This window comes from Delftia sp. 11MD (assembly GCF_050907895.1).
Lineage (GTDB): Bacteria > Pseudomonadota > Gammaproteobacteria > Burkholderiales > Burkholderiaceae_C > Comamonas > Comamonas tsuruhatensis.
This window is the reverse complement of sequence record NZ_CP194333.1, coordinates 6,466,660-6,577,171: the sequence shown is the minus strand read 5'-3', so window position 1 is coordinate 6,577,171 and position 110,512 is coordinate 6,466,660. Positions and strand designations below refer to the sequence as shown.

The 110,512-nt window shown below is 68.1% G+C and carries 104 protein-coding genes and 1 pseudogene (2 of these 105 running past the window's edge); 49 read left to right on the top strand and 56 right to left on the bottom strand.

All coding sequences use genetic code 11. From position 1 onward, the window contains the following. The 3 genes in view from ACRSCF_RS30140 to ACRSCF_RS30130 are tightly spaced (at most 40 nt apart) and all read right to left on the bottom strand, a layout consistent with a single transcriptional unit that may run on beyond the window. Positions 1–509, bottom strand: the 5' portion of a protein-coding gene (locus ACRSCF_RS30140) for a Bug family tripartite tricarboxylate transporter substrate binding protein (RefSeq protein WP_034367696.1). The gene continues 454 nt to the left of window position 1, outside the view; 509 of the gene's 963 nt are visible here — the first part of the coding sequence; it begins with the start codon at positions 507–509; the stop codon falls past the left edge of the window. A 40-nt stretch (positions 510–549) separates the two neighbouring features. Continuing rightward, the gene (locus tag ACRSCF_RS30135) at positions 550–1,329 is read right to left on the bottom strand and encodes an SDR family NAD(P)-dependent oxidoreductase (protein ID WP_016450520.1); all 780 of its coding nucleotides are present in this window, start codon (positions 1,327–1,329) and stop codon (positions 550–552) included. 22 nt (positions 1,330–1,351) lie between these two features. Further along, positions 1,352–2,539 (bottom strand): thiolase family protein, encoded by a 1,188-nt coding sequence (locus ACRSCF_RS30130; protein WP_017406998.1) that lies wholly within the window; start codon positions 2,537–2,539, stop codon positions 1,352–1,354. Positions 2,540–2,702: 163 nt separating this feature from the next. Between ACRSCF_RS30130 and ACRSCF_RS30125 the strand changes: the two genes are divergently transcribed. From ACRSCF_RS30125 to ACRSCF_RS30070, 12 genes are all read left to right on the top strand, one after another. Then, the gene (locus tag ACRSCF_RS30125; RefSeq protein ID WP_154836273.1) at positions 2,703–4,268 is read left to right on the top strand and encodes an AMP-binding protein; all 1,566 of its coding nucleotides are present in this window, start codon (positions 2,703–2,705) and stop codon (positions 4,266–4,268) included. Between the two features lie 48 nt (positions 4,269–4,316). Beyond that, on the top strand, positions 4,317–5,459 hold the full coding sequence (locus ACRSCF_RS30120; RefSeq protein WP_016450523.1) for an acyl-CoA dehydrogenase family protein: 1,143 nt from the start codon (positions 4,317–4,319) through the stop codon (positions 5,457–5,459). Between the two features lie 270 nt (positions 5,460–5,729). Further along, positions 5,730–8,084, top strand: a complete 2,355-nt coding sequence (locus ACRSCF_RS30115; RefSeq protein WP_324622878.1) for a type VI secretion system Vgr family protein — start codon at positions 5,730–5,732, stop codon at positions 8,082–8,084. A gap of 45 nt (positions 8,085–8,129) precedes the next feature. Then, complete coding sequence (locus ACRSCF_RS30110; protein ID WP_034367920.1) at positions 8,130–8,441, top strand: PAAR domain-containing protein; 312 nt, start codon at positions 8,130–8,132, stop codon at positions 8,439–8,441. Positions 8,442–8,447: 6 nt separating this feature from the next. After that, positions 8,448–9,056 carry a DUF4123 domain-containing protein gene (locus ACRSCF_RS30105; protein WP_244387669.1) on the top strand — a complete coding sequence of 203 codons (609 nt, stop codon included), beginning with the start codon at positions 8,448–8,450 and terminating at the stop codon, positions 9,054–9,056. Between the two features lie 20 nt (positions 9,057–9,076). Next, positions 9,077–9,457, top strand: coding sequence for a hypothetical protein (locus ACRSCF_RS30100; RefSeq protein ID WP_227469546.1), 381 nt, complete (start codon positions 9,077–9,079; stop codon positions 9,455–9,457). Further along, on the top strand, positions 9,454–10,209 hold the full coding sequence (locus tag ACRSCF_RS30095; RefSeq protein ID WP_034367907.1) for a hypothetical protein: 756 nt from the start codon (positions 9,454–9,456) through the stop codon (positions 10,207–10,209). The genes ACRSCF_RS30100 and ACRSCF_RS30095 overlap by 4 nt, the downstream gene beginning before the upstream one ends. A gap of 37 nt (positions 10,210–10,246) precedes the next feature. After that, positions 10,247–11,335 (top strand): type VI immunity family protein, encoded by a 1,089-nt coding sequence (locus tag ACRSCF_RS30090; protein WP_244387668.1) that lies wholly within the window; start codon positions 10,247–10,249, stop codon positions 11,333–11,335. Between the two features lie 34 nt (positions 11,336–11,369). Continuing rightward, positions 11,370–12,464, top strand: coding sequence for a type VI immunity family protein (locus ACRSCF_RS30085; RefSeq protein WP_052151738.1), 1,095 nt, complete (start codon positions 11,370–11,372; stop codon positions 12,462–12,464). Between the two features lie 12 nt (positions 12,465–12,476). Next, complete coding sequence (locus ACRSCF_RS30080) at positions 12,477–12,998, top strand: hypothetical protein (RefSeq protein ID WP_244387667.1); 522 nt, start codon at positions 12,477–12,479, stop codon at positions 12,996–12,998. A 159-nt stretch (positions 12,999–13,157) separates the two neighbouring features. Next, positions 13,158–13,982 (top strand): UPF0149 family protein, encoded by an 825-nt coding sequence (locus ACRSCF_RS30075; protein ID WP_013804727.1) that lies wholly within the window; start codon positions 13,158–13,160, stop codon positions 13,980–13,982. Between the two features lie 33 nt (positions 13,983–14,015). Continuing rightward, entirely contained in the window at positions 14,016–14,330 is a 315-nt protein-coding gene (locus ACRSCF_RS30070) for a helix-turn-helix domain-containing protein (RefSeq protein ID WP_012202639.1), read from the top strand. Here ACRSCF_RS30070 and ACRSCF_RS30065 read toward each other — a convergent pair. From ACRSCF_RS30065 to ACRSCF_RS30045, 5 genes are all read right to left on the bottom strand, one after another. Then, positions 14,311–14,802, bottom strand: a complete 492-nt coding sequence (locus ACRSCF_RS30065; protein ID WP_047219825.1) for a CinA family protein — start codon at positions 14,800–14,802, stop codon at positions 14,311–14,313. The genes ACRSCF_RS30070 and ACRSCF_RS30065 overlap by 20 nt on opposite strands. 10 nt (positions 14,803–14,812) lie before the next feature. Further along, positions 14,813–15,313, bottom strand: coding sequence for a phosphatidylglycerophosphatase A family protein (locus tag ACRSCF_RS30060; RefSeq protein WP_026062211.1), 501 nt, complete (start codon positions 15,311–15,313; stop codon positions 14,813–14,815). A 130-nt stretch (positions 15,314–15,443) separates the two neighbouring features. Further along, a complete protein-coding gene (locus tag ACRSCF_RS30055) occupies positions 15,444–17,096 on the bottom strand; it encodes a DUF4139 domain-containing protein (protein ID WP_244387666.1) in 1,653 nt (550 codons plus the stop codon). Positions 17,097–17,134: 38 nt separating this feature from the next. Further along, on the bottom strand, positions 17,135–18,100 hold the full coding sequence (thiL, locus tag ACRSCF_RS30050) for a thiamine-phosphate kinase (protein WP_244387665.1): 966 nt from the start codon (positions 18,098–18,100) through the stop codon (positions 17,135–17,137). A gap of 65 nt (positions 18,101–18,165) precedes the next feature. Next, positions 18,166–19,065: a LysR family transcriptional regulator gene (locus ACRSCF_RS30045; protein WP_034367901.1), complete on the bottom strand. Its 900-nt coding sequence runs from the start codon at positions 19,063–19,065 to the stop codon at positions 18,166–18,168. 70 nt (positions 19,066–19,135) lie between these two features. Between ACRSCF_RS30045 and ACRSCF_RS30040 the strand changes: the two genes are divergently transcribed. The 4 genes from ACRSCF_RS30040 (at position 19,136) to ACRSCF_RS30025 (ending at position 24,230) form a co-directional block, all read left to right on the top strand. Continuing rightward, positions 19,136–20,584 carry an acyclic terpene utilization AtuA family protein gene (locus ACRSCF_RS30040; RefSeq protein ID WP_244387664.1) on the top strand — a complete coding sequence of 483 codons (1,449 nt, stop codon included), beginning with the start codon at positions 19,136–19,138 and terminating at the stop codon, positions 20,582–20,584. Further along, entirely contained in the window at positions 20,581–20,952 is a 372-nt protein-coding gene (locus ACRSCF_RS30035) for an AtuA-related protein (RefSeq protein WP_013804720.1), read from the top strand. The genes ACRSCF_RS30040 and ACRSCF_RS30035 overlap by 4 nt, the downstream gene beginning before the upstream one ends. 48 nt (positions 20,953–21,000) lie before the next feature. Further along, positions 21,001–21,987, top strand: a complete 987-nt coding sequence (locus ACRSCF_RS30030) for a Bug family tripartite tricarboxylate transporter substrate binding protein (RefSeq protein WP_034367898.1) — start codon at positions 21,001–21,003, stop codon at positions 21,985–21,987. A 122-nt stretch (positions 21,988–22,109) separates the two neighbouring features. Further along, positions 22,110–24,230: an alpha/beta hydrolase domain-containing protein gene (locus ACRSCF_RS30025; RefSeq protein ID WP_244387663.1), complete on the top strand. Its 2,121-nt coding sequence runs from the start codon at positions 22,110–22,112 to the stop codon at positions 24,228–24,230. Between the two features lie 20 nt (positions 24,231–24,250). On the opposite strand, the gene ACRSCF_RS30020 is transcribed toward ACRSCF_RS30025, so the two are convergent. The 4 genes from ACRSCF_RS30020 to apaG all read right to left on the bottom strand — a co-directional run bounded on the left by ACRSCF_RS30020 (position 24,251) and on the right by apaG (position 29,253). Further along, positions 24,251–25,375 (bottom strand): YbdK family carboxylate-amine ligase, encoded by a 1,125-nt coding sequence (locus tag ACRSCF_RS30020; protein ID WP_013804717.1) that lies wholly within the window; start codon positions 25,373–25,375, stop codon positions 24,251–24,253. Further along, the gene (locus ACRSCF_RS30015) at positions 25,365–26,627 is read right to left on the bottom strand and encodes a cation:proton antiporter (RefSeq protein ID WP_016450606.1); all 1,263 of its coding nucleotides are present in this window, start codon (positions 26,625–26,627) and stop codon (positions 25,365–25,367) included. The genes ACRSCF_RS30020 and ACRSCF_RS30015 overlap by 11 nt, the downstream gene beginning before the upstream one ends. A 198-nt stretch (positions 26,628–26,825) precedes the next feature. Further along, a complete protein-coding gene (locus tag ACRSCF_RS30010; RefSeq protein ID WP_016450605.1) occupies positions 26,826–28,793 on the bottom strand; it encodes a site-specific recombinase in 1,968 nt (655 codons plus the stop codon). A 52-nt stretch (positions 28,794–28,845) separates the two neighbouring features. Continuing rightward, positions 28,846–29,253 (bottom strand): Co2+/Mg2+ efflux protein ApaG, encoded by a 408-nt coding sequence (gene apaG / locus ACRSCF_RS30005; protein WP_034367895.1) that lies wholly within the window; start codon positions 29,251–29,253, stop codon positions 28,846–28,848. A gap of 116 nt (positions 29,254–29,369) precedes the next feature. Here apaG and rpe point away from each other — a divergent pair, with 116 nt between their 5' ends. Next, the gene (rpe, locus tag ACRSCF_RS30000; RefSeq protein WP_016450603.1) at positions 29,370–30,053 is read left to right on the top strand and encodes a ribulose-phosphate 3-epimerase; all 684 of its coding nucleotides are present in this window, start codon (positions 29,370–29,372) and stop codon (positions 30,051–30,053) included. Between the two features lie 117 nt (positions 30,054–30,170). Here rpe and ACRSCF_RS29995 read toward each other — a convergent pair whose 3' ends face one another. Together ACRSCF_RS29995 and ACRSCF_RS29990 are read right to left on the bottom strand one after the other, a co-directional pair. Next, complete coding sequence (locus ACRSCF_RS29995; RefSeq protein WP_244387662.1) at positions 30,171–30,497, bottom strand: CzcE family metal-binding protein; 327 nt, start codon at positions 30,495–30,497, stop codon at positions 30,171–30,173. Positions 30,498–30,648: 151 nt separating this feature from the next. Next, positions 30,649–31,698, bottom strand: coding sequence for a porin (locus tag ACRSCF_RS29990; protein WP_016450601.1), 1,050 nt, complete (start codon positions 31,696–31,698; stop codon positions 30,649–30,651). 143 nt (positions 31,699–31,841) lie between these two features. On the opposite strand from ACRSCF_RS29990, the gene ACRSCF_RS29985 reads away from it, so the two are divergent. From ACRSCF_RS29985 to ACRSCF_RS29975, 3 genes are all read left to right on the top strand, one after another. Next, entirely contained in the window at positions 31,842–32,048 is a 207-nt protein-coding gene (locus tag ACRSCF_RS29985; protein ID WP_158528308.1) for a hypothetical protein, read from the top strand. Between the two features lie 112 nt (positions 32,049–32,160). Beyond that, complete coding sequence (locus ACRSCF_RS29980) at positions 32,161–33,594, top strand: hypothetical protein (protein WP_244387661.1); 1,434 nt, start codon at positions 32,161–32,163, stop codon at positions 33,592–33,594. 28 nt (positions 33,595–33,622) lie between these two features. Further along, positions 33,623–34,303 carry a winged helix-turn-helix domain-containing protein gene (locus tag ACRSCF_RS29975; RefSeq protein WP_016450599.1) on the top strand — a complete coding sequence of 227 codons (681 nt, stop codon included), beginning with the start codon at positions 33,623–33,625 and terminating at the stop codon, positions 34,301–34,303. 12 nt (positions 34,304–34,315) lie between these two features. Here ACRSCF_RS29975 and ACRSCF_RS29970 read toward each other — a convergent pair whose 3' ends face one another. From ACRSCF_RS29970 to ACRSCF_RS29945, 6 genes are all read right to left on the bottom strand, one after another. Further along, positions 34,316–35,323: a transketolase family protein gene (locus tag ACRSCF_RS29970; protein ID WP_244387659.1), complete on the bottom strand. Its 1,008-nt coding sequence runs from the start codon at positions 35,321–35,323 to the stop codon at positions 34,316–34,318. Next, the gene (locus ACRSCF_RS29965) at positions 35,320–36,180 is read right to left on the bottom strand and encodes a transketolase (RefSeq protein WP_016450597.1); all 861 of its coding nucleotides are present in this window, start codon (positions 36,178–36,180) and stop codon (positions 35,320–35,322) included. Before ACRSCF_RS29965 ends, ACRSCF_RS29970 begins: the two co-directional genes overlap by 4 nt. A gap of 33 nt (positions 36,181–36,213) precedes the next feature. Further along, on the bottom strand, positions 36,214–37,473 hold the full coding sequence (locus tag ACRSCF_RS29960; protein ID WP_034367886.1) for a TRAP transporter large permease: 1,260 nt from the start codon (positions 37,471–37,473) through the stop codon (positions 36,214–36,216). Positions 37,474–37,485: 12 nt separating this feature from the next. Further along, a complete protein-coding gene (locus ACRSCF_RS29955) occupies positions 37,486–38,028 on the bottom strand; it encodes a TRAP transporter small permease (protein WP_074924305.1) in 543 nt (180 codons plus the stop codon). A 17-nt stretch (positions 38,029–38,045) separates the two neighbouring features. Next, a complete protein-coding gene (locus ACRSCF_RS29950; RefSeq protein WP_034367910.1) occupies positions 38,046–39,032 on the bottom strand; it encodes a TRAP transporter substrate-binding protein in 987 nt (328 codons plus the stop codon). A 62-nt stretch (positions 39,033–39,094) separates the two neighbouring features. Then, positions 39,095–39,844, bottom strand: coding sequence for an SDR family NAD(P)-dependent oxidoreductase (locus ACRSCF_RS29945; protein ID WP_016450593.1), 750 nt, complete (start codon positions 39,842–39,844; stop codon positions 39,095–39,097). 173 nt (positions 39,845–40,017) lie between these two features. On the opposite strand from ACRSCF_RS29945, the gene ACRSCF_RS29940 reads away from it, so the two are divergent. Both ACRSCF_RS29940 and ACRSCF_RS29935 read left to right on the top strand, forming a co-directional pair. Then, a complete protein-coding gene (locus ACRSCF_RS29940; protein ID WP_034367884.1) occupies positions 40,018–40,932 on the top strand; it encodes a LysR substrate-binding domain-containing protein in 915 nt (304 codons plus the stop codon). Between the two features lie 258 nt (positions 40,933–41,190). Then, entirely contained in the window at positions 41,191–43,782 is a 2,592-nt protein-coding gene (locus ACRSCF_RS29935; RefSeq protein WP_223275343.1) for a putative bifunctional diguanylate cyclase/phosphodiesterase, read from the top strand. A 50-nt stretch (positions 43,783–43,832) separates the two neighbouring features. On the opposite strand, the gene ACRSCF_RS29930 is transcribed toward ACRSCF_RS29935, so the two are convergent. The 6 genes from ACRSCF_RS29930 to ACRSCF_RS29905 all read right to left on the bottom strand — a co-directional run bounded on the left by ACRSCF_RS29930 (position 43,833) and on the right by ACRSCF_RS29905 (position 51,601). Continuing rightward, positions 43,833–46,358 carry a sensor histidine kinase gene (locus ACRSCF_RS29930; RefSeq protein WP_244387658.1) on the bottom strand — a complete coding sequence of 842 codons (2,526 nt, stop codon included), beginning with the start codon at positions 46,356–46,358 and terminating at the stop codon, positions 43,833–43,835. Between the two features lie 24 nt (positions 46,359–46,382). After that, positions 46,383–47,222, bottom strand: coding sequence for a substrate-binding periplasmic protein (locus ACRSCF_RS29925; RefSeq protein WP_244387657.1), 840 nt, complete (start codon positions 47,220–47,222; stop codon positions 46,383–46,385). A 9-nt stretch (positions 47,223–47,231) separates the two neighbouring features. Further along, a complete protein-coding gene (locus tag ACRSCF_RS29920; RefSeq protein ID WP_016450587.1) occupies positions 47,232–47,996 on the bottom strand; it encodes an HD-GYP domain-containing protein in 765 nt (254 codons plus the stop codon). Further along, on the bottom strand, positions 47,996–48,367 hold the full coding sequence (locus tag ACRSCF_RS29915) for a response regulator transcription factor (RefSeq protein ID WP_017404901.1): 372 nt from the start codon (positions 48,365–48,367) through the stop codon (positions 47,996–47,998). Before ACRSCF_RS29915 ends, ACRSCF_RS29920 begins: the two co-directional genes overlap by 1 nt. A gap of 211 nt (positions 48,368–48,578) precedes the next feature. After that, positions 48,579–49,829, bottom strand: a complete 1,251-nt coding sequence (locus ACRSCF_RS29910) for an HD-GYP domain-containing protein (RefSeq protein ID WP_016450585.1) — start codon at positions 49,827–49,829, stop codon at positions 48,579–48,581. A 74-nt stretch (positions 49,830–49,903) separates the two neighbouring features. Continuing rightward, the gene (locus tag ACRSCF_RS29905; RefSeq protein WP_034368784.1) at positions 49,904–51,601 is read right to left on the bottom strand and encodes a methyl-accepting chemotaxis protein; all 1,698 of its coding nucleotides are present in this window, start codon (positions 51,599–51,601) and stop codon (positions 49,904–49,906) included. A gap of 332 nt (positions 51,602–51,933) precedes the next feature. Between ACRSCF_RS29905 and ACRSCF_RS29900 the strand changes: the two genes are divergently transcribed. The 9 genes and pseudogenes from ACRSCF_RS29900 (at position 51,934) to ACRSCF_RS29860 (ending at position 60,156) form a co-directional block, all read left to right on the top strand. Next, on the top strand, positions 51,934–52,410 hold the full coding sequence (locus tag ACRSCF_RS29900; protein WP_034368788.1) for a chemotaxis protein CheW: 477 nt from the start codon (positions 51,934–51,936) through the stop codon (positions 52,408–52,410). 71 nt (positions 52,411–52,481) lie between these two features. Continuing rightward, positions 52,482–54,227, top strand: a complete 1,746-nt coding sequence (locus tag ACRSCF_RS29895) for a methyl-accepting chemotaxis protein (RefSeq protein ID WP_244387656.1) — start codon at positions 52,482–52,484, stop codon at positions 54,225–54,227. A 153-nt stretch (positions 54,228–54,380) separates the two neighbouring features. Continuing rightward, a complete protein-coding gene (locus ACRSCF_RS29890) occupies positions 54,381–55,058 on the top strand; it encodes a phosphoglycolate phosphatase (protein WP_034348084.1) in 678 nt (225 codons plus the stop codon). 146 nt (positions 55,059–55,204) lie between these two features. After that, positions 55,205–55,555: pseudogene (gene speD, locus ACRSCF_RS29885) on the top strand (adenosylmethionine decarboxylase); the annotation flags it as partial. Positions 55,556–55,561: 6 nt separating this feature from the next. Further along, on the top strand, positions 55,562–56,500 hold the full coding sequence (gene speE, locus ACRSCF_RS29880; RefSeq protein WP_374725843.1) for a polyamine aminopropyltransferase: 939 nt from the start codon (positions 55,562–55,564) through the stop codon (positions 56,498–56,500). A gap of 244 nt (positions 56,501–56,744) precedes the next feature. Beyond that, positions 56,745–57,437: a hypothetical protein gene (locus ACRSCF_RS29875; RefSeq protein WP_016450790.1), complete on the top strand. Its 693-nt coding sequence runs from the start codon at positions 56,745–56,747 to the stop codon at positions 57,435–57,437. A 170-nt stretch (positions 57,438–57,607) separates the two neighbouring features. Next, a complete protein-coding gene (locus tag ACRSCF_RS29870) occupies positions 57,608–58,108 on the top strand; it encodes a hypothetical protein (RefSeq protein ID WP_016453971.1) in 501 nt (166 codons plus the stop codon). Then, positions 58,086–58,772 carry a response regulator transcription factor gene (locus ACRSCF_RS29865; protein ID WP_017407765.1) on the top strand — a complete coding sequence of 229 codons (687 nt, stop codon included), beginning with the start codon at positions 58,086–58,088 and terminating at the stop codon, positions 58,770–58,772. Before ACRSCF_RS29870 ends, ACRSCF_RS29865 begins: the two co-directional genes overlap by 23 nt. Beyond that, positions 58,741–60,156: a sensor histidine kinase gene (locus ACRSCF_RS29860; protein ID WP_416820366.1), complete on the top strand. Its 1,416-nt coding sequence runs from the start codon at positions 58,741–58,743 to the stop codon at positions 60,154–60,156. Before ACRSCF_RS29865 ends, ACRSCF_RS29860 begins: the two co-directional genes overlap by 32 nt. On the opposite strand, the gene ACRSCF_RS29855 is transcribed toward ACRSCF_RS29860, so the two are convergent. Beyond that, positions 60,131–60,727 (bottom strand): chalcone isomerase family protein, encoded by a 597-nt coding sequence (locus tag ACRSCF_RS29855; protein WP_012202680.1) that lies wholly within the window; start codon positions 60,725–60,727, stop codon positions 60,131–60,133. The genes ACRSCF_RS29860 and ACRSCF_RS29855 overlap by 26 nt on opposite strands. Before the next feature lie 983 nt (positions 60,728–61,710). Between ACRSCF_RS29855 and ACRSCF_RS29850 the strand changes: the two genes are divergently transcribed. Then, positions 61,711–62,025 (top strand): hypothetical protein, encoded by a 315-nt coding sequence (locus tag ACRSCF_RS29850; protein WP_034366371.1) that lies wholly within the window; start codon positions 61,711–61,713, stop codon positions 62,023–62,025. 48 nt (positions 62,026–62,073) lie between these two features. Here the strand turns inward: ACRSCF_RS29850 and ACRSCF_RS29845 are convergent, their stop codons facing one another. From ACRSCF_RS29845 to ACRSCF_RS29835, 3 genes are read right to left on the bottom strand one after another with little or no spacing between them, the layout of a single operon-like run. Then, on the bottom strand, positions 62,074–63,054 hold the full coding sequence (locus tag ACRSCF_RS29845; RefSeq protein ID WP_244387654.1) for a CBASS cGAMP-activated phospholipase: 981 nt from the start codon (positions 63,052–63,054) through the stop codon (positions 62,074–62,076). After that, positions 63,054–63,503 (bottom strand): hypothetical protein, encoded by a 450-nt coding sequence (locus ACRSCF_RS29840; protein ID WP_034366374.1) that lies wholly within the window; start codon positions 63,501–63,503, stop codon positions 63,054–63,056. The genes ACRSCF_RS29845 and ACRSCF_RS29840 overlap by 1 nt, the downstream gene beginning before the upstream one ends. After that, positions 63,500–63,895, bottom strand: coding sequence for a hypothetical protein (locus ACRSCF_RS29835; protein ID WP_013804688.1), 396 nt, complete (start codon positions 63,893–63,895; stop codon positions 63,500–63,502). Before ACRSCF_RS29835 ends, ACRSCF_RS29840 begins: the two co-directional genes overlap by 4 nt. Before the next feature lie 357 nt (positions 63,896–64,252). Here ACRSCF_RS29835 and trpE point away from each other — a divergent pair, with 357 nt between their 5' ends. Further along, on the top strand, positions 64,253–65,752 hold the full coding sequence (gene trpE / locus ACRSCF_RS29830; protein ID WP_016449525.1) for an anthranilate synthase component I: 1,500 nt from the start codon (positions 64,253–64,255) through the stop codon (positions 65,750–65,752). Continuing rightward, positions 65,749–66,099, top strand: a complete 351-nt coding sequence (locus ACRSCF_RS29825) for a chorismate mutase (RefSeq protein WP_016449526.1) — start codon at positions 65,749–65,751, stop codon at positions 66,097–66,099. The genes trpE and ACRSCF_RS29825 overlap by 4 nt, the downstream gene beginning before the upstream one ends. Here ACRSCF_RS29825 and ACRSCF_RS29820 read toward each other — a convergent pair. From ACRSCF_RS29820 to ACRSCF_RS29775, 10 genes are all read right to left on the bottom strand, one after another. Further along, a complete protein-coding gene (locus tag ACRSCF_RS29820; protein ID WP_244387653.1) occupies positions 66,096–67,328 on the bottom strand; it encodes an acetate/propionate family kinase in 1,233 nt (410 codons plus the stop codon). The two genes, ACRSCF_RS29825 and ACRSCF_RS29820, sit on opposite strands and share 4 nt — an antisense overlap. Further along, positions 67,325–68,797 carry a bifunctional enoyl-CoA hydratase/phosphate acetyltransferase gene (locus ACRSCF_RS29815; protein WP_034366455.1) on the bottom strand — a complete coding sequence of 491 codons (1,473 nt, stop codon included), beginning with the start codon at positions 68,795–68,797 and terminating at the stop codon, positions 67,325–67,327. Before ACRSCF_RS29815 ends, ACRSCF_RS29820 begins: the two co-directional genes overlap by 4 nt. Further along, positions 68,794–71,103, bottom strand: coding sequence for a DUF3141 domain-containing protein (locus ACRSCF_RS29810; protein ID WP_047472286.1), 2,310 nt, complete (start codon positions 71,101–71,103; stop codon positions 68,794–68,796). Before ACRSCF_RS29810 ends, ACRSCF_RS29815 begins: the two co-directional genes overlap by 4 nt. Before the next feature lie 116 nt (positions 71,104–71,219). Then, positions 71,220–71,753 carry a hypothetical protein gene (locus ACRSCF_RS29805; RefSeq protein ID WP_016453976.1) on the bottom strand — a complete coding sequence of 178 codons (534 nt, stop codon included), beginning with the start codon at positions 71,751–71,753 and terminating at the stop codon, positions 71,220–71,222. Positions 71,754–71,806: 53 nt separating this feature from the next. Further along, a complete protein-coding gene (locus ACRSCF_RS29800) occupies positions 71,807–72,937 on the bottom strand; it encodes an ABC transporter permease (RefSeq protein WP_017405871.1) in 1,131 nt (376 codons plus the stop codon). Position 72,938: 1 nt separating this feature from the next. Further along, positions 72,939–75,695 carry a ribosome-associated ATPase/putative transporter RbbA gene (gene rbbA / locus ACRSCF_RS29795; protein WP_034366378.1) on the bottom strand — a complete coding sequence of 919 codons (2,757 nt, stop codon included), beginning with the start codon at positions 75,693–75,695 and terminating at the stop codon, positions 72,939–72,941. After that, on the bottom strand, positions 75,692–76,783 hold the full coding sequence (locus ACRSCF_RS29790; protein WP_012202692.1) for an HlyD family secretion protein: 1,092 nt from the start codon (positions 76,781–76,783) through the stop codon (positions 75,692–75,694). Before ACRSCF_RS29790 ends, rbbA begins: the two co-directional genes overlap by 4 nt. Before the next feature lie 17 nt (positions 76,784–76,800). Then, entirely contained in the window at positions 76,801–78,276 is a 1,476-nt protein-coding gene (locus ACRSCF_RS29785) for an efflux transporter outer membrane subunit (protein ID WP_244387652.1), read from the bottom strand. A gap of 33 nt (positions 78,277–78,309) precedes the next feature. Further along, positions 78,310–79,077 (bottom strand): enoyl-ACP reductase FabI, encoded by a 768-nt coding sequence (gene fabI, locus ACRSCF_RS29780; RefSeq protein ID WP_034366381.1) that lies wholly within the window; start codon positions 79,075–79,077, stop codon positions 78,310–78,312. Between the two features lie 15 nt (positions 79,078–79,092). Further along, entirely contained in the window at positions 79,093–79,257 is a 165-nt protein-coding gene (locus ACRSCF_RS29775) for a hypothetical protein (RefSeq protein WP_155294163.1), read from the bottom strand. 380 nt (positions 79,258–79,637) lie between these two features. Between ACRSCF_RS29775 and ACRSCF_RS29770 the strand changes: the two genes are divergently transcribed. The 8 genes from ACRSCF_RS29770 (at position 79,638) to trpC (ending at position 88,846) form a co-directional block, all read left to right on the top strand. Further along, positions 79,638–81,134 carry a hypothetical protein gene (locus tag ACRSCF_RS29770; RefSeq protein WP_244387651.1) on the top strand — a complete coding sequence of 499 codons (1,497 nt, stop codon included), beginning with the start codon at positions 79,638–79,640 and terminating at the stop codon, positions 81,132–81,134. Positions 81,135–81,297: 163 nt separating this feature from the next. Continuing rightward, positions 81,298–82,410 carry a hypothetical protein gene (locus tag ACRSCF_RS29765; RefSeq protein ID WP_034366384.1) on the top strand — a complete coding sequence of 371 codons (1,113 nt, stop codon included), beginning with the start codon at positions 81,298–81,300 and terminating at the stop codon, positions 82,408–82,410. Positions 82,411–82,432: 22 nt separating this feature from the next. Then, entirely contained in the window at positions 82,433–83,677 is a 1,245-nt protein-coding gene (locus ACRSCF_RS29760) for a toxic anion resistance protein (RefSeq protein ID WP_244387650.1), read from the top strand. A gap of 2 nt (positions 83,678–83,679) precedes the next feature. Next, a complete protein-coding gene (locus ACRSCF_RS29755) occupies positions 83,680–85,290 on the top strand; it encodes a vWA domain-containing protein (RefSeq protein ID WP_244387649.1) in 1,611 nt (536 codons plus the stop codon). Between the two features lie 28 nt (positions 85,291–85,318). Next, entirely contained in the window at positions 85,319–85,942 is a 624-nt protein-coding gene (locus ACRSCF_RS29750) for a hypothetical protein (protein WP_034366387.1), read from the top strand. A 398-nt stretch (positions 85,943–86,340) separates the two neighbouring features. Further along, entirely contained in the window at positions 86,341–86,928 is a 588-nt protein-coding gene (locus tag ACRSCF_RS29745) for an anthranilate synthase component II (RefSeq protein WP_034366390.1), read from the top strand. 29 nt (positions 86,929–86,957) lie between these two features. Continuing rightward, positions 86,958–87,992, top strand: a complete 1,035-nt coding sequence (trpD, locus tag ACRSCF_RS29740) for an anthranilate phosphoribosyltransferase (RefSeq protein ID WP_013804671.1) — start codon at positions 86,958–86,960, stop codon at positions 87,990–87,992. Between the two features lie 50 nt (positions 87,993–88,042). After that, complete coding sequence (gene trpC, locus ACRSCF_RS29735; protein WP_034366392.1) at positions 88,043–88,846, top strand: indole-3-glycerol phosphate synthase TrpC; 804 nt, start codon at positions 88,043–88,045, stop codon at positions 88,844–88,846. Here trpC and ACRSCF_RS29730 read toward each other — a convergent pair. Then, on the bottom strand, positions 88,843–89,166 hold the full coding sequence (locus ACRSCF_RS29730) for a helix-turn-helix domain-containing protein (RefSeq protein ID WP_016449541.1): 324 nt from the start codon (positions 89,164–89,166) through the stop codon (positions 88,843–88,845). The two genes, trpC and ACRSCF_RS29730, sit on opposite strands and share 4 nt — an antisense overlap. Before the next feature lie 5 nt (positions 89,167–89,171). Beyond that, positions 89,172–90,500: a type II toxin-antitoxin system HipA family toxin gene (locus ACRSCF_RS29725; protein WP_034366395.1), complete on the bottom strand. Its 1,329-nt coding sequence runs from the start codon at positions 90,498–90,500 to the stop codon at positions 89,172–89,174. Between the two features lie 233 nt (positions 90,501–90,733). On the opposite strand from ACRSCF_RS29725, the gene ACRSCF_RS29720 reads away from it, so the two are divergent. Further along, on the top strand, positions 90,734–91,465 hold the full coding sequence (locus ACRSCF_RS29720; protein WP_017405881.1) for a uracil-DNA glycosylase: 732 nt from the start codon (positions 90,734–90,736) through the stop codon (positions 91,463–91,465). Here the strand turns inward: ACRSCF_RS29720 and ACRSCF_RS29715 are convergent. Then, positions 91,459–93,492: an alkyl/aryl-sulfatase gene (locus ACRSCF_RS29715; RefSeq protein WP_034366399.1), complete on the bottom strand. Its 2,034-nt coding sequence runs from the start codon at positions 93,490–93,492 to the stop codon at positions 91,459–91,461. The two genes, ACRSCF_RS29720 and ACRSCF_RS29715, sit on opposite strands and share 7 nt — an antisense overlap. Positions 93,493–93,581: 89 nt before the next feature. Between ACRSCF_RS29715 and ACRSCF_RS29710 the strand changes: the two genes are divergently transcribed. Then, the gene (locus ACRSCF_RS29710; protein ID WP_016453989.1) at positions 93,582–94,295 is read left to right on the top strand and encodes a Crp/Fnr family transcriptional regulator; all 714 of its coding nucleotides are present in this window, start codon (positions 93,582–93,584) and stop codon (positions 94,293–94,295) included. A gap of 27 nt (positions 94,296–94,322) precedes the next feature. Here the strand turns inward: ACRSCF_RS29710 and ACRSCF_RS29705 are convergent, their stop codons facing one another. The 4 genes from ACRSCF_RS29705 to ACRSCF_RS29690 form a co-directional block, all read right to left on the bottom strand. Further along, positions 94,323–94,454 carry a hypothetical protein gene (locus ACRSCF_RS29705; protein WP_279613712.1) on the bottom strand — a complete coding sequence of 44 codons (132 nt, stop codon included), beginning with the start codon at positions 94,452–94,454 and terminating at the stop codon, positions 94,323–94,325. Further along, on the bottom strand, positions 94,444–94,992 hold the full coding sequence (locus ACRSCF_RS29700) for a GTP-binding protein (protein ID WP_244387648.1): 549 nt from the start codon (positions 94,990–94,992) through the stop codon (positions 94,444–94,446). Before ACRSCF_RS29700 ends, ACRSCF_RS29705 begins: the two co-directional genes overlap by 11 nt. Continuing rightward, the gene (locus ACRSCF_RS29695; protein WP_034366402.1) at positions 94,985–95,644 is read right to left on the bottom strand and encodes a hypothetical protein; all 660 of its coding nucleotides are present in this window, start codon (positions 95,642–95,644) and stop codon (positions 94,985–94,987) included. Before ACRSCF_RS29695 ends, ACRSCF_RS29700 begins: the two co-directional genes overlap by 8 nt. Positions 95,645–96,121: 477 nt before the next feature. After that, a complete protein-coding gene (locus ACRSCF_RS29690) occupies positions 96,122–97,042 on the bottom strand; it encodes a LysR family transcriptional regulator (RefSeq protein WP_034366405.1) in 921 nt (306 codons plus the stop codon). Positions 97,043–97,195: 153 nt separating this feature from the next. Between ACRSCF_RS29690 and ACRSCF_RS29685 the strand changes: the two genes are divergently transcribed. The 4 genes from ACRSCF_RS29685 to ACRSCF_RS29670 all read left to right on the top strand — a co-directional run bounded on the left by ACRSCF_RS29685 (position 97,196) and on the right by ACRSCF_RS29670 (position 100,957). Next, positions 97,196–98,203 carry a Bug family tripartite tricarboxylate transporter substrate binding protein gene (locus ACRSCF_RS29685; protein WP_244387647.1) on the top strand — a complete coding sequence of 336 codons (1,008 nt, stop codon included), beginning with the start codon at positions 97,196–97,198 and terminating at the stop codon, positions 98,201–98,203. 172 nt (positions 98,204–98,375) lie between these two features. Beyond that, positions 98,376–99,977 carry a gamma-glutamyltransferase family protein gene (locus tag ACRSCF_RS29680; protein ID WP_244387646.1) on the top strand — a complete coding sequence of 534 codons (1,602 nt, stop codon included), beginning with the start codon at positions 98,376–98,378 and terminating at the stop codon, positions 99,975–99,977. Positions 99,978–100,074: 97 nt separating this feature from the next. Continuing rightward, entirely contained in the window at positions 100,075–100,365 is a 291-nt protein-coding gene (locus tag ACRSCF_RS29675) for a hypothetical protein (protein WP_034366457.1), read from the top strand. A 10-nt stretch (positions 100,366–100,375) separates the two neighbouring features. After that, positions 100,376–100,957, top strand: coding sequence for a DUF6036 family nucleotidyltransferase (locus ACRSCF_RS29670; protein ID WP_233174748.1), 582 nt, complete (start codon positions 100,376–100,378; stop codon positions 100,955–100,957). A gap of 36 nt (positions 100,958–100,993) precedes the next feature. Here the strand turns inward: ACRSCF_RS29670 and ACRSCF_RS29665 are convergent, their stop codons facing one another. The 6 genes from ACRSCF_RS29665 to ACRSCF_RS29640 are packed head-to-tail and all read right to left on the bottom strand — an operon-like array spanning position 100,994 to position 107,061. After that, positions 100,994–101,635, bottom strand: a complete 642-nt coding sequence (locus ACRSCF_RS29665) for a nucleoside/nucleotide kinase family protein (RefSeq protein WP_432675177.1) — start codon at positions 101,633–101,635, stop codon at positions 100,994–100,996. Next, on the bottom strand, positions 101,632–102,501 hold the full coding sequence (locus tag ACRSCF_RS29660; protein ID WP_017405890.1) for a sugar phosphate isomerase/epimerase family protein: 870 nt from the start codon (positions 102,499–102,501) through the stop codon (positions 101,632–101,634). Before ACRSCF_RS29660 ends, ACRSCF_RS29665 begins: the two co-directional genes overlap by 4 nt. Further along, entirely contained in the window at positions 102,498–103,535 is a 1,038-nt protein-coding gene (locus ACRSCF_RS29655) for an ABC transporter permease (RefSeq protein ID WP_244387645.1), read from the bottom strand. Before ACRSCF_RS29655 ends, ACRSCF_RS29660 begins: the two co-directional genes overlap by 4 nt. Further along, positions 103,532–104,566 carry an ABC transporter permease gene (locus ACRSCF_RS29650; protein WP_034366411.1) on the bottom strand — a complete coding sequence of 345 codons (1,035 nt, stop codon included), beginning with the start codon at positions 104,564–104,566 and terminating at the stop codon, positions 103,532–103,534. The genes ACRSCF_RS29655 and ACRSCF_RS29650 overlap by 4 nt, the downstream gene beginning before the upstream one ends. After that, a complete protein-coding gene (locus ACRSCF_RS29645; protein ID WP_034366414.1) occupies positions 104,559–106,058 on the bottom strand; it encodes a sugar ABC transporter ATP-binding protein in 1,500 nt (499 codons plus the stop codon). Before ACRSCF_RS29645 ends, ACRSCF_RS29650 begins: the two co-directional genes overlap by 8 nt. A gap of 13 nt (positions 106,059–106,071) precedes the next feature. Continuing rightward, a complete protein-coding gene (locus tag ACRSCF_RS29640) occupies positions 106,072–107,061 on the bottom strand; it encodes a substrate-binding domain-containing protein (protein ID WP_034366417.1) in 990 nt (329 codons plus the stop codon). 177 nt (positions 107,062–107,238) lie between these two features. Here ACRSCF_RS29640 and ACRSCF_RS29635 point away from each other — a divergent pair, with 177 nt between their 5' ends. After that, entirely contained in the window at positions 107,239–108,270 is a 1,032-nt protein-coding gene (locus tag ACRSCF_RS29635; protein WP_244387644.1) for a LacI family DNA-binding transcriptional regulator, read from the top strand. Between the two features lie 19 nt (positions 108,271–108,289). Here ACRSCF_RS29635 and ACRSCF_RS29630 read toward each other — a convergent pair whose 3' ends face one another. From ACRSCF_RS29630 to ACRSCF_RS29620, 3 genes are all read right to left on the bottom strand, one after another. Beyond that, positions 108,290–109,051 carry a DUF1828 domain-containing protein gene (locus ACRSCF_RS29630; RefSeq protein ID WP_034366420.1) on the bottom strand — a complete coding sequence of 254 codons (762 nt, stop codon included), beginning with the start codon at positions 109,049–109,051 and terminating at the stop codon, positions 108,290–108,292. Then, positions 109,048–109,512, bottom strand: coding sequence for a hypothetical protein (locus ACRSCF_RS29625; protein WP_016454004.1), 465 nt, complete (start codon positions 109,510–109,512; stop codon positions 109,048–109,050). Before ACRSCF_RS29625 ends, ACRSCF_RS29630 begins: the two co-directional genes overlap by 4 nt. 178 nt (positions 109,513–109,690) lie before the next feature. Then, positions 109,691–110,512: the 3' portion of a LysR family transcriptional regulator gene (locus ACRSCF_RS29620; RefSeq protein ID WP_047219059.1), read on the bottom strand. Its footprint extends 96 nt past the window's final position; only the last 822 of its 918 coding nucleotides appear in the window; its start codon lies off the right edge, out of view — the gene reads right to left on this strand; it ends in the stop codon at positions 109,691–109,693.

Sequence of the window (110,512 nt, the reverse complement as noted above, 5' to 3'; positions counted from 1 at the left end):
TCGCGCAGCAGCTCGCCCATGAGGTGCGTGGTCTGGCCCACGCCGGCCGAGGAGAACGACAGCTTGCCCGGCGCCTGCCGCGCGGCCTTGAGCAGGTCGTCCAGCGAGCGCACCGGCGATGCCTGGGGCACGACCAGCACGTTGGAGAACGAGATCATGTCCGTCAGCGCCACGAAGTCCTCGGGCCTGTAGGGCAGCTTCTTGTAGGCCGTGTAGTTGATGGCGTTGGAGCCCGTGTTGCCCACCAGCACCGTATAGCCGTCCGGCTGCGCGCGTGCCACCTGGCTGGCACCGATGGAGCCGCCCGCGCCCGGCTTGTTGTCCACGATGACGGGCTGGCCCAGCCGCTCGCCCAGCTTGAGCGCCAGCAGCCGCGCGGGAATGTCGGTGGAACCCCCGGCCGCGCCCGGCACGACCAGGGTGATGGGCCGCGTGGGCCAGGCGTCGGCTGCAATGGCTGCCGTGGCGCACAGCAAGGCAGCCGCCGCCAGCGTGAGACGTTTGAACATGGTGTTTCTTCTCCGCGCGTATGCTGGGCCGGGGCGCTTCTCAGCGAGGACTCATCCGAATGGCACCGTCCAGGCGAATCGTCTCGCCATTGAGCATGGGATTTTCAAGGATGTGCAGCGCGGTCAGCGCGTACTCGGACGGGTGGCCCAGGCGTGCGGGGTTGGGCACGGAGGCGGCCAGCGACTGGCGGATGTTGTCGGGCAGCTTGGCCAGGATGGGCGTGTCGAACAGGCCCGGCGCAATGGTACACACGCGGATCATGCGCGTGGCCAGGTCGCGCGCGGCGACGATGGTCATGCCGATGATGCCGGCCTTGGCCGAGGCATAGGGAATCTGGCCGATCTGCCCCTCGTAGCCCGCCACCGAGGCCGTGAGCACGCAGGCGCCGCGCTCGCCTTGCACGGGCTCGTTGCGCGCCATGCTCGCGGCGGCCAGGCGCAGCGTGTTGAAGGTGCCGATCAGGTTCACGCGCACGATGCCCGTGTACTTGTCCAGCGAGCCCGGGCTGCCGTCCTTTTCCACCAGCCGCAGCGGCCCGCCCACGCCCGCACAGTGCACCAGGGCGCGGAACTCGCCGAAGTCCTCGGCGGCGGCAATGGCGGCGGCCATCTGGTCGGCGTCGGCCACGTCGGCCTTCACGAAGCGCAGGCGACTGCCGTGGCGCTGGCGGGCGGCGTCCACCATGGCCGCGCCGCGGTCCTCGTTCAGGTCCACCACCACCACGTTCAGGCCGCGTTCCAGCAGCGCCAGGGCCGATGCCTCGCCCAGGCCTGATACGCCGCCCGTCACCAGGGCCGTCATGTTCTCTTGCAGTTGCATGGATGTGTCTCCCGTGCCTGGCTCACAGGCGTTCGATGATGGTGGCGTTGGCCATGCCGCCGGCCTCGCACATGGATTGCAGGCCGTAGCGCGCGCCGCTGTCCTCCAGCGCGTGCAGCATGGTGGTCATCAGGCGGATGCCCGAGGCCCCCAGCGGATGGCCCAGGGCGATGGCGCCGCCGCGCGGGTTCAGCCGCTCGGGGTCGGCGCCCAGTTCCCTCAGCTCTTTCAGCCAGGCCAGGGGCACGGAGGCAAAGGCCTCGTTGATCTCGCAGTGGTCCATCTGCTCCAGCCGCATGCCGGCCTTGGCCAGCACGCGCCGCGTGGCGGGAATGGGGGCCGTGAGCATGTACAGCGGATCGTCGCCCACCACGTCCAGCGCCACGAAGCGCGCACGCGGGCGCAGGCCCAGCTGCTGGGCGCGCTTTTCGCTCATCAGCAGCATGGCGCTGGCGCCGTCGGTCATCTGCGAGGCATTGCCCGCCGTGGTGTGCCAGCGGATCTGCGGAAAGCGTGCCGACAGCTCGTCGTTCTGGAACACGGCCTTGAGCGCGCCCAGCTTCTGCGCCGTGGTGCCCGGGCGGATGGTCTCGTCGGCCGTGACGAGGCCGGCAGGCGTGGTGATGCCCACGATCTCGCGCTCGAAGTGCCCGGCCGACTGGGCCGCATGGGCGCGCTGGTGCGATCGCGCGGCATAGGCATCCAGTTCCTCGCGGCCCAGGCCCCAGCGCGCGGCCACGAGGTCGGCCGACACGCCCTGGCCCACCAGCCCCGGCGCAAAGCGCGCATCGAAGCGCGCGCCCGTGGTGTTCTGCCCCATGCGCGAGCTGCCCATGGGCACGCGGCTCATGGACTCCACGCCGCAGGCGATCACCATGTCCTGCGTGCCCGACATGATGGCCTGCACGGCAAAGTGCACGGCCTGCTGGCTGGAGCCGCACTTGCGGTCAATGGTGGTGGACGGCACATGGGCCGGCAGGCCTGCGGCCAGCCAGGCCAGGCGGCCCGGCGTGCCGGCCTGCTCGCCGGCCTGGCTCACGCAGCCGGTGATCACATCGTCCACCGCGCCGGGGTCGATGCGGTTGCGCTGCACGAGCTGCTCCAGCACCTGGCTGAGCAGATCGACGGGGTGGAGCTGGGCCAGGGCGCCATCGGGCTTGGCCCGGGCCATGGGACTGCGGATGGCATCGACGATGACAGGAGTGTTCATGCGGATTTAATGAGACTGGAGGTTCATGAAATGAATGATAAGTCTCGAAATTTGCATTGAACAAAGCGTTTTCCCGGATGAAAAACCGAGCGTAAACAAAAATACTTGCTGAAAACCCGATGAATTCGAGACGGCGGATTCAAAAAAAGCAAAGGAGACAGGCGTGCATGACTTTCACAGCTGGGCCGATGCCCGGCCCGACCGCGTTGCGCTGACCATGGGCGACAGCGGCCAGCAGCACACGGCGGGCGCGCTGGCGCAGCGCTCGCGCGAAGTGGCGCAGTGGATGGCGGGGCAGGGGCTGGCGGCCGGCGATACGGTGGCCGTGCTGATGGAAAACCGCGTGGAGATCCTGGAGCTGGTGCTGGCCGCGCGCCTGGCGGGCCTGTACACGGTGGTCATCAGCACCCACCTGACGGCGCCCGAGGTGGCCTACATCCTGGGCGACAGCGGGGCGCGCCATGTCTTTGCCTCGGCCGCCACGGCGGCGCAGCTGCCGGCCGAACTGGCCGCCTCCGTGCATTCGGTGGACGGAGACTGCGCATCCACGGGCCTGCCGTCGCTGGCCGATGCCCTGGCCGCCTGGCGTGCGCAGGCGCCCGCGCCCATCGACCTGTCGGGCCGTCCGCTGGGGCGCGACCTGCTGTACTCCTCGGGCACCACGGGCCGGCCCAAGGGGATCAAGAAGGCGCTGCCGGCGGCGCTCTACCGCACGCAGGCCGACCCCGAATTCCTGGCCTGGCAGCGCAACATGGGCTTTGACGCCGACACGGTCTACCTCTCGCCCGCACCGCTGTACCACGCAGCGCCGCTGCGCTACTGCCTGCGCACGCTGGACGGCGGCGGCGCGGTGGTGATCACGGCGCGCTTCGACGCACAGCAGGCGCTGGCGATGATCGAGCGCTACCGCATCACCCACAGCCAATGGGTGCCGACCATGCTGGGCCGCCTGCTGCAGCTGCCCGAGGAGGTGCGGCACGGCTATGACCTGTCCAGCCACCGCTGCGCCATCCATGCGGCCGCGCCCTGCCCGGTGGCCGTCAAGCAGGCGCTGCTGGACTGGTGGGGCGACATCCTGCTGGAGTACTACGCAGGCTCCGAAGGCTGCGGCATCACCCTGATCAACTCCGCCGAATGGCGCCGGCGTCCAGGCTCCGTGGGCCGCGCCAGCTACGGTCGGCTGCGCATCGTGGGCGACGACGGGCAGGAGCTGCCTGCGGGCCAGATCGGCCGCGTGTTCTTCTCGGACGTGGCGCCCTTCGCCTACCTCAACGACCCCGCCAAGACCCGCGAGGCCATCGACGAGCGCGGCTGGGCCACCTATGGCGACCTGGGCCATGTGGACGAGGAGGGCTACCTCTTTCTCAGCGACCGGCGGGCCGACCTCATCCTGTCGGGCGGCGTCAACCTCTATCCGCAGGAGATAGAGAACGCGCTGGCCACGCACCCGGCCGTGCAGGAGGTGGCCGTGGTCGGCGTGCCCGAGCCCGACTTCGGCGAGCAGCCCATGGCCGTGGTCGTGCTGCGCCAGGGCCACGCGGCCAGCGCCGAGATGGCACGCGCCATCGTCGCCGAGGCCGGCGCCACGCTGTCGCGCCTCAAGCGCCCGCAGCGCCTGCAGTTCGTGGACGAGCTGCCGCGCCTGCCCACGGGCAAGCTGCTGCGCCGCGTGCTCAAGGACAGGCTGCGCGAGCAGCCGCACGCGGGCTTCAACCTGCGCAGCGCCTGAACGGCCCTTCACCGTCTTTCCTCACCGACAACCACCGGATACCGACCCATGCAAGACCTGACCGAGCGCTCCGTCTACCGCGAAGACCATGAACAGTTCCGCGAGCAGGCCCGCCGCTTCTTCGAGCGCGAGATCGTGCCCCACCATGCCGAATGGGAGCGCCAGGGCATCGTGCCCAAGGAGGTCTGGCGCAAGGCCGGGCGCGAAGGCCTGCTCAACCCCATGCTGCCCGAGCCCTATGGCGGCGGTGGTGACTTCGGCCATGCGGCCGTGCTGCTGGAGGAGATCGCGCGCACGGGCGCCAGCGGGTTGGGCTTTCCGCTGCATTCGGACATCGTCGCGCCCTACATCCATGCCTATGGCAGCAAGGTGCAGAAGGACCGCTGGCTGCCGCGCATGGCCGCAGGCGAGCTGATCGGCGCCATCGCCATGACCGAGCCCGGCGCGGGCAGCGACCTCAAGTCCGTGCGCACCACGGCGCGGCGCGAGGGCGACCACTACGTGCTCAACGGCCAGAAGACCTTCATCACCAACGGCATCAATTCGGAGCTGGTCATCGTCGTCGCCAAGACCGCGCCCGAGATGGGTGCCAAGGGCGTGTCCCTGATCGTGGTCGAGGACGGCATGCCCGGCTTCTCCAAGGGCCGCAAGCTCGAGAAGATCGGCCTCATGGCGCAGGACACCTCGGAGCTGTTCTTCGACAACGTGCGCGTGCCGGCCGACCACCTGCTGGGCGAGGAGAACGCGGGCTTCAGGTATCTGATGCACGAACTGGCCCAGGAGCGCCTGGTGGTGGCCGTGCGCGCGGCCGCCTCCATCGAAGCCTTTTTGCACAAGACCATTGCCTACACGCGCGAGCGCAAGGCCTTCGGCCAGCCGGTGTTCGACTTCCAGAACACGCGCTTCAAGCTGGCCGAGGCCAAGGCACAGGCCACCATGCTGCGCGTCTTCGTGGACGACTGCATCGCCCTGCACCTGCGCCGCGCGCTCGCCCCCGACCGGGCCGCCATGGTCAAGCTCAATGCCACGGCGCTGCAAAACCGCCTGCTCGACGAATTCCTGCAACTGCACGGCGGCTACGGCTACATGACCGAATACCAGATCGGCCGCGCCTGGACCGATGCGCGCATAGGGCGGATCTACGGGGGCAGCGACGAGATCATGAAGGAGATCATCGGAAGGACTCTTTGAACCCCTGAGCGGCTGCGCGGGCGTGCGGCGCCCTGATCCGGGGGCGGCCAGCCGGGGCGATGTGTGGCGGCTGCACATCATGAAGGCCCTTGCTCCGGCCGCTTGTCCTAGGCTTTTCCCAAGCCCGATCCGAGTGGGAGAAGCGGCAATTTTCCTTTTGGCAATCCTATTTTTTTGGCAGAAATTGGAATTTCCATAGAGCGGCTCATTCTTCCATGATCTTTCCGTATCGAAAGATCGGGAGGGCGCCCCAACAGGGCGAGAGCACCAATGACACGCCGAGTCACCATCCATACGCCATTGGGCGATGAACTGCATTTCCGTGAATTGCGCGGCCAGGAAAACATCAGCCAGCTCTTCAGCCTTGATGTGGAAATGCTCAGCGAAAACGAAAGCATCGATCCCAAGGCCCTATTGGGCAAAAACGCCACCATAGAAATAGAAACCCAGGGCGGCGGCAGGCGCTTCATCGACGGCATCGTCACCCGCTTCGGCATGCAGGGCCAGGACCACCGCCACTACGCCTACAAGGCGCGGCTGAGTCCCTGGCTGTGGCTGGCCACGCGCAAGAGCGACTTTCGCATCTTCCAGAACCTCAACGTGCCCGACATCATCGAGCAGGTATTGGGCGTCTATGGCCATCCAATGCAAAGGAAACTCACGCGCGCCTATCGCAGTTGGGATTACTGCGTGCAATACAACGAAAGCGATTGCGACTTCGTCTCGCGATTGATGGAGCACGAAGGCATCTACTATTTCTTCGAGCACGCATCGGGCCGGCACACCCTGGTGCTGTGCGACGACATCATTGCCTCGCACGGCGCATTGCCCGGCGGCGAATCCATTCCCTTCTATCCCCCGGAAAAAGCCGCCGCAGGCGACCAGGAAAACATCCACGCCTGGCAGCTGGAGCAGGAAATCAAGCCGGGCCGCCATTACATCGACGACTACGACTTCAAAAAGCCCCGGGCCGAACTTTCCCACATGCGCCGCGATCCACCGGGCCATGCGCACGACGGCCATGAAACCTACGAATGGCCGGGCGGCTACACGGAGTACGGCGACGGAGATGCCTACATCCGCGTGCGCCTGAAGCAAGGCCTCACGGGCCACAGCCGGGTGCGGGGCCAGTCCTGCCACCGGGCGCTGGCCACGGGCTACACCTTCAGCCTCTACAACTACCCGCGTGGTGACCAGAACCGGCAGTACCTGATCACCGGCCTGAGCTACCACCTCAAGGAGAACCCCCGCGTCAGCGCCGTCGCCCCGGGCGCCAAGGGCAGCGCCGCCGAAGACGGCTCCTTCCAGCGCTACGAGCTGCAGGCCCAGCCCACCAGCCTGGCCTTCACGCCGCCGCGCACCACGCCCAAGCCGCGCACCACGGGCCCGCAGACCGCCGTCGTCGTGGGTCCGGCCGGAGAAGAAATCTGGACCGACGAATACGGCCGCATCAAGGTGCAGTTCCACTGGGACCGGCTGGGCAAGAAGGACCAGAACTCCAGTTGCTGGATCCGCGTGGCCACCAACTGGGCAGGCCCGGGCTTTGGCGCCATCTCGATCCCCCGCATAGGGCATGAGGTGGTGGTGGACTTCCTCAATGGCGACCCCGACTATCCGCTGGTCACGGGCTGCGTCTACAACGCGGCCAACATGCCGCCCTGGGCGCTGCCGGCCAATGCCACGCAATCGGGCATCAAGACCCGATCGAGCAAGGATGGCAACCCGGGGTCAGGCATGAAGAACGGCCAGGGCGACGCCAACGCCATCCGCTTCGAGGACAAGGCGGGCGCCGAACAGCTGTGGCTGCATGCACAGAAGGACCAGCTCACCGAAGTCGAGAACGACGAAGACAAATGGGTGGGCAACGACCGGCGCAAGACCATCGACCGGGACGAGACCAGCGTCATCCACCGCGACCGCACGGAGACCGTGGACCGCAACGAGAAGATCGATGTCCACGGCTGGCGCACGGAGGTGGTGGACCTGGACGAGACCCTCACCGTCCACCAGAACCGCACGCGCACGGTGGACCTGGATGAAAGCATCCGCATCTGCAAGAACCGCACGAAAACCGTGGATGCCAATGGACGCGACAGCATCGGCCGCAACTGGACCCTGGCCACGGGGCGCATGAAATCCGAAACCGTGGGCATCGGCTACACCCAGGGCACGGGCCTGTTCAAGATGGTCACCGTGGGGTGTGCCTACAACCTCAACGTAGGCGCGGTGCTGATGAGCAACGTGGGTGTCCTGCGAAGCGACAGCGTGGGGATGGACTGGAGCCGGACCGTGGGGCGCAACCGCCGCGCGCAGGTTGGAAACGATGAAGGCCTCATCGTGGGCAACAACCGCAGCAGCACCATCCAGAACAACGACAGCACCGAGGTAGGGCAGGACCAGGCGGTCAACGTCGGCAACGACCACGCGCTGCGGGTGGGCGCCAACAGCCTGGTCGATGCGGGCGGACAGCTGGCCCTGGCGGCGGGCACCACGCTGACGGTCGATGGGCAACAGGTCATCGTCACCGGCACCCGAAGCATCCGGCTGCAATCGGGGGCGAGCTCCATCGAGATCTCTCCGGCCATGGTCGAGATCAAGTCGCCGCTGGTGAAGATCAACTGCTGAACCCGGGACACTCGCATGGGACAACCTGCAGCAAGAGTGGGCGACATGCATGCCTGTCCCGCCCACGGGGGCGGGGCCATTCTCTCCGGCCAGGCCGATGTGCTCATCGGCGGCATGCCGGCGGCCAGGGTCACGGACCAGGCGCTGTGCCCCCGTTCGCCGCCCGACGCCATTGCCGAAGGCGAAGCCACGGTACTGATCGGCGGCAGGCCCGCAGTCCGCATGGGGGACAGGACCGTGCACGGCGGCGTGGTCGTCTCGGGCTGCACCACCGTCTGGATCGGTGCGAATGCGGGCCGGTGCCTGGCCGAAGCCGCGCAATCGGGGGCCGCCTTCGTGTCGGCCATGGAGGACTGAATCGCCATGTCCACCTTGATCCCCCCAGGCCCCGGCACGCCGGACGACCTCCAGATGGCACGCCAGGCCGTGCTCGAAAAGGTGGCGGCGACCTATGACGGCCTGCTCTACGCCATCGTGGACGCGGCGGCGGATGAGCACCTGCATGACGCCCTTCTGGCCGAGCCGCCGCAGTCGTGCATCACCTGCCTGTATGACGGCATGCCCGCCGCCCGCTATGCGCGCTACGCGCCGTATCTCATGCGGGTGCATGCAGGCAGTCCGCTGTTCCAGCGCTGGCCGCATGAAGGCTGGCAGGCGCACTGGGGCATTTTCCTGATCAGCCGGCTGCCGGCCCCTGCGCTCAAGCGCCATCTCAAGCGGTTTCTGCAGGCCAGGGGAGACGGCGGCCAGCGGCTGTGGCTGCGCTTTTACGACCCGCGCGTGCTGCCTCGCCTGCTGGCGCAGTTCGACCCGGCGCATCTGGGGGACTGGTTCCGCGGCCACAGCATCCTCGCCTGCCTGGCACCGCATCCCGAGGGGATCTGGGTCGGCATGGCGCAACGCAAGTTTCTGGACCACGTCACAGGCCTGGCGCGCCTGGACAGCAGGCAATGGGAGGTGTCTTCGCCATGATGGAAATTTCAACCCTGGAAATGCAGCGCACGCTGCGCCGCAACCTCGTGCCCAGCGAAGAAGGGATTGCCGCCATCGTGCGGCAGACCTGCCATCTCAGCGAGCAGGATTGGCCGCATGACAGGCTGCTGGCCCATACCCGGCGAGGCCTTGACCGCGCGGTGGGCTGGGGCCTGTCGACGCCGGACGATGTCATCGGCTTCCTGGCCTTGCGCCACCAGTTTGGCGAGCGCTTCGACGAATTTCCCGCCGTGCGCAAGTTTCTCTCGCGCACCGACCTGCCGCCTGACGGACGCATCCAGTTGATGATGCTTGAACTGCCGATGGGCATCTGGGACGTGGTGCGGCGGCGCACACCTGCTGGCGAATCGTCCTCGCCCCTCGGCGGGCCTGGCGCATGAGCTGCGAACAACTGGTCCCCGCCTTCATCGCCCTCAATCGCCTGAAGCGGTCCAGGGACCTGTGCAAGGCCGTCGTGCTTGTGGGCTTCAACAAGGTATGCGGCACCCGGGACTTCGACAACGAACTGGACCGCAGGGCGCTGTGCGAGCTGTTTTGCTGCTGCATGACCGGCGGCCTGGGCCAGCGCTGCGTGGCCGGCGTGGTCATGCAGGCCGACGGGTTTGAAGGCTACCGGGGCTACTACAAGCAGGAAGTGCCGTACCGGGACGGTGCGCCAGTCATGTCCCGCAACGAGCCCGTACGACCCACGCGCAGCCGGCCTGCCGGCTCGCGCATCCCGGATGTGGTCGTGGTGAAGAACCCGCGCCTTCCGCCTGTGCTGGACAACGTGCAGCGGGTGTATGAGATGAAATTCCCGGGGGATAAATTTTCTTCAGAATTTGGGCCAGACGGCAAGATACAGTTTCAGGCATATAGCGACATTTTTAAAGAAAAGTTTTTCAAGGATGCCTTAGACGCAGGAAGTTGTGCTTGCGAAGGCGATGGAGAAACGACGAACGAAGGCGTATTGAACCAAGCAATGCGATGGCAGGCCAACAGAGAAAAGGAAATTTATTTGGCAGAACGGGTAAATGCGGATACGGCAGCAGCAATTGGGGCTGCGGCCGGTGCGTCCGCATTGGGGCGTGTACTCCGAGGTGTAGGTGCGGTGGGAACCGCACTGGCAAGAGTCCTCGGCGTGACATTTTGAAGCAATGGCTTCGGTACGGTCAGATATGGAGATGGATATGGCTAAAGACTTTAATAAACCTTTAAGCACCAAAGAACTGCAAAAAGCTACCGTGGCGACTATGGATATTCTGAAAGCGATGGTATTACAGAATAGATTTGGACGTATTTGCGCAAGAGCTGGGTGGACCATCGAAATGGTGTTCCATGAAGGGGATTCACTGGCCGTACGTGAGCGTGCATGGAAAGTGATTGATCTGTTTTGTGAGGTTGTTGGCGCAGACAAGCTTGCAATATGGTGGGGTCTGGCGCCTATGTCACTGACCAGCAAGCAAGCACAAGCGAGAATTGCCAAACACAAGCCGAGTACGCTTAACAATCCCGAAGGGTTTGCGATGATTTTTGATCTAGCTTCGGGAAATCCAAAGCCACCAGATGACTGGGTTGAAAATGCTCAAGACTTTCGACTTCACTGCCGTATAAACAACGATGAAGGTATTTGGCTACATGACCGCCATATCTCGCCTGGCATAGGTCCTGCCATGTCTTTCATTCGCATGGCGTTTCCCGCATGGTGGATTCTGGGTCAGCCGCCCGAGCGCAATGTGGGCCGGATCACCTCCCAGGTGGTGGAATTAATGCAACCCTTCTGGGCTATTGCCGGGTGGGGTGTCATTCCTGCAGTGGAAGAACGCAATATTGGACCCGATGGCAAGGGCCAGCAGGTGCTGTATCCCTATCTGAAGCGGTTCCCAGGATTGAATGCCATAGGAAGTCTTGCATTGTTCGATCATGACTTCAACAACGCCATGTACAGCATCAACTGGCTGAGTTTTGTCAGCGATGCCTTGCTGGAAAAACTGGGCGGGCGAGAGGCCGTGCGAAAGCAGGTGGAGGCCAGTCAGTATCTTTCGGCCGGGGATGTGGGCAACTGCCTGGGAATCCGTGCGGGAGACTTTCCTGGTCTGGGGGATATGGAGCAGGGACTGACACTGCCAGCCTTTGGCGAGGCGGCGCGCCTGCTCAAGCCTGTTCGCGCCAGATCCCGGCTCAACAACTTCATCGGCCCACCGCCTTCGGGCTCCAATGATGAACATGCGTGGCTGCTGGCATGCGATGCCTATATGAGTCGGTTTGATTTGTTCTGATTTCTGATGTTTCGAAGGAATGGGGAAGATCACAATGGCTGCGGAACATGATTTCGATTGGCCTTGGGGCAATGAGAAGGCGGATGCTTCAACCGTGGCGACGATGGATATTCTCAAGGCGCTGGTACTGTGCAATCAGTTCGGTGATGTCTGTGCAAGAGCCGGCTGGACCATTGAAATGGTGTTTCATGAGGGGGATTCCTTGGCTGTGCGTGAACGTGCATGGAAAGTGGTTGATCTTTTTTGTGAGGCCGTAGGGAGGGAGAAATTGGTTTATTGGTATGACGGAATGCCTGCCATGCTGACCAGCGCAGTGGCACAAAAGAAGTTGACCGCGAAGAAGCAGAAGAGCTTGGATAACCCTAAAGGTTACGCATTGATTTTCCATATGGCATCGGGTAAGCCAAATCCTCCTGAAGCGTGGGAGAACAACGCTCAAGATTTTCGTCTTTATTGCTGTATTGAGAACGATGAGGGTATTTGGCTGCATGATCGCCATATATCACCTGGCATAGGTCCTGCCATGTCATTTATTCGCATGGCATTTCCTGCGTGGTGGATTCTAGACCAGCCACCTGAGCACAATGTGGGCCGGCTTACCACCCAGATGGTGGAGTTGATGCAGCCCTTCTGGGCTATTGCAGGCTGGGGCGTCCTGCCCGCAGTAGAAGAACGCAATATTGGACCCGATGGCAAGGGTCAGCAGGTGCTGTATCCCTATCTGCAGCGGTTCCCCGGATTGAATGCCCTGGGCAGTCTTGCATTGTTCGATCATGACTTCAACAACGCCATGTACAGCATCAACTGGCTCAGTTTTGTCAGCGATGCCTTGCTGGAGAAGCTGGGCGGGCGGGAAGCGGTGCGCAAGCAGATCGAGGCCAGCCAGTATCTTTCGGCCGGTGACGTGGGCAACTGCCTGGGAGTCCGTGCGGGAGACTTTCCTGGGCTGGGGGATATGGAGCAGGGACTGACACTGCCAGCCTTTGGCGAGGCAGCGCGCCTGCTCAAGCCGATTCGTGCCAAATCCCGGCTCAACAACTTCATCGGCCCACCGCCTTCGGGCTCGAATGATGAACATGCGTGGCTACTGGCATGCGATGCCTATATGAGCCGGTTTGACGGGTTTTGAATGGAAAGCACCATGAAGCCACAGCCCATCGCCCCGTTGATGGATGCCGTGTTGCGCACGCTGGGACGGCATAGCCGGCAGGATTACCTGCGCCTGGCTCTGCACCAGGCGGGATTGAGCGATGCGCAGCTGCTGAAGATCGATCACGCCCCGCCTTACCCGGTGACATGGGCGGAGACGGGGCTGGGCCTGGTCCTTCAACGCCTGGCCTGGGGCGACATGCCAGGCGCTCCGACATGGGGCGTGCACAGCGTGACCCTGGATGCGCAGCGCTGGAAGGGGTCCTGGCCCATGGGCCTGGATCCGGAGACCGTGACCGCGCAGGAATTCGTCAGCCTGCTGGCCCAGGACCAGTCCGAGGCGCTGTGCCTGCCCCAGATGGCCTGCTGCACGACCTGCGGTTTCGACGAGCAGACATGGGCACTGGTGGCAGTCTTTGGCGGCGCCAGCGGCGCTTTGCAGAATTTGACGATGAGCCGGGTCGGGGAATGGGTGGGGCTTTCCATGCTCCCGGCCTTGCAGGGAGCCGGGTAGCGGGTGGGCCACGTGGGCCATGTGGGGCGATAGGGCCCCGTGGGCGCCAGTTCCGACCGGGCGCCACGGACATGGCGGCGCGGCTACACTGCGGGCCATTCATTCGAGGGGCTGGCCGTGGCCGGTTCCTTCTCCCTGTTTTCCCTAGAGATTTCCGCCATGTCCAACGACGCCCACGAAGCCACCGCCCTGCCCGACGAGCCTGCCCTGACGCCCGAGGCGCTGGAGGAGCTTGACGATCTGCTCGACGAGCTGCGCACGCGCGGCGAGGAGATTCCGCAGTGGGAGTTCTGCGACGGTTTCCTGACGGCGCTGATCTGCACGCGCCGCGAGGTGCCGGCCGCCGAGTGGCTGCCCATGCTGCTAGGCGACGGCGGCACGCTGGAGGTGGCCGAGGGCCAGCCGCTGCCGCTGATGGAAGTGTTCAAGGACGCGGCGCAGCAGGCGCGCTTTCTGGAGCTGGTGGGCCTGCGCATGGACGAGATCCGCACCCAGCTGGACGCCGACGTGAAGACGCTGGAAGACGACCGCACCTTCCAGCCCGAGGCCATGGACATGCGCGGCGCCATCCTGTCGCTGCCCGAGGAAGAGCGTCCCGATGACGGCGAGATTCCCTCGTTCGGCCAGATCTGGGCGCTGGGCTTCATGTTCGTGGTCGAGAACTGGGCCGAGGAATGGGCCGCGCCGCGCGACAAGGAAGCCGCCGGCTGGCTCAACGAGGCGCTCAACGCCGTCGTGGCCCTGACCGAGGATGACACCGGCAAGCCCGAAGTCTGCATGTACGACGAGGACGGCCCCGCCAGCACCAGCCAGGAGCGCGTGGAGCAGTTCGGCGAGGCCATCTGGGCGCTGTACGACCTGCGCCAGATCTGGAAGAGCATGGGCCCGCGCCAGGAAACCATCGTCAAGGGCGAGCAGCCGGGCCGCAACGACCCCTGCCCCTGCGGCAGCGGCAAGAAGTTCAAGAAGTGCCACGGCGCCTGAGCGCCCGCGCCACAGGCTTTGGATGCACGGGCCATGAGACATATCGGTGAACGCATACGCGCCCGCCGCGCCGAACTGGGCATGACCCAGGGCCGGCTGGCCGAGGCCGCAGGCATCACGGCCTCGGCCGTGTCGCAGATCGAATCGGGGGCCATCCGCACCCTCAAGAACGACACCCTGGCCCGCGTGGCCCTGGCGTTGCAGACCACGGCGCTGGAGCTGACGGCTGGCCTGGAAGACGACAACGCGCCGCTGCCCGTGGACGAGCAGCGCCTGCTGGAAAGCTACCGCGCCCTGCCTGCACCGCTGCAGGAGATCGCGCACCGGCTCATAAAAGCCTTGCGCTGATCAGCGCATTGAGGCGCTGCAGGGCATGGACCACGGTGGCCTGGCGCACGGCGGCGCGGTCGCCGTCAAAGCGCAGGCATTCGCTGTGCGTGGTGCCGTACACGTTCCAGCCGAACCAGACCGTGCCCACGGGCTTGGCGGCGCTGCCGCCGCCCGGCCCGGCCACGCCTGTCACGGCCACGCTGCACTGCGCGCGTGAGTGGGCGATGGCGCCTTCGGCCATGGCGCGCGCCACGGGCTCGCTCACGGCGCCGTGTTCGGCGATCAGCGGCTCGGGCACGCCCAGCAGGTCGTGCTTGGCCGCGTTGGAGTAGCTGACAAGGCCGCGCTCGAACCATTCGCTGGAGCCGGCGCGGTCCGTGCAGGCCGCAGCGATCATGCCGCCCGTGCAGCTCTCGGCCGTGGCCAGCATCCAGCCGCGCTGCAGCAGCAGGCCTGCCAGGGTTTCGACGAGTTCGTTGGATGCGTTCATGCCAGCTCCTTCAGCCGATGAAATGGCGCCACAGGGCGATGACCAGCAGCGTGCAGAAGGCGGCCACCAGGTCATCGAACATGATCCCCCAGCCGCCGCGCCAGCCGAAGCCCTTGAAGCACCGGTCCGCCCATTTGACGGGCTGGGGCTTGGCGGCGTCGAAGAAGCGAAACAGCCCAAAGGCGATGAGCTGGCCCCAGAAGCCCGTGGGCATGACCAGCCACAGCACCAGCCAGAAGGCCACGATCTCGTCCCAGACCAGGTTGCCGGGATCGGCCACACGCATGTGGCGCGCCGTGACCGTGCAGGCCCACCAGCCCAGGGGAATGCTGCCCGCGATCAGCAGGCCGATCTGCTGGGGCGTGAACCAGTGCTGCAGCAGCAGGAAGGACAGCCAGGCCCACAGCGTGCCCACGGTGCCGGGCGCGATGCGCCCCAGCCCCGAGCCCAGCCCCATGGCGATGAAGTGGGCCGGGTGGGACATCATGAATTCCAGCGTGGGGCGTGCCATGCCGCCCTGCGGCGGGCCTTCCGGTGGGCGCGCCGCAGAGGCAAAGGTGGGGGTAGCAGGATCGCCGGAAACCTCCGGCCGCAGCGGCGCGTCACTCATGGGGCCAGATCATAAGCGCGGCCCTGGTGCTTCACTGACGCTCTTCGACCGCCAGATCCTGCGGATGGCGAATCTGGTGGCGGGCCTCGAAGCTGGCGCTGGCGCCAGCGGCCAGCGGCTGCTGCCAGGCGATCATGCCGTTGCGGTCGTTCCAGCGCGTGGTGGACGGCTGCGGGTTGTATTGGGACTGCACGCGGATCTGCTCGTTGCGCGAGACGGGTGCGGCGTCCACCACCTGCAGCTCGATGGCGCGGTCATGGCGGTTGTCCACCTGGAAGCGCCGCGTGACCTGGCGTTCGGTGCTGCTGCTGAGCAGGCCGCCGCTGCCCGTGGCCGAGTCCACGGGCAGGTTGCGCACCACCACCTTGTCATCGCGGCCGAAGGACAGGCCCTGGGCCAGCGCGGCGGCGTTGCCGAAGTCCAGCCGGCCCTGGCCGGCGAAGGCGCCATCGCGGAACAGGGCCACGGGGCCTGCGGGCCAGACGCCGGCCGGCACGGCCAGCTGGGCCACGAGGTAGGCGGCCTCTTCCACGGCGGGCGCCGTGCGCGTGAGCAGGGTGGCCGGCAGGTTCTGCGAGCCCAGGGCCAGGGTCACGCGCTCGCTGCTGGAGGGCACGCTGATGCGGTAGGGCACGGAGAACTGCGTGGCGTAGGCGGTGTTGAGGCTGGCGACATCGAGCACCGGCAGTTCGGCGGCCTCGCCGGCCGCCCCGGGCTTGCGGGCGCGCTCCAGCATCATCGCAGGGGCCGCCGGGGCCGGCGCTGGCGCAGGGGCCATGGCGGCCACGGGGCGGGGCCGTTCCACATCCAGCGTCCAGGGATTGGGCAGGCGCGCCTGCGTGCTGCGCGAAGGCTGGCCGGTGGACAGCAGCAGCTGCACCTGGCTCCAGTCCTCGCCGCTGTTCTGGGCCACCAGGGCCAGGCGTTCGATGGCCACCGTGCCCTTGGCCGGGTCCAGCTGGGCGCGGTAGGTGGGCTGCCAGCTCGGGCCGCGCACCTGGTAGGTCAGCTGCACATTGGCATCGGCCGGGCTGGCCAGTTGCACGGTGACCTTCATCACCTGGGCGTTGCCTGCGCCCGTGCGGTCGCGTTCGAGCTGCAGCGGCCTGAGCTGCTCCTGCAGCGCCTGCTTTTGCCGCAGGATCTGGTGGGCGCGCAGCGTGTTGCCGCGGCTGGTGCTGCGCAGCGCCTCGGTGGCGGCGCCCAGCTGGCTGGCGGCGGGCAGGGCGGGGGCTTTGGCGTCATCGCCGGGCTTGGCCAGGCCCTGCAGGTAGTCGCCCACGAGCTTGGCGGCGGACTCGTCGGCCTCCAGCGCGGCCAGCTGGTCTTCCAACGTGCGGATCTGCTGCTCCAGCGGGCTGGCGCAGGCCTTGGAGGCCAGTTCGCGCGGCTGCGACTGCAGCTTGTAGTCGCCCAGGCGCACGCCGGCATCGGCGCTGACCTGCAGGCTCTGCGGGTCGATGGAGCCCGGCAGGCACTCGAACACCAGCTGGCGCGTGGCGGCCGTGATGCGCGCCGTGCGCTCCACCGAGGCCACGCCCGCATACAGGGTGACGCGCGCGATGGGGGCGCGGGCGATGGTGGCTTCCTGGGCTTGTGCCTGGGCCTGGACCGGGGTGCCTGCCAGCAGGAAGCAGGCGGCTGCCAGGGCAGAGAGGGCGGGCAGGGCGGAGCGTTGAACCATGGGCAGTCCTTCTCGGATGAAAGTGGTTTGGCGCGGCGTCAGGCCGCAGCGAAGTGGTCGAATGAGGTCCACCGGGGCGCCATGGCCGCTCCGTCCGGGCCGATCAGCCGCAGGCCGGGCTGCTCCTCGATGCAGCCGATGCGCGTGACGCGCGTGGCGCTGTCGCGGCCTGCGGCCTGCACGGCATCGCGCCGGTCGGCCGGGGCCGTGAAGCACAGCTCGTAATCGTCGCCGCCGGACAGGGTGCACTGGTGCAGCAGGTCGATGGCCAGGGGCGTGTGCCGGCCGGCATCGAGCAGCGGCGTGATCAGGCGCGTGTCCAGGCTGGCACCCACGCGGGATTGCTCGAGGATGTGGCCCAGGTCGCCCAGCAGGCCGTCGCTCACATCCAGCGCGCTGCTGGCAATGCCGCGCAGCGCCTGGCCCAGGACCACGCGCGGCGTGGGCGCTTCCAGGCGCTGGCGCGCGGCGGCCAGCGTGCCGGGTGGCAGGGTGGTGTGATCCAGCAGGGCTTCCAGCGCCAGGCGGGCATCGCCCAGGCTGCCGCTGACCCAGATGTCGTCGCCTGCGCGCGCGCCGCTGCGCAGCAGGGCCTGGCCGGGCGGCACTTCGCCGAAGACGGTGATGCAGATGTTCAAGGGCCCCTGGGTGGTGTCGCCGCCGACCAGCTCGCAGCCGTGGGCGTCGGCCAGGGCCAGCAGGCCGCCTGCGAAGGCCTCGGTCCAGGCCGCATCGGCGCGCGGCAGGGACAGGGCCAGGGTGAAGGCCAGCGGACGCGCGCCGCAGGCCGCCAGGTCGGACAGGTTCACGGCCAGGGATTTGTGGCCCAGCAGGCGCGGGTCCACGTCGGCGAAGAAATGCCGGCCCTCGACCAGCATGTCGCTGGAGACGGCCAGCTGCATGCCCGGCGCCGGGGCGAGCAGGGCGCAGTCATCGCCCACGCCCAGGGCGGCGCGGCGCACGGGGCGCTGGAAGAAGCGGCGGATCAGGTCGAATTCACCCACGGTGGCGGCTTTCGGAGGCGGTTGGCGATCGGGCTATTGTGCTGCGAGGTTCGTGCTGCCCCGTATCAGGTGGTCTCGCCCGCACCGGGCCGATGCTCCAGCGCCAGCGCGTGGAAGGCCTGGGCGGCCGGCGACAGGCTGCGCTGGCGCCTGCGCACCAGGTACAGGTCGCGCCGGCGGTCGGCATCGGCCAGCGGGCGCGTCACCAGGCCAGGCTGCACGAAGTGGAACAGCGCCAGGGCCGGCACCACGCTGATGCCCAGGCCCGCGCGCACCATGCCCATCACGGTGGCCAGGTGCTCCACCTCCAGCAAGGTGTTGAGGGGCGGGGCCTGTTCCTGCGATTCCAGGTACTGGCGCACGCTGCTGTGGCGGGCGAGCTGGATGAAGGGCTGGTCCCGCAGGTCGGCCATGGCCGGCGCGGGCAGGGCCGCCAGCGCATGGTCGGCGCGGCAGACCAGGTGCAGCCGGTCGGCGCAGAACCATTCGGCCTGCAGCTCCTCGGTGTCGGCGCGGATGGCGGCCAGCGCCAGGTCGGCCTGGCCCGAGGCCACCTGGGCGATGCACGATTCGGACAGCAGGTCCGACACCTGCAGCTGTATGCCCGGATGGCGCGCATGGAACAGCGCCAGCACGGGCGGCAGCCAGGCCGCCGCCAGCGAAGGCAGCAGGGCGATGGACACGCGCCCGCGCTGCAGCGCCGCCGCCTCGCGCAGGCCCTGCACGGCATCGCCCAGGTCGGCGCGTATGCGCTGCGCGACATCGAGAAACTGCGCCCCCTCCTGCGTCAGCGCCACGTGGCGCGTGCTGCGGTCGAACAGGCGCACGCCCACGCCGTCTTCAAGCCCCTTGATCAGGGCACTGAAGGCCGGCTGCGACAGATGGCAGCGCTGCGCGGCCAGGGTGAAGCTGCTGAGCTGGGCCAGGGCGATGAAGGCATCGAGCTGGCGGGAGGAGATATTCATCGGGTTTTTGGATAAGTCGATCCGAACAATCGATTTCACAGATTAGCAGCGGCTGCCTACATTGGCTCTCATGGACAACCTGGAACCCTCTCTTGCCCCGGACAGGCCCCCGCTGTGGGTGGGCTGCGCAGCCGGCTTCTCGGGCGACCGCACCGATGCCGCCGCGCCCGTGGTGCGCGCCCTGGCGGCCAGCGGCCAGAGCGCCTGCCTGATCTTCGAGACCCTGGCCGAGCGCACGCTGGCGCTGGCCCAGCTCGCGCGGCGCGAGCAGCCCGACGCGGGCTATGAACCCCTGCTGGAGGACCTGCTGGAGCCCGTGCTGGCCGACTGCCTGGCGCATGGCATACGCATCGTCAGCAACTTCGGTGCGGCGAATCCCGAAGGCGCGGCGCGCTGCATCCAGCGGCTGGCGCAGCGCCTGGGCCTGCGCGTGCCGCGCATCGCCGTCGTGCATGGCGACGATGTGAGCGGCCCGGCGTACCGCGAGGCGCTGCGGGCCGCGCTGGGCGCGGAGTTTCCCGAGGATTCGCTGGTCAGTGCCAACGCCTACATCGGCGCCCGCGCGATTGCCGAGGCCCTGCAGGCCGGCGCCGAGATCGTGGTGGCCGGCCGCGTGTCCGACCCCTCGCTGACCCTGGGGCCGGCCATGGCGCATTTCGGCTGGGCCTGGGACGACTGGGACCGCCTGGCGCGCGCCACCATGGCAGGCCACCTGCTGGAATGCGGCGCGCAGGTCACGGGCGGCTACTTCGCCGACCCGGGCTTCAAGGACGTGCAGGGCCTGGCGCGGCTGGGCTATCCCATCGCCATCATCGAGCCCTCGGGCGACTGCACCATCACCAAGCCCGAAGGCACGGGCGGCCTGGTCAGCGAACGCACGGTCAAGGAACAGCTGCTGTACGAGGTGCACGACCCGGCCGCCTACCTGACGCCCGACGTGGTGGCCGACCTGTCCGAGGCCGAGGTGCACCAGTTGGGGCCTGACGCCGTGCGCCTGAGCGGCGTGCGCGGCCATGCGCACAACGGCCACTACAAGGTCAATGTCTGCCATGCCTCGGGCTGGCTGGCCGAGGGCGAGATCTCCTATGCCGGCCCGCGCGCCCTGGAGCGCGCCCGGCTGGCCGGCGAGGTGCTGCGCGAGCGCCTGGGCGGCGAGGCCGCAGGCGACCTGCGCCTGGACTGGATCGGCGTGGCCAGCGTGCTGGGCGACGACGCCGGCCGCTGGCGCGACGCGCAGCCGGCCGGCGCAGCCGCCCCCCAGGACGTGCGCCTGCGCGCCGCCTGGCTGCGCCCCACGCAGGCCCAGGCGCGGCGCCTGCCGCGCGAGGTCAATGCGCTGTACACCTGCGGGCCGGCCGGCGGCGGCGGCGTGCGCACGGCGCTGCGCGCGCGGCTGGGCACGGTGTCCTGCCTGCTGGCGCAGCAGAGCATCGCCACCGGGTGGAAGTGGGCCGAGGAAGAGGCCGACAAAGGCGTCGACAAAGGGGTCGAGAAAGAGGCCGGGGAGCACGCCGCATGAACACACTGCCAACCACGATGCCCGTCACCGTGCCGTTGTACCGCCTGGCGCACGGGCGCACGGGGGACAAGGGCAACCGCTCCAACATCAGCCTCATCGCCTGGAATGCCGCCTGCTGGCCCGTGCTGGTGGAGCAGATCACCGAAGAGCGCGTGGCCGCGCACTTCGCCGCCCGGCGCCCTGCGCGCGTGCAGCGCTTCGTGCTGCAGCGCCTGCAGGCCATGAACTGGGTGCTGGACGCGGTGCTGGACGGCGGCGTCAACGATGCGCTCAACCTCGACAGCCACGGCAAGGCGCTGTCGTACTGGCTGCTGCAGATGCAGGTCCACATACCGGCTTCGCTGCTGCCCCACCTGGCGCCGGAGTAGCCGGCAGGACCCGCCCGTCACACATTCATCACAACAAAGGAGACAGACATGAACCTTTCGCACACCTTCCCCCGCCGCCATGTGCTCGCGCTGGCCGCCTGCGCGCTGGCAGCAGCCGCCGCCGCACCGGCCCTGGCACAGGACTATCCGTCCAAGCCCATCACCTTCGTCGTGCCGTTTGCGGCCGGCAGCGCCACCGACCAGCTGGCACGGGCGCTGGGCCAGGCCGTGACCACGGCGACCAAGCAGGCCGTGGTGGTCGAGAACAAGGGCGGCGCCAGCGGCATGATCGCGGCCCAGCAGGTGGCGCGCTCGGCGGCCGATGGCTACACGGTGCTGATCACCACCAACACCACGCACGCGGCCAACCAGCATCTGTACAAGAAGCTGCCCTATGACGCGGTCAAGGACTTCGCGCCCGTGGCCGGGCTGGGCAAGGGCGGCCAGGTGCTGGTGGTGCGCGCCGATGCGCCGTACAGGAACGTGGGCGATCTGCTGGCGGCGGCGAAGAAGCAGCCGGGCAAGCTGTCGTTCGGCAGCGGCAGCTCCTCCAGCCGCGTGGCCGGTGAAATGCTCAAGCAGCTGGCCGGCGTGGACCTGATGCACGTGCCCTACAAGAGCAATCCGCTGGCCATCACCGACCTGCTGGGCGGCCAGATCGATCTGATGATCACCGACACCTCCACCGGCGTGCCCCAGGTCAAGTCGGGCAAGCTGCGCGCCCTGGGCTACTCCACCACCCAGCGCAGCCCGCAGCTGCCCGAGGTGCCCACGCTGGAGGAAGCCGGCGTCAAGGGCTATGACATGGGCTACTGGTTCGCCGCCTATGCGCCGGCCGGCACGCCCGAGGCCGTGGTGGCCCGCCTGAACCGCCTGCTGTCCGACGCCGTGCACAGCGCGGGCGCCAAGTCCTTCTTCGACATGTCCGGCTCCCAGGGCTGGACGGCCACACCGCAGGAACTGGCCGCCTTCCAGGCCGCCGAGACCCAGAAGTGGGGCCAGGTGATCAAGGCCGCCGGCATCCAGCCCGAGTAGGCCGCTCCCCCGCTCTCCCGTTCCCCGCTCTCCCGTTCCTTTTTTCCGAACCGCCCTAGGCCGCCGCAATGCACGGCGGCCAGGGCGCAGCCTTGCCTGTGCCATGACCCCAAGGAGACAACATGCACATCAGATCCACCCATCCACTGGCCCTTGCCCTGGCCGCATCCGGGCTGCTGACCGCCTGCGGCGGCAGTGACTCGCCCGCCGGTTCGCAGGCGCCGCGCATGCAGCTGAGCATCAGCGCCACCGAGGACTTTGCCGGCAGCTACGGCAGCGTCGGCGCCTACGAGAAAGTCACCGGCGTGCTGCGCGGCGAGCTGGACCCGGCCGACCCGAAGAACGCCGTGATCCAGGATCTGGCGCTGGCGCCCGTCAATGCGCGCGGCATGGTCGAGTACAGCACCGACTTCGTCATGCTCAAGCCCAAGGACATGTCCAAGGCCAGCGGCGTGCTGCGCTATGACGCGCCCAACCGCGGCAACATCCTGACCATGCCCAACCCCACGGCCACGCCCGGCGATGCGGTCTACCTGGAGCGCGGCTATGTGCTGCTGTACTCGGCCTGGCAGGGCGACGTGCCCAAGTCCACGCCCGCGCGCCTGACGGTCACCGTGCCCGTGGCCCGCAACAAGGACGGCAGCAGCATCACGGGCAGCTACCGCACCGAGCTGGTCCCGGCCGCCGCCGTGCCCTCCATGGCCCTGCCCGGCGGCGTGTTCAACGCAAGCATGATCCCCTACGAGCCCGCCAGCCTGGACAACACGCAGGCCGGCTACTCGCTCACGCGCCGCATCAACGAAACCGATGCGCGCCAGACCGTGCCTGCGGGCGACTGGAAGTTCGCCAGCTGCGATGCCGCCGCCAATCCCTTCCCCGGCACACCCAGCGCCACCAATGTCTGCCTGAAGGGCGGGTTCGATCCGCAGTACCTCTACGAGCTGGTCTATGTGGCCAAGGACCCCAAGGTCATGGGCGTGGGCCTGGCGGCGCTGCGCGACACGGTGAGCTTCTTCCGCGCCAAGGCGGCCGATGCCGACGGCAAGGCCAATCCGCTGGCCGGGCGCATCACGCACACCATCGGCCAGGGCACCTCGCAGTCGGGCAATGCCATGAAGACCTTCCTGCACCTGGGCTTCAACCAGGCGCTCGATGGCGGCAAGGTCTTCGACGGCATGTATGCCCATGTGGCCGCGCGCCAGACCAACATCAACACGCGCTTTGCCGTGCCCGGCGGCGGGGGCGGCCTGCGCACCGACCACACGGCCTTCGGCCAGACCGCGCCCCGTGGCCTGGACAAGGACTACAGCGATGAGGTCAGCGGCCGCCAGGGCGGCGTGATGAAGCGCTGCGAAGCCAGCAACACCTGCCCCAAGTTCTTCCTGGGCCTGTCGGGCACGGAGTTCTGGCAGCTGCAGGGCTCGCCCGTGCTGACCGATGCCAACGGCCTGCGCGACATCGCCCAGCCCTCCAATGCCCGCATCTACTACTACGCCAGCACGCAGCACGGCGGCGCAGGCGGCACGGCCAGCATCGGCTATGCGCCCACGCGCAATGTCTATCCGGCCGGCACCGTGGTGCACTTCAACGACACCTTCCGCGCGCTGTTCATCGCGCTGGAGGACTGGGTGGTGCGCGGCACCGAGCCGCCGGCCAGCCAGGTGCCCAAGCTGGCCGACGGCACCCTGGTGCGGCCCGACAAGCTGGTCTTTCCCGCCATGAAGGGCCTGAGCTGGAGCGTGGGCGGCGTGCAGACCGCCATCCCCGAGTTCCGCTACCTGGCACGCCACAACGGCTTTGCGCTGCTCGACTTCGGCCCGCAGTACGTGCCGCAGGACGAAAGCGGCATCGCCACGCTGCAGCCGCCGCGCGCCACGGGCAAGGACTACGCCATCCTCGTGCCCCAGGTCGATGCGGCCACCGGCCTCACGCGCGCAGGCATCCGCAGCGTGGAGGCGCGGGCACCGCTGGGCACCAGCATGGAGTTCAACTACGTGGCCACGCCGGGCATCGTGGACCTGTCCAACCTCACGGGCAGCTTCATCCCCTTCCACAAGACGCGCGCGGCGCGGCTGGCGGCCGGTGACGCGCGGCCTTCACTGGAGGAGCTGTATGTCGACCAGGCCGGCTACGTGAGCGCCGTCACGGCGGCGGCCCAGGACCTGGTGCGCCAGCGCCTGCTGCTGCAGCGCGACGCCGACGCGCAGATCACCGCCGCGCGTGCGGCGGCGGTACTGCCTTGAGCCTGCGCTGAACGCAGGCCTCAGACGGCCTGGCCGCGAAAGCGCATGGCCGCCTGGCGCGAGACCTCGGCCAGCAGCTGCTCGCTGCGCTGGCGCTCGCGCAGCCAGCGGGCATCGTTGCTGCCGGCGGCCACGTCGCTGCGCAGCAGGTGCAGGGCGGGCGCGGCGCCATGGCGGGCCGCGTAGTCGGCCACGGCATCCATGGTCTTGAGGATGTGGTCGGCCAGCGGCATGTGCTCGCCCGTGGCCGGGTCCACGTACACGGCCTCCAGGCCGAAGCGGCAGGCCTGGAAGCGGTTGTAGGTGTAGACCAGGTAGTCGTCCTCCACGGGCGTGAAGGGCTGGGTGTCCATGAACCAGGCGGCCAGCGCCTGCACGTAGCCGGACAGGGCGGCTGCGCGCTCGATGGTCAGCGGCGTGTCGAACACGCGGATCTCGATGGTGCCGAACTCCGGCTTGGGCCGGATGTCCCAGTAGAAGTCCTTCATGCTCTTGACCACGCCCGTGCGCGTCATCTTGTCGAAGTACTGCTCGAACTCGCTCCAGTGCAGCACGCAGGGCGCGCGGCCCGACAGCGGAAAGGCGAACACCGAGTTCAGCCGCGCCGAGTCGAAGGCCGTGTCGTGGCCCTGCACATAGGGGCTGGAGGCCGACAGCGCAATGAAATGCGGGATGTAGCGCGACATGCGGTGCAGCATCAGCAGCGCCGCATCGGCGTCGGGGCAGCCGATGTGCACGTGCTGGCCGAAGATGGTGAACTGCTTGGACAGGTAGCCGTACAGCTGCGACAGCTCCTGGAAGCGCGGCTTGTCGTAGATGCGCCGCTCATGCCACTGCTGGAAGGGGTGGGTGCCGCCGCCCACCACGGCGATGTTGAGCTTGTCGGCGCTTTTGACCAGCGCATCGCGGATCTGGCTGAGCTGGCCCAGCACCTCCGAGGCCGAATGGCAGACGCTGGTGGAGATCTCGATCATGCTGTTCGTCATCTCGGGCACCACGCTGCCGGGCAGCGGGTTCTTGAGCATGAGGCGCAGCATGTCCTCGGCGTAGGGGGCCAGGTCGTAGTCGTGGGTGTTGACCAGCTGCAGTTCCAGCTCCACGCCCAGGGTCAGCGGTTCGGACGAGTTGAAGGCTTCAAGACTCACGTTCATCTCCTGCGGTGTTCGAGCGGCTCAGCGGCTTCCAGGGACGGGAGCTTTCGCCGGAGCGGTAGATGGCCACGGTGGCCAGGGCGGCGCCCAGCACCTCCATCACCAAAATGGTGGGCAGGGCCACGCCTGCGATCTGCGCGCCCAGCTCGGGCGCGGCGGCCACGAACTGCGAGGCGATCAGCAGCGCCACCGATGACATGGGCGCCATGGCGCAGCCCACCCAGAAGGCCTGGCGCCAGTTGGCGCCCGTGCCCACATTGCCCACGGCCACGCCCAGGGTCTTGGCGACCAGGCGCGCCAGGATCACGGCGCCCACCACGCCGGCCACCGGCGCGCTCCAGTCGGCCTGTGCGGCCACGGTGGAGACCAGCACGAACATCAGCATGGTCAGCAGCGAGGCCGCCGTGCCCAGCTGGCGCGGCCAGGCCCAGGGGCGCGGGTTGAACTGCTTGAGCAGGATGCCGCCCAGCAGCGCCGCCAGCGGCGCCGAGCCGCCCAGGTACGAGGTCAGCGGCACGCTGGCCGAGATCAGGGTGAGAAAGAGGATGGAGGTGTTCTCGCTGGCCGGACTCATGAAGCGCAGCGCCAGGCGCATCAGCACGGCCAGCACCAGGGCCACGGCCACCGAGACGCCCAAGACCACCAGCACCGGCATGATCGAGGCCACGAAGCCGGCCTTGGGCTGCGTCAGCATGCCCGCCTTGGCGCTGCCCAGGGCCAGCGCATACAGCGTGGACAGGGTGGACAGCACCAGGCCGCGATCGGTCACGGCGCCTGCGGCACGCATGTCGGCCACCACGCGCGTCAGCACCAGGGGCGAGGCCGCCATGGCCACCAGGGCCAGCGGCCCGGCCACTTCGGGGGCCATGCCCAGCCAGCCCAGCACCAGGGAGACCAGCACGTAGGTCAGCGCGGACTCGGCCACGCTTTGCACCAGCACCATGGGGTTGTGGCGGAACCAGCGCAGCGTGATGCGCCCGCCGCATTCGAACAGCACGATGGCCACGCCCAGCTCCAGCAGGAACAGCCCCGTGCCCTGCAGCGGCCAGGTGGTGTTGGCCCCAAAGCCGATCAACCCGGCAATGCCGCCGACCAGCGAGTAGCCGACCACCTTGGGCAGGGCGGCATGGCGCTGGCAGGCATAGCCGACCATGGTGGCCACGGCCAGCAGCAGGGACCACTGAACCGTGGCCAGCCCGGCCGAAGGCCGCAGCCACGGTTCCCAGAAGCTCAGCATGTCATTCATCAGCGACGTCCTTTGCGCGAGCCAGTGGCCCGCAAGCGAAGCTCCGCAAGGCCTTCCCTGCGGCGCGGGCAAGCCCGCGTCCCGTGCGCCTGGCACGGGGACACTTCGTTGGCGATCCACTGGCGTGACTGCCAGGCTGCAAGGCCGGGCGGGCACGCCAGCACGTGGGTTCCGCGTGGTTCCCGAGGTCCCGCAGGCTCAGGGGCGGAAGAAACTCAGCGGCGCTGTGCGCAGACGGCGGCGGATGGCCGAATAGATGCGCGAGCGGTCGACTCCGCTGACATTGTGTGCCCTCAGCGCAACGCGGAATGCCAGATAAAAGCTGACAGTGACGTTCAACGCGCCATTGATGGGCAGTAGGGCAATCGCCCACCAGAACATGTCGGAGTGCAGAACCTCCCAGCCCAGGGCGGCCATGGCGGCCCCGATCTGGCCGGCCGACAGCGTGACGTGGCGCACCTCCAGCCCCAGGCCGAAGAAGGCCGCGAAGGCCGGCACCAGGCCCAGCATCATGCCCAGCGAGACATTGGCAGCAAAGCCCGAGATGTTCTTGCGCCAGAAATGCGCCCAGCGATCCGCGCGCCCGGCGCCCAGCCAGCGCGTGATGCCGGGGTTGTAGCGGATCACCGAGTCCAGCCGGCGCAGCACGAACCAGTTCTCGGCCCAGCCCGCGATCAGGCTGCTGGCAAACAGCAGCACGCCCGTGAAGGCAGCGAACAGCGGCGACAGGCCCAGCAGGCTCAGCGAATCGAGCACGGCAATCGCATGCGGCTCGTCGATGGGCGTGTGGCCGAACAGCTGGGCATAGCCCAGCGACAGCAGCAGCACCATGGGCAGCACCACCAGCACGTTGCCCAGCACGGCCGCCACCTGGGAGCGCACCAGGTGCGCGACCTCGTCCACGAATTCCTCGATGGCCTCGCTGGCGCGCAGGTCCTTGAGCTTGGCGGCCATGGCCGGCGCCGTCATGGCCGGCTGCTTGGTGGCCACCGTGAAGTGCAGCAGCTGGATCAGCACGAAGCTGATGGAGTAGTTGATGCCCGCGGCCAGCCCGCCCCAGAAAGCCGACAGCCCCAGCGCGTAGAGCGCGAACTTGAGCAGCGTGGTGAAGGCCATCACGAAGCCGCCGCCGGCGGCCTTGGTCACCATGGACAGGTACTCGCGGCCCGTGCGCGTGATGTAGTGCTCGCCGGTCTCGGCGCTGCGCTCGGCCACCTTGGCGGCCAGCAGCGAGGTATTGGTGGCCAGCAGGGCGCGCAGGCTGCGCCGCTCGATGCCCACGGACACCAGGTTGGCCAGCAGGTCGGCCGTCTCGGTGGCGCGGTTGTCGGCCAGCAGGCAGTCGAGCAGGCGCCTGACGCGCAGGATGCGCGCGCGCAGCTGGCGAAGGCGAAACACCAGGCCCACCGAAATCCCTTCGGACTCGAAATGCGCGTACACCGATGTCACGGCCGCGCGGCAGGCATCCAGCCGTTCGCGCAGCCGGGCCTCGGCCGCGTCGCGCCGGTCGTTGGTGCGCAGCGCGTGCAGCACCTCCACGCGCAGGCTTTCCGCATCGTGGATCAGGGCGTGGAAGGGCTGGTCGTCGCGCGCCTGCTCGTCCATGCGCAGGCGCAGCTCGGGCGAGAAGCCCGTGGACAGGATCTGTCCCGTGCAATAGGTGATGGAGCCCAGCAGGCTGTTCTGCCAGAAGCTGCTGCCCTGGCCCTCGCTGCCATCGGTCAGCAGTACGGCGATGCGCTCGAGCAGGGCCGCGTCCAGCGCGTGCAGCCAGCGCGCGTCGAATTCGTCGGGCATGGCCAGCATGAACAGCTCGGAGGCATCGACGGTCTCTGGCGTGCTGGGCAGCAGCTTGTAGCGCACGCGCTCGGACAGCTCGCTGAACATGTTGGTGCGCGGCGCAAAGCCGAAATCGGCCAGCAGCGCCGTGATGTCCACGGTATCGATGAAGCGCAGCCACCACGCATGCAGGCGCTGGCGCACGGCCGGATCGGCCTCCACGGCCTCCACCAGCAACTGCACACGCTGCACCGCGCCGTCCACCGACGGCTTGGGCGCGCGCACCCACTCCAGCAGGTGGATCAGCCAGATATGGCGGTGCGCGAGGTCGGCCTCGGGGTCGAGTGCGGCCAGAAGGCCGGGCAGGTCTTGGGTGATTCGCTTCATGTAGGGGTCTTGCGGCAGGGCGGAAGACTAGCGCCTCCCCCGAGGAACGCGCTCAGTGCAGCACGCGGTTGTCAGGGTCTGGAAAGCTGTCGCCGCCAGCGCCCGACTGCAGATGAAAGCGCGGGATGGGGCACTCGAAGACTTCGCCCTCGTGGCTGATGCACAGATAGCTGCCCTGCATGCTGCCGTTGGGCGTGCGCAGCTGGCAGCCGCTGGTGTACTCGAAGGTCTCGCCGGGCTGCAGCAGCGGCTGGCGGCCGATCACCCCCAGGCCCTTGACCTCTTCGACATGGCCCAGTTCGTTGGTGATGATCCAGTGGCGCGCGATCAACTGGCCCGGCACCTGGCCGGTATTGGTCACGGTGATCGTGTAGGAGAAGGCGTACACGCCTGCCGCTGGAGCGGATTGCTCTGGCAAAAAGGCGGGGCGGACCTGGACCTGGAACTCGTTCATGGGCATGGCGGCAATGGTAACTGCCCGCAATGTACCGGCTTGCGAACGTCCCCACGCGCCGCCGCCCATGGCTTTGTGCCGTCGCTGGTGCCGGCATGGGCTAGCTGCGACAATCGCAGGCCATGAGCCCCACCTACCGCATCGCCCCCTCCATCCTGTCTGCCGACTTCGCCCGTCTGGGTGACGAGGTCAAGAATGTGATCGCCTCCGGCGCCGACTGGATCCACTTCGACGTGATGGACAACCACTACGTGCCCAACCTCACGTTCGGTCCCATGATCTGCGAGGCCCTGAAGCCCCATGCGAAGACGCCCGACGGCCAGCCCGTGCCCGTCGACGTGCACCTGATGGTCACGCCCGTGGACGAACTGGCCACGGCCTTCGCCAAGGCCGGCGCCGACTACATCAGCTTCCACCCCGATGCCACGGCCCACGTGCACCGCAGCATCCAGAACATCCGTGCCCAGGGCGCCAAGCCGGGCCTGGTGTTCAACCCGGCCGCCTCGCTGGACGTGCTGGACTGGGTCATCGACGACATCGACCTCATCTTGCTGATGAGCGTGAACCCCGGCTTCGGCGGCCAGAGCTTCATCGACAGCACGCTGCGCAAGATCGAGGCCGCGCGCAAGCGCATCGAGGCCAGCGGCCGCGACATCCGCCTGGAGGTGGACGGCGGCATCAAGGAAACCAACATCCGCCGCGTGGCCGATGCCGGTGCCGACACCTTCGTGGCGGGCAGCGCCATCTTCGGCAAGCCCGACTACAAGGCCGTGATCGACGCCATGCGCGGCGCCCTGGCGGCCTGAGCTTCGGCCTGCCTCCAGCAACGAAAAGGGCCCGCGAATTGCGGGCCCTTTTCGTTGCTGCGTCGAGTTGCGTTGAGTTGGATTTTGCGCAGCGCAGGCCGCAGCGACGCGGCCCCTTCAGCCGCCTCGCTCGTGCTCTGCGGGCATGACGAAGATGCTGCGGCCCTGCGTGTCGAAACCGGGCGGCGCAAAGCGCGCCACCGGCACATGGCTGTGCCGGATGGAGCTGACCTTCCACGCGAATGTCCTGCCCTTGCTGGTGAAATTGAGGGTTTCGCCGCAGGTGACGTTGATGGGCGTCTTCTGCGACAGATCGACGCTACGGTAGGAGCCTGCAGGCACGGGTGAGCCGTAATGCGATTGACCGTTGGTAAAAGTGTCCGCATGGGCCATTGGGCAGGCAAGAAAAATGCCTGCGATATACAGGGCATTGATGTTTTTCATGAAATGCTCCTTGGCGCAAATGGGATTTTCAATTCAAATGGAACATGGATGGCAGGCCGTGGCAATGGTTTGGCAAATGCGGCAAAAGGGTATTGCCCGGCCTGCCGCCAGCGGTTTTGCAACGCTGGCGGGAATAATCCCGGAAAGGAAATCAGAAGCTGTGGCGTATGCCCACTTCCGCACCCGTTGACGTGCCCTTGGGAGCAAGCCCCGGTGCACCGCCCGACAGGGCGAAATTCGCATTGCCCTTGTTGGATATGCGGGCCACGGTTCCATACAAGGCCGTGCGGCGCGACAGATCATGCACATAGCCGATGGCATATTTGTTCGCATCGCTGCCATTGAATGCCACCGGACCCTTGCGCGAATCGGTACGCACATAGGAGGCGCGGAGATGGCCGCTGCCCACGGGAACCGTCATGCCCAGCAGCCAGCGGTCCTCGGAGCCCAGGGTGCTGCTGCCGTAGGTGCCGAAAGGCAGGTCCTCCCGCTGGAAGTGGCCCATGAGCTTGGCGAAACCGAAGTCGTACGAGGCGCCCGCGCCATACTGCCTGAACTTGGCGCCGGCGGCGCCGATGTCGGTCGTGCCATAGGACAGCGACAGGCTCAATGGACCGTTTTCGTAGTGCACCCGGCCTGCCACGTGGCGGCCCACGTTGCTCGATGGGTTCTCGTCCATGGCGTACATGAATTCCGCACGCAGGCCCCAGAGGCTGGGCGAGAGGTACTGGATCGCGTTGTCGCGGCGGTAGTAGGACGGTGAGAAGCCGTCCGGCATGCGGCTTGCCACGGCGGAACCGCCCAGTCCGATCACGCCGAACGGATCGTATTTGTAGGTATGTGCCGAAGCCGGCGAAAGGTCGCGGCCCAGGCGCACTTCGCCGAAACCTCCCGACAGGCTCACGGTGGAACGGCGCTGGAAGAACTTGCCCGTGGAGCTGAACGTGCCCGTGTCGGCATTGACGTCCGACTCCAGCCAGAAGCCGGCCCTCAGTCCGCCGCCCAGATCCTCGTCGCCGCGAAATCCCAGCCGCCCGGAGGCCAGGCCGCTGTTGTTCATGGTCAGGTTGCCAGGCAGGTCGCTGTTCCTCACGTAGCGCGCATTGACGTCTACGATGCCGAACAGGGTGATGGATGACTGCGCGCTGGCCGCCAGCGAAATGACGGGCAATGCTGCCGCCAATATGCGATTGAATTTCATGCCTGATCCTTGTATTGAATGGTGGATTCCATGCGCATCCATTTTCAAAACGGATGCTGTGGTAAATACTAGAATCCGCAGGCGATCGCATTCGGTCTTGAAAAGAAATGGGCAGGGCATGGCAAGCCATTCACAGGCTTTTCGTGCAAAACCTGTTCCACCCCGCCAACACCAGACGGGAGGGGCTGCCATTCATGACAGTTACCTTTCTTCAAAATGTCTTGAATGTCACTTTGCTGTCGGGTGTATGGATGTTGGGCATTGATAGCATTCAGGGGATTGACTCCGGTGAAATAAAAATAATCCGTGTCGTATCGCTGATGCGGCTGTGGGTGGGTATTGAAAGATAGGCGGGGGGCGAAAATGCGTCGCGAGGATGTCAAGCTGAGGATGCTGGCAAGAAGAGGGGACACGGGGGCCAGGCTTCAGCTCGGGGAGGCCTATCTGGCAGGGGGGCCGGGCGTGCCCAGAAGCATTTCCGTGGGGCTCGGCTACCTGCAGGCCGCACTGCCCCAGGCCAGGCGCCAGGCCTCGGTCTGCATGGCCCTGCATCTGCCGCTGAGGCAGTTGCTGGAGCACGGGCTGCTGGAGCCTTTGAGGATCGCTGCGCAGTACGAGGATGTCGGGCGCCAGAAGCTCGCCGCATGGCATCTCATCCGGGGGGAACTCGATCTGGCGCTGGAATGCCTGGGCCGGTGCAGCGCTTCCCTTCCGTGCCACGGGGCAGGCGGCGCATCCGCGCTCACCTGCGGCGAGCTGCTGCAGGTCCTGCAGATCCTGCGCGCCGTACAGCCGCAGGACATTGCCGAGGTCATGGCCAGCGAAGCCCGCCAGGCCATGGCCATGGGCCAGTCGCCACGCGCAGTGCAGATGCTGGAGCTCCTGGGCGATCTGCCCCATGCCGCTGCCTGTCCCGCCATACAGCAGCTGATCGCCGACCTGGTTCACCAGGCGGAGATGGCAGGCCATGGCCTGGGGCGGCTGGCGGTGGGCTGGATAGAAAGCAGCCTGGAGCGCTGCGCCGCCGATGGCGACCTGCACGCCTGCCATGCGCTGGGGCGGGCGCTTTCCGGCCAGTCCTGCGCTCACCTTGCGCCAGACAACCTCGTGCACGCGCAGAACCTGCGCAAGGCGGCAGCCCTGCTGCTGCGCGCCGCCGATGGCGGCATCGCCGTCGCCTGGCTGCACCTGTTTCGCCTGTGTTCCGACTACCGCAGTTCGGTGGCCAATCCCACGCTGGCGCGCTTTTGCCTGGAGAAGGCGGCGCGGCACGGCCTGGCGGAGGCCCAGCGCCGCCTGGGTGCGCTGGTGCTGCGTGACGCCACACGCATCGAATCCATGGAGCAGGGCGTGGCCCTGCTCCATGCCGCGGCGGCCAAGGACGACGAGCAGGCCGGGCTGCTGCTGCGCTCGTTGCTGCTGCCCGTGGACGGGGGCGACGAGGAGGCGCTCACGGCCATCGAGGCGGTGCGGCCCGATGCGCCGCGGCTGGCCATGCGGCTGCGCCTGGCGCGGGCATTCGGTCTCACCAAGCAGGAGGCGCTGTCGGTCGATCCCTTGACCGCCATGCGGCCCTGGGGCCTGGTGGTGGGCCACAACCCCTTTGTGGCGAAGGCACGGCTGTGCGAGCCCCGGGCCGTGCCAGCGACCACGCCCGAGGCCCGCTGCTGCCTGGAGCAGGCCGCTTTCCTGTTCTCGGCGCAGCGCCAGGAATCCCTGGTGCCGGAAGGATCGCTGCGGGCACGTTCGCTTCAGTTGCGGCGCTTGTTCCACCGGCTGCAGATCAGCGAGACGGTCTTTTTCGCCTCCGCCTCCTCCCGGCAGCGCGAGGCCATCCGCGTCGGCACGAAATGGGCGCGACGGCAGCAGCAGATGCTCAGGCAGGTGCTGGCCTGAGCCTTGCCGTGCGGTCAAAGGAGCGAGCATGAAAGTCCTGATCGTGGACGCCCATCCTCCATCGGCGCAGTACCTGTGCCAGGGCCTGTGCCAGGACGGGTTCAACGTGGACGTCGCGCATGACGGCCGGCAGGGCCGCGACATGGCACTGAGCCGTGCCTACAGCCTGGTGGTGCTGGACCTGGACCTGCCCGGGTTGAGCGGGCGAGAGGTCCTGCAGGCCCTGCGCCGGGCCACAAGCACCCCCGCCATCGTGGTTGCCGCAAACGACAGCCTGGAGGACCAGGTGTTCTGCCTGCAGCATGGCGCGGACGACTACCTGGTCAAGCCCATCAGGCTGCCGGTGTTCCTGGCCCGCGCAAGGCTGCGCATGCGCGGGTCCGCCGGGCGGGAGGGCATGCGCCTGACTTTGGCGGATCTGGTGCTGGACCTGTCCAAGAAGCGGGTCGAACGCGCCGGTCGCCGGCTGGACCTGACCCGGCAGGAGTTCGCCGTCCTGTGGCTGCTGCTGCAGCGCCAGGGCGATGTGGTCTCGCGTGCCGAATTGGTGGAGCAGGTCTGGAGCCTGCCCGTGGATGCCTTGAACAACGCCGTGGACGTGGCGGTGTGCAGGCTGCGCAGCAAGCTCGACGATCCCTATGCGGTCAAGCTGCTGCACACGGTGCGCGGCATGGGCTATATGCTGGCGCTGCGGACAGATTCCCCGTGACCGCAGCCTTGCCTACCCCAGCCACTGCCGGATGCGCCCTGCCAGCGCCTGGGCGCTGATGCCGTAGCGCTCATGCAGCGTGGGCAGGGCGCCCGCGTCGAGGAAGGCGTCGGGCAGGCCCGCCAGCCGAAAGCGCGCGGGCCGCACGTCGCGCTCCAGCAGAGCGCCGGCCACGGCCTCGCCCAGGCCGCCCACCACCGAATGGTTCTCCGCCACCACCACCAGGCGCGGCCCGCTGGCCACGGCCTGCACGATGGCCTGCACATCCAGCGGCTTGATGGTGGCGCAGTGCAGCACGGCGGCGCCCACGTTGTCCGTGGCCAGCAGCTGGGCGGCCTCCAGCGCGCGCATGGTCATGAAGCCGCTGCAGATGATGAGCACCTCGCGGCCCTCGCGCAGCATCTTCGCCTTGCCCAGCTCGAACCGGTAGTCGTACTCGTCCAGCACCAGCGGCACGTTGCCGCGCAGCAGCCGCATGTAGACGGGGCCGCGGTGCGCCGCGATCTGGGGCACGGCCTGGGTGATGTCCAGCGCATCGCAGGGATCGACGATGGTCAGCCCCGGCACGGCCCGCATCATGGCCAGGTCGTCGGTGGCCTGGTGGCTGGGGCCGTAGCCCGTGGTCAGGCCGGGCAGGGCGCAGCAGATCTTGACGTCCAGGTTTTCCTCGGCAATCACCTGGTGGATGAAGTCATAGGCCCGACGCGTGCCGAAGACGGCATAGGTGGTGGCAAAGGGCGTCAGCCCCTCCTTGGCCATGCCGCCGGCGGCGGCCATGAGCAACTGCTCGGCCATGCCCATCTGGAAGAAGCGCCCGGGGTGGGCCTGGGCGAACAGGTGCAGGTCGGTGTACTTGGCCAGGTCGGCGGTCAGGCCGACCACGTCGGGGCGGCTGGCGGCCAGCTCCACCAGGGCCTTGCCGAAAGGCGCGGCCTGCACGCGCTGGCCTTCGGCCGCGATGGAGGCGATCATGGCCGAGGTGGTCGGCCGGGGCTTGGGGATGGCAAGAGGCATGTTCATGGCAGGGCGGGCTCCAGGGGTTGCGATGCGTCCAGGATGGCGATGGCCTGCTGCCACTCGGGCGGATCGACGCGGATGAAATGGTTCTTCTCGCGCTGCTCCAGGAAGGGCACGCCCTTGCCCATCAGCGTGTCGCAGAGGATGACGCGGGGCCGGTCCTCGGCCAGCGACCGCGCCGCGTCGAAGGCCTGGACCACCTGGGCCAGGTCGTTGCCGTCCACGCGCTGCACATGCCAGCCGAAGGCGGCCCATTTGTCAGCCAGCGGCTCGAAGCCCAGCATGCGCGTGGAGGGGCCGTCGGCTTGCTGGTTGTTCACGTCCACCAGGCAGATCAGCCGGCCCAGGCCGTGGTGGGCGGCGGACAGCGCGGCCTCCCAGGTCGAGCCCTCGTCCAGCTCGCCGTCGGACATGGAGTTGTAGACAAAGGCATCGCTGCCCTTGTGGCGCAGCGCCAGCGCCATGCCCACGGCGATCGGCAGGCCCTGGCCCAGCGAGCCGCCCGAAATCTCCATGCCCGGCGTATAGCTGGCCATGCCCGACATGGGCAGGCGGCTGTCATCGCTGCCATAGGTCTGCAGCTCCTCGTCGGACAGGATGCCCGCCTCGGCCAGGGCCGCGTAGAAGGCGATGGCGTAGTGGCCGTGCGAGAGCAGGAAGCGGTCGCGGCCCTCCCACCCGGGCTCATCGGGCCGCAGCCGCAGCGCGTCGCCATAGGCCACGGCCAGCACATCGGCCCAGCCCAGGGCCTGGCCTATGTAGCCCTGGCCCTGCACCTCGCCCATTTGCAGGGCGCGGCGGCGTATGCGCCAGGCACAGGCCGCGAGCCGGTCCAGGCGCTGTTGCAGTTCTTGGTTCATGCATCGTCTCCTCGGGATGGAAGGGCGCGCGGCTCAGCGCAGGATGCTGGCCGGCACATAGGACACCAGCGCCAGCACCGCCAGCGCCACCAGGTAGAAGGGAATCAGCTCGCGCACGGTCTGGCCCACCTTGACCCGGGCCAGCGAGCTCGTGATGAACAGCGTCGTGCCCACGGGCGGCGTGTACAGCCCCAGGGCCAGGTTCACGACCATCATGATTCCCAGCTGGGTCATGTCCATGCCGATGCTCTGGGCCAGCGGCACGAACACCGGCGTGAGCAGCAGCACGGCGGCCGGCAGGTCGATGAACATGCCGATGAAGAGCATCAGCAGGTTCATCAGCACGATCACCAGCCAGGCCGAATGCACATGCGACTGCACCCACTGGACGATGCCATCGGGCATGCGGTCGAAGGTCAGCAGCCAGCCGATGGCCGCCGAGGCCATGATCACCAGCAGCACCACGCCCGTGGCCAGGCCCGCATGCACCACCGCATCGTTGAGCCGGCGCCAGCCCAGGTCGCGGTACACCACGGCCGACACCAGGCCCGCATACAGCGTGGACAGCACGGCCACCTCGGTGGGCGTGGCGATGCCCAAGCGCAGGAACACGATGATCAGCACCGGCAGCAGCAGGGCCGGGCTGGCGTACAGCAGGTGGCGCCGGAAGGCGGGCCAGGCGAAGGGCGTGGTGTCGCGCGGAAAGCCGCGCCTGTGGCCCACCCACCAGCACACGCCCATGAAGCCCGCGCACATCAGCAGCCCCGGCACGATGCCCGCCACGAACAGCGCCGCAATCGATGCATTGGCGCTGAGCGCGAACAGGATCATGGGGATCGACGGCGGGATCAGGATGTCGATGGTGGCCGCCGCCGCCAGCGTGGCCGCCGAGAACGCGGGCGGATAGCCCAGCCGCCTGTGCCACGGGATCATCAGCGATCCGATGGCCGAGGCGTCGGCCACGGCCGAGCCCGACACCCCGCCGAACAGCGTGGACGACATCACCCCCACCTGGGCCGGCCCGCCGTGAAAGCGCCCTATCAGCGCCGACAGCACGCCCACCAGGGCCTCGCCCAGGCGCCCGCCCATCATCAGCGAGCCGGTGAGCATGAAGAACGGGATGGCGATCAGCGGAAAGCTCTGCACCTGGGCCACCATCTGCTGCACCAGCAGGTCCAGCGGCACGCGGTCCGAGGTGGCCGCCGCCGCCATGGCGCCCATGAGCAGCGCGTGCGCAATGGGCATGGCGATCACGGCACCCGCCATGAAGACGAAAAGCATGATGAAGGACATGGCACCCTCCCTTCACCAGTGCGCGCCGGCCACGGGCCGGGCCGGTTCGGCAGACGCACCAGCGGCACCGGCCTGCGCGGATACCCGGTCCCTGCCCGCCACGCAGGCGCGCCAGGCCGACTGCAGGGCCAGCAGGGCCAGCAAGGCCATGCCCACCATCACGCAGCCATAGGTCAGCGAGCCGGGAATGCCCAGGATCTGGCTGCGCTCGTCATGCACGATCTCCAGCATGTTCAGCGTGGACCAGGCCAGCGTGGCGTACAGGGCGGCCACGGCCAGCCAGCCCAGCACGGCCGTGGCGCGCCGCACGCGGGCAGGCAGGGCCTCGACCAGGAAGCTGGTGGTAATGTGGGCGCCATGGGCGGCGGCCAGCACCACGCCCGACATCACCAGCCAGGGAAACAGTAGCTCGGGCACCTCGTTGGCCCACTGCAGGCTGGTGCCGCTGGCATAGCGCAGGGCGGTGTTGCACACCAGGATCACGAAGATCACCAGGGTGCTGGTCCACAGCACGGCGCGGCACAGGCCCGTGACCAGGCGTTCGATGAGGTTCATGGACGGCTCCCTGCACTTCACTGCGCGCCTGCGGCCTTGACGACCTTGGCGATATAGGGGCCCGCAGGGCTGGCCAGCCACTTGTCCTGCACCTTGGCCGTGGCCTGGGCGAAGGCCCGCGCGTCGATGGTGCTCACCTCCACGCCCTTGGCGCGGATGTCGTCCAGCAGCCTGTCGTCGGCCTCGCGCGCCAGCTGGCGCTGGTAGGCCGTGGCCTCCTGCGCGGCCTCGGCCAGCAGCGTGCGGTCGGCGGCCGGCAGCCGGTCCCAGCTGCGCTTGCCCATGATCAGCGGCGTCATCTGGAACATGTGGCCCGTCAGCGTCAGGTGCTTTTGCACCTCGTACAGCTTGCTGGCGTGGAAGTTGGCCAGCGGGTTCTCCTGGCCGTCGACCACGCCCTGCTGCAGGGCCACGTACAGCTCGGCGAACTTGATCTGCTGGGCCTCGGCGCCCAGGGCCTGGATGCTGTCCACCAGCACCGCGTCGGGCGGCGTGCGCATCTTCAGGCCCTTGAGATCGTCCACGCTGCGCAGGGGCCGCTTGCTGTTGGTCATGTGGCGTATGCCGTTGTCCCAGTAGCCCAGCACCACCATGCCCTTGGCGGCCGATTTGTCGGCCAGCTCCCGGCCCAGCGGCCCGTCCAGCAGCTGGAAGGCCCGGGCCGGCGTGGCGAAGAGAAACGGCATGCCATAGGCCGCGTACTCGGGCACGGCCGCGGCCACCGCGCCCTGGGAATTGGCCGACAGGTCCAGCGCGCCCGTGCGCAGGGCCGTGACCATGGCCGCGTCGTCGCCCAGCTGGGCCGAGGGGGCGACCTGCACCTCGATGCGGCCCGCGCTGCGCGCCTTCACCAGTTCGGCGAACTTCAGCGATGCCAGGTGGCGCGGATTGTCGGGCGCGGCGCCGTGCCCCAGCGTGAGCTTGACGGCCTGGGCACAGGCCAGGGCCGGCAGCAGCAGGGCGCAGGCGGCCAGGGCGGCGCGATGGAAAAGCGTGCTTTGCATGGTCTTGTCTCCTTTGCTTGGGTTGTGTGCGGCCATGCAGGCCATGGCCAGGCGCGCGGGGCTCAGTGGATGAGCATCCCGCCGTTCACATCGAGCGTGATACCCGTGCAATAGGCGGCCAGGTCGCTGGCCAGGAATACGCAGGCGCCGGCCACATCGTCGGCGCGGCCCAGGCGGGCCAGCGGAATCGTGGCGGAGATCTCGCGCTTGCGCTCGGGGCCGAGCTTGCCCTGGGTGATGTCCGTCTCGATCAGGCCCGGCGTGACGCAGTTGATGCGTATGCCCTCGGCGCCGAACTCGCGCGCCATGGCGCGGGCCAGCCCCAGCACGCCGGCCTTGGCGGCCGAATAGTGCGGCCCGCCGAAGATGCCGCCGCCGCGCTGGGCCGAGACGGAAGAAATGCAGACGATGGCGCCCGCTTGCTGCCTGCGCATGGCCGGCAGCACGGCCTGGGACATGTACAGCGTGCCGCGCAGGCTCACGTCGAGCACGCGGTCGTAGTCGGCCCCGCCGATCTCCAGCGTGCCCACGGCCTGCGTGATGCCCGCGTTGTTGACCAGCGCGTCGATGCGGCCGAAGGCGCGCAGCACGGCGGCGGCGGCCGCCTCGCACGAGGGCTTGTCCGTCACATCGGCCACCAGCCCCAGGTGCCCGTCGCCCAGCCGCGCGGCCGCGCCGGCCGGGTCGGCCCGCTCCAGGTCGAGGATGGCCACGCGGGCCCCCTGGGCGGCCATCTGGCGCGCCGTGGCAAAACCGAGTCCGTTGATCCCTGCGCCGCCGGTGATGATGGCGACCCTGTCCTTGAGCAGCATGTGCCTGTCTCCGCTGTAGTGGTGGTGGATGTAGCCATCTTGGGCTGTCACGAGCATGAAGACAAACGATGTTTCATCAGCCTAAGATGACAGTTCTTCAGCTCACGTACGGGGTCTCCCGGGGTCTGCCTGTGAGCTGCCCGTGAGCTGCCCGCGTCTTCGAGGAACTTGCCATGGCATCCATTCCCAGCAGTGCCCACCTGCAGGCCTTCGAGGCCGTGGCGCGCCGGCGCAGCTTCGCGCTGGCCGCCTCCGAGCTGCACCTGACGGCCTCGGCCGTCAGCCACCAGGTGGCCAAGCTGGAGGCGCAGCTGGGCGTGCGCCTGTTCGAGCGCAGCGCGCATGGCGTGCGCCTGAGCCGCCCGGGGCAGGCCTACCTGGAGCGCGTGGGCGGCGCGCTGGCGGCCATCGTCTCGGCCACCGAGGACCTGCGCCACAGCATGAGCAACAGCCTCTACGTGCACTGCGCGCCCAGCATCGCCAGCCTCTGGCTCATGCCCCGGCTGCGGGACTTCGCACGGGCCTGCCCGCACATTGCGCTGAACCTGTCGGCTGCGCATTCGCACAGCGACTTCGCGCTGGGCCAGGCCGATATCGACATCCGCTACGGCATTGCGCAGTGGCCGGAGCTGGAGGTGGAGCCCCTGTTCGAGGAGCACATCCTGCCGCTGGCCAGCCCCGCGTTCGTGGCCGAGCATGGGCTGCAGCGCGTGCAGCAGTTGCTGCACGTGCCGCTGATCCAGAGCAACGTCAGCATCGTCCAGTGGTCGGACTGGTTCCAGGCGTTCTCGCAGCTGCGCGCGCCAGAGCGCTTTGCCGTGCGCTTCGACCGCGCCCAGATGTCGCTGGACGCGGCCACGCAGGGCCTGGGCGTGGCGCTGGAAAGCGCCATGAACGCGGGCGGCCACATTGCCGACGGCCGGCTGGTGGCCCCCTTCGGCATGGACCGGGCCCTGCGCGTCAAGGCCCACTTTGCCGTCTACCCCGCGCGCAACGCCCGGCGCCCCGCCGTGGCGGCCTTCCTGGCCTGGCTGCATGCCGAGGCCGCCCGCACCGAGCAGCAGCCCTGCCGCCAGTGCCCGGACTGAGTTGGCGGCCGGACCGGGAAAAAGGGGCCGGACAGATATTCCCGCATCCGGCGGAAAAGGCCTGCGATGCAATTTCTCTATGAATGAGCGAGTGCGCGGCAAATGGTTTTATTGCCCCCTGTTTTCGGCGAATGACGACGCGATTGCCAGCAGGGATTGGCAATAATTCCGGACAGCCATATACACAGGGAGTGCCACGCTGAAATGGCCAAATCAGCAAGACGCCGATTTATCGGACTGATCACGGTGAGCTACGGATTGCTCGCATTCGCCTGGATCATTCTGTCCGACAAGCTGTTGTTCGCGTTGGCAGGCAGTGCGGATATCGGCTGGCTTTCCGTCGCCAAGGGGCTGTTCTTTGTGCTGGCCACGGACTTCCTGCTGTTCTTCGCGCTGTGCTCGGTGCCGGCCGCGCACAGCGGCGGCGCCTCCGCCATCACCCAGGAAATGGGGCCGCGCCGTTTCCCGGTCTGGGCCTCCTATCTGTTTGCCCTGGCCATGAGCCTGGCCGTGCTGGCCGCCAGCAGCACGCTGGCCAGCCATTTCGGTGAACGCTCGCTGCTGCTGCTGTTCATGCTGCCCGTGCTGGTCAGTGCGCTGATCGGCGGCCTGGGGCCGGGCCTGCTGGCCACGGCCTTTGCGGCCTACAGCCTGGACCAGACGGACGGCGTCGCCGTGCGCGACTGGGCGCAATGGGGGGTGGTGGCCGTCAACGGCCTGGCCGTGAGCGTGCTGGCCGAGACGCTGCAGCGCTCGCTGCGCAAGGCCAACATGCAGCGGCAGCTGCTGGACTCGGTGATCTCCGGCACCTCGGACGCCGTCTTCGTGAAGGACCTGCGCGGGCGCTATCTGCTGGTCAACCGGGCTGCCGCCAGCCTGGTGGGCCGGCAGGCCGAAGACATCGTGGGCAAGGACGACTTCGCGCTCTTTCCCTTCGGCATCGCCAGCGCCATCCGCAGGAAGGACCAGGCGGTGCTGCGCCAGGAGGTGGCCACGCATGAGGAGCAGCTGACGGTGGAGCCGGGCAGGACGCTGGACCTCCTGGTCACCAAGGGCCCGGTGCGCAATACGGCAGGCCACATCGCAGGCCTGTTCGGCATCTCCCGGGACATCACCGAGCGCAAGCGCTTCGAGCGCGAGCTGGCCCAGGCCGCCGTGGTGTTCGACAGCAGCCACCAGGGCATCATGGTGGTCGATCCGGCGCGGCGCATCACGCGCGTCAACCCGGCCTTCACCCGCATCACCGGCTATGCGCCCGAGGAGGTGATCGGCCAGACGCCGCGCGTGCTGTCCTCGGGCCTGCACGGGCCGGAGTTCTACCGGCAGATCTGGGCCTGCATCGCGCGCGACGGCTTCTGGCACGGCGAGATCTGGAACCGCCGCAAATCGGGCGAGATCTTCGCCGAGATGCTGTCCATCTCCGCTGCGCAGGGTGCCGGCGGCGAGATCGAGCACTACATCGGCGTCTTCACCGACATCAGCCATATCAAGGCCCATGAGGCCGAGCTCGACCGCGTCACCCACTACGACCTGCTGACCGGACTGCCCAACCGCCGCCTGCTGGTCGAGCGGCTCAACCAGGCCATGCTGCGCACGGCGCGCGAGGGGCGCTCCCTGGCCGTGTGCTTTCTGGACCTGGACGGCTTCAAGGAAATCAACGACCTGCACGGCGTTGCAACCGGCGATGCGCTGCTGGTGGGCGTGGCCGAGCACCTCAAGAGCGTGCTGCGCTCCGAGGACACGCTGGCCCGGCTCGGTGGCGACGAGTTCGTGCTGCTGCTGTCGCAGATCGGCTCGGTCGAGCACTGCACCTCCATCCTCGACCGGGTGCTGGAGGCGGCCAGCCGCCCCGTGCCCGTGCAGGACCGGGTGCTGACCGTGACCGCCAGCGTGGGTGTCAGCCTCTACCCCGACGACCAGGCCGACCCCGACCTGCTGCTGCGCCATGCCGACCAGGCCATGTGCGTGGCCAAGCAGGCCGGGCGCAACCGCTACCAGCTGTTCGACCCGGAAAACGACCGCAAGGCCGATGCGCGCCGCCTGCAACTGGGCTGGCTGCGCCGTGCGCTGGAGCAGGGCGAATTCCTGCTGCACTACCAGCCCAAGGTGGAGCTGGGTGGCGGCAGGCTGGTGGGCGCCGAGGCCCTGCTGCGCTGGCACGACCCGCGCCAGGGCCTGCGCTCGCCGGCCGAGTTCCTGCCCTTCATCGCGGGCAGCGACCTGGAGCGACCGCTGGGCGACTGGGTCATCGGCGAGGCCGTGGCCCAGGCGGCACGCTGGCTCGACCAGGGCCTGGACCTGTGCGTGAGCATCAACGTCAGCGCCAACCAGCTTCTGGATGGCGGCTTCCACGCCACCATGGCCCAGGTGCTGGCCCGGCATCCCGAACTGCCGCCGCACCTGATCGAGCTGGAAATCCTGGAAAGCGCCGCCATTGCCGACATGGAGCAGGCCATCCAGGTGATGGGGCAGTGCCGGCAGCTGGGCATACGCTTTGCGCTGGACGACTTCGGCACCGGCTACTCCTCGCTCACCTACCTGCGCAAGCTGCCCGTGCAGTCGCTGAAGATCGACCAGAGCTTTGTGCGCGACATGCTGGCCGACCCGGACGACCTGGGCATCGTCGAAGGCGTGATCCAGCTGGCCAGCACCTTCCAGCTCGAATCCGTGGCCGAAGGCGTGGAAACCCCCAGGCATGCGCGCCGCCTGCGCGAAATGGGCTGCCACGTGGCCCAGGGCTACGGCATCGCCCGGCCCATGCCCGCCGACCAGCTGCCCGCCTGGGCCGCGCGCTGGCAGGCAGGGGACAACTGGCTGGTGCATGGGCGGCACATGCCGTCCGAGGCCTGAGCCTCGCGCCACCGCGCCACCGCGCCACCGCGCCACCGCGCCCGCGCAGGCTATGTCAGCTCGGCCGGCCGGGTCTCCTGCGCACTGCGGCTGGGCAAGATGATGGTGAAGATGGCGCCGCCTGCCGGGCCGTTGCCGGCCACGATGGTGCCGTCCATGGCGTCGATGATCTTGCGGCAGATGGCCAGCCCCAGGCCCGTGCCGCCCGAGCCGTCCTTGGTCTTGCTGGACTGCACGAAAGGCTGGAAGATCTTGTCCAGCTCCTGTGGCGGAATGCCCGGGCCCTGGTCGGAGAAGGCGATGCAGATGTCGCCCTGCCCGTCGATGCGGCCCTGCACATCGATGCGCCCGCCGATGGGCGAGAACTTGATGGCATTGGCCAGCACATTGCGCACCACCTGCTGGAAGCGCACGGGGTCGGCCTTGGCGATCAGCGGGGCGTCGTCGAGTTCGAGCCGCAGGTCGATGAGCTTGTGCTGCTGCTGCGGCTCCAGCTCGCGCACGACCGGCCGGATCAGGCTGCGCAGGTCCGTGCGCTCCAGGTGGATGGTTCCCACGGCGCTGTCCAGCTTGGCCACATCGAGCAGGTCATTGACCAGGGCCAGCATGCGCTGGCCCGCCGCATGGATGTCGTTGAACATGTCGGCCATGGCGGGATTGCCGCGCGAGCGCAGGCTGCCCAGCTCGGCAAAGCCCATGATGGACTGCAGCGGGGTGCGCAGCTCATGGCTCATGTTGGCGACGAACTCCGACTTCACGCGGAAGGCCTCCTCGGCCGCGTCGCGGGCCTCGCGCGTGGCATGCTCGGCCGCGCGGAATTCGCTCACATCCACAAAGATGCTGAGCACGCCGGTGGTCTGCCCCTGGGCATCCTTGACCGCCGCCTTGGAGATCTGCACGTCGCGGTAGCTGCCGTCCATGTGGGGCAGCCGGGCCTCCAGCACCATGCGCTGGCCCGAGCGCATCACGACCTGGTTGCTGCGTATCTGCAGCAGGGCATCGTCGCGCGAGTGCAGTCCCTTGATCTCGTGGCCGAGCACGGCATAGCGGCCGCGGCCGAAGAAGTCCTCCCAGGCCTTGTTGACCAGTACCACGCGGTGGTCCGCGTCGGTGACCAGCATGGGCAGGGGCGTGGTCTCGAACAGCAGGTGCTGGAAGGCCAGCTGGGTCTGCAGCTCCTGCTGCGCCTTCCAGCGGGCCGTCACGTCCACGGCGCTGCCCGCGAAGCCCACGAGCCGGCCGTCGCGCAGCAGGGGGACGACGGCGATGTCGCAGAGTATTTCCCGGTGGCCCGGCAGCTGGAACATGGCCTGGCAGTTGCGCAGGGCCAGCTTGGCCTGGGGGTCGAGCAGGGCATGGATCTGCGGTCTGCAGGCTTCGCGCGCGATGCCTTCCAGCGGCTGCCCCAGCGCCTCGACGCTGGGCTGCCCGGTCCATTGCTCCCAGCGTGCGTTCACGAAGGTCAGCCGGCCCTGGATGTCGGTGCGAAAGATCAGCTCCTGCACGCTGCGCATGAGCACGGCCATCTCATGCTCGCTGCGGGCCAGGCGCGCCTGGGCCTTTTCCATGGACTGCTGGGACGACTTCTGGACCCTGCGGGTCTTGAGCACCGACCCGCTCAGGCCCAGCACCAGGGCAAGAAGCGCAAGGCCGGCAACGAAGAAGGCGAATGCCTTGTCGCGCCAGCGCGCGACCACCTCCGAGTAGGGCTCCTCCACCACCAGCAGCAGAGGCCAGTTGCGCACGGTGCGAAAGGACACGACCTCATGGGAGCCGAGCATGCCGGCGCCGACGTAGGAGCCGAATTCGCTGTGCGGCAGCCATTGCCGGAACAGCGGTGTCTGCAGCACGGCGGTCGCCTGCACGCCGGTGCCCGCATTCGTGCTGGCCAGCGTCTGGCCGTCGTAGCTCAGCAGCATGGCCTCGTAGCTGAGGGACTCCAGCGTGGACTGGTAGAAGTTGGCCAAGGCATCAGGATTGATCAGGGCCACCAGCACGGCCGGTGCGCCGTTGTCGCGCTTGAATGCGAGGATCTGGGGCAGGTAGCGGACGCCCCGCGGTGTCGCATGCGGGGCCGCTGCCAGGGAGGAGAGGCTGCGGCCGGTGACCAGGCGTCCCAGCTGGACCTTGCCCGGGACCGGAGCCGATGCCCTGTCAGGCAGCAGCTTGTGCAGCTCGATCTGCAGGCCGGCCTCGCCCGCTTGCGTGCTCGCCAGGATGCGTCCTTTGCCATCGAGCAGCGCCATGCTGCGCAGAACCGGCAACTGGCCGACCACTTGCGCCAAGGCCGCCTCGCGCGCTGCGCCGGGGCTGTCGGCGGACAGGATGACCGGATTGTTGGCCAGGCTTGCCAGGGCGACCTCGCCGGTCTCGAAGGTCTTGTTCGTCTGATCCTGCAGCACACGGGCCAGCAACGCCGCCTGGGCCTTGCTCTGCTCGGCCTCGGCATGCAGCTGGCTCCAGACGAACAGCACCAGCCCGGCAAGCACGCACAGGGCAAAGGTCAGCACCAATGCCTTGAGGTGGGCGCTGCGCCTGGCCCCCAGAAAATGATGCGTGCCGGCTCGGCCAGACATGATGAAGGCGCTCCATCGGAGGGTTCAAGGCGCGACGATGGCGCTCAGCCCGTGGTTGCGCGCTGCCCGGGCCAGGCGGCCGTCTCGCCGGATGTCGGAGACGAACTGGTCCAGGCGCGCCAGCCACTGGGCGTCGGCAGGACTGGTTGCATAGCCGTAGGGAAGCACGTGGAACGGCTTGGGCGGTGCGATCAACCGGGCCCAGTCGGAGCTGTCGAGCAGCCGGCGGCTGTAGGGGTAGTCGGTCATGAACACATCCACGCGCCCTGCCATGAGCTCCTTCTCGCGGGTCTGGGGCGGCTCGATGGACACGATCTGCGCATGCTTGAGCGTCTCGCGCATCACGGGCTCCATGAAGGTGCCGCGCTGCACGGCGACCTGCACGCCGGGCTGGTCGATGTCCGCCCAGGACTGCACGGCCTGATTGCTCTTGGTCGTGACGCCGTAGATGTCGCTGCTCAGATAGGGCTGCGTGAAGCGCAGCTGCTTTTGCCGCTGGGGGAGTATGCCCACGGCGAACATGGCGACATCGCAGCGCGACTCCAGCAGGTCAGGTATCAGCCTGGGAAAGGAGGAATCCACATACTGCAGCCGTACGCCCAGCTCCCTGGCCAGCTCCGCCGACAGCTCTGCATCCACGCCCGTCAGCCGGCCCGTGCGCGGGTCGCGGAAGGTGATGCCGTAGTAGTCGGGCCATATGCACACACGCAGGGCGCCCGTGGATGCAATCCGCTCCAGCACCTCGCCAGCTGCGGCAGAGCCGGACCATGGCACCAGACACAGCAGCAATCCGGCAATGGCTGCCAGGCGGGCCAGCACGCGCCTTGGGGACGGTGCGCCGAAACATGTCGATGATGGATGCATGGCGGGCTTTCAGGGTGTGTCGATCAGATCGGTGAAGGACGGGGACTGCCGGGTCAGCGCCAGGCGCAGCGCATCCAGCTCTTCGATGTTGTCCATGAACGCGTCGACGATGCCGGGATCCAGGGCCTTGCCCCGTTCCGCCGCGATCATCTCCAGGGCCCGTGCTCGCCCGAACGCCGGCCGGTACACCCGGTCCATGGTGAGCGCGTCGAAGATATCGACGATGGAGGTGATGCGCGCCGACAGCGGGATGTCCTCGCCTGCCAATCCCTGCGGGTAGCCCTTGCCGTCGAAGCGTTCGTGGTGGCTGGCGGCGATTTCGGCCGCCATCTGGAACACCGGGATGCGCGACTGGCCCAGCAGATGCGCGCCGATCTCGGCATGCCGGTTCATGACCAGGCGCTCCTGCGCATCCAGCGGGCCCTGCTTCTTGAGGATGGTGTCCGGAATGCCGACCTTGCCGATGTCATGCATCGGGGCCGCCTTGCGCAGCAGGCTGGCGAATTCGATGCGGCAGCCCAGGCGCAGGGCCAAGGCCTCCGACAGGTAGCCGATGCGGATGATGTGCGAGCCGGTGTCGTCGTCCTTGAACTCGGCGGCCATGGCCAGGCGCAGCAGGGTCTCGTGGTGGGCGCGTGTCACTTCCTTGAGCAGATCGTTGCGCTCGCGGTACATGCGGCCGAAGTCCTGGATGAGCTGCTCCATCTGCTCCACGGCCGCAGGATCGAAACGTCGCGATGGCTCCCGGGGGGAGGCGGTCTGGTACTGGGCCATCAGTCGATCCTCTCGAGCTTTTCGATCGTCTCCAGCAGCTTCAGGGTGCTGAAGGGCTTGACCAGGTATTCGTCGGCTCCGGCCAGCAGGCCCGCCTTGCGGTCCTCGGCGCTGCCCCGGGCCGTCAGCAGGATGACCTGCGTATGCAGCAGCTCGTAGGAGCGCTTGATGCGGCTGCACACCTCCAGGCCGTCGAGCGTGCCCGGCATCATGATGTCGAGCAGGACGATGTCGGGCCTGAGCCTCTCGGCCATCGCCCAGGCCTCGTCGCCATCGCAAGCCTCTATGACGTCAAAGTCGCTGAATTCCAGTGTCATGCGCAGCAGCTTGCGGATGTCGGCATGGTCCTCGGCGATCAGTATCTTTTGCATGGGGAGATCTTTCATGCCGCAACAAAGGTGTGGGCCGGCATGTGAATCATAAATATCAATTCAATCAAATTTTATTGAATTTATCTATCAAATCTGTTGCCAGGCCTGCACGCCCGTGGGCGCCGGATGCTGCCGCCCGCAGCGGGGCGGGTTCCGGCCCCGGGCCGGGAACAGGTCTTTTCCCCCTGTGCGGGAGCCGGCAGCCCCGCCTTTATGTGGCCCGTTCCCAGGCCGGGTCTTTCCACAGGGCATCGAGGTCGGTGAAGCCCCATTTCGCGGGGTCTTCCCGGCTGGCTATCTTCTCCTGGCACCCGGGCCGGGCCAGGTCAACGGTCTCCGGTGCCATCCGCATGCCGCTGGCCGTGGAATAGAACACCTTGACCTGCGGACAGGTCAGGGACTGGCGGCCAGGGTCCACGACCACCCCCAGCCTGCCCGTTGTCAGCCGCACCAAAGAGCCCACCGGGTAGATGCCTATGCTTTTGACGAAGGCCTGGAATACGGTCTTGTCGAAGTGCCCGGCGCTCCATTCGGCCATCTTGTGCACCGCCTCGGCAGGGTCCCAGCCACGCTTGTAGGGGCGGTCCGAGGTGATGGCGTCGTAGACATCGCAGACCGCGCCCATCTTCGCGAACAGGCTGATGTCCTCGCCGCGCAGCCCGTGGGGGTAGCCTGTGCCATCCACCTTCTCATGATGGTGAAGGCAGACGTCCAGCACCACCGGATCATCGACGCCGCCGGCCAGGAGCAGCTCCAGGCCTCGCGCCGGATGCTCGCGGACCTCGGCAAACTCCCTGTCGGTCAGGCGCCCCGGCTTGTTCAGGATGGGGGCGGGGATCGCCATCTTTCCAATATCGTGCAGCAGCCCCGCATAGCCCGCCTGGCGCACCTGCTGCGGTGGCAGGTCGAGCTGGCGTGCCAGCACGATCATCAAGGCGCAGACCGCCACCGAGTGCATGTAGGTGTAGTCGTCGCTGCTCTTGAGTCGGGCGATGCTGACCAAGGCGCACGGGTTGCGGATGATCGACTCGGACACCTCGGCGACCACGGAGCGGGCCTCGTCCTGGTTGATCTCCCTGCCCATGCGCGCCTCGCGGAACATGGCGGTGATCGCCTGCCTGGACTGGCGGCAGATCCGGGCCGCCCGCTTCACCTCCTCATCGAAGGCAACGGGCCGCAGCTCGCACTCCAACTCGGCCAGTTGCGAGATCTCGGACAGTTGGGCGTCGATCACGGTGTCCACCTGCTCGCGCGAGCAAGACGGCTCGTCTTGCGCGACATCCAGGCCTTTGGCGGTATCGATCCACACTTCCTGGATGGGGGCGTGCAGGATCCTCGCCAGGTCGGCAGGGTCTTCCAGCCTGAAGCGGCTGCGCCAGAACGGATGCTCCATCCAGCTGCCGCAAAAGCTCTCCAGAAACATGCCCAGCCGCAGCTGCCGCACACTGATGCGCTTGATCATGAACAAGGGCCCCGCAACGGTTCACATGGATACTTCATCTTGCCGCCATTTCCTTGCTTCTGTACGGATCCAGGTCAGAAGGCCGCCCATTCCTCCTCCTTGACCTGCGGTTGCGCACGGGCCGGCGATACGCGGGCCTGAACGGCCGGCAGCGCTTGCCTGGGCCCCATGACCTGGACGGTGGCGGCACGCGGCGCGGCGGGGTGGCTTGCCCCATGCTCGGGATGCATCCTGAATGTGGAGACGATCTGCGCCAGAGAAGCGGCCTGCTGCTCCAGGCTGCCCGCAGCGGCCGAGCTTTGCTCGACCAGCGCCGCGTTCTGCTGCGTCATCTGGTCCAGCTGGCTCACCGCCTCGCCGACCTGCCGTATGCCTACCGCCTGCTCGGCCGATGCGCTGGAGATCTCGCCGATCATGGTGTCCACGCTGCGCACCTGCTCCACGATGCGGCCCATCTGCTCGCCAGCCCGGGTGGCCACCTGGGTGCCTTGCTCGACCTTTTCCAGGTTGGCACCGATCAGCTCCTTGATCTCGCGGGCCGCCGTGCCCGAGCGCTGGGCCAGCGCGCGCACCTCGCTGGCGACCACCGCGAAGCCCCGGCCCTGTTCGCCGGCCCGCGCGGCCTCCACGGCAGCGTTGAGCGCCAGGATATTGGTCTGGAAGGCAATGGCGTCGATGACGTTCGTGATCTCGGCGATCTTGCGCGAGGCCTGCGAGATGTCCTGCATGGTATGCACCACCAGGGCCACGGACTGGCCTCCCTCGGCAGCCGAGGCCGACGCGGCCGAAGCCACCTTGCTGGCCTGCTGGGCCGTGTCCGCATTCGTGCGCACCGTGGCCGTGAGCTCCTCCATCGATGCGGCCGTCTCCTCGAGGTTGCTGGCCTGCTGCTCGGTGCGCTGGCTCAGGTCCAGGCTGCCGGAGGCGATCTCGCTCGACCCCGTCGCAATGCTGTCGCTGCTGAGGCGAATGCTTGCCATGATCTCGCGAAGCTTGCCGTTCATGTCGCGCATCGCGCCCAGCAGCCGGGCGGGCTCATCCCGGCCCTGCACCACGATGCTGGCCGTGAGGTCGCCCCGCGCCACGGTGTCCGCCACCGAGACCGCCATGTGCAGGGGCTCGGTGATCGAGCGCGTGATGGCCCAGGCCAGCACGGCGCCCAGGGACACCGCCAGCGTGGCCAGCCCGCCGAGCAGGTACAGCGCCAGGTGGTAGTCCTTCTCGGCCTGCTCGGTGGCCTTGCGCCCGCCTTCCTGGTTCAGCGCGATGTCCTGGCCCACGACGTCCATGAAATCGGTGAAGACCTGGGTCGCAGATCCCGTGGCTTGGCCACGCGCCTGGGCCGACTGCTCCGGCCCGGCCTTGGACAGCTCCAGCACCTTCCTATCCTCCAGTACGACGGCGTCCCAAATTACGCGCATCTTGTCGTACAGCTTCTTTTCCTCAGGGGAGGAAATGAGCTTTTCGTAGGTGGAGAACTCCGACTCTAGGGCTTTCTCGGCCTTCGCCAGCGCCTCTTCCTGAGCCTGCTTGCCCGGTACAGACTCCTCAATCACATGGCGAAGGGTGGCGCGGCGGGCTTCATTGGCTGTGGCCCGAATCGAGGCCAGCGCATTGGTGGAAGGCAGCCAGTTGGTGCCCAGGTCGTTGGCATTGAACTGGACCCGGGCGATCTGCAGTGAGCCGATGGCCGCGACCGTGCTCAGCAGCAGCAGGAGCAGGATGAAAGCAGCGATGAGCCGTGTGCGGATGGACAGAAGGCGGAGGAACATGGTGGGGGTCTCCTGAGATGCGGCCGGAAATCTTTGATCAATATGATGTAATTGATAATTTACCAAGATTGCATCCATCTTGAGGAATTGAATTTATCAATTCAGTCTCGCTAGGCCATTGCCCGGGATCCGCTGCGCCGAGCCGCCTCGCAGTCCTCTATCCCCTTGGGCAAGCCGTCGCCACAGCCCGGCAGCGCTTGGCGACGCGCTCCGCCTGGCTCACGTGTCGAGCATCAACACACCCCAAAAATGTAACAACCAGTTGTGCTGTTCTTTTCTCTCTGTTAAATTTTTATCAAATTCATCAAATAAATTTGATTGGAGTGATGAAGATGCCACCTACACTGACAACCGACACCGCCAGGCAATGGCTTTCCTTCCTTGTGGACGATGAGGAGTTCGGCATCGACCTGCTGCAAGTGCAGGAGATCCGGTCCTACGAGTCGCCCATGCGCATTGCCAATGGCCCCGCCTACTTCAACGGCGTGCTGGAACTGCGCGGGGAGGTCATTCCCGTCATCGATCTGCGGCTCAGGCTGGGGCTTGCGCCCAAGCCGTACGACGCCTGCACCGTGACCATCATGCTGCGCCTGCCTGGCGGAGTGACGGGCATGGTGGTGGAGGGTGTCACCGACGTGGTGACGCTCATGCCGCAGGACCTGCGCGCCGTGCCCGCCATGGGCGGGGGCCTGGTCAATGACTGCCTGCTGGCCATGGGCGTGCTCGAGGAGCGTTCGCTGCTGCTCATCGATGCCGACAAGCTCCTGGCGACGGCCACGGCAGCCCTGCCGGACTGCGCTGCGAACTGAGCAATTTGCTCCGGCACGTCCCGGTCCCCGCTCGTACACCGCAAATTTTCATATCTCATTGGAGACGTGCCATGAATCCTCGCTTCTGGACTGTCAAGACCAAATTTTCCGTGGCCTTCAGTTCCCTCGCGCTTCTCACCATGGTTGTGGCACTTCTCGCCCTGCAGGCGCTGAGCGAGGCAAATCAAAATCTTGTCCACTTTGTCGACGGTATCAACGCCCGAGCAACCTTGGCCGAGAAGGTTCGCACAGCCGTGGATCGACGGGCTATCGCGGTGCGTAACTTGGTGCTGGTCACATCGCCCGCAGACCTGGAGAAGGAGAAAGGCGCTCTCACCTCAGCACACGCCGACGTCAAGGCCTGGCTGACCGAGCTCCAGGCCGCAGCGGAGTCAACGGAAGCCGCTGCCGATGCGCGCAATCTGGTGACCAGAATTGCTGATGTGGAGCGGCGCTACGGACCGGTAGCCACCGACATCGTGGCCCTGGCTCTGCAAAATAAAAAGGATGTAGCGATCCGCAAGATGAACGACGAGTGTCGGCCCTTGTTAGCGGAGCTGACCGACACCACTCGCCAGTACAGTGAACTGACCCGCGCACGGTCGCGACAGATGATTGAACAGGCAGCGCAGGCCTACGTTTACCGCAGGAACATGCTGATCGCCGCAAGCATGGTCGCCATTTTCCTGGCTGTCCTGATGGGCTGGCGGATAGCACGAGGCCTGACGCGCTCCCTGGGTGCAGAGCCTGCGCAACTGGGCAATGTCGCCCAACAGATCGCCCAAGGCAATCTCAGCCCTGAACTGCTGCGCCACCAGGCCCCCGAAGGCAGCGTCCAGGCATCGCTCAATGCCATGCTCCAGAGCCTGGCCTCGGTCGTTCATGAGGTTCGCAAAAATGCCGATGGGATCGCGGGCGGCAGCACGGAGATCGCCAACGGCAATGCCGACTTGAGCCAGCGCACGGAACAGCAGGCCAGCGCCTTGCAGGAAACTGCAGCGTCGATGGAGCAGCTGTCGACCACCGTCAGGCAAAACGCGGACAACGCCAGGCAGGTCAATCAACTCGCCCTGGGCGCAAGCCAGGTGGCCACCAAGGGCGGCGGCTCCGTGCAGGAGGTCGTCAATGCGATGCAGGACATCAGCGAAAGCTCGCGCCAGATCGGCGAAATCGTGGGCGTGATCGACGGCATCGCGTTCCAGACCAACATCCTGGCGCTCAATGCCGCAGTCGAGGCTGCGCGCGCAGGCGAGCAGGGCAAGGGCTTTGCCGTGGTGGCCGGTGAGGTGCGCAACCTGGCGCAGCGCAGCGCGCAGGCCGCCCGGGAAATCAAGCAGCTCATCGCCACCAGCACCACACGGGTCAAGCAGGGCACCGAGCTGGCCGACCAGGCTGGCGCCACCATGGCGCAGGTGCTGCAGTCCATCCAGCGCGTGACCGACCTCATGGGGGAGATCAGCAGTGCCAGCGATGAGCAAAGCGCGGGGGTGGCGCAGGTCGGCAAGGCCGTCAGCCAGATGGACCAGGTCACGCAGCAGAATGCGGCGCTGGTGGAGGAAAGCGCGGCAGCGGCGGCCAGCCTCAGAACGCAGGCACAGCAGCTGGTTCAGGCCGTGTCGATTTTCCAGCTGGGCGGCCAGGCGGCACAGCCTGCCTCGACACCGCCGCTGTCGCAGCCGACGGTGCAGGCGCGCAATCCGGCACCCGCGAAAGCGGCGCTCCCCGCCCGCCAGGCTGCCCGGCCCGTGCTGCGCCCCGTGAGCCCTGCGCACAAGCAGGCGCAAGCGCAGGAGCAGGACGACTGGGTGTCGTTCTGATCAACGGCCCCTTGCGTGCCGCCGGGGGGCGCGGCCGCCGCCATGCCGGGTCTGCCAGGAGCCGCAGGGCCCAAGTCCAGGGCCCGTGCAAGTTCTGATATTTTCAGCGCTGTTCCTGCGCAGGCAGCCCCCGGTTATCGATACTCCATGGCCATGATTGCAAACCTTATTCCGTTGAACCCCACGCACCTGGATGCCGCCATCGTCGATCTCGACGGCACCATGGTCAACACCCTGGGCGACTTCGCCGAAGCCCTCAACCGCATGCTGGCGGACCTGCAACTGCCGGCCATCGCCCCGCAGGCCATAGAGAACATGGTGGGCAAGGGCTCGGAGCACCTGATCCGATCGGTGCTGGCCCATGTGGGCGCGGCCGACGTGGACGCCGCCTATGACCAGGCCTGGACACGCTACGAACACCACTACCTGCAGCTCAACGGCCAGTTCGCCGATGTCTACCCGGGCGTGCTCGAAGGCCTGCAGGCATTGCGCGCACGCGGCCTGCGGCTGGCCTGCCTGACCAACAAGCCGCTGTCCTTCGCCCGGCCGCTGCTGGAGCAAAAAGGCCTGGCACCGCTGTTCGAACAGGTCTTCGGCGGCGATTCCTTCGAGCGCAAGAAGCCCGACCCGCTGCCCCTGCTCAAGACCTGCGAGGCCCTGGGCACCTCCCCGGCACGCACGCTGATGCTGGGCGACTCCAGCAACGACGCCCAGGCCGCGCGCGCCGCGGGCTGCCCCGTGGTGCTGGTGAGCTACGGCTACAACCACGGCCAGCCCGTGCGCCAGGTCGATGCCGATGGCTTCGTCGATGCGCTGACCGAACTGGCCTGATTTGCACAGTTCCAGGTTTTTTGGAAAAAGAATGGGATTTGGCGATGGTTAACGCACTTTGACGGTGCGATTTATGTTTTTGCTAGAGTCGTCTGCTTTGCCATCCTGGCCGCGATCCGGCCACAGACAAGGAGGAAGCACGCGACATGCACGGACTGCACCTGACCGCCGATCTCTACCAATGCCAGGGCGACGAGCGCCATATGCTCGACGCCGATGCCATCGCCGCCCTGTGCCGCGCACAGACCGCGCAGGCCGGCCTGACCCTGGTGGAGGACCGCTGGGTCAAGTTCCCTGACTACCAGGGGCAGCCCGGCGGCGTCACCGGCACCGTGCTGCTGGCCGAATCGCACCTGGCCATACACACCTGGCCCGAGACCGGCTGCGTCACCGTCGATGTCTACGTCTGCAACTTCTCCGCCGACAACTCGGGCAAGGCCCGCGCGCTGATGGAGGGCGTGATCGCCGCCTACGCGCCGGGCCGCGTGGTGCGCCAGCATCTGATGCGCGGCGACATCGGTCCCGGCGCCCAGGCCACGGCGGCGGCCGATGAGGGCGATTGGGCGCTGGAGGCGCTCACGCCCCATGCGCGCTTTGGCTGGCGCGCCACGCGGCGCGAAACCGTGCAGACGCCCCATCAGGAACTGGAGCTGCTGCACACGCCGCAGTTCGGCAAGGTGCTGCGACTGGATGGCCGCTTCATGACCTCCGAAGGCGAGGAATTCTTCTACCACGAGGCCCTGGTCCACCCCGCTGCCCTGGCCCACCCGGCGCCGCGCAAGGCGCTGATCCTGGGCGGCGGCGATGGCGGCGCAGCCGAGGAACTGCTCAAGCACCCGTCCATGGAGCAGGTGGTGGTGGCCGAGCTGGACGAGGCCGTGGTCCAGGCCGCGCGCACGCACCTGCAGCAGGTGCACCGCGGCGTGTTCGATGACCCGCGCCTGCAGCTGCGCATAGGCGACGGCATGGCCATGGTGGAGCGCACCGAAGAACGCTTCGACCTCGCCCTGATGGACCTCACCGACCCCGACACGCCTGCCAGCGCGCTGTACTCCGACCAGGCCCTGGCGCGCATGAAGCGCGTGCTGGCGCCGGGCGGCGCCCTGGTGCTGCACCTGGGCAGCCCCGTCTTCCATGGCGAGCAGGTGGCGCGGCTGGTGGCCAGCCTGCGCGAGCGCTTTGCCATCGTGCGCTGCTACGGCCTCTACATCCCCCTGTACGGCGCCTACTGGGGCCTGGCCGTGGCCTCCGACACGCTGGATGCGGCGGCGCTGCCCCCCGCCCAGCTGCGCCAGCGCCTGGCCGAGCGCCGCCTGCCCGACCTGCGCTACTACAACGCCGAAGTGCACCCCGCACTGTTCGCGCTGCCCAACTATTACCGCGACCTGGTGCAGCCCGCGCCCCTGGCGGCGCTGCCCCCGCGCGCGGTCCGCGTCGCCTGAGCCCAGCCCGTTCTGGCAACGGGCCGAGCCCGGCCCGCCCTGGCCGGGCTGCGGTGGCAACTGCGCGCCCGGCAGGGCAAATTTGACACAGTGCTGCAATCTGGTGGCAAGTCTGCTGTAATGAAAAACGGCGGGAAGGCCCGTGCGCCCGCCATTTTTCCGGCTTCCTGGTAAGTATTTCCGGGATATTGCGTGCTTGCAAAAACCATATCAACAGATAAAGCGCCAGACGCCCTGTATCAAAATGACTGCTTCCCTTTCAAAAACAAGAATATCCGCGTCCAAATACCATGATGATTCCTTGCTGCGGCTTTGGAATTGGGCTTTGTTGGCAGGGCTGGTATTGAGCTTTCCCCTGAGCTTTGTATTGCCGCAAAGCCTGAGCTGGGAAAATGGATTCCTGGAGAATATCCAGGCCGTGACCCTGCTGCTGGGCATGGTGGCGGCCTTGGTTGCGGCGCGGCGGCAAAAAGGCTCCTTTGCAGCGCCACTGTGGTGGATCGCCTCCCTGTTCTGGCTGGCTTTTCTGGGGCGTGAACTGGCCTGGGGCGCAGCTTTCCTGCCCAGCCTGGAGGCTGGCAAGTGGGGGCCGGTGATCAGCTCCCAGGTGCTGTGGTACCGGCCCGCCGTCAAATGGGTGGTGGGCGCCATGCTGCTGCTGTGCTGCTATTGGTTTGTGCGCCACGGTGTCTGGAACAAGGTCATCAAGCGCCTGGTGCGCGAGAAGGCGCTGCCGATATTCAGCCTGGCGACATTTGTCGCGGCCATGGTGATATCCACCAATGCGGAAGGTCATGGCTTCATTGTCCTGCAGCAATGGTTTGATTATCAGGTGATCGTGCTGGAGGAGCTGGTGGAGACATTTGGATATATGGCACTGTGGCTGGCACAGTGGGCGCTGGTCAGGTATGTTGCTGGCTGGCAGGAAGATATTTGAGCCAATATTGATCAAACCGGCCGCCTGCATATTCCCGGTGTAATGGGGCAGATTCAGGGGCCGGTAAGTCGCCAGTAAGACGCAATCGGGGAGCATGGCCGTTTTCCCCGAAGGTTTGCCGCTCTCGCGGCGGACCGACGGAGCCTGAAACGACAGAACGTGCCATCGCAATGCAAGCCTCCATCTACCAGGACGTGATAGGTATCCAGGCGGCGGGCCAGGCGTATTCCCTGGGTTCGCGCTTCCAAGAATGCAGCCAGCACCGTGCCGTGCGGCTGGAGACGATCTTCGAGTTGCTTATCCTCAAGTTCCGCGAGGACCTGCTGCAGGCGCTGGCCGAGGAGCCGCCAGGCCCCGCACGCCACCTGCGCGCCTATATCCGCTGCGTCTGCGACCATGCCCTGTCCCGCCAGCGCGGCCAGAAGACGGCCGCACAGTTGCTGACCCGCGCAAGATTCCAGAACATATGGTTTGATTTCGTGGACGCGGCCTGCGCCGACGATCTGGTGCCCGAGGACATCGCCCTGCAATGCCGCGCCATGGTCGAGGACCTGTGGGTCATCCATGTGCTGGTCGAGCCCATGGCGCCCCAGCGCATCACCGGGATCAGGGAGCATTTGCTGTCCCTGTGCGGCAACGACGGAAACCATGAATCGCATCGCATTAATTGAGGACCATGCCAGGCTGGCCACGCTGGTCAGCCGCTCGCTGGCCAACTCCGGCATAGAGACCGATGTCTTCCACCAGATCTCCACGGCCTGGCTGGCCCTGCAGGACATCGACTACGGCGTCATCGTCATCGACCGCGGCCTGCCCGATGGCGACGGCCTGCAACTGGTGCAGCGCCTGCGCGCCGCAGGCCGCTCCACGCCCTGCCTGATGCTCACGGCCCGTGACGCGCTCAGCGACCGCGTGGGCGGCCTGGAAGCCGGTGCCGACGACTACCTGACCAAGCCCTTTCCCATGGAAGAGCTGATTGCCCGCGTGCGCGCCCTGCTGCGCCGCCCGGCCCTGGTGCAGGAGCTGGCGCCGCAGCTGGGCGACATCAGCATCAACCCGCAGCAGGCCTGCATGCACTGCGCGGGCTCGGCCATCGCGCTGCCGCCGGCGGAGCTGCAGATCATGCTCAGCCTGGTGCGCAAGGCCGGCGCCACGGTGCGCCGCTCCACGCTGGAGGCGGCGGCCTGGGGCATGAGCAGCGTGGTCACGCCCAACGCCCTCGATGTGGCCCTGCACCGGCTGCGCCGCAAGCTGGCCGCGGCCGGCTCGTGCATGGAAATCGTCAACATCCGGGGTCAGGGCTATGCGCTTCGCGAACCTTTGCTGGCCCGGTAGCCTGCGCTCGCGGCTGCTGGCCGTCTATGGGTTGAGCATGGTGTTCAGCGCGCTGCTGGTGGGCGCGCTGGTGATCCTCGTCGCCAAGCCCTTCGACAGCTATGCGCTGCAGCGCGGCATGGGGCATGCGGCCGAGAAGCTGGCCGAGTGGGTGAGCTTCGATGCCAAGGGCGTGCCCCAGGGGTTCAGCGAGCGTGAACTCAAGGCCTGGATGCTGACCAGCCTGGGCGAGGAAATGCAGCTGCGCATCACCGACGCCCGCGGCCGCGTGGTCTTCGCCCCCAACGGCGAAATGCAGCCGCTGACGCAGACCGGCCGGGGCTTCGACCCCGAGCTCAAGGCCTTTGCCTACGAGCGCGGCGGCGTGGTCATGCGCGCGGGCACGGCCACGCTGGTCCACGACGGCACGACGTGGCACGTGCAGATAGCCGTCAGCGACCGCATGGTGGACTGGCTGCGCGAATCGGTGGGCCTGCCCGCGCTGTGGCGCGGCATGGTGGCCATCGGCGTGGTTTTCCTGGTCGTGTTCCTGTTCTCCACGCACCGCACGCTGCAGCGCATGCTCAGGCCGCTGGGCGTGGCCGCGCAGGATGCGCAGCGCATCACCCCGCAGACGCTGGGCACGCGGCTGCAGCCCAAGGACCTGCCGTGCGAGTTCGCGCCCCTGGTCGAGGCCTTCAACCACGTGCTGGACCGGCTGCAGGCCGGCTTCAGGAACCAGCAGGAATTCCTGTCCATGGCCGCGCATGAGCTCAAGACGCCGCTGGCCCTGATGCGCGTGCAGATCGAACTGGAGCCCGAGGACCGGCGCAGCCCCGAGCTGCTCAAGGACGTGGACCACATGGCGCGCCAGGTCCAGCAGCTGCTGCACCTGGCCGAGGTCTGCGAACACCAGCGCTACCGCATGGAAGACATTGCGCCGGCCGACATCATTGGCGAGGTCTGCGACTTCATGGCCCGCGCCTCCGAAAAATGCGGCGTGCACATCCACTGCGAGGTCAAGGACGGCTCGCCCGCCTGGCGTGCCGACCGGGGCGCGCTCTTCGTGCTGCTCAAGAACCTGATCGAGAACGCCGTGCAGCACAGTCCGCAGGGCGCCACCGTCACCGTGAAGGCCTGCGGCCTGGGCTTTTCGGTGCTGGACCAGGGCCGTGGCGTGCCGCCCGAGGACCTGCCGCGCATCTTCGAGCGCTTTTGGCGCAGCAGCGAGCGGCGCGACCTGGGCGCAGGCCTGGGCCTGCCCATCTGCCTGGAGATTGCGCGCGCCCATGGCTGGACGCTCACGGCCCTGCCCGGTGCCACGGGGCTGGAGATCCAGGCGCGCTTTGCCGGGCCGGTGCAGGAGCCCGCGCAGCCGTTCAACCGCCCAGCAATGCCTTCTTGAGCTGCTCGTCGGCCGGGTGCGGGCCCAGCCAGATGCCCAGCAGCGCCTGGAAGAACTCGGGCTCCTGGAAGGGCGCGCCCTGCGCCTGGCCCTTGACGAAGACCTGGGCGCCCTGGCCCGGCACCCAGTCCACCGAGAAGTTCTCGCCCGGCAGCAGCTTCTTGTGCTGCGTGAAGATGTCGCTCATGCGCAGCACGCCGGGCACCAGGCGGGAGAAGCGGGCGCGCTCCATGTTGTCCTCGATGCCGCGCGCGAACAGCTTGCCCAACTCGGCCGAATCGATCTCGCGCAGCATGGTCACGCTCACGCGCTTGGGGCCGGGCAGGGCCGCGATCTCCTGCAGGCTGGCGGCCGGCTTTTCCAGGTACAGGCCCGCCGTGTACACCTTGAAGATGGCCTTGTAGCGAATGCCCGCGCCATTGAGCTGCAGCGTCTGGCCGCCCACCCCCGCCTGGGCGGGATAGGCCACGCCCGCGACGGTGCGCGGCGGCTCCTGGGCAGTGGCGGCCAGCGGCATCGCCAGCGCCATGGCCAGGGCGGCTGTCTTCATCCAGCGGGGCAAGGCGGTCATGGTGTCTCCTGCGCGGGGGCTGTGGCCCGGTTGCGGTTTGTTACGTCCGGGCGACATGTTGTGGGGATCGGGTGGGGGTGGCAACAGGGTTTTCGCGGGCCGATGGAGGGTGGCTATCATCCTGCTCGGTCCGCTGTTCTTGTCGTGGGTGTATGCCCACGTTCCTGCGGTTATGGACGGGATGGGGCTACCCGCAAGGGCGTCCGCACGTCGCAATGCGTGTTCTTAACATCCCGTCCACCTGTCTGTGCGTTGCACCGCTGATTCTGTTTGCAAGCCCCTGTCGGGGCGTTTCTTTTCGAGGCCGGGTTTCGGCCCGGCGGCCGACTCACTTTCTTGTCTCGCTACAAGAAAGTGAGCAAAGAAAAGCGCCCGGATGTCCGCGACCCCTTCGCTGCGCTGCGGGGCAACCTGCGCCGGGCTGCCTGCGGGGTTCGCTGCGGAACTCGCTGCGTTCACTGCGTGAACTTCGCTCAGACAACCGCAGCGAGTCAGATGACGAAGCAGTCCTGTCCTTCGGCAGGACTGCAACCCCGCAGGCAGCCCGGCGCAGGCGCGGCCATACGGGGAGTGGGTTCGGGCCTTCGCTTCGCTCGGCCTGGAGCGCTGGGGCGTTTGCCGTCTTGAAAGCCTCTATCATTGCGGCGGCCCCCTGTTCAGGGGCTGGTGCGTAAGAACACCTGCGTGTAAAGCGGTGCGGCCTCCCCGTGAGCGAGGCCTTGTCACGTCTGAATTGTCGGATCGTGGGTGCATGCCCACGTCCCTGCGGTTACGGGCGGGATGGGGCTACCCGCAAGGGCGTCCGCACGGCTTTGCACGTGTTCTTAACATCCCGTCCACCTGTCTGTGCGTAAGAACACGGGCCGGTGGTTTTGTTCTCTCGCAAAGGAGTACGAAATCATGTACGGCATTTCCATTTCTGCCTTCCCCTCCACCCATCAAGCGCCCCATGCTGGCGCGTCTGCCGTGGGAGGGGTTGCGCCATGAGTACCGCTTCCACAACCCTGACCCCGCCTACGCCGCAGCAGTTGAGCCATGCCGTGACCGAGATCGGCCGGCTGACGCTGCAAGGCAGCAGCGAGGTGTACTCGCTGGGCCAACTGGCGCTGGCCTGGCTGGAGCGGCCCGAGGGCCATCGCAATCTGGAGGTGGTGGCCAATGCGCTGCAGGCCATTTGCGGGGCTGCGCAGCGGATGGAGGAGCGGGTTGAGGACGAGGTGAGCTACGTGCATTGCCTGCAGGAGGATCCGGCGTATCTGCGGCGGATGGCTGCGGCTTCGGCGGCGTTTGAGCGCTGATTCTCTTTGCAAGCCCTGTCGGGCCTTCGCTTCGCTTGGCCCGGCGTTTCAGTCCAGGACGTTCTTCAGCAGCGTCTTTTCCTGCTCCGTGAGGGCGGCGATGCATTCGTCGCCCAGGGCCTGCAGCAGCCGGGTGCTGTCGGCATTGGCGATGTCCAGGCCCAGGCGCTTTTGCTGGGCGGCGGGCTGCGTGAAGTTCAGGCGCAGGTAGCTGCTGGTGCCCAGTTCCTGGCGGGCCGCCTTGACGGCCTGGACCTCCTGGGCGGCCATGACCAGGTCCAGCAGGGGCTTGACCAGGGTCAGCCCGCGCCGGGGCATGGCCACGGGGTCCTGGCCCTGCTGGGGGTTGGCGGTGCCTACGCTGATCATCACGATGTCGGCCGCTGGCCCCCAGAGCTGGCGGGCGGCCTGCAGGGCCAGCAGGTCGGGCGCGTTGGCGGCGAGTCCGCCGTCCACGAAGACATGGCCTGCTGCGGCGTGCGCGGGAAAGTAGGTGGGGGCGGCCGATGAGGCCAGCATGGCGTCCATCAGCGTCAGGCCCAGTCGGTCCCTGTCGGGCAGGGCGCCGCTGGCCAGCACGTGCAGCTGCGATGAATTCCAGTTCACGGCGGGCAGCAGCAGCGGCACCTGCAGTTGCCCCAGGGCGGACTGCTCCGCTTGCGGCATGGCCTCCTTGATCGCTGCGCGCAGCGGGGCGCTGTCATAGAGCGCCTTGCCCATGGCCTGGCGCAGGCCGGGCAGCCATTTGGAGGGAAAGATGGCGGGGCCGTGGTCCAGCAGCAGTTGCTTGATGCGCGCGGGCTGGCAGCCGCTGGCCAGGGCGGTAGCGATGATGGCGCCGATGGAGGTGCCGGCGAACAGGTCCACTTTCTCCAGCAGGTCGCCGTTGCCGAATTCGCGGTGGATGCGTTCCAGCACATGGGCGCTGAAGAGGCCGCGATAGCCGCCGCCCGAAAGGCTCAGGACGACCCGGCGCCGGCGCAGGCCCTGGCGCACCGCGCTGGACAGGGGCGGTACGTCAAAGTCCATCACAGCGCGTGCACGGCAACGCCCCGGGCGGCGGCCTGCGTCAGGTAGAGGTTGGCGGGCTCGGTGTAGCAGACCTTGAGCAGGTCGGCCGTGGCGATGAGCAGCCGCAGGTCCTGCGCCAGCGGCGCCGTGCCCTGCGGGCCCTGGCTGTCCAGCGGCGCAACGTTGCGCCATTCGATGAAGCGCTCCAGCACCTTGTTGTCCACGCTGGTCAGCATGGAGGCGCCTTCGGCCCGCAGGTTGGCATACAGCGCGTCGAGCAGGGAGAACCATTCGTTGCGGTCACGCAGGTCGTGGAATGCCTCGGCCACGGCCGCCTTGGCGATGGCCATGGACAGGTCGCTGACGATGCAGTCCAGCGGCCGGATGGTGGAGAACCACTGCAGGGTCGCGGGCTCCTGGTTCGCCATCCACAGCAGGCAGCGGGGGCCCAGCAGGTAGCGGCTCATGGCGCGCGCCGGGCGGGTACGTCGATATCGCCGCGCGCCCCGGACATCTGCGCAGCGGACAGATCCACGGCCTGGCGCGGCAGCGGCAGGGACCGGCAGATGTCGGCCACCGTGCGGGGGGCGCGTTCGTTGGCGGACAGGGCCACCATGTGCTCCTCGCTGACGATCACGTAGCGCTTGCGGCCCTGGGAGATGAGGGCCACCCCGTCGTGATCGGCCTGTTTGAGCACCGCGCCGTACTGCGCCTTGAAGACCGAGATCGGCATGGGTGTGGTGTTGCGCGGCATGGCCGAGCCGACCTGGTGGCTCAGGTCCCGCAGGGCGCGGTTCAGCGGGTCGCGCTCGCCCTCGGGCAAGGCAGCGTCGGTGCGGGCGGAGAAATGGGACGGCATGGTCGACCTTTCTGGTCAGGTTGTGCTGTCATTGTTGGTCAGGCTGACCAGGGTGTCAATTGTGGCCATGGCAGGCCCCTGCGGCGCCCCCGCAAGGGGCCGGCCCGCACTTGTACCCCGCCGCGTCTGCGCTACACTTGCCCGCTATGTTCATTCATCGCATGTTCATTGCAGGTTGTGGAGACCGGGGAGCCTGGCCCTGGCGCAAGCCTGTCCAACTGAACAGCTGAAGCACCCGGGGCGCGACCCGGCGTGCACCCGAGGCCCCACGGGCCAATCGAATGAATCGGCGCAATCCATACGCAGCCCGCACCCACATCAGGTCTGCCAGCGCCACGCAATCCGGAGCCTTCCCCCGTGATCACCGAACTCGAATTCAAGAGCCTTGCTGCGCAGGGCTACAACCGCATCCCTCTGATGGTCGAGGCGTTTGCGGACCTCGAAACCCCCCTGTCCCTCTACCTCAAGCTGGCCCATGCGGGCGGTGACGGCAAGCACAGCTTTTTGCTGGAGTCCGTGGTGGGCGGCGAGCGCTTCGGGCGCTACAGCTTCATCGGCCTGCCTGCACGCACGCTGCTGCGCGCCAGCGGCTTCGGCGATGCGGCATGCACCGAGGTGGTGACCGATGGCCAGGTGGTGGAGACGGCCAAGGGCAATCCGCTGGATTTCATCGCTGCCTACCAAAAGCGCTTCAAGGTGGCGCTGCGCCCGGGGCTGCCGCGTTTTTGCGGCGGGCTGGCCGGCTACTTCGGCTACGACGCCGTGCGCTATATCGAGAAGAAGCTGGAAGATTCCTGCCCGCCCGATACGCTCAACTGCCCCGACATCCTGCTGCTGCAGTGCGAGGAAGTGGCGGTGATCGACAACCTGTCGGGCAAGCTGTACCTGATCGTCTACGCCAACCCCGGCGAGAGCGAGGCCTATACGCGCGCCAAGAAGCGGCTGCGGCAGTTGAAGGATCTGCTGCGCTACTCGGTCAGCGCGCCGCAGATCAAGGCCGGCGAGAGCCATCCGGCCCAGCGCAGCTTTGCCAAGGAAGACTACCTGGCGGCCGTGGAGAAGGCCAAGGAGCTGATCGCCGCGGGCGACTTCATGCAGGTGCAGGTGGGCCAGCGCATCCACAAGCGCTTCACGGCCAGCCCCTTGAGCCTGTACCGCGCGCTGCGATCGCTCAATCCCAGCCCCTACATGTACTACTACCACCTGGGCGATTTCCATGTGGTGGGCGCCAGCCCCGAGATCCTGGTGCGCCAGGAGAACACGGACGAGGGCCAGAAGGTCACCATCCGCCCGCTGGCCGGCACGCGCCCGCGCGGCGCCACGCCCGAGGCCGACAAGGCCACCGAAAAGGAACTGGTGGCCGACCCCAAGGAACGCGCCGAGCACGTGATGCTGATCGACCTGGCGCGCAACGACATCGGCCGCATCGCCAAGACGGGCAGCGTGAAGGTGACCGAGGCCTTTGCCGTGGAACGCTACAGCCACGTGATGCACATCGTTAGCAACGTGGAGGGCATTCTGCGCGACGGCATGGACAACATGGATGTGTTCAAGGCCACCTTCCCGGCCGGCACGCTGACGGGCGCGCCCAAGGTGCATGCCATGGAGATCATCGATCAGCTGGAGCCGACCAAGCGCGGCATCTACGGCGGCGCCTGCGGCTACCTGAGCTTTGCGGGCGACATGGACCTGGCCATTGCCATCCGCACGGGCGTGATCAAGGACGGCACGCTCTACGTGCAGGCCGCCGCCGGCGTGGTGGCCGATTCCGTGCCCGAGATGGAATGGAAAGAGACCGAGCACAAGGCGCGCGCACTGATGCGCGCGGCCGAGCTGGTGGAGGAAGGACTGGAATGAGCACGGACCGCGCCAAGCAGGCCATCGACCTGGTGCAGCACTGCACCGACATGCTGGATGTGCGCCGCAATGTGGATGCGCTGGACGATGTGCTGGTGCCGCTGCTGGTCACGCGCATGGGCTACATGCAGCAGGCCGCGCGCATCAAGGCCGATGCGGCCCAGGTGCGCGACGAGGGCCGCATCGAGGCCATCGTGCGCCGCGTGCGCGAGCGCACGGCCGCCGAGGGCGGCCAGCCCGACATGATGGAGGCGGTGTACCGCCACCTCATGGAGGAATGCATTGCCTACGAGCACCGCGAGTTCGCGCGGCTGCGCGAAGGCGGTGCGCAGGACGATCGTTCCTAACCCGGCAGCCAGCGCAGCGCATGGCGCGCTGCCACCCATTCCTCGTTGGTGGGCTCCACGCCCACGGTGACGGCGCTGCCGGTGGCCGAGATCACGGCCGCATCGCGCGCATTGGCCTCGGCGTCCAGCCGCAGGCCCAGAAAACCCAGGCCCTCGCACACGCGCCGCCGTATCTCGGCGCTGTGCTCGCCCACGCCTGCGGTGAACACCAGCAGGTCCAGGCCGCCCAGCACGGCGACCAGGGCGCCGATCTCGCGCACGATGCGCCGCACGTAAAGCGCCAGCGCATCGCGCGCACGCTCGGCCTGGGCATCGGCGCCTGATTCCAGCGGCAGCAGCACGCGCGGCTCGGACGAGGTGCCCGAGACGCCCAGCAGGCCGGACTCGTGGTACAGGATGCGGCCCACTTCCTGCAGGCTGAGCTTTTCGATTTCCATCAGGTAGATCACGGCGCCGGGGTCCAGCGCGCCGGTGCGTGTGCCCATCATCAGGCCATCCAGCGCCGAGAACCCCATGGTCGTCGCCACGCTTTGCAGGCCCTGCATGGCGCACAGGCTGGCGCCGCTGCCCAGGTGGGCCACCAGGGTGCGCCCGCGCGCCAGGTCGCCATGGCGCTCGGGCAGGGCGGTGGCCATGTATTCGTAGGACAGGCCGTGGAAGCCGTAGCGGCGCAGCCCGCGTTCCCAGGCCGCATGCGGCAGGGGCAGCAGTTGCTCGACCTTGGGCAGCGTGTGGTGGAAGGCGGTGTCGAAGCAGGCCACCTGCACCAGTTCGGGCCGCTCGCGCAGCAGGATGTCCATGGCCTCCAGCGCAAAGGGCTGGTGCAGTGGCGCCAGCGGGATGAAGGCCTTGAGGTCGGCCAGCACGCCGGCATCGACGCGCACGGGCTCGAAGTAGCGGCTGCCGCCGTGCACCACGCGGTGGGCGATGGCGGCCACGCGGGCGCCGTCCAGCTGCGCCAGGCGCGCGGTGATGCGCTCGCGGATCAGCTGCAGCGCGGCGCGGTAGGGGTGGGCTGTGTCCAGGGTGATGGCAAAGGGCGGCACGCCGCTCTCGCCGAAGTCGGGCGCGGGCCCGCCTATGCCCTGGACCTTGCCGTTCCACAGCGGCTTGCGCGGCAGCGGGCGCTGGGCACCGTCGAAGACGGCGAACTTGATGCTGGACGAGCCGCAGTTGAGCACCACGACCAGTTCGCGGGCGGGGGAGGATGCGGTGTGGGCAGGGATCATGGCGGCGAGTTCCGGTAGCGGTGGGCCAGCAGCAGGGCGATGGCGCAGGAGGCGATGCGCGAGGCGCGGCTGTCGGCGCGGCTGGTCAGGATCACGGGCACCTTGGCGCCCATGACGATGCCGGCGCTGGCCGCCTCGCCCATGTACATGAGCTGCTTGGCCAGCATGTTGCCGCTTTCCAGGTCGGGCACGACCAGGATATCGGCCTGGCCCGCCACGGGCGAATCGATGCCCTTGGTGCGCGCGGCGGCCATGGACACGGCGTTGTCGAAGGCCAGCGGCCCGTCGAGCACGCCGCCCGCGATCTGGCCCCGGTCGGCCATCTTGCACAGCGCGGCGGCGTCCAGCGTGGCCGGCATGTGCGGGCTCACGGTCTCCACGGCGGCCAGGATGGCGACCTTGGGCTCGGGCACGCCGATGGCATGGGCCAGGGCGATGGCATTGCGCACGATGTCGGCCTTTTGCTGCAGGTCGGGCGCGAGGTTGATGGCCGCATCGGTCACGATGAAGGGGCGCGGGTAGTGCGGCGTCTGCAGCACGAAGCAGTGGCTGACGCGGCGCTTGGTGCGCAGGCCGGCGGCGGCGGCCACGACCTCGGCCATGAGCTCGTCGGTGTGCAGGCTGCCTTTCATGATGGCCTCGACCTCGCCGCAGGCGGCCAGCTCGGCGCCGCGCGTGGCGGCGGCGTGGCTGTGCGGCACGTCCTCGATGCGCAGGCCGCCCAGGTCCAGCCCATGCTCGGCCGCCACGGCCTCCAGCCGCGCGCGCGGGGCCACCAGCACGGGGTCGATCAGGCCTTCGCGGCGCGCGTCCAGCGCGGCCGAGAGGCTGGTCTCGTCGCAGGGATGGACCACGGCCACGCGGATGGGCGGCAGGCCGGCCACATGTGCCAGCAGGCGCTGCAGGCCGTCGCGTCCACCGGCCTCCAGGCGGATCTCGGGCAGGCTGGTGCGCTGGCGCTCGATGTGGCGGGCCGGCGCATGCACGGTGGCCTGGCCCTCGATCACGGCGGCGCCATGCTGGTTGGTGCAGGCCACGGCCAGCGTGACCTGGCGCTGCTCGGCCTGCTTGGCCAGCACCTCCACGCGCACGGTCAGCCGGTCGCCTGCGGCCAGCGGCGCCAGAAAGCGCAGCGTCTGGCCGACCAGGGTGGTGCCGGGGCCGGGCAGGCGCGTGCCCAGCACCGAGGCCAGCAGCATGCCGCCCCACATGCCATGGGCGATCAGGGCCGTGTCGTCATCGTCGGCGCCGGCAACCGTGCCAGCACCGGCACCGGCACCGGCACCGGCACCAGCGCCGTCGGCCACGGCCGCGCCCGACAGGGCGGCGAACAGGCGCAGGTCCTGGGTGCTCAGCGTGCGTTCCAGGCTGGCGCTGTCGCCCACGTCCAGCTCGTCGAAGCTGTGGTTGCGCAGCAGGGCCAGGTCTTCGGGCGGCAGGGCCGCATCGGAGGCAGTGGAGAGGTTCATCGCTTCTTTCGGGTACCTGTGTGCGCGCGGCTGGCCGGTGCGCGCGGGGTGGGCCTGGCGGCCGGGGCTTCGGGTGGGGCCGCTTCCTGGGGGGCCTCCCTGGCCTGCGCCACCTCCAGCGCCTGCACGAAATGCGCCATGGCCTGCAGCAGGCGCTGGTGCTCGGCATCGCTGAGGTTGCCGCCCTGGTTGGCCAGTTCGTCCACCGTGGTCATGCCCCAGCGGATGTCGGCCGCCGGCGAGGCGGCCAGCAACTGGGTGATGGCGGCCATGGCGGCGTCGGGCTCGCGCTGCATCAGCAGGGCCTGGCGGCGCACGATGCGGCGGAACTGCGCCATGTCGGGCGGCACGCCGCCCAGGTGGTCCTGCAGCAGCCGCCAGGCGTGGCGGAAGTGGCGCTCATCGGCCTCGCCACGGGCGCGCAGCACGTGGAACAGGGCGCGGATGACGGCCTCGTACAGCCCGCCCTGGGCCACGCTTTCGTGCAGCCGCGCCAGCTCCTGGCACATGTACTGGCAGTGCTCGGGCGATTCGCCCGGGTGCGGGCGCGGCGGGCCGTCGTCCTGGCGGCTTTGGCCGGCCAGGGCCTGCACCAGGGGCGAGCCATAGATGGCGTGGAACAGCCGCGCCTGCATGGCGTCGCGCTGGTCGCGGTAGGTGTCCAGCATATGCACCACGGCCTGCGACATGGCCTGCTGCGCCTTCAGGAAGGGGTTGTCGGGCTCGACGGGGTGGCGGTCCTCGCGCGCCTGCTCGGCGGCCTGGGCCACGGCAGGGGCCAGCGGGTGGGAGTCCGACCAGTATTCATAGCCCACGCGCAGCGGATGCATGGCCTGCAGCCAGCGCGCCGACAACGGCGTGGACAGGGCCTGCACCCAGGGCTGCACGGTGTTGCGGTACAGGGCGAGGTTGATTTCGGAGACGCGGGCGGCGGCGGCAAAGTGGCGCTCGCTTTCGGGGTCGGGCCGGACGATGTCGCGCACCTCGGCCAGGTCGCTGCGGCGGATCTTCATCAGGTAGGCGGCGTCGGTCAGCTCCTGCGGCGGCACGCCGGCCGGGCGGTCGGCGATCTCGGCGCGGTAGATGCCGGCGGGCAGCAGGTCGATGATGTCGATGTGCGCCGCGAACTCGCGGTGCTCCTTGCGGCCCACGGCGCCCGAGACAAAGATGCCCAGGTGGCCGATGCTGTCGTGCGTGGCGAAGACGATGGTCTGGTCGTGGGCGGCGATGTCCTCGTCATCACGGTACAGGTCGGTGATCCAGCCCAGGGCCTGGCCCGGCGGCGTGATGTTGTCGCCATGCGAGCAGAACACCACGATGGGCGAGCGGATGTTGCGCAGGTCGATGCGCACGCCGTCCGAGGTCGTCAGCTCGGCCGTGGCCAGCCGGTTGCCGATGAACAGGTTGTCCACGATGTACTGCATCTCGCGGCCTTCCAGGAAGACATGGCCGCCCCAGTACTTCTCGAAGCCCAGGTAGCGCGGCCCCTCGGTGTCCACGTCGGCATAGACCTGGTACTGCTTTTCCCACAGCGTGTTGGCGGGGTTGAGGTTCTCGAAGTTCTGCACCAGCCAGGCGCCGTCGAAGCGGCCCGCACCCAGGTCGCTGGTCAGTGCCGTCACCCAGCTGCCGCCCATGAGGCCGCCGCCGTAGCGCATGGGGTTGTCGCCGGCCCAGTACGACAGCGGCGCGCCGGCCACGATGATGGGCCCGAACAGCTCGGGCCAGACGGCGGCCGTCATAAGGATCTGCCAGCCGGCCTGGCAGTTGCCGATGACGGCGGGCTTGCCCCGGCTCTCGGGGTGAAGCTCGGCGACCTTGCGCACGAATTCGGCCTCGGCGCGCATCACGTCCTCGACGGTCTGGCCGGGCACGGGGTCGGGCAGGAAGCCCACGAAGTAGCAGGGATGGCCGGCCTTGAGGGCGGCGCCGATCTCGCTGTCGGGCTTGAAGCCGCCGATGCCAGGGCCGTGGCCCGCGCGCGGATCGACGACGATGAAGGGGCGCTTGGCCGGGTCGATGACCGTGCCCTCCATGGGCGCGATGCGTGCCAGCCCGTAGTTGACGGGACGCGGCAGCTCCAGGCCCGACATCACGATCTCGGCTTGGAAGCTCAGCACATTGGGCACTTCCTCGGCCAGGTGGGCGCGGTACTGGTTGCCGCGCTGGCGCCGGATGTCGGCATACAGCAGCGTGCGCTGCCAGGCATCGGTGGCGTACTGTGCAGCTGCCTGGGGCAGCTTCAGCGGATCGCCCCACAGTGCCCCCACGTCCACGGTGCCGTGGCTATCGAGGTGCTCGTTCATCTGGCCCACTCCTTTAACGGGCATGTCCTGCCCCCTGCTTGCAGATTGCGTGTGAATGGCCGCCAAACGGCCCCGCGCCTGCGGGACCGTGCGGCTTGTGTCAACCCCTGGGCTCTTCAGCCGTGGGCGGCAGCGTCCCGGGCCGTTTCGGCGGCAGCCGCTGCAATGGGCTGCTGCGCCGCATGGTCGGGCGGGGTGACGGATGGGGTCACGGACTGGGCCATGGACTGCACGGCCGAGGTCCAGCGCGCCAGCAGGTCGCTCCAGGGCACGGCAGTGTCGGCCGCGCCCTGGGCGCCGCCGCTCAGCGTGGCTGCCACCTGCTGCTGCCAGTCGTGCACGGCCTGCTGCACGCCCTGGGCCAGGGTCATCTGGCTGGCCATGGCGGTCTGGGCCAGGGCCTGGGCATGGCCCATGCGCAGGTGGGCGTGGCGCCAGAAGGCCTGGGCGGGCAGGGTGGCCAGCTCCTGCCAGCTGCTGGTCTGCTGCACGCCCTCGATCTCGTTGCCGGTCTCGGCGATGCGCTCGGGGCCGTTGCGTGCGGCATGCTCCAGCCATTGCTGGCCGCTTTCCTGCAGCAGCCGGCTCAGGTGCAGCTGCAGTTCGAGCTGGGCCTTGAGCAGATGGAGGGGAATGGTCTGTGCGCTCATATGGAACTCCTTGCTGGTTGACGTGGAAAGATGCCTTGGCGGCGGAACGAAACTCAGGCCATCTGGCCGATGGTCTTGCGAAAGCGGGCGAGCGTGAGGGCGAACAGCACGGAGCCGATGGCGGCCAGTGCGAGAAAGGGCTTCCAGACCACGTCCAGCCCCGCTCCGCGGTAGAGGATGGCCTGCGACAGCTCGACAAAGTGGGTGGTCGGCGCGGCCAGCATGATGGTCTGCACCAGCTGCGGCATGCTTTCGCGCGGCGTCATGGCGCCCGACAGCAGCTGCAGCGGCAGCAGCACGAGCACCAGCAGCATGCCGAACTGTGGCATGTTGCGCGCCAGCGTGGCAAGGAAGATCCCCAGCGACGTTGTGGCGAACAGGCACAGCGCGGCCCCTGCCAGGAACAGCGGCTGAGAGCCTTCGATGGGAACGCCCAGGGCGCCGCGCACCACGAGGTTGAGCGAGGCAAAGGCGGTGACCAGCACGACCAGTCCCATGGACCATATCTTGGCCAGCATGATCTCGGTCGGTGTCACCGGCATGACCAGCAGGTGCTCCACCGTGCCGTGCTCGCGCTCGCGGATCAGCGCCGCGCCCGTGAGGATGATGGACAGCATGGTCACGTTGTTGATGATCTGCATCAGCCCGCCGAACCAGACCTTGTCCAGCGCGGGATTGAAGCGCGCGCGCACCACCAGGTCCACGGGCAGGGCGGTGGCGCCCCGAAAGCGCCGCACGAACTCGCTGACCTCGGCCGAGACGATCTGCTGCACATAGCTGTTGCCCGTGAAGGCCTGGCTCATGCGCGTGGCGTCCACGTTCAGCTGCAGCTCGGGCGCGCGGCCCGCCAGCACGTCGCGCTGGAAGTTGGGCGGGATGTTGAGCACGAAGGTGTAGGTGCCCGAGTCCATGCCCGGGTCCATCTGCGTGCGGTCGATCATGGCCGGCGGCGCGAACTGCGGCGGATAGAAGGCGCCCGCGATGCGCTGCGACAGCGGCGAGCCGTCCTCGTCCACGATGGCGATGGGCGCGTTGTGCAGGCTCTCGGGCATGGCCGTGGCCGCCGTGTAGATGGAGACCGTGAACACATAGGCGATGAGCACCAGCAGCACGGGGTCGCGCCACAGGCTCCACAGCTCCTTGACGCCCAGCCGGTAGATGTTGGAGAAAAGGCGGGTGCGCATGTCAGCTCTCCTGCTTCCGGGTCAGTGCAATGGCCAGGCCCAGGATCACCGGCACGGACAGCAGCAGCGGCCCGAACGAGCCGGCCAGCTCCCGAAAGCCCAGCGCCTTGCTGAACACGCCGCGGCTGATGGCGATCATGTGGCTGGCCGGATAGACCTCGCCGATGGCGCGGCCCACGCCCTCCAGCGAGGACACGGGGTCGACCAGGCCTGCGAACTGCGTGGTGGGGATCAGCGTGCCGATCAGCACCAGGAACATCGAGGCGATCTGGCTGCGCGTCAGCGTGGAGGCCAGCAGGCCGAAGCCCGTGGAGGCGCCGCTGAAGATCAGCGCCGCCAGGGCCAGCGTGGCAAAGCTGCCCGTCACGGGCACGCCGAACAGGGTGACGGCCATCAGGCACATCAGCAGGAAGTTCAGCATGGCCAGCACCACATAGGGCAGTTGCTTGCCCAGCAGGAATTCGGTGCGCGTGACCGGCGTGACGTAGAGGTTGGTGATGGAGCCGCTTTCCTTCTCGCGCACCACGGCCAGCGCCGTCAGCATGGCCGGCAAAAGCAGCAGCAGCAGGGGCATGACGGCCGGCACCATGGCCGGCAGGCTGCGCACGTCGGGGTTGTAGCGAAAGCGCGTCTGGATGTCGATGAGGCCGGCCGGCGCCACGCCCAGGCGCTCGCGCGCCTGCTCGGTCAGCCAGTGCTGGTGGATGCCCTGCAGGTAGCCGCGCACGGTCTCGGCGCGCGTGGGCATGGCGCCGTCGAACCAGGCGCCCACCTGCACGGAGCCGCCGCGCAGCACATCGCGCGCAAAGCCCGGGGGGATCTCGATGGCCAGGGTCAGCTCGCCGCTGCGCATGCGGCGGTCCAGTGCGTCGTAGTCGGTCAGCGGCGGCTGCTCGATGAAGTAGCGCGAGCCCGACAGGCTCATCGCATAGCTGCGGCTGATGGTGGTCTGGTCGCGGTCCAGCACGGCAAAGCGCAGGTCCTCCACGTCCAGGCTGATGCCGTAGCCCATCACGAACATCAGGATCAGCGAGCCCACCAGGGCCAGCGTGGCGCGCACCGGGTCGCGCTGCAGCTCCAGCGCTTCGCGCCAGACATAGCTGAGCATGCGCTGGGCGCTGAAATGGCGGCGGCGCGCAGCGTGCGTTTCCACGGCAGCGGGGGCGGCAGGCGCGGCCGGTTCCTCGGCGGCCGGGGCCTCGCCGCCACCGGCCTCGACCAGGTAGCCGATGAAGGCTTCCTCCAGCGTGGCCGCGCCGCGCTTGGCCACCAGGCGCGCGGGCGTGTCGCTGTCCAGCACCTTGCCCGCATGCATCATGGACATGCGGTCGCAGCGCTCGGCCTCGTTCATGAAGTGGGTGGAGATGAAGATGGTCACGCGGTCGCGCCGCGACAGCTCCACCAGCAGGCGCCAGAAGCCGTCGCGCGCCACGGGGTCCACGCCCGAGGTGGGCTCGTCCAGGATGAGCAGCTCGGGCTTGTGCACCATGGCCACGGCCAGCGACAGGCGCTGGCGCATGCCCAGCGGCAGGGCGGCCGGCAGGCTGTGCTGCGCGGCCTCCAGGTCGAAGCGCTGCAGCATCTCGGCCACGCGCGCGGGAATGTTCGCCTCGGGCACGCCGAACAGGCGCGCGTGCAGCACCAGGTTCTGGTGCACGGTCAGCTCGCCGTACAGCGAGAACGCCTGGGTCATGTAGCCCACGCGGCGGCGCGTGTCGATGTCGCGCGGGTCCACGGGCTGGCCGAACAGCCAGGCCTGGCCCTCGCTGGCCGGCAGCAGGCCGGTCAGCATCTTCATGGTGGTGCTCTTGCCGCAGCCGTTGGAGCCCAGGAAGCCGAAGATCTCGCCGCGGCGGATGCGGAAGGACACATGGTCCACGGCGACGAAGTCGCCAAATCGCATGGTCAGGTCCCTGGCCTCGATGGCGATGTCGTCCTCGCCGCCCTCGGGCAGGGGTGCAATGGTGACGGGCGCATGGCCGCGCTTTTTCTCTTCGGGCAGCAGGGCGATGAAGGCCTCTTCCAGCGAGCGGCTGTCCGTGCGCTGCAGCAGCTCGGCCGGCGTGCCCGTGGCCAGCACGCGGCCCTCGTCCATGGCCACCAGCCAGTCGAAGCGCTGGGCCTCGTCCATGTAGGCCGTGGCCACCAGCACGCTCATGCCGGGGCGCTGGCGGCGGATGCGCGCGATCAGGTCCCAGAACTGGGCGCGCGCCAGCGGGTCCACGCCCGTGGTGGGCTCGTCAAGAATGAGCAGGTCGGGGTCGTGGATCAGCGCGCAGCACAGGCCCAGCTTCTGCTTCATGCCGCCCGACAGCTTGCCGGCCGGCCGCTCCAGGAATTTGCGCAGGCCCGTGGCCTGGGTGAGGTCGTCGATGCGGCGCCGCCGCTCGGCCGCGTCATGGCCGAACAGGCGCGCGAAGAACTGCAGGTTCTCCTCCACCGACAGCGTGGGATAGAGGTTGCGCCCCAGGCCCTGCGGCATGTAGGCCACGCGCGGGCAGACGGCCTCGCGGTGCCGGCGCTGGGCCATGTCGCCGCCCAGCACCTCGACGCTGCCTTCCTGGATCTGGCGCGCCCCGGAGATCAGCGCCATGAGGCTGGACTTGCCCACGCCGTCCGGCCCGATCAGGCCGACCATGCGGCCTTCGGGAATGTCCAGGTCGATGCCCGCCAGCGCCTCGACCTGGCCATAGCGCTGGTGCACGCCCTTCAGGCGCACGACCCAGCCGCTGGCGTGGGGCGTCGTGCTCTGGCTCATTGCGCGGGCTGGGCTGGCAGCTTGATGGCCAGGTTGGCGGGCCACTCATGGCTGGCATCGGTGCGCAGCCAGGCCATGCCGGGCACGCCGGTCTTGACCTGTTCCAGATGGCGGCGCAGCAGCTCCGGCGGGATCTGGGCGCGCACGCGGAACATCAGCTTCTGGCGCTCGCTGGCGGTCTCCACGGTCTTGGGCGTGAACTGGGCCTGGCTGGCGACGAAGGAGACGCGGGCCGGGATCACGTACTCGGGCGCGGCGTCCAGCACCAGGCGCACCTCGCTGCCCAGGGCGATGCGCCCGGCGGCGGTCTCGGGCACGAAGAAGGTCATGTAGACATCGGACAGGTCCAGCAGGTTGAGCACGCGCCCGCCTGCGCCCAGCACCTCGCCGGGCTGGGCCACGCGCAGCTGCACGCGGCCGTCGCGCGGGGCCTTGAGCACGCCGTCGTCGATGTCGGCCTGCACGCGCGCCACCGTGGCTGTGGCCGCCTGCACCTGGGAGCGCACGCCCACCACCTGGGCCTCGGCCGCCTTCACGGCGGCCTGGGCAGCGGCGGCCTGTGCGCGCGTGGCGGCCAGCGCCGCCTCGCTGCCGCGCACGCGGGCGCGGTCGTCATCGAGCTCCTGCACCGAGGAGGCACCCTCGCGCGCCAGCGTTTCCGAGCGCTTGAAGCGGCGCTGCGCGGCGTCCACCTCGGTCTCGCGCTGCACGATCAGGGCCTGGGCGGCGGCCAGGTCGCTGCGGCGCAGGGTGACCTGGGCCTCGGCCGCGGCCACGCTGTGCTCGGCCTGCTGGCGCATGGCGTCGGCTTCCTGGCGCTGGGCGCGCAGGGTGTCGATCTGCATGCGCGCCACGGGCTGGCCGGCCTGCACGAAGTCGCCCTCGCGCACCAGGATTTCCTCCACGCGGCCGGGCAGCTTGGTGGAGATGTCGATCTCGGTGGCCTCGACCCGGCCATTGCTGCCGACGAAGCCCTCGCCCGGGCCCTTGGGCGTGAAGGTCTTCCAGGCCCACCAGGCCACGAGGGCCAGGACCGCCACGGCGGCGATCGGCACGATCTTGTTCTTCAGAGAGGTGTTCTTGTCCATGGGCGGGTCCGGATGCTTCAGGAATTCGGGGGATCGGCAGGCGTGGCCGGCACGGTGGCGGGCAGCGCGGCAGGTTCCGCCCCGCTGCCGCCGCCCAGGGCGGCATACAGGCCCACCTGGCTGGACAGCAGGGCGCGCCGCGCCTGCACCAGTTGCTGGCGTGCGGCCAGCAGGTCGCGCTGGGCGTCCAGCACCTCCAGGTAGGCGGCCGAGCCGTTGTCGTAGCGCAGCTGCGCCAGCCGCGCGCGCTCGGCCTGGGCCTGCACGGCGGTGCGCTGCACGGTGATCTGTTCGGACAGCCAGCGGCGCGCGGCCAGGCCGTCGGCCACCTCGCGGAAGGCGGTCTGGATGGCTTTCTCGTACTGGGCCACGGCCATGTCGCTGCGGATCTCGCCCAGCTCCAGGTTGGCGCGGCGCCGGCCGCCGTCGAAGATGGGCAGGGACACCGTGGGCACGAAGGCCCAGGCGCGGCTGCCGCCGTCGAACAGGCCGTCGAGTTCGGCGCTGGCCGTGCCCCAGCGGGCCGTGAGCGCAATGCGCGGGAAGAAGGCGGCGCGCGCCGCGCCGATCTGGGCCCGGGCCGCGCGCAGCTGGTGCTCGGCCGCGGCAATGTCGGGCCGCGCCGTGAGCAGCTCCGAGGGCAGGCCCGGCCGCAGCTCGGCCAGCACCAGGGCGTCGTCAAAGGGTGCGGCGGCGGGCAGCGGACCCGGGTGGGCGCCGACCAGCTGGGCCAGGGCGTGCAGCTGCTGCGCGCGTGCCAGCTCCAGCTGGGCCAGCAGGGCCTGCGCCTGGGTCAGCAGGGTCTGGACCTGGGCCAGCTGCAGGCGCGAGCTGGCGCCCACGGCCTCGCGGCGCGTGAAGATGCGAAAGGATTCCTGGCGCGTGGCCAGCGTCTCGCGCGCAATGGCCACGCGCTCGTCCAGCTCGCGCAGGCCCAGGTAGCCGTCGGCCACCTGGGCGATCAGCGCGGTCTGCACGGCGTGGCGGCCCGCATCGCTGGCCAGCCAGGTCTGCAGGGCCGCGTCCTTGAGGCTGCGCACGCGGCCCCACAGGTCCAGCTCCCAGCTGCTGAAGCCGACCTCGGCGCGGTACTCGCCGCTGACCACGGAGCGGCCCGAGAGGTTGAGGTCGCCAGGCACGCGCGCCCGTGCGGCCTGGCCGCCCACGCCAATGGCCGGGAACAGCTCGGAGCGCTGGATCTGGAAGGCCGCGCGCGCCTCTTCGGCGCGCAGCGCGGCCACGCGCAGGTCGCGGTTGTGCTCCAGCGCGGTGGCGATCAGCTGGCGCAGCACGGGGTCGGTGAAGTAGTCGCGCCAGGGCAGGCCGGCGGCGGTGACACCCTGGGCGCCCGCCTGCAGATGGGCAGGCCAGGCCTCGGGCGTGGGCAGGGGCGGCGGCTCGTGCGGCGGCGCCAGGGAGGCACATCCCGCCAGGGCGGCGGCCAGTGCGGCTGCCAGCGCGGCGGCGGCGGTTCGGGGGAATGGGAGGGTCATCTGCAGTGCTGCGGGGTGCCGGTGCGGCAGCCGCTAGTTGAGGATGTGGTGGCCGCCATCGACATACAGCGTGCAGCCCGTGATGGCGCGCGCCCCGTCCGAGGCCAGGAAGGCGCACAGCGGCCCCACGTCGTCGGGCTGCAATTCGCCGGCAATGGGCGAGCGGCGCACGCTGTCGGCCACGAGTTCATCGAACGCGGCAATGCCCGAGGCCGCGCGCGTGGCGATGGGCCCGGGCGAGACGGCATTGACGCGGATGCGCGAGGGGCCGAGCTCGGCCGCCAGGTAGCGCGTGGTGGACTCCAGCGCGGCCTTGACCGGGCCCATGATTCCGTAGTGCGGCATGACCTCGCTGGCGCCCAGGTAGCTCAGCGTCATGAGGCTGCCGCCGCTGGCGGCCATCAGCGGCTCGGCCAGGTGGGCCATGCGGATGAAGGAGTGGCAGGAGATGTCCATGGCCAGCGCAAAGCCCTCGCGGGAGCTGTCTGCCACGCGGCCCTGCAGGTCCTTGCGCGGGGCGTAGGCCACGGCGTGCAGCACGAAGTCCAGCCGGCCCCAGCGCACGGCGGCGGCATCGAACAGCGCGCGCATCTGCTCGTCGTCGCCCACGTCCAGCGGCATGCGCAGCTCGGCACCGATCTCGTCGAGCAGGGGCTCCACATGCGCCCGGGCCTTGTCGTTCTGCCAGGTCGCGCCGATCTCGGCGCCCGCCGCATGCATGGCCCGGGCACAGGCCCAGGCAATGCTGTCGCGGTTGGCGATGCCGACGATCAGGCCTTTTTTGCCAGCCAATAGCGTCATCTCGAATGCTCCAGATCAGAAGGTCTGCCGGGAAACAGGCCGCCTTGGGGCGGCTTCGTCAGGAATCACGGGGCATGGCGCGGCATTGCCGACATATGCGCCACGGCGAATGTTTGTATTTCCTGTGACTACGAAGCTTTTGATAGCTTGTTTTGATGCATGCAAATCAAAGGTTTGCATGCCAATATCGTCTCCTGGTCTTTTTCATTCTATCTATGTTGCACTGCAGCGACCGATTTTGGCGATGCCGTTTCGTTATATCGATGCAGTTCACTCCATAGTCTTGACTCAGGTCAAAGAGGGCTGCCTCACGGGGAGAATGCCGCTTGCCGCCGGTTGCTGTGCCCAGTAGAGCAATGGTGTCTTTTTGCGCCAACAGCCGAGCATTCCCTGTATTGGCCGGATTTCAATGAATACAAGGTATTCACACCATATTGGTGCATGGGAGGTAAAGAAAACCGGAAATCTGCCGATGGTCCGTGGACAGAGAAAATCCCCTGCCTGCAAAGGCCTGGGGCCGCCATTCAGTCAAGACAAGACCGAAGGAAGACGATCAATCCATGACCAGCATTTCATCCACCGGCGCCAGCTTTGCCGCCAGCGCAGCGGGCATGCGGCCCACGGTGTCCGTGAGGTCGTCAGCGACCACGGCAGCTGCTGCACCCGCCGACCCGGGCACGCAGGTCACGCTGGGCCAGTCCACAGGGTCCAGCGTCATCTATGCCAAACCGCAGCCCGTGGAACTGGGGCAGTTCAGGCTGACCCGGGCCTGGGCCTCGCAAGACAGGGACGACATCAGCACCCTGATGGCGCGCAACCTGGGCCTGGGCCCATCGGCCAGCCTGGCCGACCGCTGGCGCGGCCTGGGCGGCGCCCTGCTGTCGCGCTTTGCGGCCACGCCGTCGGACTACCAACAGACGGTGGCGGAGTACCAGGCGCCCACGGCGGCCGACTCCGTCGCAGGCAGCGCGGATGCGCAGGCCCTGGACAAGTCCGCACTGAGCGATGTGTCCGTGGGCGCTGCCACCGTGAGCCTGAAGATCCGCACGCAATCGGGCCAGACCGTGGAGCTGCGGATTGCCACGAACGACGGCAGCGAAGCGGGCAGCAGCAGCGGGCTGCGGGTCGAGGTCAAGAGTTCCGGCACCTTGAGCCAGGCCGAGAGCGCGGCCATCGCCCAGCTGGCCGACGGGCTGGACGAAGCGCTGGAAGGCCTGGGAAAGCCGGGCAAGCCCCAGCTGGAACTGGGCAAGCTGATGGACTTCGATCGCAGCGTGCTGTCCGGCCTGGACCTGGACATCAAGAACCCCAAGCCTTCGCAGCCCCTGTCCTCGTTCAGCCTGCATGTGGGCGCCGATGGCCGATCGGTGGCGATGAAGGGCGCGGCCGGCGAGCTGGCCGTCAACCTGGAGTCCGATGCCCCCGCAGGCGCCAGCGCGTCGCAGCGCCAGGCGGCGCTGGACCAGCATCTGAAGCGCTTCGATGTGGCCGCGCAGCGCGGCCGTGCGGATGCGGCGCTGGTGGACATGTTCAAGAGTGCCTTCAGTCAGCTGCACAACGCGCAGGCGCCGGCCGCGCCGGGCGCCATCGTCGCGCTCTCCGGGCTGGAGCGTTCCGTGCAGTCCCTGCAAAGCGGTCTGGCCGATTTCCAGGCCAGCTTCAGCGGCGACTACGAAAAGACCAATGAGTTCGGCGCCGTGACCGAGGACGGCCGGGCCGCCTACCAGGTCGGCCAAAAGACCACCCGGCAGTCCAGGGGCTCGGCGGGCGAGTCCATCGCCCAGGTGGTGACCGAGTCGCTGGACGCCCATGCCAGGAAGGCGCGCAATCGCGGCATGCTGGACCCTCAGTCGGGCAACTACGATCTGATCAAGGTGCAGGACCGCAGCAGCATCACCACGCTGATCGAGACGGCCGACAACCGGGTTGCCGGCGCGCTGCGCAAGACGGACGAGCGCCAGATGCAGACCTGGGAGCAGCTCGTGGACCACCGCGTGCGCCAGCAACGCGAGACGCCCAGCGGGCGCAGCTTCACGGAGCGGATCGCGGTGAAGTAGTGTCTGCGGGGGGCTGACCGCGTGCAGGGGCGCGTGTCGGGCCGTGTGTCGTCGTTGTGTCACAAAACTTCCGTATAAGAAGTTTTTTTGAACAAGACATGACAACGGCCCGCGCGTTCATGACCGAATTTCATCTTGCCGTCATCCAGGGCGGAGCCTCTCAATGAACGCGCGCCGTGCTTTGGCGGCGGGGCTGGCGGCGCTGCTGCTGGCGGCCGTGGGCGGCGGCGTCTGGTACTCGCGCACGGCCCTGGTGCAGGACCGCCAGGCGCAGCGGGCGCAGCAGCAGGCCGTGACGGCGCGCGGCCTGATCGGCTCCGAGAAGGAAGCCTTCTTCCAGGACGAGCGCGTGCGCGACGTGCTGGCGCGCCACGGCGTGACGGTGACGGTGCAAAAGGCCGGCTCGCGCAGCATTGCCAACAGCTACGACCCCAAGCAGTACGACTTCGGCTTTCCCTCGGGGGCGCCGGCTGCGGCCCAGCTCAAGGCGGCGGCCAGGGCCGCCACGGTCTACACGCCGTTCTACACGCCCATCGTGTTCGCCAGCTGGCGGCCCATTGCCGAGATCCTGATCGCCAACGGCGTTGCGCAAAAGCAGGGCGACTTCTTTTACGTGACCGATCTTCCCGCCCTGCTGGCCATGGCCGGCAAGGGCACGCGCTGGCGTGACCTGAAGGCCTCCGGCGCCTTTGCCACCGGCAAGGCCGTGCTGCCCGCCAGCACCGATGTGCGCAGCTCCAACAGCGCGGCCATGTACCTGGCGCTGGCCAGCTATGTGCTCAACGGCCAGCAGGTGGTGCAGAGCCCGGCCGACCTGGAGCGCGTGATGCCGCAGGTGGCGCCGCTGTTCCTGCGCCAGGGCTTCCAGGAAAGCTCGTCGGCCGGGCCGTTCGAGGACTACCTGGCCCTGGGCATGGGCAAGGCGCCGCTGCTGGTGGCCTATGAGTCGCAGCTGGTGGAGTTCCTGCTGCGTCACCCGCAGCGCAGGAGCGGCGAGATGGTGATGCTCTACCCGCAGCCCACGCTGTATTCCAAGCATGTGCTCGTGCCCTACACGCCGGCAGGCGAGCGCGTGGGCCAGTTGCTCGAATCCGACCCGCAGCTGCGCGCATTGGCGCAGGAATACGGCTTTCGCACCGGCGGCGACACGCACGGCCCCGAGCGCTGGGCCGGGCAGGGCGTGCAGGCGCCCGCGCAGCTGGTGGATGTGATCGAACCGCCCAGCCAGGAGTGGCTGGAGCGAATGATCGTGGACATGGAGCAGCGCTTCAAATGACCGAACGTTCCAGGAGCAACCGATGAGCAACACCCCCCAGACCACCACGGCCATCGCCGCCGTGGCCGTGCCTGCACAGGAGCAGGATTTCGTGCTGGAGCCGCCCGCGCCCGCCCTGCCCGTGCCCATCGAGTCGGCCAGCGGCAAGGTCCGCCTGAAGGCCGAGGAAGTGCAGCAGCTGGACGCGCAGGTGGCGCAGTTCATCGACGACATCACCGCCAACGACAGCCAGTCGCCCGCCTTCAAGGGCGCGGTCGAGCGCATCCACGGCATGGGCAACAAGGAGGTGCAGGCCGCTGCCGCCGTCTCCAATCGCATGCTGGAGCGTCCCGTCAAGACGCTGAACAACGGCCTGTTCGACCAGGGCAGCCAGATCGGTCAGGGCCTGATCGACCTGCGCCGCCAGGTGGAGGCGCTGGACCCCTCGCGCCAGGACGACCTGTTCAAGCCGCGCAAGCTGCTGGGCCTGATCCCCATGGGCAACAGGCTGGTGGACTACTTCGACAAGTTCCAGTCCAGCCAGAGCCACCTGAACGCCATCATCGACAGCCTCAAGCGCGGCAAGGACGAGCTGCTGCGCGACAACGCCGCCATCGAGCAGGAAAAGGCCAACCTGTGGGGCCTGATGGAGCGGCTGGAAAAATACATCCACATCGGCAAGAAGCTGGACGCGGCGCTGGAGGCCAAGGCGGCGCAGCTGGACGCCAGCGACCCGGAAAAGGCGCGCGTGGTGCGCGAGGACATGCTGTTCTACGCACGCCAGAAGGTCACCGACCTGCTCACCCAGATGGCGGTGAACGTGCAGGGCTACCTGGCGCTGGACCTGGTGCGCAAGAACAACCTCGAACTGGCCAAGGGCGTGGACCGCGCGACCACCACCACGGTCTCTGCCCTGCGCACGGCCGTCATCGTGGCGCAGGCGCTGGCCAACCAGAAGCTGGTGCTGGACCAGATCACGGCGCTGAACACCACCACGGGCAACCTGATCGCCGGCACCAGCGAGCTGCTGCGCGAGCAAAGCGGCAAGATCCACGAGCAGGCGGCCAGCAGCACCATCGACATCGCCAGACTGCAGCAGGCCTTCGGCAACATCTACCAGACCATGGACGCCATGGCCGACTTCAAGGTCAAGGCCCTGGCCTCCATGCAGACCACGGTGGACACGCTGTCGCAGGAGGTGGACAAGTCCCGCGCCTATCTGGAAAAGAGCCGCCGCGAAGACGTGCGCGAGGCGCTGCAGGCGCCCGCCGGCGAGGTGGTGCTGTGAGCATGTTCCGGCGCCTGGCGGCCTGGTGGCTGCTGGGCCTTGCGCTGGCCCTGGCCGGCTGCGGCAAGTCGCCCGAACCCGCGCCGCAGGCCGCCGCCAGGTCCGATCCGTCCGCCGCTCCCCAGGGTGCATTCACCGTGTTGGCCGGCTCCGAGCTCAAGGACGTGGCGCCCGCGCTGGAGCAGGCCGCCACGGCGGCGGGCGTGCCGCTCAAGCTCAGCTATGCGGGCACGCTGGAGATGGTCGAGCGCATCAATGCGGGCGAGCAGTACGACGCCATCCTGCCGCCCAATGGCGCCTATCCCGCGCTGGCGCTGGCAAACAAGCCGCTGGCGCGCGAAAAGCTTTTCTACTCGCGCGTGGCCCTGGGCGTGAAGGCTCCCGTGCTGCAAAAGCTGGGCTGGGACAAGGCACCGCCCACCTGGGCCGACATCGCACGCGCTGCCGCCCAGGGCCGGCTGCGCTACGGCATGACCAATCCGGCCAGTTCCAACACCGGCATGAGCGCACTGTTCGCCGTGGCCTCGGCCGTGGCCGGCAAGACCGAGGACCTGGACGCCAGGGAAGTCAATGCCAAGGTGCTCAAGGACTTCCTGTCGGGCCAGAAGCTCACCGCCGGCAGCTCCGGCTGGCTGGCCGAGGCCTTCGAGCGCGAGCCCGGCGCCGTCGATGCGCTGGTCAACTACGAGGCCGTGATCCTGCGCCTGAACGAGAAGCTGCCCGCCGCCGACCGGCTCACCCTGGTCTACCCGCGCGACGGCGTGATCTCGGCCGACTATCCGCTGATGCTGCTCAACGCTGCCCGGCGCGCAGACTATGACCGGCTGGTCGCCCAGTTCAAGGCCTCCGCCTTCCAGGGCCAGCCGCTGCGCCAGGCCCAGCTGCGCCCCGCCAGCCCCGAGGCACAGGCCAGCCCGGCGCTGCCCACGGCGCCCGTGGTGGAGTTGAGCTTTCCGAACCGGCTGGAGGTGATCGATGCCGTGCTCTCGGCCTACCAGAGCGATCTGCGCCGTCCGGCCACCAGCATCTTCGTGCTGGACGTGAGCGGCTCCATGAAGGGTGCGCGGCTGGCGCAGATGAAGGAGGCGCTCAAGCTGCTGTCCGGCGCCGAGGCCTCGGCCGCCAGCCAGCGCTATGCCGCCTTCCAGGCGCGCGAGCGCGTGCTGCTGATTCCGTTTTCGGGCCTGGTCGGCCAGCCCGCGCGCGTGCAGTTCGCGGCGGGCGACCTGCAGGCCGCAAGCGCCCAGGTGCTGGCCTATGCCGACAGCCTGGTGGCCGACGGCGGCACGGCCATCTACGACGCGCTCACGCTGGCCCAGCAGCAGGCCCGCCAGGAACTGCGGGCCGATCCCGAGCGCTTCGTCAGCATCGTGCTGCTGACCGATGGCGCCAACACGGCCGGCCGCGACTGGGCCGCGTTCGAGCGCGAGCAGCGCATGGCGCGCGACGGCGGCGCGCCGCTGGTGCGCGTCTTTCCCATCATCTTTGGCGAGGCGCAGTCCGGCGAAATGCAGGCCCTGGCCGCGCTGACGGGCGGGCGCGCCTTCGATGCGCGCAACACCGGCAAGAGCGGGCTGCCGCTGGTGTTCAAGGAAATCCGGGGCTACCAGTGACAGCGCCGCCAGCGATCGGACCTGCCTGATGCGCCGCCTGCAGCTTTTCTTCTACGGCAACGGCAACCTCGCCGGCCTGGCGCTGGCCCTGCTGGGGCCGGTGCTGCTGTTTGCTGGCGTGATCGGCGCCGGCTGGGGCTGGATCACCCTGGGCCTGTACGTCGCGGGCCTGCTGCTGGGTTGGGCCCTGCAGCCCGCGGGCGCCAGCTTCGAGCGGGCGCTGCAGCAGCACTGGAGCGCCGAGGACATCCGCGAACGCATCGACGAGCTGGTGCAAAAAGCCCGCCCGATGCTCACGCCCGAGATGCAAAAGCACCTGGACAGCGTGCGCGGCTCGGTGCACGAGGTGCTGCCCTCGCTGGCCGAGGCCGGCCCGGTCTTCAACGACGGCCTGTTCACCGTGCGCGAGACGGTGCTGCAGTACCTGCCCGCCACGCTGTCGCACTATGCGGCGCTGCCGCCGCTGTTCCGTGTCACCCAGCCCGTGCAGGACGGCAAGACGCCCAGGCAATTGCTGACCGAGCAGCTGGCGCTGCTGGCCGGGCAGATGCAGCAGGTGGTGGCCCATGTGGCTGCCAGCGACGCGCAGGCGCTGCTGGCCAATGGCCGCTTCTTGAAGCAGAAGTTCGACCAGCCGGATTTCCTGAAGTGAGGCGCCTGCAGGGTCGTCCCGCCACGCTGCGCGGACCCTGTGTTAGCATGCTTCGCCATGCAGCCTGCTGCATTCCCGTCTTCCAGACACCTGAACTCTCGATCCAAGACAGCCATGAACGGTACGCCCGTTTCGATCATCGTTGCACAGTGGTGGCGCTTCCAATAAGGAAGCGGCACGTCGTCGCGGTTGCGTACCGCACCTTGCCGCCGTGACGGCAGCAAGGCTCACTCAGCAGATGGCTCCCCGGCACGGCGGCTCCCAGAACCCAGGAGATTGCCCAGATGCCCTCAGATTCCCCCTTCCAGACCCAGGCAGCATTGCGCGCATTCCCGCGCCAGCCTTCGCTGCGGCATGCCCGCGCCACCCGTTTTTCCCTTTGAGACCCAGGAGCCGGTATGACCAGACTGCTGATGATCGACAACTACGACAGCTTCACCTACAACATCGTCCAGTACTTCGGCGAGCTGGGTGCCGATGTCGCCGTGGTGCGCAATGACGAGGCCACGCTGGACGAGGTGATCGCCCTGGTCGAGCGCGAGAAGATCGACCGCCTGGTGATCTCGCCCGGCCCCTGCTCGCCGGCCGAAGCCGGTATTTCCGTGGCGGCCATCCAGCACTTCGCGGGCCGCCTGCCCATCCTGGGCGTGTGCCTGGGCCATCAGAGCATTGGCGCGGCCTTCGGCGGCGACATCGTGCGCGCGGGCCAGCAGATGCATGGCAAGACCAGCGTCATCACCACCGACCGCAAGGGCGTGTTCGCCGACCTGCCCGAGCAGTTCACGGTCAACCGCTACCACTCGCTGGCCATCGCGCGCTCCAGCCTGCCCGCATGCCTGGAGATCACGGCCACCAGCGAGGACGGCGAGATCCAGGGCGTGCGCCACACCAGCCTGGCCATCGAGGGCGTGCAATTCCACCCCGAGAGCATCCTCACCGAGCATGGCCATGCCATGCTCAAGAATTTCCTGGAACAGAAGGCCTGAGCAGGCCGGCACCCAACCGAGACACCGCAATGACCCAGATCACCCCCCAGGAAGCGCTGCAGCGCACCATCGAGCACCGCGAAATCTTCCACGACGAGATGCTGCACCTGATGCGCCTGATCATGCGCGGCGAGCTGTCGCCCGTGATGACGGCGGCCATCGTCACCGGCCTGCGCGTGAAGAAGGAGACCATCGGCGAGATCACGGCCGCGGCCGAGGTCATGCGCGAGTTCTCCAACAAGGTCCATGTGGAGGACAAGCGCCACCTGGTGGACATCGTGGGCACGGGCGGCGATGGCGCCAACACCTTCAACATCTCCACCTGCTCCATCTTCGTGATCGCGGCGGCGGGCGGCAAGGTCAGCAAGCACGGCGGGCGCAGCGTCAGCAGCAAGAGCGGCAGCGCCGACGCCATGGAGGCGCTGGGCGTCAACATCCAGCTCAGCCCCGAGCAGATCGCGCGCAGCATCGCCGACGTGGGCATCGGCTTCATGTTCGCGCCCAACCACCACCCGGCCATGAAGAACGTGGCGCCCGTGCGCAAGGAGCTGGGCGTACGCACCATCTTCAACATCCTGGGCCCGCTGACCAATCCGGCCAGCGCGCCCAACATCCTCATGGGCGTGTTCCACGAGGACCTGGTCGGCATCCAGGTGCGCGCGCTGCAGCGCCTGGGCGCCGAGCACGCCATCGTGGTCTATGGCCGCGACGGCCTGGACGAGATCAGCCTGGGCGCGGGCACCCTGGTGGGCGAGCTCAAGGACGGCGTGGTGCGCGAGTACGAGATCCATCCCGAGGACTTCGGCCTGCGCATGGTGGGCACGCGCGCCTTCAAGGTGGACAATCCCGAGGAATCCAAGGCCATGCTGCTGGGCGTGCTCCATGGCGAAAAGAGTGCCGCGCGCGACATCGTCTGCCTGAACGCGGGTGCTGCCCTGTATGCGGCCAACGTGGCCTCCAGCATCGAGGACGGCATGGCCCGCGCCCAGGCGGCGCTGGACAGCGGCGCTGCCCTGGCCAAGCTCAACGAACTCGTGGCCTACACGGCCCGGCTGACGGCCTGAGCCGCGCAGCCCCCATCGACCACCGAATACAAGAAACCAAGGAAAGCAACGTGTCCGACATCCTCAAGCAAATCTGCGACGTGAAAGTGCAGGAAGTGGCGGCCGCCCAGAAGCGCATGCCCTTCGCGGACATGCGCCGCGACGCCGAAAGCCGCGTGCTCACGCGCGACTTCGTGGGCGCGCTGCGCGCCAAGATCGCCGCCGGCCAGGCCGGCGTGATCGCCGAGATCAAGAAGGCCAGCCCCAGCAAGGGCGTGATCCGCGAGGACTTCATCCCCGCCGACATCGCGCAAAGCTATGCCGATGGCGACGGCAAGGGCGTCAGCGCCACCTGCCTCTCGGTGCTGACCGACAAGCAGTTCTTCCAGGGCAGCGTGGACTATCTCAAGCAGGCGCGCGCCAGCTGCCACCTGCCCGTGCTGCGCAAGGACTTCATGGTCGATCCCTACCAGATCTACGAATCGCGGGCCATGGGCGCCGACTGCGTGCTGCTGATCGCCGCCTGCCTGGACGACGCGCAGATGGCCGAGATGGAACAGATCGCCCACAGCCTGGACATGGCCGTGCTGGTCGAGGTCCATGACGGCGCCGAGCTGGACCGCGCCCTGCGCCTCAAGACCCCGCTGGTGGGCATCAACAACCGCAACCTGCGCAGCTTCGAGGTCAGCATCCAGACCACGCTGGACCTGCAAAAGAACGTGCCCGCCGACCGCCTGCTGGTCACCGAGTCGGGCATCGGCAGCCGCGAGGACGTCAAGGCCATGCGCGATGCCGGTATCCACGGCTTCCTGGTGGGCGAGGCCTTCATGCGCGCCAAGGAGCCGGGGGAGGCGCTGGCCAAGCTGTTTGCCTAAGACGCGTCGTTGTGCGGGCCGGCCGGTGAATCCGGGGTCCGCACGATGCGCACCACCCCGAGCTTGAGCCCCAGCATGGCCAAGATGCGGTTCATGGTCTGCACGCTGCCTTCGCTGCGCTCCTGCTCGATGTCCTGCAGCGTTCTATAGGAAACGCCGCAAAGCTTGGCCATCTCGGCCGTGGTCAGCCGCATGGTCTTCTTCAGATGCCGCACGGCCTGCGGCAAAGACCATTCGGGGTGGGCCAGCACATCGTCAATGGCCTGCCTGCGCAGCTCCAGCTGCTGGGCAATGGGAATGGGGGTGAAACGCTTGTCCATGGTCTTCAGCGCAGCGCAGCGAGCTCCTGCGCACGTGCCAGGAGGGCGGGACGCAGGTGGCCGAGAACCTCGGGCTCCAGCCCTAGCGCCAGACCGTCTGCGGCGATGCGCTCCAGCGCGGGAATCATGGCCTTGAGGCCTTTCACCAGTGGATCGCGCTGCAACGGATCCGACTGCGTGCCCCGGCGTTTTCGAGGGAGCTGCGCGGCCAGCGCACAGACGCTATCCAGCACACGGCCCCAATCGGGCCGGCCGCCCTGTTCATCCCGCCAGCGGATGCGTCGGGCAATGCCGTCCGGGTGGAGATACATGGGCGCAAAGTCGTACAGGGGCGTGAGCGCGATGCGGCCATCGAAACCGCGCTGCACGGCGGTGTTGCGCGCGTGGTTGTCCTTGTTGCCCAGGGCCAGGTTGGCAATGTCGCGTTTGATGTATTCGAGCACTTCCTGCTGCGGGTGGCTGCAGTGCCGCATCAGCTCCAGGCAGACCGTGTCATGGTCGGGCACGGCTTCGAAGCCTGGCATGCCGGTCAGCGTGGCAATGCTTTCCTGCGCCAGTCGCGTGACCGCGCCCTGGCGCACCTGCCGGTCAAACCGTCGTATGAACAGCGCACGCTGGTGCAACTCCAGCGGTGCATGCACCCGCAGTCCCAGATCGGCGGCCAGACGCATATAGGTGGCCTCATGCCTGAGGATGCAGGCCAGCTGCGGGTCGGTGCCGCGTCCGAACTTGACGATGTAGTGCTGCACCGCCTGCTCGTCCGCAAGGGTGTGGTCCAGGTACAGCAGACCATCCTGGGCGCGTGTCAGCAGCACCTTGGGCCACTCGCCTTGTATCCCGGAGGACCCGGCAACAAACAGGCCATGCGAGGCAAGGTACTCGGAGAACTCGTCGCCGCGTTGCGCAACCTCCTCGTCGGTGAACCCGCGCATGCCTCCCCCATGGTTGCCCAGCCATTGCGCCGCTTCCTTGACGCGCAGGTTTCCTATGGGGTTACCTGCCCCGGCCAGCAGCAACTGCCAGTCGGCAACCGCACCTGCCAGGGGAGATTGGCCCAGGCGTTGCAGCAGCTCGCGCCGACCAAAGCCTTGAGGCAGCATGTCGATCAGAAAGACTGGCCAATGCACCTGCTGCAGGGGCTCCAGCCCCACAGGCCAACGGGCACAAAGGGCGCGGGCATCGGTGGCGCCCGCATGCTGGACCGCCCAGTCCACGGTATAGCCCGAGTAGGTGCTGGCCTTCCAGCCTTCTCCTTGCTGCCCGCGCAGGTCCACGCTCGCGACGTCGTGCCAGGCGCTGCAGTGGTGCAGTTGTAGAGTGCAGTTTGCGGTCATTTACACGAAATTCTAGGTAAAGCATTGGGCTGAATCAAGGTTTTTCGTATGTTTTTCCGTGTAACCATTGTCTGTCTTTAGGACGCCATTGGAGGCGGACGTACCTCCCCGCCGCAGGGAAAGGTATGCTTGCCGTGATCCAACAGGCATGGCGCTTGCGCCCATGCATTTCAGCTGTACTTTTTTGAGGGAGGCTGCTGCCTCGGCATGTGGCGGCGGTGCCCCCATCCGCCATGGCCCTTCAAGACGACGCAATCGCCCCGGCGCAAGCCGACCAACTCCAATCCGCCGATCCCGCCGACTGGCCCGTTGCGCCCGACTGGCAGCCCCTGGTCGAGGACTTCTTCGCGGGTGCCACGGGCCAGCAGCTGCTGACCTTTCTGCACCAGCGCCTGGAAGCCGGCGCGGTGATCTTTCCGCCCCAGCCGCTGCGCGCGCTGGAGCTGACCCCGCCCGATGAGGTGCGCGTGGTCATCCTGGGGCAGGACCCCTACCACGGCCGGGGGCAGGCCGAAGGCCTGTCGTTCTCGGTGGCGCCGGGCGTGCGCATGCCGCCCTCGCTGCAGAACATCTTCAAGGAGATGCAGCGTGACCTGGGCGTGCCCTTCCCGCCGTTCCCCAACCCGGGCGGCAGCCTGGTCAAGTGGGCCAGGAACGGCGTGCTGCTGCTCAACACCTGTCTCACGGTGGAGGAAGGCCAGGCGGCCAGCCACTCGGGCAAGGGCTGGGAGCTGCTGACCGATGCGGTGATCCGGCACATCGCCCAGGGCACGCGCCCCGTGGTCTTCATGCTCTGGGGCAGCCATGCGCAGTCCAAACGCGCCTTCATTCCGGCCGACCGGGGCCATCTGGTGCTGACCAGCAACCATCCCTCGCCTCTGTCGGCGCTGCGCCCGCCCGTGCCCTTCATCGGCAACGGGCACTTCGGCAAGGCGCGCGACTTCCGCGCACAGCACGGTTACTGAGCGGCCCGCTCGGGGCGTGGCTCCACGATGGGGAACACGCTGTCGAAGCGGTCCAGCATGGACATGAGCGCCGTCACCTTGGAGGCGTCGCCCTCGATGCGCAGCTGGCCGCTCTTGATGGCCTCGGCCATCGTGGTCTCCTGGCCTGCAATGGCGTCCAGCGTGGCGCGCGTCAGGCGCAGGCTCGCGTGGGCGGCGGGCGCAAGGCCCGGGCTCTGGGTGAGGGCGCTGTTCTCCAGGTTCAGGCTGCGCTGCTCGCCGGTGTCGGTGAAGGTCCAGTTGAGCACGATGCGCTGGCCTGCGGCCTTGCCGGCGTCCAGCCGCACGCCCAGGTAGTCGAAGAACATCTCCAGCGGCAGGCTGCGCACCAGGTCGCGCGCGGCGCTGCCGGGCCTGGGAAGTTGGGGCACGCCCTGGCGCAGCTCCGCCGCGCCCTGCAGGAAGGCATTGCGGGCCGTGGCCGATTCCATCTGGTAGCCCAGCTGCTCATAGGCATTGGCCGCCAGACGGCGCGCGGCCTGGTTGGCCGGGTCGGCAAAGACCAGCTGCGAGGCGATCTGCGCCACCCAGCGGTATTCGCCGCGCTCGTAGTCGGCCTGCGCACGGCGCAGCACGGCGTCGGCGCCACCCATGTATTCCACGGTCTTGCGCGCCGCGGGCACGGGCGGCAGCGCCTCCAGCTGGGCCGGGTTGCCTTCGTAGTAGCCCAGGTAGTGCTGGTAGATGGCGCGGATGTTGTGGCGCAGGTGGCCGTAGAAGGCATGTGTGGCGCCGTCGCGGGCCAGGGATTCGGGCATCTTCAGCATCTCGGCGATCTCCGAGCCCACGTAGCCGTGGTTCATGAGGCGCACGGTCTGGTCGTGCAGGTATTTGTAGGTGTCGCGCTGGCCGGCCAGCATGCGCTGCAGCCGGGGCTGGCCCCAGACCGGCCAGTGGTGCTGGGCGATCAGGATCTCGGCCTTGCCGCCATAGGCGTGCAGGGCGTCGTTCAGGTGGCGGGACCAGCCCAGCGCGTCACGCACCTGGGCGCCGCGCAGCGGCAGCAGGTTGTGCTGGGTGTGCACGGCGATCTCGGCCATGTTCAGCACCTTGAGCTGGGGGTAGTACATGATCATCTCGGCCGGCGCCTCGGCCCCGGGCGTGAGCGTGAACTCGATGTCCACGCCGTCGATGCGCAGGGTCTCGCGCGGCTTGTCGATCACGCGCGTGGGCGCGATCAGCCCCATGGTGCCGGGCGCACCCGCCTTGCCCAGCCCTGCGTCCACCTGTCCCCTGGCATCGCGCGGCAGCAGCATGCCGAACTGGTAGAGCGCGCGCCGGCCCATGGCATGGCCGGCGATCACGTTCTCGCCCACGGCCTCGGCCATGAAGCCCGCCGGGGCGATGACCTGCACGCGGCCAGCATCCACCTCTTCCTGGCGCACCACGCCGCGCACGCCGCCGAAATGGTCCACATGGCTGTGCGAGTAGATGACGGCCACCACGGGCTTGCGCGGTCGGTGCTGGTAGTACAGGTCCATGGCGGCCTGGGCGGTCTCGGTGTACATCAGCGGATCGACCACGATCAGGCCCGTCTCGCCCTCGATGATGCTCATGTTCGACAGGTCCAGGCCGCGCACCTGGTAGAGCCTGTCCGTCACATGGAACAGGCCGCTGACGCGGTTGCGCTGTGCCTGGCGCCACAGCGCGGGGTGCACGGTGTCGGGCGCCTGGTCCTGCTGCAGGAATGCATAGGCCTGCATGCCCCAGATGGGCCGGCCCTGGGCATTGCGCACCACCAGCGCATCCGCCGAGGCGATCAGGCCGCGTTGCGCGTCCTCCATGGCCTGGGCGTCGTCCTGAGGCTGCTGCGCCAGCGCAGCCTGCTGGGCCGCGCGCGTGGCCGCGCTGGCTGCCTGTGGCCGGGCCATGTCGGAGACCGGCAGGCTGCTGCCTGCGCAGGCGCTCAGCAGGGCGGCGGCGGCCAGGCAGGCCAGCAGGCGGCAAGGGCGCGCCAGCGCGCGGGGCAGGGGGTGTGAGGCTTGCATGGGAAGGTCTCCTGGCATGTGTTCGATGTCAGCGGCGAAAATACGCAGGCCCGCCGGCTGTGTCTGTCAGCCACCCGACATCCCTTTCCATGCAAGCTTCCCTCGCCTCTTCCTACCTGCCCACGCTGCGCGCCGGCCGCTGGTTCAGCGCATTGGCGCCGCAGTTTGCCGATTTGCTGCTGGCGCTGGCACAGCCGCGCCGCCTGGAGGCGGGCGAAGCCCTGTTCCTGCGCGGCGATGCGCTGGAGGGCGGTTTGTTCGCCGTGGTCCGCGGCAGCATCGGTTTCTCCGGTGTGGGCGGCCAGAGCGAGCAGGCGCGCGAGGCTCTGCTCACGCGCATGGGCCCGGCCACCTGGTTTGGCGAGATCGCGCTGTTCGACGGCTCGCCGCGCACCCATGATGCCCACGCCATGGAGCCCAGCGAGGTGCTGCAGGTGCCGCGCCAGCCGCTGCTGGACTGGCTGCAGCAGCATCCCGCGCACTGGCATGACCTGGGCGTGCTGATGTCGGGGCGCATGCGCGCGGCCTTCGCGGCGCTGGAGGACCTGGCCCTGATGCCCGCACCCCAGCGGCTGGCGCGCCGCCTGGTGGCCATGGCGCGTGGCTACGGCGAGCGGCTGGACGACGTGCCGGCCCGGCCGCGCCTGGATATCACGCAGGAGCAGCTGGCGCGCATGCTGTCGATCTCGCGCCAGACCACCAACGTGCTGCTGCAGGGCCTGCAGGCGCGCGGCCTCATCCGGGTGCAGCGCGGCGAGATCGAGATCCTGCAGTGGCAGGCGCTGTGCGCCGAGCGGTTCTGAGCGGCGCAGCCAGTCAAGGGCTGTTGTTCAGACCACCAGCGCATTCTCCACGTCCTGCACCTTGCGGCGCGCCAGCGCGAGATTGGCCTTGTCGAGCACCAGGTAGAGAAACAGTCCCTCGCGGTGGGCGCGCGCCTTCAGGGCGGGGTCATTCTGCATGGGGGCTGTCCTGCGACAGGGCTTCGATCTTCAGCAGCAGCAACTCGATCAGTGCCACCACCTGCGCGGGCTCGCGCACATCGGCCGGCACCACCGGGCACAGCAGGCCACGCGACTGCAGGTGCAGGGCAAATCCTTCGAGGTCGGGCCGGCCATGCCGGTCCATGCGGCACACGGCCACCACGCAGGCCGTGGTGCGCAGCGTGGCGGACAGGGCATTGATGTAGGTATCCAGGTCGCCCAGCGGGTCGGGCCGGCTGTTGTCGATCAGCAGGATCACCCCCAGCGCGCCGTGCGAGAGGATGTTCCACATGAAGTCGAAGCGCTCCTGGCCCGGCGTGCCGTACAGGTACAGCTTTTCGCCGTTGTCCAGGGTGAGTTCTCCGTAGTCCATGCCGGCGGTGGTCAGGGCCTTGTCCACTGCCGCATCGGTGTTGCGCACGTCGGTGCTTACCGGCGCGATCTCGCTGACGGCGCGTATGGCGGTGGTCTTGCCCGCGCCCGCGGTTCCGCAAATCAGGATCTTCAGCTCACTCATGCACGGAGGCTCTCGTCAATTGGGCAAGCCGCTGGCGGATGCGGCCGAGAATGCCCTGGGCAGGACCCGGGGCAGCGCTGCTGCGGGGTGCCGTGGCGGTCCAGCGCAGCAGGCCGATGGCATCGAGGCGGTTCAGGAAGGCCGCGCAGATCTCTGGCGCAAGGCCCGAGCGCCGGCACAGCGCCTGCAAGGTGGTCGGCCGGCCCGTCATCAACGTGGCCAGGCGCATGTGGTGCGCGCTTGTCAGCAGCCGCTGGGGGGGCCGGCGCAGCAGCTGCACCAGCATGTCGGTCGCCGCTGCCGGGTGGGGTGCCGCCACCATGCGTTGCCCGGACGCCGTCTGGCGCACGACCAGGGCGCGCAGGCCCATGGCATTGAGGCAGTCCTCCACCGCGTCGGCGCGCAGGGGCAGGCCCAGGTAGTCCCCCGTGGGGCGGGTGCTCTGGGGCTGGCGGCCCACGCGCAGCGTCACCCGGCTGGACGGCGGCTCGTGCACGCCTTCATGCAGTACCACCAGGTCGGCCGAGGATTCCGTCCATTCCCAGCGGTGCTGCGTGCGGTGGTCCACCAGCCGCACGAAGGAGCGGAACAGCCTGGCGTCGCGGTCATCGAGGCCGCGCAGCGTGAAGGTGAGAGTGGGACGCTCATCCATGCCGCATTGCCTTCAGCAATTGCAACCGCGGCCGCAACCGCAACCGCAACCGCAACCGCAACCGCAACCGTAGTTGCCGTGCCTGCAGGCTCCGGCCTGCCTGTTTCCTTGTGCCCATCACGTCGCCGTTTCCTGTCCTGAATGCGCCGCACGGCAAAGCAAGCCGCGCATGCCAATGATTTCAAAGGAGATGCGGGCGCATCATAGGAAGCGCTTGGAGCGGGAGCGGGCAGTTCGCCAGCGTGATTCGGAATCGTCCGATATGTATCCGGATCAGTCCTATCGCATTGCTTTCCTGCAGCGAGACTTCAGACGCTTTGAGCGGTTTTTTTGTCGCTTCCGGATTTTCGGAGGCATGGCGGCGCTGAAAAACAGGAGTTATCTGGTTGTTGTAACCAAGACCTTGGAATGCATTGCCAATTCAGCAGGCTTGCCGTGTTTTGTGTCTGGGCGTTCCATGCCAGGGCGCCAGGTGGATTACCAGGAGGTGGGCAGCCTGAGCTGCAGCATTTCCAGGAAAGACTGCGCCGCATGCGGCAGCGTGCGGCCGGCCAGGGTCTGCACCTCGATGTCGCGCAGGTCCATGCCCCGGTCGCTGAGCGCCACGGCCACCAGTGCGCCCGTGGCCACCATGTGGCGCGCGGCGATCTCGCTGGCCACGGCCACGGCGGCGCCCTGGGCTGCAAAGTTCAGCAGGGTCTTGCCGTGGTTGCTCTCCATCACGGGCATCAGCATCAGGCCCTGGCGGCTGCAGGCCGCGTCCAGCAACTGGCGCACGGCAGTATCGGCCGGTGTGAGTGCCAGGGGGTGGCGTACCAATTGGGCCAGCGACAGGCGGCGGGCCTGGGCCAAGGCATGGCCGGGTGCGACCAGGGCGACCAGGGGCGCCGCCACGCGGCAGGCCACGGCAATGCCTTTTTCAGGCGCGCGGCTGAAGCACAGGCCGATGTCGGCCGTGCCGCTGCGCACGGCCTCTGGCACGGCAGGCGTGGGCAGCACCATCACCTCGAAGACGATGCCGGCATGCGCGCGCTGGAACGCTGCGCACAGGCGCGGCAGGAACTCGTTGGCAAAGGCGTCGGAGCTTGCGATGCGCACGCGGCCGCTGCGCAGCCCCTGCAGGGCCTCGATCTCGCCCAGCGCGCGCTCGGCGTCCAGGCCGGCGCGGCGCACATGGTCGGCCAGGATCTCCCCGGCCGCATTGAGCACCATGCCGCGCGGGTGGCGTTCGAACAGCGGCGTGCCCAGCAGCCCCTCCAGCGCCGCGATCTGGCGGCTGATGGCCGAGGCCGCCACATGCAGCCGCGCCGAGGCCTCGGTCAGCGATCCACATTGCGCCACTTCGTGGAAGTAGCGCAGCGCGGTGTCCTGCAAAAGAAGGTGGCGGGCGTCGGGCATGTCGCCCCGATTGTCATCAATTTGCCGCAGAGGCAACGCAGGTTTGCAAATTTGCTGATGGCGGCAAAGGGGAGAGGGTTCTACGATGGCCTGTTGCGGCGTTGCTGGGGAGCAGCGGCTGCAGCCGTCCAACCCCTGTCCAGGAGTGTGCCCATGAAGGCATTGCCCAGCGTTTTACTTCCACGCCGCACCCTCGTGGCTGCGGCCTGTGCCCTGGCTGGCGCCATGGCCCTGCCCGCCGTGGCCCAGGGCCAGGCGTCCTGGCCCTCGCACCCGGTGCGCCTGGTCGTGCCCTTTCCGGCCAGCGGCGCCACCGACCTCGTGGCGCGCGTGGTGGCGCAGCGCATGTCGCAGGACCTGGGCCAGCAGCTGGTCATCGACAACCGCCCCGGCGCGGGCGGCACCATCGGCACGGGCGAGGCCGCCAAGGCCTCGCCGGACGGCTACACGCTGCTGTTCACCACCAGCAGCACGCATGCCATCTCGCCGCACCTGATGACCAGGCTGGCCTACAAGGCCGACAAGGATTTCACGCCGATTGCCGAGATCGGCGGGGCGGCCAGCATCCTGCTGGTCACGCCCTCGCTGCCCGTGCGCAACGTGCAGGAGCTGATCGCCTATGCCAAGGCCCATCCGGGCGCCCTCAACTACGCCAGCAGCGGCAACGGGACCATCGTCCACCTGAACGCGGCGGCCTTCGCGGCGCGCGCAGGCCTGCAGCTGACCCATGTGCCCTACAAGGGCACGGCGCAGTCCATCACCGACCTGTCCGCAGGCCAGGTGCACCTGCTGTTCGACTCCATTCCCACCGGCATGCCCCATGTGGCCAGCGGCCGCCTGCGCGCCCTGGCCGTGACCGGCGACAAGCGCAGCGCGCTGGCGCCCGACCTGCCCACGGTGGCCGAGTCCGGCCTGCCTGGCTATTCTTCGGTCACCTGGTTCGGCGTCTATGGCCCGGCCGGCATGAAGCCCGAACTTGTCGCGCGGATCAATCAGGCCTTCAACAAGGCCATCCAGAATCCCGAGGTGGTGGCCAGCCTGGCCAGGCAGGGCGTGGAAGCCGCATCGCCGCGCACGCCCGAGCAGTTCGCCGCCATGGTGCAGGCCGACAGCGCGCGCTGGGCGCAGGTCATCAAAGACAACAAAATCACATTGGATTGAGTGAAGCACCCCCTGAGCGGCTTTGCCGCTTCCCCCTCTCCTGCGGGAGGGGGACGACGCCCTTGCTGCGGGGTGGCGCGGCCGGCGTAGGCCCTTGCTTGGCGTCCCTGAGCTGGGCCGTGCCTGCGGTTCCTCAAGCTATCGGTGGCGCGTTGGCGCTATGGAAATTGATATGACAAGCACTGTTACGGACTGGACACTTCCCTACGCCTCGCACCGCTCTTCGGTGCTGGGCCGCAACATGGTCTCCACCTCGCAGCCGCTGGCCGCGCAGGCCGGCCTGTCCATGCTGCTGGCCGGCGGCAATGCGGTGGATGCGGCCATTGCCACGGCCATGGCGCTGACCGTGGTCGAGCCCACGGGCTGTGGCCTGGGCAGCGATGCCTTCTGCATCCTGTGGGATGGCAAGGAACTGCACGGCCTCAATGCCTCGGGCCGCTCGCCCGAAGCCTGGACGCCCGAGTACTTCGCCGCGCTGGGCGGCATACCCGAGAAGGGCTGGAACGCCGTCACCGTGCCCGGCGCCGTCTCGGCCTGGGTGGAGCTGTCGCGCCGCTTCGGCAAGCTGCCGTTCGAGCAACTGGCCCAGCCCGCCATCCGCTATGCGCGCGACGGCTTTGCGGTCTCGCCCACCATCGCCACGCTGTGGGCGCTGGGCGGCGCCAAGCTCGGCGACCAGCCCGGTTTTGCCGAATGCTTCCTGCCCGATGGCAAGGCCCCCAAGGCGGGCGAGGTGTTCCGCAGCGAAGCCCATGCGCGCACGCTGGAGGAGATCGCCGCCACCAAGGGCGAGTCCTTCTACCGTGGCGCACTGGCGCGCTCGATGGCCGAGCACGCCAAGGCCTGCGGCGGCGCCATGACCGAGGCCGACCTGGCCGCCCACCAGGCCGACTGGGTCGGCACGGTGTCGCAGACCTTTGGCGATTCGGTGATCCACGAGATCCCGCCCAACGGCCAGGGCATCGCCGCGCTGATGGCGCTGGGCATGCTGGACGCACTGGGCGTGGGCGCCGAGCCGCTGGACGGCGTGGAGTCCGTGCACCTGCAGGTCGAGGCCATGAAGCTGGCCCTGGCCGACCTGCACGAATACAACGCCGACGGCGACCACATGCGCGTCGAATCCGCCCATCTGCTGGACGCCGGCTACCTGTGCGAACGCGCGGCGCTCATTGACCGCGAGCGCGCCAGCGCACCCACCTACGGCGCACCGCGCCCGGGCGGCACGGTCTACCTGGCGGCGGCCGATGCCAGCGGCATGATGGTCTCGTTCATCCAGTCCAACTACATGGGCTTCGGCTCGGGCGTGGTCGTGCCGGGCACCGGCATCAGCCTGCAAAACCGCGGCCACGGCTTCACCACGCAAGCCGGCCATGCCAACGAGGTCGCGCCACGCAAGCGCCCCTCGCACACCATCATCCCGGCCTTTGCGATGAACGCCGACGGCACGCCCCAGATGGCCTTCGGCGTCATGGGCGGCCCCATGCAGAGCCAGGGCCACCTGCAGATGGCCCTGCGCGTGCTGCGCTACGGCCAGAACCCCCAGGCCGCCGCCGACGCACCGCGCTGGCGCGTGACGGGCGGCAAGGGCGTGGCTGTGGAGCCCGCCTTCGACGCCGAGGTTGTCGCCGCCCTGCGCGCACGCGGCCACGAAGTCACGATCGAGGAAGGCCATGGCGTCTTCGCCTTCGGCGGCGCGCAGCTGGTGCTGCGCGACGGCGACCACTACATCGGCGGATCGGACCCGCGCAAGGACGGGGGCGTGGTGGCGTTCTGAGGGCGCGAAAGCCCCAAGGACTGCCGCGCAGATCGAGTTCGCTTTAGAGTCATGGCATCGAAATCTTGATGCCATGGTGCGAACGGAGGTGGATGCAATGACGGCCAGAGATGATGAATCGGCGCTGCTATCGCGCTGCTCCTTCGTCGCCCGGGAGCGTGCGCAGCCCGCCCAGGACCAGCGCGAAGCCAACGTGTTTCGCCTGGCCGCCATGATCGTCCGTTCACGATTCCCCCAGGAATCTGCGAGCCTGATGCAGGCCAGCGAGCGATATTTCGCCTTGCATCCAGAAGAAAGACTGCCATCGGAAGATGTGGTCAGGCGGGGTTGGGTTCTGAGCCTGCCCCGTCTGCGCGACATGCTCAGCCTTCGGCTGCGTGGGCACTGAGGCCATGTCCATGCTCCCGATTTTTCATACCCATACGGCGCTGGCAGAAGGCCTGCGGGAGCTGTTCAAGCAGTTGGAGCAGCGGCTTGCGCTGGGCCGCCCCTTGAATGTCTATCTGGCTGGCGGCATGGCCGTTCACCTCTACACAGCAGACCGCGTCACTACCGATGTGGATGCGGAATTCGGCGGGCGCGTCCATCTGCCGAACGACCTGATGGTCGAGGTGATGCTGGAAGACGGCACCCCGCAGGTGGTCTACCTCGACACCAACTACAACTCCAGCTTTGCGCTGATGCATGAGGACTATCTGGATGACGCCATCCCTATCGACCTCGGTGTGGACCAGATTCGCGTGCATGTCCTCTCTCCCGTGGATCTTGCCGTAAGCAAGATTGCCCGGTTCGCCGACAACGACAAAGAGGACATCGCGGCCCTGGTTCGGCTCGGGCTGACCAGTGCCGATGCCATAGAGCAGCGCGCAACAAGCGCCCTGGCCGGCTACATCGGCGGACAAGCCATGCTGAAGCTGAATTTGCGGGACGCTGTGGCATTGGCGCGTCGGGAGGAGGGCGGTCGCTCCGGCACCCCCTGAAAGGCCTGGCTGCCGCAACCGTGTTCGCTCCCCTGCTCACCCCCAGCGCAACACCCAATCCGCCCGCCCCCGCGTTGCCGCAATGCGGCGCGCATTGGGCTCGTCCACCTGCGCCACCCAGTCGCGTGCGGCCTGGGGGCTGCGGCCGTGGAGTTCGTGGCGGCGGGTCAGGCGGTCGATGCGAAGGCGGTCGTCCATGTCCACGTACCAGACCTCGTCCAGCAGCGCGCGCACGGCATGCCAGTGTGTGCCTGGCGCATCCTGTTCCTCCATCAGCAGGTAGTTGCCTTCGGTGATGACCAGGGGCACGCCGGGCGCGATGGCGATGGCGCCTGCAATGGGCTCCTCGATGGCGCGCCGGAATTCGGGGGCGTAGACCGTTTCACCGGCCACGGGCGCGCGCAGGCGGCGCAGCAGGGCCACGTAGCCGGCCGAGTCGAAGGTGTCGGGCGCGCCCTTGCGCTGCGCGCGGCCCAGGCGCTGCAGCGCGGACTGCGCCAGGTGGAAGCCGTCCATGGGTACGGCCGCCGCCAGTGGGCCCAGCGCCTGCAGCAGGGCGGCGCAGACCGTGCTCTTGCCTGCGCCGGGCGGGCCCGCCAGGCCCAGCAGGCGTCGGGGGCCGGAGCGTGCCAGCGCAAATGCACGCGCCAGGGCTTCGGGCGGCAGGATGGCCGTCATGCGCGTGCCTGCTGCGCGCTGGCCAGCCCGTCTGCCATGAAGCCGCGTGCGTGCAGGGCCAGGTCCATGCCGTCTTCCCACATCGGGCGCCAGATGGCCAGCGCGTTCGACAGCTGCTCGTTGACGATGGCCGACGAGAAGCTCTCGAAGGTGACGGTGCCCTGGTAGCCGATCTGCGCGAGGGCACCGAAGAACTGCGCGAAGTCGATGTGGCCCGCGCCCAGGTAGCCGCGGTGGTTCTCGCCGATGTGCACATAGCCCAGCCGCTGTCCGCAGGCCAGCACGGGCGCGGCGAGGTCGGCTTCCTCGATGTTCATGTGGTAGGTGTCCAGGTGCACGCAGACATGGGGCTGGCCGACTTCGTCGATGAACTCCAGCGCCTGCGCGGCCGTGTTCAGCAGATTGCTTTCGTAGCGGTTGACCACCTCCAGGCCCAGCGTGACGCCGCGCTCGCCCGCGAAGTCGGCAATGCGCCGCACGGCCTCGATCGCGTTGCGCCGGCCCCGTGGCGTGCAGGGGTGGCCGTATTTCGCCATGGCGCCGTAGAGGATGCCGCCGAAATAGCGTCCGCCCAGGCGCGCCGTGATGTCCACGCCCTCTTGCAGCAGCGCCAGGCCGCGCGCGACTACGGCGGGGTCTTCGCTGGAGACATCGGCCTCGAAGGTCAGGCCCCGCGAGCAGCCCACGCCCAGGCCATGCTCCTGCAGCAGATCTCGCGTGAGTGCCAGGTCCATGAGCCGGGGGCCGTGCAGGGACAGCTCGACCAGGTCGTAACCGGCCTGGCGCGTCTGCTCGATCACATGGCGGGTGGATGCCGGCGACAGGTCGCCGGCCCAGACAAGGGCGTGGATGCCGAGGGGGTTCATAGGGGCTCCGGTTGGACGCTGCGAGAGCGTGAAGGGGAGGGTCCGGCGGGTGCCCGGGCAGGGCCCCGCCAGCGCGCCAGCAGGTGGCGCGCGGCCACGGCGGCGATCATGGTGGCGCCCCACAGGGCCTGCGTGAGCTGGGCATTGGCGCCCAGCAGGTTCACCCCGCTGGACAGCACCTGCAGGATGAGCAGGGCGACGAACAGCCCCGACACCCGGCCAAAGCCGCCCATGGGATCGGTGCCGCCCAGGATGGCCGCAAGCACCGTGACCAGCAGGTAGGACTGGGCGTAGCCCGCACTGGCCGAGTTGAAGCGCGCCATCATCAGCACGGCCGCGATCCAGCACAGCAGCGTGGACAGGGTGTAGACGCCGATCAGCACGCGGCGCGTGTCGATGCCCGCATGGCGCGTGGCCTCGGCATTGGAGCCGACCATGCGGATGGCCAGCCCGTGGCGTGTGCTGCCCAGGTACAGGCCCACCAGCAGGCACACGGCCGCGAAGATCCAGAACGGCAGCGGCAGGCCCAGCCACTGGGCCGAGCCCAGGGCCTGGAAGGCCTCGGGAAAGCCTGCAATGGGCTTGCCGCGCGTGAGCCAGACGCACAGGCCGTTGATCAGCGACATGGTGCCCAGCGTGACGAGGATGGGATGGGCGTTGACGCGCGCCACCAGCCAGCCGCTGGCCAGGCCCACCAGCAGGCTGGCGAGGGCGCCCACGGTCAGTGCCACGGCGATGAGCAGGCCCTCATGGCCCGACAGGTCCAGGCCCAGCGCCGACAGGCCTCCCACCAGCACCCAGGCCATGGCCAGGCCCGCCATGTTGGCGCTGGCGACCACGGCCAGGTTGATGCCGCCACTGACCAGCGGCAGCATCTGCGCCAGTGCCAGCAGGCCCAGCTCGGGGATTTGCAGCAGCACCGATTGCAGCGTGCCCAGGGTGGCGAAGCTGCCGGGCAGCAGCAGCGTGAACACGGCGCACAGCAGCGCCAGCAGCGCGATCAGGCCCAGCGGCGCGCCAGTGCTGCGGTTCATGGCGCGGCCCCCGCCAAAGGCGCTGCAGGGGTGGCGTCAGCGCTGCGCTGCTGGTTGCGTCGCTGCGTGCGCCGCAGTCCCGTTGCCGCGGCGCAGGCCAGTACCACGGCGCCCAGCAGCACCTGGAAGAAATACGGCGACACGCCCAGCAGGTTCAGCCCGTTGCGCAGCACGGCCAGCAGCAGCACGCCCATCAGCACGCCGCCCACGCTGCCCGTGCCGCCGAACAGGCTGGCGCCGCCCAGCACGGCGGCCGCGAGCACGAACAGCTCCGTGCCGACCAGGGCGTTGGGCACCGACTCGCCCACGCGGTGCGCCTGCACCAGGCCTGCGATGGCCGCCATCATGCCGAGCCAGCCATAGGCCACGCCCTGGATGGCGCCCAGCCCGATGCCCATGCGGTGCGCGGCCTCGGGGTTGCCGCCGAAGGCGTACAGGCGCCGCCCCAGCGCGCTGCGGCCCAGCAGCAGTGCGGTCAGCAGGGCGGCCGCAGCGGCCACGGCGATGGGCAGGGTCAGGCGCACGGGGTCTGCGCCTTCGGCGCTTGCGAAGCGGGCCAGCACCACGGAATCGCTCCACCACGACGGCAGGTCGTAGATGGACCGCCCGCCCGTGCCATGCATCAGCAGCGCGAAGTACAGGTTCAGCGTGGAGATGGTGATGATGATGGAGGTGGCGCGCAGGCGGTGGATGAGCAAGGCGTTGAATGCGCCCAGCGCCAGTCCCGTGGCCAGGCCCAGCGCGATGCTGGCCGCCGGTGCCCAGCCCAGGCGTGTGGCCGCGAGGGCCGCAAGGTACTGCGCCACCGTGGCCGTGGCGGCAAACGAGATGTCGATGCCGCCCGCGACCAGCACCACCAGCAGGCCCACGGCCATGATGGCGGTGACCGATGCGCCCTCGGCCACGTCCATCCAGTTGCCCAGCGTCCAGAAGCCCGGCGCCAGGGCGCCGAACAGCAGGGCCATGGCGGCAATGGCCAGGCCCAGCCGGGCCACGGGGTGGTGCAGCAGCGCGTGTGCGTGTTCAGGCATGGACGGCTTCCTCGATCTGGCTTTCGGAATGCGCCCCTGGCAGGAACTCGCCGACGATGCGCCCGCCGCGCATGTGCAGCACGCGGTCGCAGTGGGCATGGACTTCGGCCACCTCGTCCGAGATGACGATCACCGCCATGCCCTGTGCGGCGAGCCCGTGCACGATCTCGAAGATGCCCTGGCGGTTGCCGATGTCCACGCCCACGGTGGGCGAGTCGAGGATCAGCAGGCGTGGCGCGGTCGCCAGCCAGCGGGCCAGCACCACGCGCTGGGCATTGCCGCCCGACAGCTGGTGCACGGGTGCGTCCAGCGCGGGCAGGCGCATGTGCAGGCGGTCGCGCCACTGGGCCGCAGTGGCGGCGCGGCGGCGGGCGGGCAGCCAGCCCAGCGGGCCGGACAGGCGCGGCAGCATGGCCAGCACCAGGTTGTCCTGCACGGACTGGCGCAGGTTCAGGCCGATGGACTGGCGGTCCTCCGGCACATAGGCAATGCCCGCCGCCATGGCGTCGCGGTTGCTGCGCAGCACCAACGTGCGGCCGCCCAGGCGGATGCTGCCGCGATCGGGCCGGCGCATGCCGAACAGGCCCAGGGCCAGCTCGGTGCGGCCCGCGCCCAGCAGCCCGGTCAGGCCCAGGATCTCGCCCTCGCGCACATCGAAGCTTACGTCCTCGTAGTCGCCGTCGCGGCCCAGGCCGCGCACTTCCAGCAGCACGGGCGCGGCGGACATGTCGCGCGCATGCAGGCGCTCATCCACTTCCTGCCCGGTCATCAGCGCGGCCAGTTGCCGGCCCGACAACTGCTCGGCGGGCCAGGTGCCGAGCTTGCGCCCGTCGCGCAGCACGGTGACGCGGTCGGCGATCTCCATGACCTCGTCCAGCTTGTGGCTCACGAAGACGATGGCCATGCCATCGGCCTGGAGCCGGCGCACCACGGCCAGCAGCGCATCGACCTCGGCACGCGTGAGCGAGGCCGTGGGCTCATCCATGAACAGCAGCCTGGCCCGGGCCGCCATGCCCCGGCAGATGGCCACAAGCTGGCGGCCCGCAATGGGCAGGTCGCCCACCCGCGCATCCAGCGGCAGCGCAATGCCCAGGCGCCGCAACACGGCCTGGGCCGCCTCGCGCTGGCGCCTGCGGCGCACGGGCGCCCACCAGCGGCCCATGGCCTGGTCGAAGGCGATGTTCTCGGCCACGCTCAGGTTGGGAAACAGCGACAGGTCCTGGTAGATCACCTGAATGCCCAGGGACTTGGCCAGCGCCGGGTCCAGCCGCTGCACGGGCTGTCCGCCGATGTCGATGCGCGCGCCCGGCTGCGGCGCGTGCACGCCGCTGAGCACCTTGATCGCCGTGCTCTTGCCGCTGCCGTTGCTGCCCATCAGGCAGTGCACCTCGCCGGGCATCACGTCCCAGTCCAGCGCATGCAGCGCGGTGGCGTCGCCAAAGCGCACGGTGACCGCCTGCATGCGGACCAGCGCCGTTGTGGTGGCATCCATGGCAGCGCGCGGCTCACAGGCCCAGGCCGACCAGCCGGTCTATGGTCTGCCGGTTGATCGGCTCCAGCCTCTGGCCCTGAATGTTGCGGCGCTCGCGGTCTACCTGGACCTTGCCCAGGCCCGGTATCTCCATGCCGTCCGTGGGCTCGCGGCCGTCGATCAGCATCTTGCCCACATGCACGATCACCTCGCCGGCCAGCGCGGGGTTCCAGATGAAACCCTCGCGGATCACGCCGTCGCGCACCAGCTTGGCGCCCTGGCCCGGCGAGAACGAGCCCACCACGGCAATGCGGTCGGCTTTGCGCGCATCGGCCACCGCGCGGCCCGCGCCAATGGGGCCCTGGCTGCCGAAGGCCAGAAAGCCCTTGAGGTCGGGATGCGCGCGCATCAGGTCCTGGGCGCTGCGGTAGGAGTCGTCCAGGCTCTCGGCCACGCCGAAGCGCTCGGACACCAGCTGCATCTTCGGCCACAGCTTTTTCTGGTGGGCGATGGCCGCATCGGCCCAGGCGTTGTGCAGCGGCACGGTCAGCGAGCCCACGAAGACCACGTACTTGCCTTCGCCACCCATGGCCTTGCCCAGGCTATCCATGTGGCGCTCGCCAAATCCCGCGACGCTGCTCAGCTCGATGTTCCAGTCGGCGCCCTTCTGGTCGGGCGACTCGTGCGTGAGCACCTTGATGCCCGCGCTGCGTGCGCGCCGGAACACGGGCTCCAGCGCCCTGGCATCGTTGGGCACCACGGCGATGACCTTGCTGCGGCGCGCGATCAGGTCCTCGACCGCGCGCACCTGCTGGGCCGCATCGGCCTCGGTGGGGCCGACCATGCCGCTGGAGATGCCCAGCTCGCGGCCTGCCTTGCGGATGCCGGTCTCCATGGCGTTGAACCACGGAATGCCCCCGACCTTGGCCACCACCGACACATCCTCGGCACCGGCCGCGCCTGCCAGCACCGCCAGGGTGCAGGCCAACAGTGCCCTCGAGAACCGGCTGAATCCATGGAACATGGCGCTCCTCCCTCTGTTTTGCACAATCGATTGTGCAAACTATAGACAGATGGACTTCCATTGCCGATGCGGGATTTCCCGGGCCGCTGCTGCGTGCCGGCTCCGGTCCGCCCGAATCGCTGCCGCAGCGGCTACGATGGCCGCCGAGCGCTCCCGTCCCAACCCCTGCAGAGCACCGTGAACCGCCCCCGAACCTCCACCATCTACGACCTGGCCGAACTGGCCGGCACCTCGGCCTCGACGGTCAGCGCCATCCTCAACGGCAGCTGGCAGTCGCGGCGCATCAGCGAGGAGACCGCGCGCCGCGTGCAGCAGCTCGCCCAGGAACACAGCTTTGCCGTGAACCGCCAGGCCAGCGGCCTGCGCCGCCAGCGCTCGGGGCTGATCGGCATGGTGATTCCCACGCATGAGGACCGCTTCTTCGGCGCGCTGTCCCAGGCCTTCGAGCGCCTGGCCCACGCGCGCGGCCTGTGCCCGCTGGTGGTCAGCACGCTGCGCGACGGCGCGCTGGAGGTGGAGACCGTGCGCTCGCTGATCGCCTTTCGCGTGGAGCACCTCATCGTCACGGGCGCCACCCGGCCCGACGCCATCAGCGCCGAATGCCGCCAGGCCGGCGTGCGCCATGTCAACGTGGATCTGCCCGGGAAAAAGGCGCCCTCCGTCACCAGCGACAACCGCTGGGGTGCGGCCGAACTCACGCGCCTGCTGCTGGCGCGCTCCAGGCCCCCGGCAGGTGCGCCGCAGGACGCCATCTGCTTTCTGGGCGGCGTCCGCAAGGAGTACGCCACCGAGCAGCGCCTGGCCGGCTTTCGCGAAGCCCTGGCGCCCCACACGCCGGTGGCGGACGAGCACATCGTCTGCTGCGGCTACGACCCCGAAGCGGCCCGCCTTGCCATGGCAGCGCTCTACCAGCGCCTGGGCGGCCTGCCGCGCGCCCTGCTGTTCTCATCGGGCATCACGCTGCAAGGCGCCATCCGCTTCCTGCGTGGACTGCCCGATGCGGAACTGGCGCAATGCAGCTTTGGCAGCTACGACTGGGACCCCTATGCCGAATGCCTGCGCTTTCCGGTGCACATGGTGCGCCAGAACGTCGAAGGCCTGATGGCCGAGGCCTTCCGCGCCATCGACGGCGAAGGCCTGCGCGCGGGGCAGGTGGTGCAGGTGCGGCCGCAGTTGGTGGAGTGGGGGATTTTGAGTCCCCCGCCATAGGTTCAGGGCTTTTGCCTGCTCAGTGCACGATCGCAGCGCTTGCAGGGTCTGCAGGGACAAGCTTGCTGAAGTGGATCACGTCGCTGACGATGCTTCTGAAGACTTGCTGGGTGTTTTTGGCGGCCTGTTTGTCGAATCTGTCATCGATCACGACCACGATGTTTTCGCCGTCATTGGTTTGCCGGTTGGTGATGTCCACCAGCTTGTAGAGGGCGGGAGCCGCAGACTGCTGCGTTGGCTTGACGGCCAGATACCCAGAGCCTTCCATCTTGAAGTCCAACTCATGCCGCTTGCCCGAGCTTCCAAGGTATTCGGGCCTAAGTTGCAGCTCCTTGCCGGGGTACCTTTGGAGCAGGGCTTGTGCTACCTCCGTGGCAAATGCCGATCCATCGGCGTCCACGCCCTGGTGCTCCATCTCCCAATGGGTGATGGCTACAAGGCAGGAGATGTACCGTGCAAAGGCGTCGGCGGACGACGAGTCCGTTGACAGGATCTCTATGACGCCCTTGGCATTGAGCGAGGCCCCGTGTTTGCTCGCCAGGTTGCTGAGGAACCTCAGCTTGTGCCCTGACGAGAAATTCATCCCTCTGCCAATGAAGTGCAGGACGGTCTGGCCATCGTCGAAAAACCGATGTACGTCGTTGTCGAAACTCTGCACATACACAGGCACGGGGTCGCCATCGGCAAAACAGAAGGGCGTGTTGATCCTTGCAAGCGTGCCTTGCTCGTTGATGGGCTGGCACGCAAACCCGGTCAGGTTGAGAAGGTTCTGGCAGATCATGGTTGGAGCCTCAGCTGTTCTGGATCCTCAAGTGCGGGCCTGAATTCGATGTTGGTGCGTTGACAGAAAAATGCGAAAACATCATGGAAAGTCCGCCATGACTTCCACTCCGGAACAGGGTTTCGTGCATCTCCCAGATGCTCATGCGCCTGATCGTGCCAATTGTCGGGGTTGTAGCTTTTCGTCGTGATCTGCAATTGGTAAACCCTTGCCTTGGGCTGCTTCTTCATGTGACGGAACACACTCATCTTCAGGGTGATGAGCCCAGTATCCGAAGAGCGATAGAAGTTCAACTGGACCACAAGGCCTGTCCCCTTGCCGCTGTCCGTTACCAAGCCCTGTTCAAAGTTGAACGCTCCCTGTGGCTTATCCAGTAACTTCCAATCGTCGGCCTCGGCGTCGTCGCAATAGTGACGTTCTGACAGTATCTGGCGAGCCTCCGCCTCGTCAAGACTATCCACCCTCTCCTCCTTTCATGTTGTTTGTGCAGGAGTTGCCGACAGCCAGCGCAGTGGCGCTGCTCACCTCCTGCCCTTGGTCACAACCGCGCTCGCCCTTTGATTCTGGAGTGCGCCGACCTTGACGCATGTTGTATCGCATCAACGCGATCAAGGGTATTGCGTCTGGATCCATTGGCCTTCATCGCCCTGCACCCACCAACCCCGGCATCACCGTGAAATCCACCTGCGCCTGCGCCAGTTGCTGCATGGCCGGGATCAGGGCGCGGGCGTCGCCGCGCCGCCATTGGAAGGCGTAGTGCAGGGGAGCGAGGGCGGCCTTGGGATGGGCGCCCCCGACGGCGCGCAGGCCCAGGGCGGCGATCCAGCCGGTGGGCAGGAAGCCCACGCCCAGGCCGGCGCGCAGCATGCCGGCCACGGCGCCCCAGCTGTTGCACAGGATGCGCTCGCGCACGCTGGCGCCCTGGGCCAGCAGCCAGTCGTCCAGCAGGCGCGTGGTGCCGGCCTGCGGGGGCAGGGTGACCAGCGCATGGCGCTGCAGCAGGGCCGTGGCGCCCAGGCGGCCCGCGCCTGCCAGGCCGGGGGCCACGGCCCAGGCAAAGCGTGCGGCGCCCACGGGGCGGGACAGCAGGCTGCTGCGCGAGGAGCGGCCCGCGATGACGGCAAAGTCCAGCTCGCCGTCGTCCAGGCGCTGCTCCAGCACGCCGCCCACGTCCACATGGGGCTCCAGCACCAGCTGCGGATGGGCCTGGCGCGCGGCGGCCACGAAGGCCGGCAGCCAGGTCAGCGCCGACAGGTCGCCCACGCCGAAGCGGCAATGGCCGGCCAGCGCCTCGCGCGTGTCCAGGGCCTGGCCCAGCGCGGCCATGGCGTTGAGCACCTCCAGCGCGGCGGGCAGCAGGCGCTGGCCGGCGTCGGTGAGCACGGCACGGTGGCCGCTGCGGTCGAACAGCGGCTGGCCCAGCGCGGTCTCCAGTTCCGTGATGCGCTTGGACAGCGAGGA

Excerpts from the sequence above, each read along its gene's own strand:
- ACRSCF_RS30135 (WP_016450520.1), bottom strand. The coding sequence starts at position 1,329 with ATGCAACTGCAAGAGAACATGACGGCCCTGGTGACGGGCGGCGTATCA.
- ACRSCF_RS30130 (WP_017406998.1), bottom strand. The coding sequence starts at position 2,539 with ATGAACACTCCTGTCATCGTCGATGCCATCCGCAGTCCCATGGCCCGG.
- ACRSCF_RS30120 (WP_016450523.1), top strand. The coding sequence starts at position 4,317 with ATGCAAGACCTGACCGAGCGCTCCGTCTACCGCGAAGACCATGAACAG.
- ACRSCF_RS30115 (WP_324622878.1), top strand. The coding sequence starts at position 5,730 with ATGACACGCCGAGTCACCATCCATACGCCATTGGGCGATGAACTGCAT.
- ACRSCF_RS30110 (WP_034367920.1), top strand. The coding sequence starts at position 8,130 with ATGCATGCCTGTCCCGCCCACGGGGGCGGGGCCATTCTCTCCGGCCAG.
- ACRSCF_RS30105 (WP_244387669.1), top strand. The coding sequence starts at position 8,448 with ATGTCCACCTTGATCCCCCCAGGCCCCGGCACGCCGGACGACCTCCAG.
- ACRSCF_RS30100 (WP_227469546.1), top strand. The coding sequence starts at position 9,077 with ATGCAGCGCACGCTGCGCCGCAACCTCGTGCCCAGCGAAGAAGGGATT.
- ACRSCF_RS30095 (WP_034367907.1), top strand. The coding sequence starts at position 9,454 with ATGAGCTGCGAACAACTGGTCCCCGCCTTCATCGCCCTCAATCGCCTG.
- ACRSCF_RS30090 (WP_244387668.1), top strand. The coding sequence starts at position 10,247 with ATGGCTAAAGACTTTAATAAACCTTTAAGCACCAAAGAACTGCAAAAA.
- ACRSCF_RS30085 (WP_052151738.1), top strand. The coding sequence starts at position 11,370 with ATGGCTGCGGAACATGATTTCGATTGGCCTTGGGGCAATGAGAAGGCG.
- ACRSCF_RS30080 (WP_244387667.1), top strand. The coding sequence starts at position 12,477 with ATGAAGCCACAGCCCATCGCCCCGTTGATGGATGCCGTGTTGCGCACG.
- ACRSCF_RS30075 (WP_013804727.1), top strand. The coding sequence starts at position 13,158 with ATGTCCAACGACGCCCACGAAGCCACCGCCCTGCCCGACGAGCCTGCC.
- ACRSCF_RS30070 (WP_012202639.1), top strand. The coding sequence starts at position 14,016 with ATGAGACATATCGGTGAACGCATACGCGCCCGCCGCGCCGAACTGGGC.
- ACRSCF_RS30065 (WP_047219825.1), bottom strand. The coding sequence starts at position 14,802 with ATGAACGCATCCAACGAACTCGTCGAAACCCTGGCAGGCCTGCTGCTG.
- ACRSCF_RS30060 (WP_026062211.1), bottom strand. The coding sequence starts at position 15,313 with ATGGCACGCCCCACGCTGGAATTCATGATGTCCCACCCGGCCCACTTC.
- ACRSCF_RS30055 (WP_244387666.1), bottom strand. The coding sequence starts at position 17,096 with ATGGTTCAACGCTCCGCCCTGCCCGCCCTCTCTGCCCTGGCAGCCGCC.
- ACRSCF_RS30045 (WP_034367901.1), bottom strand. The coding sequence starts at position 19,065 with ATGAATATCTCCTCCCGCCAGCTCGATGCCTTCATCGCCCTGGCCCAG.
- ACRSCF_RS30040 (WP_244387664.1), top strand. The coding sequence starts at position 19,136 with ATGGACAACCTGGAACCCTCTCTTGCCCCGGACAGGCCCCCGCTGTGG.
- ACRSCF_RS30035 (WP_013804720.1), top strand. The coding sequence starts at position 20,581 with ATGAACACACTGCCAACCACGATGCCCGTCACCGTGCCGTTGTACCGC.
- ACRSCF_RS30030 (WP_034367898.1), top strand. The coding sequence starts at position 21,001 with ATGAACCTTTCGCACACCTTCCCCCGCCGCCATGTGCTCGCGCTGGCC.
- ACRSCF_RS30025 (WP_244387663.1), top strand. The coding sequence starts at position 22,110 with ATGCACATCAGATCCACCCATCCACTGGCCCTTGCCCTGGCCGCATCC.
- ACRSCF_RS30015 (WP_016450606.1), bottom strand. The coding sequence starts at position 26,627 with ATGAATGACATGCTGAGCTTCTGGGAACCGTGGCTGCGGCCTTCGGCC.
- ACRSCF_RS30010 (WP_016450605.1), bottom strand. The coding sequence starts at position 28,793 with ATGAAGCGAATCACCCAAGACCTGCCCGGCCTTCTGGCCGCACTCGAC.
- apaG (WP_034367895.1), bottom strand. The coding sequence starts at position 29,253 with ATGCCCATGAACGAGTTCCAGGTCCAGGTCCGCCCCGCCTTTTTGCCA.
- rpe (WP_016450603.1), top strand. The coding sequence starts at position 29,370 with ATGAGCCCCACCTACCGCATCGCCCCCTCCATCCTGTCTGCCGACTTC.
- ACRSCF_RS29995 (WP_244387662.1), bottom strand. The coding sequence starts at position 30,497 with ATGAAAAACATCAATGCCCTGTATATCGCAGGCATTTTTCTTGCCTGC.
- ACRSCF_RS29990 (WP_016450601.1), bottom strand. The coding sequence starts at position 31,698 with ATGAAATTCAATCGCATATTGGCGGCAGCATTGCCCGTCATTTCGCTG.
- ACRSCF_RS29975 (WP_016450599.1), top strand. The coding sequence starts at position 33,623 with ATGAAAGTCCTGATCGTGGACGCCCATCCTCCATCGGCGCAGTACCTG.
- ACRSCF_RS29970 (WP_244387659.1), bottom strand. The coding sequence starts at position 35,323 with ATGAACATGCCTCTTGCCATCCCCAAGCCCCGGCCGACCACCTCGGCC.
- ACRSCF_RS29965 (WP_016450597.1), bottom strand. The coding sequence starts at position 36,180 with ATGAACCAAGAACTGCAACAGCGCCTGGACCGGCTCGCGGCCTGTGCC.
- ACRSCF_RS29960 (WP_034367886.1), bottom strand. The coding sequence starts at position 37,473 with ATGTCCTTCATCATGCTTTTCGTCTTCATGGCGGGTGCCGTGATCGCC.
- ACRSCF_RS29955 (WP_074924305.1), bottom strand. The coding sequence starts at position 38,028 with ATGAACCTCATCGAACGCCTGGTCACGGGCCTGTGCCGCGCCGTGCTG.
- ACRSCF_RS29950 (WP_034367910.1), bottom strand. The coding sequence starts at position 39,032 with ATGCAAAGCACGCTTTTCCATCGCGCCGCCCTGGCCGCCTGCGCCCTG.
- ACRSCF_RS29945 (WP_016450593.1), bottom strand. The coding sequence starts at position 39,844 with ATGCTGCTCAAGGACAGGGTCGCCATCATCACCGGCGGCGCAGGGATC.
- ACRSCF_RS29940 (WP_034367884.1), top strand. The coding sequence starts at position 40,018 with ATGGCATCCATTCCCAGCAGTGCCCACCTGCAGGCCTTCGAGGCCGTG.
- ACRSCF_RS29930 (WP_244387658.1), bottom strand. The coding sequence starts at position 46,358 with ATGTCTGGCCGAGCCGGCACGCATCATTTTCTGGGGGCCAGGCGCAGC.
- ACRSCF_RS29925 (WP_244387657.1), bottom strand. The coding sequence starts at position 47,222 with ATGCATCCATCATCGACATGTTTCGGCGCACCGTCCCCAAGGCGCGTG.
- ACRSCF_RS29920 (WP_016450587.1), bottom strand. The coding sequence starts at position 47,996 with ATGGCCCAGTACCAGACCGCCTCCCCCCGGGAGCCATCGCGACGTTTC.
- ACRSCF_RS29915 (WP_017404901.1), bottom strand. The coding sequence starts at position 48,367 with ATGCAAAAGATACTGATCGCCGAGGACCATGCCGACATCCGCAAGCTG.
- ACRSCF_RS29910 (WP_016450585.1), bottom strand. The coding sequence starts at position 49,829 with ATGATCAAGCGCATCAGTGTGCGGCAGCTGCGGCTGGGCATGTTTCTG.
- ACRSCF_RS29905 (WP_034368784.1), bottom strand. The coding sequence starts at position 51,601 with ATGTTCCTCCGCCTTCTGTCCATCCGCACACGGCTCATCGCTGCTTTC.
- ACRSCF_RS29900 (WP_034368788.1), top strand. The coding sequence starts at position 51,934 with ATGCCACCTACACTGACAACCGACACCGCCAGGCAATGGCTTTCCTTC.
- ACRSCF_RS29895 (WP_244387656.1), top strand. The coding sequence starts at position 52,482 with ATGAATCCTCGCTTCTGGACTGTCAAGACCAAATTTTCCGTGGCCTTC.
- ACRSCF_RS29890 (WP_034348084.1), top strand. The coding sequence starts at position 54,381 with ATGATTGCAAACCTTATTCCGTTGAACCCCACGCACCTGGATGCCGCC.
- speE (WP_374725843.1), top strand. The coding sequence starts at position 55,562 with ATGCGCGGCGACATCGGTCCCGGCGCCCAGGCCACGGCGGCGGCCGAT.
- ACRSCF_RS29875 (WP_016450790.1), top strand. The coding sequence starts at position 56,745 with ATGACTGCTTCCCTTTCAAAAACAAGAATATCCGCGTCCAAATACCAT.
- ACRSCF_RS29870 (WP_016453971.1), top strand. The coding sequence starts at position 57,608 with ATGCAAGCCTCCATCTACCAGGACGTGATAGGTATCCAGGCGGCGGGC.
- ACRSCF_RS29865 (WP_017407765.1), top strand. The coding sequence starts at position 58,086 with ATGAATCGCATCGCATTAATTGAGGACCATGCCAGGCTGGCCACGCTG.
- ACRSCF_RS29860 (WP_416820366.1), top strand. The coding sequence starts at position 58,741 with ATGCGCTTCGCGAACCTTTGCTGGCCCGGTAGCCTGCGCTCGCGGCTG.
- ACRSCF_RS29855 (WP_012202680.1), bottom strand. The coding sequence starts at position 60,727 with ATGACCGCCTTGCCCCGCTGGATGAAGACAGCCGCCCTGGCCATGGCG.
- ACRSCF_RS29850 (WP_034366371.1), top strand. The coding sequence starts at position 61,711 with ATGAGTACCGCTTCCACAACCCTGACCCCGCCTACGCCGCAGCAGTTG.
- ACRSCF_RS29845 (WP_244387654.1), bottom strand. The coding sequence starts at position 63,054 with ATGGACTTTGACGTACCGCCCCTGTCCAGCGCGGTGCGCCAGGGCCTG.
- ACRSCF_RS29840 (WP_034366374.1), bottom strand. The coding sequence starts at position 63,503 with ATGAGCCGCTACCTGCTGGGCCCCCGCTGCCTGCTGTGGATGGCGAAC.
- ACRSCF_RS29835 (WP_013804688.1), bottom strand. The coding sequence starts at position 63,895 with ATGCCGTCCCATTTCTCCGCCCGCACCGACGCTGCCTTGCCCGAGGGC.
- ACRSCF_RS29825 (WP_016449526.1), top strand. The coding sequence starts at position 65,749 with ATGAGCACGGACCGCGCCAAGCAGGCCATCGACCTGGTGCAGCACTGC.
- ACRSCF_RS29820 (WP_244387653.1), bottom strand. The coding sequence starts at position 67,328 with ATGATCCCTGCCCACACCGCATCCTCCCCCGCCCGCGAACTGGTCGTG.
- ACRSCF_RS29815 (WP_034366455.1), bottom strand. The coding sequence starts at position 68,797 with ATGAACCTCTCCACTGCCTCCGATGCGGCCCTGCCGCCCGAAGACCTG.
- ACRSCF_RS29810 (WP_047472286.1), bottom strand. The coding sequence starts at position 71,103 with ATGAACGAGCACCTCGATAGCCACGGCACCGTGGACGTGGGGGCACTG.
- ACRSCF_RS29805 (WP_016453976.1), bottom strand. The coding sequence starts at position 71,753 with ATGAGCGCACAGACCATTCCCCTCCATCTGCTCAAGGCCCAGCTCGAA.
- ACRSCF_RS29800 (WP_017405871.1), bottom strand. The coding sequence starts at position 72,937 with ATGCGCACCCGCCTTTTCTCCAACATCTACCGGCTGGGCGTCAAGGAG.
- rbbA (WP_034366378.1), bottom strand. The coding sequence starts at position 75,695 with ATGAGCCAGAGCACGACGCCCCACGCCAGCGGCTGGGTCGTGCGCCTG.
- ACRSCF_RS29790 (WP_012202692.1), bottom strand. The coding sequence starts at position 76,783 with ATGGACAAGAACACCTCTCTGAAGAACAAGATCGTGCCGATCGCCGCC.
- ACRSCF_RS29785 (WP_244387652.1), bottom strand. The coding sequence starts at position 78,276 with ATGACCCTCCCATTCCCCCGAACCGCCGCCGCCGCGCTGGCAGCCGCA.
- fabI (WP_034366381.1), bottom strand. The coding sequence starts at position 79,077 with ATGACGCTATTGGCTGGCAAAAAAGGCCTGATCGTCGGCATCGCCAAC.
- ACRSCF_RS29775 (WP_155294163.1), bottom strand. The coding sequence starts at position 79,257 with ATGCAAACCTTTGATTTGCATGCATCAAAACAAGCTATCAAAAGCTTC.
- ACRSCF_RS29770 (WP_244387651.1), top strand. The coding sequence starts at position 79,638 with ATGACCAGCATTTCATCCACCGGCGCCAGCTTTGCCGCCAGCGCAGCG.
- ACRSCF_RS29765 (WP_034366384.1), top strand. The coding sequence starts at position 81,298 with ATGAACGCGCGCCGTGCTTTGGCGGCGGGGCTGGCGGCGCTGCTGCTG.
- ACRSCF_RS29760 (WP_244387650.1), top strand. The coding sequence starts at position 82,433 with ATGAGCAACACCCCCCAGACCACCACGGCCATCGCCGCCGTGGCCGTG.
- ACRSCF_RS29755 (WP_244387649.1), top strand. The coding sequence starts at position 83,680 with ATGTTCCGGCGCCTGGCGGCCTGGTGGCTGCTGGGCCTTGCGCTGGCC.
- ACRSCF_RS29750 (WP_034366387.1), top strand. The coding sequence starts at position 85,319 with ATGCGCCGCCTGCAGCTTTTCTTCTACGGCAACGGCAACCTCGCCGGC.
- ACRSCF_RS29745 (WP_034366390.1), top strand. The coding sequence starts at position 86,341 with ATGACCAGACTGCTGATGATCGACAACTACGACAGCTTCACCTACAAC.
- trpD (WP_013804671.1), top strand. The coding sequence starts at position 86,958 with ATGACCCAGATCACCCCCCAGGAAGCGCTGCAGCGCACCATCGAGCAC.
- ACRSCF_RS29730 (WP_016449541.1), bottom strand. The coding sequence starts at position 89,166 with ATGGACAAGCGTTTCACCCCCATTCCCATTGCCCAGCAGCTGGAGCTG.
- ACRSCF_RS29725 (WP_034366395.1), bottom strand. The coding sequence starts at position 90,500 with ATGACCGCAAACTGCACTCTACAACTGCACCACTGCAGCGCCTGGCAC.
- ACRSCF_RS29720 (WP_017405881.1), top strand. The coding sequence starts at position 90,734 with ATGGCCCTTCAAGACGACGCAATCGCCCCGGCGCAAGCCGACCAACTC.
- ACRSCF_RS29715 (WP_034366399.1), bottom strand. The coding sequence starts at position 93,492 with ATGCAAGCCTCACACCCCCTGCCCCGCGCGCTGGCGCGCCCTTGCCGC.
- ACRSCF_RS29710 (WP_016453989.1), top strand. The coding sequence starts at position 93,582 with ATGCAAGCTTCCCTCGCCTCTTCCTACCTGCCCACGCTGCGCGCCGGC.
- ACRSCF_RS29705 (WP_279613712.1), bottom strand. The coding sequence starts at position 94,454 with ATGCAGAATGACCCCGCCCTGAAGGCGCGCGCCCACCGCGAGGGACTG.
- ACRSCF_RS29700 (WP_244387648.1), bottom strand. The coding sequence starts at position 94,992 with ATGAGTGAGCTGAAGATCCTGATTTGCGGAACCGCGGGCGCGGGCAAG.
- ACRSCF_RS29695 (WP_034366402.1), bottom strand. The coding sequence starts at position 95,644 with ATGGATGAGCGTCCCACTCTCACCTTCACGCTGCGCGGCCTCGATGAC.
- ACRSCF_RS29690 (WP_034366405.1), bottom strand. The coding sequence starts at position 97,042 with ATGCCCGACGCCCGCCACCTTCTTTTGCAGGACACCGCGCTGCGCTAC.
- ACRSCF_RS29685 (WP_244387647.1), top strand. The coding sequence starts at position 97,196 with ATGAAGGCATTGCCCAGCGTTTTACTTCCACGCCGCACCCTCGTGGCT.
- ACRSCF_RS29680 (WP_244387646.1), top strand. The coding sequence starts at position 98,376 with ATGACAAGCACTGTTACGGACTGGACACTTCCCTACGCCTCGCACCGC.
- ACRSCF_RS29675 (WP_034366457.1), top strand. The coding sequence starts at position 100,075 with ATGACGGCCAGAGATGATGAATCGGCGCTGCTATCGCGCTGCTCCTTC.
- ACRSCF_RS29670 (WP_233174748.1), top strand. The coding sequence starts at position 100,376 with ATGCTCCCGATTTTTCATACCCATACGGCGCTGGCAGAAGGCCTGCGG.
- ACRSCF_RS29665 (WP_432675177.1), bottom strand. The coding sequence starts at position 101,635 with ATGACGGCCATCCTGCCGCCCGAAGCCCTGGCGCGTGCATTTGCGCTG.
- ACRSCF_RS29660 (WP_017405890.1), bottom strand. The coding sequence starts at position 102,501 with ATGAACCCCCTCGGCATCCACGCCCTTGTCTGGGCCGGCGACCTGTCG.
- ACRSCF_RS29655 (WP_244387645.1), bottom strand. The coding sequence starts at position 103,535 with ATGAACCGCAGCACTGGCGCGCCGCTGGGCCTGATCGCGCTGCTGGCG.
- ACRSCF_RS29650 (WP_034366411.1), bottom strand. The coding sequence starts at position 104,566 with ATGCCTGAACACGCACACGCGCTGCTGCACCACCCCGTGGCCCGGCTG.
- ACRSCF_RS29645 (WP_034366414.1), bottom strand. The coding sequence starts at position 106,058 with ATGGATGCCACCACAACGGCGCTGGTCCGCATGCAGGCGGTCACCGTG.
- ACRSCF_RS29640 (WP_034366417.1), bottom strand. The coding sequence starts at position 107,061 with ATGTTCCATGGATTCAGCCGGTTCTCGAGGGCACTGTTGGCCTGCACC.
- ACRSCF_RS29630 (WP_034366420.1), bottom strand. The coding sequence starts at position 109,051 with ATGATCTGCCAGAACCTTCTCAACCTGACCGGGTTTGCGTGCCAGCCC.